This is a genomic window from Halomonas sp. SS10-MC5 (assembly GCF_015992245.1).
Classification (GTDB): Bacteria; Pseudomonadota; Gammaproteobacteria; order Pseudomonadales; family Halomonadaceae; genus Halomonas; species Halomonas sulfidoxydans.
In genome coordinates, this window is the sequence record NZ_CP065435.1 from 3,847,466 (window position 1) to 3,960,416 (window position 112,951).

Below are 112,951 nucleotides of genomic sequence, written 5' to 3' on the forward strand. Positions count from 1 at the left end.
GCGGCAGCGAGCAGCCCTCACGCCTGATCGTGATGAAGTACCAGGGCGCCGAGAGCGCCGACGAGGCGCCCCACGTGCTGGTGGGCAAGGGCATCACCTTCGACACCGGCGGCATCTCGCTCAAGCCCGGCGAGGCGATGGACGAGATGAAGTTCGACATGTGCGGGGCGGCCAGCGTGTTCGGCACCGCCAAGGCGGTGCTCGGCATCCGCCCCAAGCTCAACCTGGTGTTCATCGTCGCCGCCGCAGAGAACATGCCCGACGGCCGCGCCACCAAGCCCGGCGACATCATCAAGACGCTGAAAGGCCTCACCGTCGAAGTACTCAACACCGATGCCGAAGGGCGCCTGGTGCTGTGCGATGCCCTGACCTACGCCGAGCGCTTCGAGCCCGCCAGCGTGGTCGACATCGCCACCCTGACCGGGGCGGCCATCATCGCCCTGGGCCACCACGCCACCGGCCTGCTCTCCAACGACGACGACCTGGCGCTCGACCTGCTCGACGCCGGCGAAGCCGCCTGGGACCGCGCCTGGCACCTGCCGCTGTGGGACGAGTACAAGGAGCAGCTCGACTCCAACTTCGCCGACATGGCCAACATCGGCGGGCGCCCGGCCGGCACCATCACTGCCGCCTGCTTCCTCTCGCGCTTCGCCGACAAGTTCCCCTGGGCACACCTGGACATCGCCGGCACCGCCTGGACCTCGGGCAAGCAGAAAGGCGCCAGCGGCCGCCCGGTGGGGCTCTTGACCCAATACCTGCTCGACCGCGAGGAGGAGGCGCGCCAGGTCGAGAACGACGGCTGACGCCGCCAAGGTTGCCATCGCCGCCGGCAACCGTTACATCTGACGCATTGCACGCCCCGGGTCGGCCGACCCGGGGCGTCAAGAAGCCCAAGAAAACGCCGGAATCCCGGCATAGCGGAGACCCTTTTGCCGTGCCCAACGCCACCTTCGAGATACTGCCAAGCGCCATGCCCACGGCAGCCAACATTCGTGACGACATCCTTGCCAACCCCGGTTTCGGTCGTTACTTCAGCGACCACATGGCCCACGTGCGCTGGACGGCCGAGGCCGGCTGGCACGGCCACGAGGTGCGCCCCTACGGCCCGTTGACCCTCGACCCGGCGGCGGCCGTGCTGCACTACGGCCAGGAAATCTTCGAGGGCATCAAGGCCTACCGCCACGCCGACGGCTCGGTGTGGTCGTTCCGCCCGGAGAAGAACGCCGAGCGCTTCCGCCGCAGCGCCCGCCGCCTGGCGCTGCCCGAACTCAGCGACGAGGACTTCGTCGGTTCGCTCAAGGCGCTGCTCGCCCAGGACCACGCCTGGGTGCCGACGCCCCGCAACGAGGCCGACGAGTCGAGCCTCTACCTGCGCCCGTTCATGATCGCCAGCGAGAAGTTCCTCGGTGTGCGTCCGGCCCACGAGGTCGACTACTACGTGATCGCCTCCCCCGCCGGCGCCTACTTCAAGGGCGGCATCGCCCCGGTGTCGATCTGGCTCTCCTCGCACTACAAGCGCGCCGCCCCCGGCGGCACCGGCTTCGCCAAGTGCGGCGGCAACTATGCCGCCTCGCTGGCTGCCCAGAAGGAAGCCGAGAAGCACGGCTGCAGCCAGGTCGCCTTCCTCGACGCCGCCGAGAACAAGTGGGTCGAGGAGCTGGGCGGCATGAACCTGTTCTTCGTCTACAAGGACGGCCGCCTGGTCACGCCGCGCCTGACCGACACCATCCTCGAGGGCGTGACCCGCGACTCGGTGCTCACCCTCGGCCGCGACGAAGGCTTCACCCCGGAGGAGCGCGCCATCAGCATCGACGAGTGGCGCGACGGCGTGGCTTCCGGCGATATCGCCGAGGTCTTCGCCTGCGGTACCGCCGCGGTGATCACCCCGGTGGGCCAGTTGATCAGCGAAGACGACACCATCCAGATGCCCGACGCCGGCAACGAGATCGCCAAGCGCCTGCGCGGCAAGCTGCTCGATCTGCAGTACGGCCGCGCCGAAGATACGCATGGTTGGTTGACCCGCCTGGTGTAACAGCGAAGTCGCCGCAATGGGCTCGCTGGTGCGAGTCCGTTGCCACCACGACTATTACCACTGAGGCGAGGGGCGCCGAAGGGCAGGCCGGCGCGGAGGTCCTACGCCAGGGATGGCGTCGGTAGCGTACAGGGAAGTATTCACAGCGCCTCCGCGAAGGCCTGCCCGTCGGGAAAGCCCCGAGCAGACTCTGATGACCCAAGTAGATTTCTACATCCTCCCCGACACCACGCTGGAAGCACGGCTCGACTTCGCCTGTCGGCTGGCCGAGACCATCGCCGGCAAGGGCTTCCGGCTGCATCTGCACGCCGAGGACGAAGCCATGGCCAGCGATCTCGACGAACGGCTGTGGACCTTTCGCCCCGAGGCCTACCTGCCCCACGCCCTGCTCGGCAGCGAGATGGCCGAGAGCGTGGCGGTGACCATCGGCTGGGAGCAGCCGCCCGAGCCGAGCGCCGAAGCGCCCATGGCGCTGCTCAACCTCGACCCGGGCATCCCCGAGTGGTTCTCGCGCTTCGAGCGGGTCGCCGAGATCATCAACCAGCACCAGCAGGTGCTCGTCGCCAAGCGCGAGTGCTGGCAGACCTACAAGCAGCGCGGCTATCCCGTCAAGGCCCATCAGCTCAAGGGGTGAGTCCCGTCCCGGTGTTACGAGAGGCCGCCTATACCGGGGCTGATCCGGCGACAGGGACTGCGAGGAGGCGCTGTGAACCCATCCCTGGGCGCTACTTTTGCCATCCCTGGCAAAAGACCTCCTCTTCGCCCTGCCCCCGGCGCCCCTCAGAGGCTGTACCGATCCGTCCGTTCACGTCTGGCTGACGCCAAGCACCCCATCGCGCTATAATCGAGCCCATTTTTCGCACGCTTTCGACGACTTCCCGCCGCCCGGCCCCACGACCCGGCGGCGATCATTTCTGGACCCGGAACGCCCCATGGACAAGACCTACCAACCCGAGCAGATCGAATCCCGCTGGTACGAGCGCTGGGAGGCCGACGGCCGCTTCGCCCCCTCGGGCGAGGGCGAACCCTACTCGATCATGATCCCGCCGCCCAACGTCACCGGCAGCCTGCACATGGGCCATGCGTTCCAGGACACCATCATGGACACGCTGATCCGCTGGAAGCGCATGCAGGGCAACAACACCCTGTGGCAGGTCGGCACCGACCACGCCGGCATCGCCACCCAGATGCTGGTCGAGCGCAAGGTCGCCGCCGAAGAGGGCAAGAGCCGCCACGACCTGGGCCGCGACGCCTTCATCGACAAGGTCTGGGAGTGGAAGCACGAATCCGGCGGCCACATCACCCGCCAGCTGCGCCGCATGGGCGCCAGCGTCGACTGGTCGCGCGAGCGCTTCACCATGGACGACGGCTTCTACCAGGCGGTGCAGGAAGTCTTCGTGCGCCTCTATGAAGAGGATCTGATCTATCGCGGCAAGCGCCTGGTCAACTGGGACCCGACCCTGCACACTGCCATCTCCGATCTCGAGGTGGAGAACCGCGAGCAGCAGGGTCAGTTCTGGCACTTCCGCTACCCGCTGGCCGACGGCGTGACGACCGATGCCGGCCTCGATTATCTGGTCGTCGCCACCACCCGCCCCGAGACGATGCTCGGCGACACCGGCGTGGCGGTGAATCCCGAGGACCCGCGCTACGCCTCGCTGATCGGCAAGTTCGTCGAGCTGCCCTTGGTCGGCCGGCGCATCCCCATCGTCGCCGACGAGCACGCCGACATGGAGAAGGGCTCGGGCTGCGTGAAGATCACCCCGGCCCACGACTTCAACGACTACGAGGTGGGTCGTCGCCACGGCCTGCCCTTGATCAACGTCTTCACCCAGGACGCGGCGATCCTGCCCCAGGCCGAGGCCTTCGACATCCAGGGCCGCCCGCTGCCCGAGATCGACTTGAGCCTGCCCGCCGCCTACGCCGGCCTCGACCGCTTCGAGGCACGCAAACAGATCGTCGCCGACATGGAGGCCGCCGGGCTGCTCGAGCAGATCGAGACGGTCAACAACACCCTGCCCTACGGCGACCGCTCCGGCGACGTCATCGAACCGCTGCTCACGGACCAGTGGTTCGTCGCCGTGGAGAGCCTGGCGGGGCCCGCCATCGCCGCGGTGGAGAACGGCGACATCCAGTTCGTGCCCAGGAACTACGAGAACATGTACTTCTCGTGGATGCGCGACCTGCAGGACTGGTGCATCTCGCGCCAGCTGTGGTGGGGCCACCGCATTCCCGCCTGGTACGACAGCGAAGGCAACGTCTATGTCGCCCGCACCGAGGCCGAGGCAACGGCGAAATATCTTGAGCAAATGGCAGCGACGAGCGGTACGCATGCCATCGCGCTGACACACCTCAAAAACAAGAACCTGTTGGTTAACGGAGTGTTGAATGAAGAAGGCATTGCTCAATTAACTGACACATTCGGGCTCGAAAGACTGACCCAGGACGAGGACGTGCTCGACACCTGGTTCAGCTCGGGGCTGTGGACCTTCGGCACCCTGGGCTGGCCGGAGAAGACGCCGGAGCTGGCGACCTTCCACCCCTCCAGCGTGCTGGTCACCGGCTTCGACATCATCTTCTTCTGGGTCGCGCGGATGATCATGCTGACCCTGAAGTTCATGGACGAGGTGCCGTTCAAGACCGTCTACGTCCACGGCCTGGTGCGCGACGGCCAGGGTCAGAAGATGTCCAAGTCGAAGGGCAACGTGCTCGACCCCATCGACCTGATCGACGGCATCACCCTGGACGCGCTGCTCGAGAAGCGCACCGGCAACATGATGCAGCCGCAGAAGGCCAAGGCGATCGCCAAGGCCACCCGCGACGAGTTCCCCGAGGGCATCGAGCCCCACGGTACCGACGCGCTGCGCTTCACCTTCCTTTCCCAGGCCACCACCGGGCGCGACATCAAGTTCGACATGGGTCGCCTCGACGGTTACCGCAACTTCTGCAACAAGCTGTGGAACGCCTCGCGCTACGTGCTGATGAACGCCGAAGGCCAGGACTGCGGTGCGCAAGGTGGCGAGGTCGAGCTGTCGCTGGCCGATCGCTGGATCGTCTCGCGTCTGCAGCAGACCGAGGCCCAGGTGACCAAGGCGATGGAGGAATTCCGCTTCGATCATGCCTCCCAGGCGCTCTACGAGTTCGTCTGGAACGAGTACTGCGACTGGTACCTGGAGCTCTCCAAGCCGGTGCTGTGGGACGAGGGCGCCAGCGCGGCAGCCAAGCGCGGCACCCGCCGCACCCTGGTGCGGGTGCTGGAGGCGATCCTGCGCCTGGCCCACCCGATGATGCCGTTCATCTCCGAGGAGATCTGGCAGCGCGTGGCGCCGCTGGCGGGTAAACAAGGCGATTCGATCATGGCGCAGCCTTGGCCCGTGGCGGAGCAGGAGAAGATCGACGAGCAGGCGACCCGCGACATCGAGTGGCTCAAGGGCGTGATCGTGGCGGTGCGCAACGTGCGCGCGGAGATGAACATCGCCCCGGGCAAGCCGCTGGAAGTCCTGCTGACCAAGGGCTCGGCGGCCGATCGCGAGCGCCTCGAGGCCAACCGCCTGTTCCTGGCCAAGCTGGCCAAGCTCGCAAGCGCCACCTGGCTCGACGACCCGAGCGAGGCGCCGCTGTCGGCCACGCAGCTGGTCGGCGACATGGAGGTGCTGGTGCCGATGGCCGACCTGATCGACAAGGATGCCGAGCTCGCCCGCCTGGCCAAGGAGATCGACAAGCAGGACAAGCTGATCGGCGGCATCGAGAAGAAGCTTTCCAACGAGAGCTTCGTCGCCAAGGCGCCCGAGGCGGTGGTCGAGAAGGAGCGCGGCAAGCTCAAGGAGTACCAGGCGGCGCGCAACCTGCTGCTCGAGCAGCGCGACAAGATCGCCGCGCTCTGATCAGCGGCCCGATACCGCCGCGCTCTGATCAGCGGCCCGATACCGCCGCGCTCTGATCAACGGCCCGACACCGCCGCCAGGAGACGACACGAATGCCTCGAGACGACAGCACCATGGCCGGCCACCGCCAGGGCTTGACCCTCGAGGCGATCCGCCCGCTGTTTCCGCTGCTCGAGCGCAACAGCGCCGGGGCGATCCTGGTCGACGAATCGAGCCGTCTCATCTGGATCAACGCCTGTTACTGTCGGCTGCTGGGCATCGACGATCCGGCCAGTGTGATCGGCCGCCCCGTGGGCGAGGTGATCCCGCACACGCGCATGCCCGAGGTGGTACGCAGCGGGCAGCCCATTCTGCTCGACATCATGGAGTACCAGGCGCGGCAACTGGTCGTCACGCGGCTGCCGCTGCACGATCCGACCAGCGGCCGGGTCAACGGTGCCGTGGCCTTCATCGTGTTCGACGACCTGGGCCCCCTGGCGCCGCTGATCGGCAAGTACCGCCGCCTGCAGCACGACCTGGCGGTGGCCCGGCGCGCCCTGGCAAGCCGCGGCTCACGCTACGCGCTGGCCGATTTCGTCGGCGCCAGCCCCGCGGTGCTCGAGGTCAAGCGCCGCGCCCGCCTGGCCGCCGCTCGCGCCACCCCGGTGCTGCTGCTGGGCGAGACCGGCACCGGCAAGGAGGTGCTGGCCCAGGCCATCCACGGCGACTCGCCGCGGGGGGCCAGTCCCTTCGTTGCCGTCAATGTGGCCGCGGTGCCCGAGAACCTGCTCGAGGCGGAGTTCTTCGGCGTCGCCCCGGGCGCCTACACCGGCGCCGACAAGCGCACCCGCCAGGGCAAGTTCCAGCTCGCCGACGGCGGCACCCTGTTCCTCGACGAGGTCGGCGACATGCCGCTGGCGCTGCAGGCCAAGCTGCTGCGCGCGCTGCAGGAGGGCGAGGTGGAGCCGCTCGGCTCCAACGAGATCAAGCGCATCGACGTGCGCGTGATCGCCGCCACCAGCCGCGACCTGGAAGCCATGGTCGCCGAGGGCAGCTTCCGCTCAGATCTCTACTATCGCCTCAACGTGCTGCGCATTCAGGTTCCCCCGTTGCGCGACCGCCTGGCCGACCTCGGCATTCTGTGCGAGACCCTGCTCGGCCGGATCGCGGCGGAGAGCGGCGAGCCCCGCGCCGAGATCAGCGCCGAGGCCGTGGCGCTGCTTCAGCGTCACGACTGGCCTGGCAACATCCGCGAGCTGCGCAACGTGCTCGAGCAGACCCTGGCCCTGAACGAGGCCTGCAGCGTCATCGACGTGCCGGAGCTGGGCGCCGCCCTGCGTCTCCCCACCCAGGCCGGTGACGCAGCGGTGCCCACCACCAGCGTTCGTCCGCTGGGAGAGATCGTCGCCGAAGCCGAGCGTACCGCGCTGGCCAACGCCCTCGCTGCCTGTCATGGCAATAAGTCACGCGCGGCCCGCCTGCTGGGCATTCCCCGCTCGGTGCTCTACGACAAGCTCTCCAGACTGTCCGTTAATCCAGACAATTGACCGGTTTTCGGTCAAATTTCTTTTCGACCAAGGTCTAGAACTGTCCGAATCAGCGGACAGCCACTGCAACACGCCCTCCTAAATAAAACTCAACTTTTTGATTTAACGATTCTTTTTATTTCTGGCATGAAGTCTGCAATGCGTTGTGGCATGCGTCGCCCGAGCGGCGCTGAGGGTCGCTTCGCAGGGCGATCCATACAACATCCCATCGCCAGGCATCGACCAGGCGTCGTACCGACAACAATTCCCAAGGAGCCTTCATGTCGTTCACTCCCACTTTCGCCGCTCGCCTACGTCCGCTCACCCTCGGCGTGGCCGCTGCCGCCCTGATGGCGGGCGTCGCCACCACCGGTACCGCCGAAGCCCAGGAGCAGGTGCGCTGGCAGGTGCCCATCGCCTTTCCCTCGCACCTGGTCGGCCTGAGCACGCCGGTGCGCTTCCTCAGCGAATCGCTGGAGCAGGCTTCCGGCGGCAGCATTAATTTGCGCTACTACGAGCCGGGCGAGCTGATCCCGCCGTTCGAAATCCTCGATGCCGTCTCCGAAGGCCGCTACGACGCCGGCTTCACCTGGGTCGGCTACGACCAGGGCAGCATCCCCTCGCTGCCGCTGTTCGCCGGCGCGCCGTTCGGCATGGAGCCGCCCGCCTACCTGGCCTGGCACTACTTCGGCGGCGGCCAGGAACTGCTCGAGGAGATCTACGCCGACTACGACGTCCAGCCGCTGCTGTGCAGCATGATCGGCCCGGAAGCCGCCGGCTGGTTCGCCGAGCCGCTGGAGTCGCTCGATCAGATCGACGGCCTGCGCATTCGCTTCGCCGGCATCGGCGGCCGCGTGCTGGAGCGCCTGGGCGCCTCGGTCACCATGATCCCCGGCGGCGAGCTCTACCAGGCCATGGAGCGCGGCACCATCGACGCCACCGAGTTCTCCGCCCCGGCGGTGGACCGCATCCTCGGCATGCAGGAGATCGTGCAGAACTACGTGATGCCGGGCTGGCACCAGACCTTCACCACCGCCCACCTGCTGATCAACAAGGAGAGCTGGGAGGCGCTGGAGCCGCAGACCCAGGCGATGATCGACATGGGTTGCCGTGCGGCCACCCTCTACGGCTACTCCGAGAGCGAGATCGAAACACCCAAGGCGCTGCGCGACTTCGAGCAGGAGGGCGTCAACGCCCAGGTCTTGCCCGACGAGGTGCTGTCGGAGCTGCGCCGGGTGACCAACGAGGTGCAGGCCGAGATCGCCGCCGAGGACGAAATGTTCGGCCGCGTGCTCGAGAGCCAGCGCGAGTTCATGAAGCTGCACGGCAACTGGCACGTCAAGGGCCACCTGCCGCGCTCCTACTACGCCCCGGAAAATCTCGAGAACTGAGCCGGCCGCCCGGTAGCGGGCGGCCTCTGCCAGCCATAAGCGACAGCGGCCCCCGCCGTAAGGCGGGGCCGCCCCGTGTTCCCAACGCCCCGGAGTCACCCCATGAGCGTCAACGAATCAGCGGCCTCTGCCCAGGGGCCGGAGGGCCACTCCGTGCCGGAATTGCCCACCAACCGCCTCAGCTATCGCCTCGACCTGACCATCCTGCTGTTCGGCCGCGCCGTCTCCTGGCTGTGGCTCGCCACCATGGCGGTCGTGCTGACCAACGTGGTCAACCGCTTCATCCTCGGCCGTGGCTCGATCGCGGTGGAAGAGCTCTCCTGGCACCTGTTCGGCGCCACCATGATCCTCACCCTGGCCTACGCCGTGGTCAGCGACGATCACGTGCGCGTCGACGTGATCCGCGAGAAGTTCTCTCTGCATACCCAGGCCTGGATCGAGCTGGCAGGCATCGTGCTGCTGGCGCTGCCGATCCTCTACCTGATGACCGAGGCGCTGTTCGAGTACGGCTACCGCGCCTTCGCACGCGGCGAGCGCTCCCAGGCGCCGAGCGGCCTGCCCTATCGCTTCATCATCAAGACCCTGATTCCCATCGGCCTGACGCTGGTCGCCGTGGCGCTGTTCTCGCGAGCGCTGCGCTGCGCCACGCTGCTGTTCGGTTTCCCCCGGCCTCTTCGCCAGACCACACCGCGGCACTAGCGGCGCGCCGCCCTCCGCCATACGCCACGTTCATCTAGCGAGATCGACTATGGGACTGGAACAATTTCTCGTGCTGGCCATGTTCGCCAGCTTCATGGGCCTGCTGCTGCTGGGCTTCCCGGTGGCCTGGTCGCTGGCCGGCATCGGCTTCGTCTTCGCCGTCATCGGTCACCTGCTGGTGGAGTTCGCCGGCGCCGACCTGTGGTTCTCCTGGGGCGGCACCATCGGCGTGCTGGACCGTCGCATCTACGGCATCGTCGCCAACGAACTGATGGTGGCGCTGCCGCTGTTCATCTTCATGGGCATCATGCTCGACCGCTCCGGCATCGCCGAGCGCCTGGTCACCTCGCTGGTGCGCGTGCTCGGCGGCCTGCGCGGCGGCTACGCCATCACCGTGGTGATCGTCGGCGTGCTGCTGGCGGCTTCCACCGGCATCGTCGGCGCCTCGGTGGTGCTGCTCGGCATGCTGTCGCTGGGGCCGATGATGCGCGCCCAGTACAACAAGTCGCTGGCGGTGGGTACCGCCTGCTCGGTGGGGACCCTGGGTATTCTGGTGCCGCCGAGCATCATGCTGGTACTGATGGCGGACCGCATGGGCACCTCAGATGCCTCGGTGGGACGGCTGTTCATGGCCGCGCTGGTTCCCGGCGTGATGCTCGGCGTGCTCTATGTCGCCTACATCCTGATCGCCGCCTATCTGAACAAGGACCTGGCACCGGCGCCCAAGGACCGCGAGCCGCTCGACGCGCGCGCCTTCCTGCAGGTGTTCTGGGCGGTGTTGCCGCCGTTGGGCCTGATACTGGCCGTGCTCGGCTCGATCTTCACCGGCTTCGCCACCACCACCGAGGCCTCCGCGGTAGGTGCGCTGGGGGCCATGCTGCTGGCCCTGGTCAACCGCCGGCTCAGCCTCACGACCCTGCGCCAGGCGCTCTACCAGACCAGCCGCACCACGGCCTTCATCTTCGCCATCTTCATCGGCGCCACGGTGTTCGCCGCCGTGCTGCGCGGGCTGGGGGGCGACGACGTGGTGCGCTTCGCCCTCACCGGCCTGCCCTTCGGCGAGACCGGTATCGTGCTGACCATCCTCGCCGTGGTGTTCCTGCTCGGCTTCTTCCTCGACTGGGTGGAGATCACCCTGATCATTCTGCCGCTGGTGGCCCCGGTGGTCATGAACCTGGGGGTGGATCCGCTGTGGTTCGCGATGCTCTTCGCCATCTGCCTGCAGACCTCTTTCCTGACGCCACCGGTGGGCTTCGCGCTGTTCTACATCAAGGGCGTCTGCCCGCCGGAGATCACCACCCGTGACATCTATCTCGGGGTCGCACCCTTCGTCGCCATCCAGCTGCTCGGGCTTGCGCTGGTGTTCTTCTTCGCCCCACTGGCGACCTGGCTGCCCAACGCCATGTATGGCGGCAACTGACAACGGAGACCGGACATGCAACTCATCGACAAGACGGCCCTGATCACCGGCGCCGGCGGCGGCATCGGCCGCGCCATCGCCGAGCGCTATGCCCGCGAGGGCGCCAGGGTCGCGGTGGCTGACCTCGACCTGGCTGCCGCCGAGGCCACCGTCGCGCAGATCCGCGCGCAAGGCGGCGACGCCATGGCACTGGCCATGGACGTCACCGACGAAGGCGCGGTGGACACTGGCGTCGCCGCGGTAGTGGAGCGCTGGGGCAGCCTGGACATCGCCATTGCCAACGCCGGCATTCAGCACATCGCGCCGCTGCATGCCTTGTCCTTCGCCGACTGGCGCAGGGTGATGGCGGTACACCTCGACGGCGCCTTCCTGGTCACCAGCGCCGCCCTGCGTCAAATGTACCGTCAGCCGAGCGGCGGCTGTCTGCTCTACATGGGCTCGGTGCACAGCAAACTCGCTTCGCCGCTCAAGGCGCCCTACGTGGCCGCCAAGCACGGCTTGCTGGGGCTGTGCCGCAGCGTGGCCAGGGAAGGGGCGGCACACCGGGTTCGCGCCAACGTGATCTGCCCCGGCTTCGTACGCACGCCGCTGGTGGACAGGCAGATCCCCGAGCAGGCCGAGGCGCTGGGCATCTCGGAGGAAGCGGTGATCCGCGACGTGATGCTCAAGGATACCGTGGACGGCGAGTTCACCACGCTGGACGACATCGCCGAGGTTGCGCTGCACCTGGCGGCCTTCCCTACGGCGGCGCTGACGGGCCAGTCGGTGGTGGCCAGCCACGGGTGGTACATGCAGTAGTCACGATAAGTTAAAGAACGCTGTTCCGTTACGTTCCCTTACGCTAGAATGGGGCATCGCTATCTCCATCGTGCGTGCCCCTCATGTCACACTTCGAACCGATCTTCAGTCCAGGCCGTATCCTGCTGTTCAACCTGCTCGGCGCCCTGCTGGTCTGGTCCTGGCTCTCGCCCAGCCTGCTGTTCTGGACCGAACTGGACGACGCCGTCTTCTTCACCACCAACGCCTGGCTGAGCGGTGACAACGATGCCTGGGTGCTGTTCGTGGCGGCGCTCAACACCCGCGTGTTCGACGTGGCCAGCCTGCTGGTGCTGCTGGCCCTCTTCGTGTGGGCGATGAGCCGCGACCCATGGCACCCCAACCGCCTGCTGCGCTGGGGCGGCATCGGCGTCGCCATGCTGCTGGCGGCGGTGTTCATCGCGCAGGGGGTGCGCCTGGCAATACCCTATACCCACCCCAGCCCCACCCTGGTCTACGATAACGTCAACCTGGTGACGCAGCTGGTCGACCTGCCCACCAAGGACAGCTCTGCCAGCAGCTTCCCGGGCGACCATGGCATCAACCTGTTCCTGTTTGCCGCCTTCATGTGGCGCTTCGCCGGCCTGCGTGTCGCCCTGGTCAGCGCGGCCTTCGCGGTCCTGCTCAGCGCCCCGCGTATCCTCAGCGGTGCCCACTGGTTCAGCGACGTGTTCTTCGCCGCTTTGGCGATCAACCTGATCGCAACACCGTGGATCCTGCTCACCCCGGCCGGCCCGGCACTCGCTCGCGCGATCGGCGCCGGGCTGCTCACGCTGCGAGGCGCGTTACCCGACCGGCCGAGCTTGGGCTAGCCCGCTAGCCCGCAAGGGCGCGGGCTTCAGCCCGACCTCTTGCGTCGATGCGTCGAGGGCTCCTTGGGCTGTCAGTTGGCTCTCTTCCAGCCGCCCAATACCCGCTGGTCCGGCCCGAAGAGCACCAGTCGATCATGGTCGATAAGAAAGCGGTAGGCGTTCTCCATCATTCCGGTAACCCGCTTGGCATCCTCGAGCTGCGCGCACCCGCGGCGGGTAGTGGCAAGCTCGCTGAACTGGATGCGGTTGCCCTCGTCCAGGCGCACCCGGCCATTGAGCTGGTTGCAGCCGTCGCTGCCGCTGACACGACCGTCTGACGAAACGGTGAAATGCGGCGTCTCGGGCATGGAGAGCCGCTCGTCGGTGCCCACCAGCAGCAGGTTCCAGCGCGGCCCCACCACCGGATGATCGCTGGCGACACGCTCGCCCTCCTGGCGCGTCGGCTCGGAGGGCTGGCTGCCGCACGCCGCCAGCAGGGCGGCGGCTGCCGTCATCAGGCCCAGGCGGGCCACAAGCGTCTTCATCATGGAATTTCTTCTTCTCTCAAGGGCTGAATTCAACGCCGCACGGCCAGGCGCAAAGGCACTCCCGACCCTACCAGGCGCCGGTGTTCGGCATGGATGCCCAGGGCTCCCGCGGCGGCAGCGCCTCGCCCTTCTGCAGCAGCTCGACGGAGATGCCGTCGGGGCTGCGCACGAAGGCCATGTGGCCGTCGCGTGGCGGCCGATTGATGGTCACGCCCCCCGCCTGCAGGCGCTCGCAGAGGGCGTAGATGTCCTCGACGCGATACGCCAGATGACCGAAGTTGCGCCCACCGCCGTACTCCTCCGGGTCCCAGTTGTAGGTCAGTTCCAGCTCAGGCGACTTGAGCTCGGCGGAGCGGGACTCGTCCTCGGGTGCAGCGAGAAAGACCAGGGTGAAGCGCCCCTTCTCGTTCTCCTTGCGCCGGACTTCCACTAGCCCCAGCAGGTCGCAATAGAAGTGCAGCGACGCGTCCAGATCACTGACGCGAACCATGGTGTGCAGATACTGCATGACCCCCTCCTTGTGTCGTGTCCCACTCACTCATGAGTGTATTCGTTGAAGATGGCCGGCGTACGATCCTCATGGCGCCAGGTCAGCACGGCGTAATCGTCCTGGCGTCCGGTTTCCATGCCGGGCGAGCCATGCGGCATACCGGGCACGGCTAGCCCCGCCACGTCGGGCTGCTCCTCGAGCAGCCGCTTGATGTCGGCAGCGGGCACGTGACCCTCGATCACATAGCCCTCGACCAGCGCCGTGTGGCAGGAGGCCAGCTCCGGCGTGACACCATGCTCGATCTTGACCGTGCGCATGTCATCGCTCTTGTGCCGGCGCACCTCGAAACCCTCCTCCTCGAGATGTTCGGCCCAGGCCGAGCAGCAGCCGCAGTTGGGGTCCTGGTACATCTCGACCACGGGGGCGGCCGATGAGGAGAGGCTGAAGTGGGCCGCCAGCAAGCCGCCCGCCAGGGCGGTGAGCAGCGCTGCCTTCCGGGTCTTGCGGTTTGCGGGTAGGATCTTCATGTCGGTGGCTCCCGATGCGTTGCGTCGCCTAGTGAGGGGAATCGTGACAAGCCGCCGACGAATTGCCAATACCCCAAGCACAAGAGAGCCGAAATGGCGCACTATTGCGATCTGGCCCCCGGCCACCCCTGGCACGGCCCCTACCACCAGGAGGAATACGGCTTCCCGGTCGGGGACGACACGGCCCTGTTCGAGCGCCTCGTGCTGGAGATCAACCAGGCCGGGCTGTCGTGGCTGACGGTACTGAAGAAGCGCGACGCGTTTCGGCGTGCCTTCGACCGCTTCGACATCGACCGGGTTGCCGCCTTCGGCGACACCGACCGCGCACGACTGCTCGCCGATGCCGGCATCATTCGCAACCGGCTCAAGATCGAGGCGGTGATTCACAACGCTAGCGTGATCCAGGCCCTGCGCGAAGAGTATGGCAGCTTCGCCGGCTGGCTCGATCATCATCACCCACTGCCGCTGGCCGACTGGGTCAAGCTGTTCCGCCGCACCTTTCGCTTCACCGGCCCCGAAATCGTCGGCGAGTTCCTGATGAGCACCGGCTACCTGCCCGGCGCCCATCGCGACGACTGCCCCGTCCACCAACGCATACTCGCCTGTCGCCCCGCCTGGCACACGGCCTGAGCCCCGGCGCATCTTCGCAAGGAGTTCAAGCGCATGGATACCCTGACACAGGCCGCTCTGGGTGCGGCGGTAGGCGGCACGGTGCTGGGCCACCGACTGGGGCGCAAGGCGATCCTGCTCGGCGCAGCGCTGGGCACCCTGCCCGATCTCGATGTCTTCATCGACTACGGCGATGCCGTGGCCAACGTCACCGAGCATCGCGGCTTCAGCCACTCGCTGTTCGTGCTCACCGGCCTCGGCACGCTGCTGGCAGGGCTGGCCAGGCGCTTCGCCGCGGCCCGCGACATTTCCCTGGGCCGCTGGTGGGCCTACTTCATGCTGTGCCTGGTGACCCATCCGCTGCTCGACGCCCTGACCACCTACGGCACCCAGCTCTGGTGGCCGCTCGACGTGCGCCCCAGCGCCTGGCCGGTAGTGTTCATCATCGACCCGCTCTACACCCTGCCGCTGCTGGCAGGCATCGGCATCGCGCTGATCGGCGGCAACGGCTGGCGCGGCCCCGCCTGGGGGCTGTCGCTCTCCTGCGCCTACCTGCTCTTCGCCATGCTCGCCAAGGGCGTGGTCGAGCACCGCCTTGCACCGGTACTCGCCGAGCGTGGCCTCGAGGAGGCGCCACGGCTGGTGCAGCCCACCCCGTTCAACACGCTGCTGTGGCGAGCGACGGTCATCGACGGCGACCGCCATCACGAGGCCCTGGTGGGCCTGCTGGATGGCGATACGCCGCCGATCGTGGAAACCTTTCACCGCGGCGCCGAATTCGAGTCCGCCGCGCTGGCATTCGAAAAGGGCCGACGGCTGGACTGGTTCGCCGGTCCCTTCATTCGCTACGAGCTACGCGAATGGGAGGGGCGGGAAGCCCTCATCGCCACCGACCTGCGCCTGGGCTTCCCGGGGTTCTATGCCTTCGGCTACGCCTTGGCAGCTCGCGAGGGGGAAGCCTGGCGGCCGCTGGAGGTCACCGAACTGGTCGCCTCCGACTCACGCGCCGACCTGGCCACACTCGGCCGGCTGGGAGGTCGCATGCTCGATGCGCAGCCTCCCTTGTGCACGAGCCGTTTCGTTGCCGAGCGCTGGGTTGCAAACGTGCCCGGGGCGTGCTGAGTCCTACAGGCCGGCGACCAGTCCGTCGATGGCCTGCCGGGCCTCCTTGAGCGCGGCATCGCGCCGCCCCTCGCCCATGGCGAGCCCCTCGGCATAGACCACCGATACGTCGTCGATGCCGATCATGCCCAGCATCGCCTTGAGGTGCGGCGTCTGAGTATCGAGCTCGGTGCCGGCATACTGTCCACCGCGGGCAGCCAGGATGACGGCGCGCTTGCCGTTCACCAGCCCCTCGGGGCCCTGCTCGGTATAGCGGAAAGTGACGCCGGCGCGCATCACCCGGTCGAACCAGGCCTTGAGCTGGGACGGAATGCCGAAGTTGTACATCGGCACCGCCAGCACCAGCACGTCGTGGGCCTGCATCTCCTCGATCAGCCTGTCGGAGCGCTCGGCCAGCACCTGCTGTTCGGCGCTGCGCCCTTCGGCCGCGACCTGCCAGCTGGAGAGCTCCTCGAGCCCGAGGTGGGGCAGCGATTCGACGGCCAGGTCACGGTGGGTGAGACTCAGCTCGTCGCGCTCGGCGACACGCTGGCGCAGGTGGCTGGCCAGGGCGTTGGACTGCCCCTGTTCGCCGAGGATGGAAGAAGTGACGAGAAGTATACGGTTAACCATGACGATCTCCCTCGAAGGGTGGGTGTTGATCGCCATGTTACGTGCAATTTTTACCATTAAAAGCGTATAGTTTCGCGCTTTTCGTTCGAAAAATACGAAACTTTATGACGCCAATAGGCCCCGCCTAACGGCGAGGCCTATCGAGATGCTGCACGAGGGCGCAGGCTTCACCCGCGCCGTCACATGCCTCAGCTGAAATTCTGGGCGACGAAGTCCCAGTTCAGCACGCTCCAGACGTTCTCCAGGTACTTCGGACGCGCGTTGCGATAGTCGATGTAGTAGGCGTGCTCCCACACGTCGATGGTCAGCAGCGGCGTCTGGCCGTGGGCGATCGGGGTATCGGCGTTGCTGGTGTTGACGATGTCGACGCCGCCGTCTGCGGTCTTGATCAGCCAGGTCCAGCCGGAGCCGAAGTTGGCCACGGCGTTGGCGTTGAAGGTTTCCTTGAACTTGGCGAAGGAGCCGAACTTGGCGTTGATCGCCTCGGCCAGCGCGCCTTTCGGCTCGCCGCCACCGTTGGGCGCCAGGCAGTGCCAGTAGAAGGTGTGGTTCCACACCTGGGCCGCCTGGTTGAACAGGCCGCCGGAAGAGGACTTGATGATCTCCTCGAGCGACTTGTTGGCATCGTCGGTACCCTCGGTCAGCTCGTTGAGCTTGGTGACGTAGGCCTGGTGATGCTTGCCATAGTGGTAGTCGAGGGTCTCGGCGGAAATGTACGGCTCGAGGGCGTTCTTGTCATAGGGCAGTGCCGGCAGTTCGAATGCCATGATGGTGGCTCCTTGCTTTTCACGGTGGTATAGCGGAGCTTGCCCAAGGCGCCCGACTTGCCCTGAGGAGGCTCCGCCGCTATTTTTCCAAGGAATCACTAGATTAATTCCAACCGGCCCTATGTCAAGCAAACGCGATGGAAAAGCCTCCGGCAGCCCGATGGATAGCGCCGAGAGGCTGCTGCAGCTACTCAAGACCCGCGGCCCCCAACCTGCCGCTGCCCTGGGCGAGATGCTCGGTACCAGCGGGGAAAACGCTCGCCAGCAGCTCAACAAGCTGGCGCGGCTGGGGCTGGTGACCCAGCGTCCGCTTCCCGGCGGCGTCGGGCGACCGGTCATCGAGTGGCGGCTCAGCGAGGCCGGCCACGCCCGCTTTCCCGATGGCCATGCCGACCTGGCGTCACGATTGATTCTCAGCGTGCGCGACACCCTCGGCGACGAAGCCCTGGCAAAGCTGGTCGAAGCGCGCCAGGGCGAGACCCTGGCGCTCTATCGAGACGCGCTGGGCGACGCCACGGCGCTGGAATCCCGTGTCGAACGCCTGGCCGAGATCCGCACTCGGGAGGGCTACATGGCGGAATGGCAGCGCGAGGAGGACGGCAGCCTGCTGCTGATCGAGAACCACTGCCCGATCTGTCGCGCCGCGCACACCTGCCCCGACCTTTGCCGTTCCGAGCTGACGGTGTTCCGCGCCGTGCTGGGCAAAGACGTCAGCGTCGAGCGCACCGAGCACGTGCTGGGCGGCGCACGGCGCTGCGTCTATCGCATCGAGAGCGTTTAAGGGGCAATGCCCTGACCACAGCCCCGATAGGTCTGGCCTTCGATGGTAAGGGTGACCCGGGCGGGGAAGGGCTCGCCGCTCATGTCGTCGAAGCAGGCCCGCGCTTCCAGGCGCAGCTCGAAGGGCTGCTGTGCCGCGGCGCTGGCGAGCGCCACCCGGCCGTTGGCGTTGTCCATGCCGGTGACGCGATAGGGCAGCGTCATTTCCCGCGTGCCGTAGTCGAGCACCAGGGTCAGTTCGGGCGTGTCGTGGGCCAGGTTGACGTTCCAGCCCGGCTCGTTGCCACGCCCATGGAACATCACCCCGGGGCGGTGCTGGCGCGTCAGCGCCGTGCGCGCCATGTCGGCGCGGCAGTCGAGCTTGCCGTTGGCGCTCTCCACCACCGCCTCCCCACCCTGGTTCCAGAAGCTCAGCTCCCCCTGCTGGTAACGCGCACCGCTAGCCACCACCGCCGGCGTCAGGCGATAGGCGCCATGTGCCGACCACAGCCGCAGTTCGCGCTCGCCGAAGGCCGTCACCAGGTCCTGCTGCGGCGTGCAGCGCCAGGCCTCGAAGCGCTCGGCGCCGCCCGGGAACAGCGAGGAGGGTAATAACGGTGCCGTGCTGGCGACCTTGTCGGCAGGCCGCGCCCCATCGACGGTGGCAGTGGCGCAGCCGCCCAGCAGCAGCGAGGCGGCCAGGAAAAGAGCCGGGGGGAAAGAGGTAGGGACGCGAAGCGACATGACAGTTCCTTGAAGAGTTCGAACGGCCACAGCATAACAGGCACCGACGCCCTGCGGCCCGGTGCCTCTTTCACGCGCCGCGAACGCAGCGTGCCCGCCCAGGGTCAGCCATGGCGGCGGCGCAGTTCGCGTGCCGCCTCGACCATGTTGGCCAGGGCCGGTTCCACTTCCTCCCAGGCGCGAGTCTTGAGGCCACAATCCGGATTGACCCACAGCCGCTCGACGGGAATGCGCTCGGCCGCCTTCTCCATCAATTGCACCATCCAGGCCACCTCGGGCACGTTGGGCGAGTGGATGTCGTAGACGCCCGGGCCGATCTCGTTGGGATAGGCGAAGTCCTGGAAAGCGTCGAGCAGCTCCATGTGGGAGCGTGAGGTCTCGATGGTGATGACGTCGGCGTCCAGCGCGGCGATGGCGGCGATGATGTCGTTGAACTCCGAATAGCACATGTGGGTGTGGATCTGCGTCGCATCCCGCGCAACCGAGGCGGTCAGGCGGAAGCACTCCACCGCCCAGTCGAGATAGCCCTGCCACTCGCCCTGGCGCAGCGGCAGCCCCTCGCGCAGCGCCGGCTCGTCGATCTGGATCGCCGGAATGCCGGCGGCCTCGAGATCGGCCACCTCGTCGCGCAGCGCCAGGGCGATTTGCCGGCAGGTCGTCTCGCGCGGCTGGTCATCGCGCACGAAGGACCACTGCAGCATGGTGACTGGCCCCGTCAGCATGCCCTTCATCGGTCGCCGGGTGAGCGACTGGGCGTAGCGGCTCCAGGCCACCGTCATCGGCGCCGGGCGGCTCACGTCGCCGACGATGACCGGCGGTTTGACGCAGCGCGAGCCGTAGCTTTGCACCCAGCCGTGACGGGTGAAGACGTAGCCATCCAGCTGCTCGCCGAAGTACTCGACCATGTCGTTGCGCTCGGCCTCGCCGTGCACCAGCATGTCGATCCCGAGTGCCTCCTGGCGGCGTACGGCATCGGCGATCTCGTCGCGCATCTGCGCCTCGTAGGCATCGCGCCCCAGCTCACCGCTCTTGTGAGCGCGCCGGGCGGCGCGGATCTCCGCGGTCTGGGGAAAGGAGCCGATGGTCGTGGTGGGGAATGGCGGCAGGTCGAGCACGCCACGCTGGGCCCCGGCCCTGACCGGGTAGGGGTTGTCACGCGAAAGCTCGGCGTCGCCAGCCCGGGCCAGGCGCTGGGCCACCTCGGGTCGATGCAGCCGCGGCGAGGCACGTCGGGCGTCCAGCGCCGCCGTGGCGGCGGCCACCCGGGCGCGGTCCTCCGCACCGGCGCGATTGCCCAGCAGCCGCGCCAGGGTCACGGTCTCGTCGAGCTTCTGGCGGGCGAACGCCAGCCAGCTCTTGAGCTCCTCGTCGAGCCCATCCTCGCTTTCCAGGTCCACCGGCACGTGCAACAGTGAGCACGAGGGCGCCAGCCACAGCCGCTCACCCAGGCGCATGCGGGCGTTGGCCAGGCGCTCGTGCAGGGCGCCCAGGTCGGCGCGCCAGACGTTGCGTCCATCGATGGCCCCGACCGACAGCACCTTGTAACCGGGCAGGTTGTCGAGCACTGCGGTCAACTGTTCGGGGGCGCGTACCGCGTCGACGTGCAGGCCTTCCACCGGCAGATTCACGGCCAGCTGCAAGTTATCCCCCAGCCCGCCGAAATAGGTCGCCACCAGCAGCTTGACCGGCGCGGCGCGCAGGACATTGTAGGCTGCCTCGCAGGCCTGTCTCCACGCCAGGGGCAGGTCCTGCACCAGCGCCGGCTCGTCGAGCTGAACCCACGCCACGCCCTGCTCGGCCAGGCGCGCCAGGATCTCGGCATAGACCGGCAGCAATGCCTCGAGCAGGCTCAACCGGTCGAAGCCCTCCTCGCGCGCCTTGCCCAGCCACAGCCAGGTCAGCGGTCCGGTGAGCGCCACCTTGACCGGATGCCCCGCCGCGCGCGCCTCGGCCACCTCGTCGAACAGCCGCGAGCTGGCCAGCTTGAACGCCTGCCCCTCGTGCAGCTCGGGGACCAGGTAGTGGTAGTTGGTATCGAAGTACTTGGTCATCTCGCAGGCGGCCGCAGGCGCCCCGCTGGGTGCCCGCCCGCGCGCCATGCGGAACTGGGTGTCGAGATCGATCTCGCCGCGGGCCAGCTCCTCCTCGGCGGCGAAACGCGCCGGCACGGCCCCCACCAGCGTGGTGACGTTGAGCACCTGGTCGTAGAAGGCGAAGTCGCCCACGGTGACCAGGTCGAGTCCGGCGTCGCGCTGCGCCTGCCAGTGACGCGCCCGCAGTTCGCGGCCGGCGGCTTCCAGGGCGTCGCGTTCGAGCTCACCACGCCAATAGGCCTCGACGGCCCGCTTGAGTTCGCGGCCGGCGCCGATTCGCGGATAGCCAAGCACATGAGCTAATGTCATGATAAATCCCTCTACGCATGAATGATGCGGTAGAGTCTCGCCGTCAGCGACACGTGAATCAAACTAAATATATTAACGAAGAACCTGAACAATACTCATGATAGAACTTCGTCACTTGCGCACGCTGGTCGCCTTGCGTGATGCCGGATCGCTGGTGGAAGCCGCCGAGCGGGTCCACCTGACCCAATCGGCGCTGTCGCACCAGATCAAGGATCTGGAGGAGCGCCTGGGCACGGCGTTGTTCGTGCGCAAGACGCGACCGGTGGAGTTCACTCGTGCCGGCCAGCGTCTGCTGGCACTGGCCGAGCAGGTGCTGCCGCTGGTGCGCATGGCCGAGCGCGACGTCGCCCGACTGATCGGGCACGAGCCGGGGCGCCTGCACATGGCCATCGAGTGCCACAGCTGCTTCCAGTGGCTGATGCCGACCATCGATCACTTCCGCGACCACTGGCCGGAGGTGGAGATCGACATTCCCGGCGGACACCATTTCGACCCGCTGCCGGCCCTGGCCCGCGAGCAGCTCGACCTGGTGATCACCGCCGACCCGCAGCCGCTGCCGGGGGTCTACTACGAGCCGCTGTTCCGCTATCAGGGCCTGCTGGCGGTCGCTCGACAGCATCCTCTCGCCGACCGCACCTTCATCGTGCCCGCGGAGCTCGCCGACGAGACCCTGATCACCTATCCCGTCGAGCATGCCCGCCTGGACGTGTTCACCCAGTTTCTCGACCCCGCCGGCGTACGCCCGCGCGAGATCCGCACCGCCGAACTCACGGTAATGATGATGCAGCTGGTGGCCAGCGGTCGCGGCGTCTGTGCGCTGCCCAACTGGGCCCTGACGGAGTACCTGGAGCGCGACTACGTGAAGGCGGTGGGGCTCGGCGAGGCGGGCATGTGGAGCACCCTGTATGCGGCCATCCGCGAGGAGAGCCGCGAGCAGCCGTGGATGGAGGATTTCCTGCGCACGGCCCGCGAGACCTCCTTCGCCGTGCTGGAAGGCATCAAGCCGGCTTGACCGGCAGCTTGGCCCTGCCGTTCCCTCCTCTCGGCAGCAGCAGCGAGAAACGCGCACCGCCCAGCTCCTGGCTGTCGTCGACCACCACGCTGCCGCCGTGCCAGGCCATGACCTTCTGCACGATGGAGAGCCCCAGCCCGTAGCCCCCGCTGCGCCGGGTGCGACTGTCGTCGAGCCGGGCAAAAGGCTTGAAGATGGCCTGACGCTCGCCGGCCGGTACGCCGGGCCCGTCGTCCTCGATGTCCAGCCGCACCAGCCGCGACTCCAGCGTGATCCGCACCAGCACCCGGGATTGGGCGTGTCGGCAGGCATTGGCCACCAGGTTCTGCAGCGCCCGCTGCAGGTAGCGCGGATCGGCCAGCACCTCGACCTCATCTCCCGGCGCCAGCGCCAGGCGCAGGTGCGCATGCAGCGGCGCCAAGGTCTCGATGACCCGCTCGGCGACGGCGCGACAGTCGACCTGGGTGCGCTCCAGCTCGGCCCCGTTGACAATGCCGCTGTCGAGCCGCGCGTAGGTCAGGATCTCGTCGATCAGTTGATCGAGCTCCTCGATGTCGCTGTCGATGCCGTGCAACTGGCGGTGAATGGCGGGGTCGTCGGTCATGTCCTCGACCATCTGCATGGCGAAGCGGATGCGTGCCACCGGCGTGCGCAGCTCGTGGGACACCGCGCGGATCATCTCCTGCTGCGAGCGCAGCAGCGACTGCACCTGGGCGGCCATGGCGTTGAAGGCCATCCCCACCCGGCCGATGAAGCCGCCGGCGTCGACCTTGACCCGCGTATCGAGGCGACCGCTGGCGATGCGCCCCGCCGCCAGCTCGAGGCGCGCCAGGCGCGCCTCCACGCCGCGTACGATCAGGTAGATGATGGCGGCCAGCACGCCGAGCATGATCACCAGCACCAGCAGCAGCAGCGAGATGGGAGTGGGCTCGAGCGCCGAGACCGGACCGATCGACAGCCACTGGCGAGAGCCATCGGCGGCCGGCACAGCGAGATGAACCGTCAGCGCCCAATGACCCGGCATCAGGCGAATCACCAACTCGCCGTCGCGCAGCCGGGTGAGCTGGTGGCTGTCGAGCCCCTCGGGGGCCAGGTCGCTGAGACGCACCGGCAACGCCTCGCTGGTCACGCTCTCGAGGCGCCGGCGGCGGGCCTCGCCGTTCACCTCCGCCAGCCAATCGCCCAGCATCTGCGCCAGGCCGCGCAGCTGGCGCTCGTTGAGCCCCGAGAGACGGGCTTCCAGGATGCGCGCCTCGCGAGGCAGGCGCCGGTAGAGCCGCCAGTCGCCCTCCTCGCGCACCTTGACCAGCACCCGGCCGTGTTCGACCCGCCGGCGCTCGAACCAGCCAAGCTCGGCGTCCTCCGGCTCGCGCAGCGACAGGCGCACGTTGAGCAGATCCGATTGCTGGGTCAGCCAGTCACCGCGCTGTTGGGCAGGCAAGGCCGCCACCCGCCAGGTAAGCAGTTGCAGCGGCGCCTCGGCCAGCTGTTCGCGATATTGCTCGACGCGGACCCGATCGACCAGGGCCAGGCCCATCAGGGCCAGGCCGAAGGTCAGCAGCAGTGCCAAGGCCAGGGCCAGATAGACGCGCAGGAAGGAGCCATCGGCCAGGAACCGCTGCATGATTCAGGCATCCTTGACGAAGAGATAGCCCTTGCTGCGTACTGTCTTGATCCGGTGCGGATGGTTGGGGTCGTCACCGATCTTGGGACGAATCCGTGAAACCCGGACGTCGATGGAGCGGTCCTGGCCGTCGTACTTGATGCCACGCAAGTCGCTGAAGATCTCTTCCCGGGTGAGCACCCGGCCGGCATTGCTGGCGAGCAGCCACAGCAGATCGAACTCGGCGCTGGTGAGGTCGATACGCTCGCCCTGCAACCACGCCTCACGGGTGGCGCTGTCGATCTCCAGGTTGCCGAAGGTGAGCCGGGCCTCGCCGGATTGCTCGGCGTTCTCCGCACGGCGCAGCAGCGCCCGCATGCGTGCCAGCAGCACCCTGGGCTGAACCGGCTTGGGCACGTAGTCGTCGGCCCCCATTTCCAGCCCCAGCACCTGGTCCATGTCGTCGGTGCGGGCGGTCAACATCAGGATCGGTCCGGCATAGTCGGGCCTGGCCCGGCGACAGATCGACAATCCATCCTCTCCGGGCAGCATCAGATCGAGAATCACCAGATCCGGCTGCAGCGTCAATATCTGTTCGACACCTCGCGAGCCCTCGGCTTCCACCGTGACCTTGAATCCGTTGGATTCCAGATAGTCGCGGGTGAGCTCGGCCAGGCGCACGTCATCCTCGATAATCAGCACGTGTTCCATGTCGCTGCTTTCCAGGTTGTCATCCATCCTAGTCATCCCCGTGCTGGGCTTCGTTGTCACTCGGGACACCCTGTCCCGCCAAATCACACATCAAGGATACCCGAAATAGGCCCTTTCGCCTGCCTTTCATGACATTTCGCGTCCTTGCAGCTTGCCAGCGAAGCATAGCCCGGACTCGCGCAACAACCCAAAGGATGCCCCCTGTCGAGTCACAGCTCACCCACAGGTTATCCACTTGAAGGCGGCGAAAAAGCACACTATCTTGTGTTCTCAAAACAGAACGACACAAGATGATGTGCATTTACCAAGCCTTGCCTTGGCTGTCAATGCCCCTCATCGCCCTGACCTCATCCCCACGCAGAAGGGATTATCGGCCCATGGAACTTCAGACCCCCGACCCGACCGACCTGTCGCTCACGGCTCCACGAACCCTGCGCGTGATCAAGCGTAACGGCGACGTGGTGGCCTTCGATGCCAGCAAGATCGCCGTCGCCATGCGCAAGGCCTTCATCGCCGTGGAGGGCGACAACGTCAGCGCCTCCTCGCGGGTCCGCGACTTCGTCGAGCAGGCGAGCCAGAGCATTGCTGCGGCCTTCCAGCGCCGCATGCCCGATGGCGGCACCGTGCACATCGAGGACATCCAGGATCAGGTGGAGCTGGCGCTGATGCGCGCCGGTGAACAGAAGGTCGCCCGCGCCTACGTGCTCTACCGCGAGGAGCATGCCCGTGCGCGCGCCGCAGCCGGCGCCGAGATCGAGAAGCCGCACCCCACGCTCAACGTGACCCTGGCCGACGGCAGCCGCCGCCCGCTCGACCTCGGCCGCATCGAGACGCTGGTATTCGACGCCTGCGCGGAGCTCGAGAACGTCGACCCCAACCGCATCGTCGAGGAGTCGCTGAAGAACCTCTACGACGGCGTCTCGGTGGACGGCGTGTCCCAGGCGCTGATGATGACCGCGCGCACCCTGGTGGAGAAGGAGCCCAACTACACCTACGTCACCGCGCGCCTGCTGCAGGACAGCCTGCGTCGCGAGGCGCTGTCGTTCCTCGAGGTCGCCGAGGAGGCCACCTTCGGCGACATGGCCGAACTCTACAAGCCGGCGTTCCAGGCCTACGTCGCCCGCGGCATCGAGTTCGAGCAGCTCGACCCGGCGCTGGCCGAATTCGACCTCGAGCGCCTCGGCGACGCGCTCGACCACACCCGCGACAACGCCTTCACCTACCTGGGCCTGCAGACCCTCTACGACCGCTACTTCATCCACAAGGATGACGTGCGCTACGAGCTGCCCCAGGTGATGTTCATGCGCGTGGCCATGGGCCTGGCACTCAATGAGGACGACCGCGAGGCGCGCGCCATCGAATTCTACGAGCTGCTCTCCAGCTTCGACTACATGGCCTCGACGCCGACGCTGTTCAACTCGGGTACCGTGCGCAGCCAGCTCTCCAGCTGTTACCTGACCACCGTGCCCGACGACCTCGACGCCATCTACAGCGCGATTCGCGACAACGCCCTGCTCTCCAAGTGGGCCGGGGGGCTTGGCAACGACTGGACCCCGGTGCGCGCGCTGGGCTCCTACATCAAGGGCACCAACGGCAAGAGCCAGGGCGTGGTGCCGTTCCTCAAGGTGGTCAACGACACCGCGGTAGCGGTGAACCAGGGCGGCAAGCGCAAGGGCGCGGTATGCGCCTACCTCGAGACCTGGCACCTGGACGTCGAGGAGTTCCTCGAGCTGCGCAAGAACACCGGCGACGACCGCCGCCGCACCCACGACATGAACACCGCCAACTGGGTGCCCGACCTGTTCATGAAGCGGGTGTTCGACGACAAGGAGTGGACGCTGTTCTCGCCCGCCACCTGCCCCGACCTGCACGATCTCTATGGCGCCGCTTTCGAGAAGCGCTATGAAGAGTACGAGGCGATGACCCGCTCGGGCCAGCTCAAGCTCTACAAGCGCGTGCGCGCCAAGGACCTGTGGCGCAAGATGCTCTCGATGCTGTTCGAGACCGGCCACCCGTGGATCACCTTCAAGGACCCGTGCAACCTGAGAAGCCCGCAGCAGCACGCCGGCGTGGTGCACTCCTCGAACCTGTGCACCGAGATCACCCTGAACACCAGCGTCGACGAGATCGCGGTGTGCAACCTGGGCTCGGTGAACCTGGCGCAGCACGTGGTCGACGGCAAGCTCGACGACGCCAAGCTGAGGAAGTCCGTGCGTACTGCCGTGCGCATGCTCGACAACGTCATCGACATCAACTACTACGCGGTGCCCCAGGCGCGTAGCTCCAACTTCAAGCACCGCCCGGTGGGGCTCGGCATCATGGGCTTCCAGGACGCTCTCTACGCCCAGGACATCGCCTACGCCTCCGAGGAAGCGGTGGCCTTCGCCGATCGCTCCATGGAGCTGGTCAGCTACCACGCCATCGAGGCCTCCAGCGATCTCGCCGCCGAACGCGGCCGCTACGAGAGCTTCGAGGGCTCGCTGTGGAGCCAGGGCATCCTGCCCATCGACTCCATCGAGAAACTGAAGCAGGAGCGTGGCGACAAGTACATCGAGGTCGACACCTCTTCCACCCAGGACTGGGACCGCATTCGTCAGAAAATCGCCGAGCAGGGCATGCGCAACTCCAACGTGATGGCGATCGCTCCCACCGCGACGATCTCCAACATCTGCGGCGTGTCGCAGTCGATCGAGCCCACATACCAGAACCTCTACGTGAAGTCGAACCTCTCCGGCGAGTTCACCGTGGTCAATGCCTACCTGGTCCACGACCTCAAGGCGCGCGGCCTGTGGGACGAGGTGATGATCAACGACCTCAAGTACTACGACGGCTCGGCCCAGCCCATCGAGCGCATTCCGGACGACCTCAAGGCCAAGTACGCCACTGCCTTCGAGGTGGAACCGAAATGGCTGGTGGAGGCCGCCGCGCGGCGCCAGAAGTGGATCGACCAGGCCCAGTCGCTGAACCTTTACATCAAGGGTGTCTCGGGCAAGAAGCTCGACGTGACCTACCGCATGGCGTGGTTCCGCGGCCTCAAGACCACCTATTACTTGCGCGCCCTGGGCGCCACCTCGGTGGAGAAGTCCACCGTCGATCGCGGCACGCTCAACGCAGTGAGCAATCAGGCGCCTTCGGCCGCTCCGGCACCGGCTCCCTCCGCCGCACCCGCCCGCGAGCCGCGCGGCGTGGAGGACTTCCTGACCGGCAAGGCGGGCAGCGGATCGCGAGCGCCGAGTGCTGCGGAGATAGATGATCTGGGCTGCGAGGCCTGCCAGTAACGACCAAGAGCGAAGAAGGAAGACGGCGCTGCGCGTCGATGACGAGGAAAGAGCATGGCGGTACTCCCCTCTTCCGCCCGAAGGGCGCTTCCTTCTCATGTCTTCCATCTATTCCGAGGAACGAGGACAACATGCTGAACTGGGACGAATTCCACGAGGACGAGACACCTGTCGCCGAGCAGCCGGCCAAGGCCGCGCCGGCCCCTGTCGCCAAGCCGCAGCCCGCGGCCGTGGAGGAAAGCCGCGGCAGCTACCACGCCGCCGAGAGCGACCGCCTGGCGCGGGCGCGCAAGTCGCTCGAAGAGCTCGACGTGGCGGCCGGCCTCGAGGAGCTGGAGATGGGGGCGGCGCGCATCGAGGTCAGCGACAAGCAGATGATCAACGCCCGCGCCGACCTCAACCAGCTGGTGCCCTTCAAGTACGAGTGGGCGTGGCAGAAGTACCTGGACGGCAGCGCCAACCACTGGATGCCCCAGGAAGTGAACATGAACGCCGACATCGCCCTGTGGAAGAGCCAGGACGGCCTGACCGAGGACGAACGGCGCATCGTGATGCGCAGCCTGGGCTATTTCTCCACCGCCGACTCGCTGGTGGCCAACAACCTGGTGCTGGCGCTGTATCGCCTGATCACCAACCCCGAGTGCCGCCAGTACCTGCTGCGCCAGGCCTTCGAGGAGGCGATCCACACCCACGCCTACCAGTACTGCGTGGAGTCGCTGGGCATGGATGAAGGCGAAGTCTTCAACATGTACCGCGAGGTACCGTCGGTGGCCGCCAAGTCCGCCTGGAGCCTCAAGCACACCCAGTCGCTGGCGCGCCCCGACTTCAACACCGGCACGCCGGAGAGCGACCAGGAGTTGCTGCGCAACCTGATCGCCTTCTACTGCGTCACCGAGGGCATCTTCTTCTATTGCGGCTTCAGCCAGATCCTCTCCATGGGCCGCCGCAACAAGATGACCGGCGTCGCCGAACAGTTCCAGTACATCCTGCGCGACGAGTCGATGCACCTGAACTTCGGGGTCGACATGATCAACCAGATCAAGATCGAGAACCCGCACCTGTGGACGCCCGAGTTCCAGGACGAGGTGACCCAAATGATCCTCGAGGGCACCGAGCTCGAGATCGCCTACGCCCGCGACTCCATGCCCCGCGGCGTGCTGGGCATGAACGCCGCGATCATGGAGGAGTACCTGCACTTCATCTGCAACCGCCGCCTGGCCCAGATCGGGCTCAAGGAGCAGTTCCCCGGCGCGCAGAACCCCTTCCCGTGGATGAGCGAGATCATCGACCTGCGTAAGGAGAAGAACTTCTTCGAGACCCGCGTCACCGAGTACCAGGTGGGCGGCGCGCTGAGCTGGGATTGATCGCTGTTCACCAGCCCCACCCAAGGCCGGGTGGGGCATTTGCCAGGCAGGAATGAGGAGTCGAAGTCCACATGTAATACCGGTCGCCAACCAGGAGGTGCGTCATGTCCCTGAAATGCGTGTCCCCAGAGCCGCATCGTCGCTCTGCCCCTTCCCAAGCCGCCAGGCCCTCCCCCGGGCCCGGTTCCAGCACGGTATTCGTCACGCCTCGTCGCCGCGCGCTGCCATGCCCCTGCTCTCCGGCCAGCCTGGCTACGGCCTTCAACCATCCCGAGGTGAGGTAAACGTCATGGGAAGTTACTACGCAAACGACAACGTTCATCTTAGCGGAGCGCATGCTCCCCGGGACTCACGGGCTTGGCAGCATGCCCTGGACCTTGCCCTGGCGGCCCATGACAGCGAGGACGCCCTGGCCCGCTACCCCCATGTGGCCTTCGCCTTTCCTTCCTCCGCGCCCAATCCCTATACCCGCGAGTACCCGTTGCTCGACTATCGCGAACTCAAGGAGTGGGCGAGCTCGCGCGGATGGCGGGTACGGCCCGCTCCCGAACGAGCCCCGGCGGACGAGAAGTACAGCCCACCGGTGCGCTTCACACGCCTGCCGTCCCGCTACCACTGAAGGGATTGTCTTGCCTCGACGAACGCCAGGCAGGCGATCCGCACCGGCGGAATCGCGTTCATGAACCAAGCGCGACAGGCCACCTTGCGCATCGCGGCAGCCCTGATCCTCGACGACGAGGGCCGTATGCTGCTGGTGCGCAAGCGTGGCACCGAACGCTTCATGCAGGCCGGCGGCAAGCTCGAGCCGGGCGAGCCCGCCGAAACGGCGCTCCGCCGGGAACTGTCCGAGGAGCTTGGCCACCCTCCGGTGGCATTGCAGCCGCTCGGCGAGTACTCGGCCCCCGCCGCCAACGAGCCAGGCTGCCAGGTTCATGCCTGGCTGTTCCTGGTCACGATGCCGCCGCGGATCGCACCGGCCGCCGAGATCGCCGAACTGCACTGGGTGACGCCCCGGGAGGCGCAGCGGCTGCCTCTGGCAGCCCTCACGCGGGACCACGTGCTTCCGCTGGCCATGCGTTTCTTGCAGCATCGGACGCCACGCTCGTTGTCGTGAGGGCTGTCGCCTCCTACGCTCTGGTGAATCCATGCACGCGACGAGGCAAGGAGGCCCGTCATGGAAACCGACTGGAAGCAGGGTAATCGGATCGTCCTGCTGCCTGATAGCCGCTGCTTCGTGCCCGCCCTGCTCGACGCTATCGATAGCGCCCGGGAGTCGATCTGGTTGGAGCAGTATCTGGTCGAGTCCGGGCGCTTGACCCGTCGCTTCTTTGCAGCGCTGGCCCGGGCGGCACAGCGCGGCGTCGAAGTTCACGTGCTCCTGGACAGCTTCGGTGCCGCCGGGCTGGGCCAGCGGGAGCGCGTACGTCTGTCGACGTCCGGCGCGGCTCTGCGCCATTACAACCCCTTCATGATGCGACGACTGCGCCGCAACCTGGTACGTACCCATCGCAAGCTGGTCTTGATCGATCGCCGAGTGGCCTACACCGGCGGCTACTGCCTCACCGACGACTACCTGGGCGACTGGTTCGACCTGATGGTGAAAATGGAAGGACCGGTGGTGGCGGATTGGATCACGCTGTTTGCAGATCTCTGGGAATCGCCTCGCACCCACGGCGACAAGGCCCCGATAGCCCGCCAGCCGGCGGCGACAGGCCAGCCCGGGAACCTGGCGGCGCGGCTTGCGCACAACGAGGGCCAGCATAGCCCGAGCATCCGCCACTCCTTGCACCGGCAGGTCGTCGCCGCCACACGCCGCATCTGGCTCTATACCCCCTATTTCCTGCCCTCGCATCAATTGCGGCGGTCGCTTGCGGAGGCGTCGGCATGCGGCATCGACGTTCGGCTACTGGTGGCAGGCAAGGGGCACGATCACCCGAGCGTGCGCACTGCCGGTCGACGCCACTATGATCGGCTTCTCGACGCGGGCGTAGCGATCTATGAGTACCAGCCACGCTTCACCCATGCCAAGTTCTGCATCGTCGACGATTGGGTCACGGTGGGCTCCTGCAACTTCGACCACTGGAGCCTGCACTGGAACCTGGAAGCGAACGTCGAAGTGGAGAATGCCGCTTTCGCAGACGAACTCGCCGGACTGTTCGAGAACCATAGCCAGGAGAGCAGGCCGATTCTCGCCGAGACGTGGAAGCACCGCCCCGGATCCCAGCGCCTGCGGGAGCGTATCGCCGCGCTGATCGGAGCCTGGCTGGCCGGGTTGCGTTGAGCGCAGTGAGGCCGAGTGTCGCGGGGCGACCAGGCGACGGCTACCGGGCTTCGCTGCGATGCCGGCGCAGCCAGCGCCCGTAGCGCTGGGCGAGCGGGGTCGCGGTGGTGCCATGGGCAATCATCGAGGCCAATACGATCAGGGTGCCCACCGTCCAGGCCAGGTCGTAGCCTGTGCGGCTCGAGACCAGGGTGGCATAGTAGAGCGCCGACACGCCTATCGGGCCGAACCAGCCCATGATCAGGGTGACCGGCCAATCCCGCAGTTCCGGCAGCCAGGGCCGTAGCAGCAGGATGACGGGCAGGCGGCGTAACAGCAGCACGAGCAGGGCCAACAGCCCTCCTTGCAGGCCCAGCGCCTGCCATTCGGACCAGGGCGCAATCAGGCCGAACAGGACGAAGACCGGCATGGTCAGCAGGATGTTGACCGCCTCCTGGACGTTGTCCTCCTCGCCGCGCTCCTTGCCGCCGACTTCCTGATCGAAGGCCAGGCCGGCGGCGAACACGCCCAGGATGCTGTTGGTGCCCAATAGCTCGCCCAGCCCCAGCACCAGAAGCGTCAAGGCCAGGGTGATGGAGAGGAACGAGGGCTGGTCGAGGAAGCCTCGCGTCTCCGACCACTGCAGGGCCCGCCCCGCCATCCAGCCAAGCGCGATCCCGATCAGCGTTCCCCCGGCGATCTCCCACAGCCAGACCCTGCCGAACCAGTCCAGCCAGGCATCCCCGGCAGGCAGGGACAGCAGCAGGATCGGCAGCAACACCAAGGGAAAGGCCAGGCCATCGTTGGCGCCGGACTCTGCCGAAAGCAGGTGTCGATAGTCGTCGGGAAGATTTTCCTTGGCCACCCCGCCGGTCACGATCGAGGAGGCCACCACCGGATCGGTGGCACAGACGGTGCCGCCGACCAGCAGTGCCATCAGCAGGGGCAGGCCCATGACCCAGTAAGTCAGCAGCGAGCTGATCAGGTACATGGCCGGCATGGCGATGCCCAGCAGTACCAGCAACGCTCGCCAGTGGACGAAGGGGTAGCTGGGCGGCAACCGCAGCGCAATGCCCATCAGGCTGATGCCCAGGGTCAGCCGCGCCGTCTCTTCCAGCAAGCGCTTGCCATCACCCCACACCATCGGATCGAGGGCTGCCAGGCCATGGGGACCGAGCGCCACGCCGATCAGAAAGGCGAACAGCGGGGTCGAGAGCCATGAACGATCCAGCGGGCTCGACAGCAGGCCGACGATCAGCACCAAGCCACCCACGACGGTGAGTGCAATGTTCAATGGGTCCATCCCGGCTCCTTCCGCTGTGCGCCATCCCTTTCCCTACACTAGGCAACCCGTCGCCAGACGTAAAACCGGTCCGCCTCGGTGGATGGGATTGCACGGCGAAACGCCGCTGGCGTAAAGTAGTTGCGGACCTCAACGGACAAGGAGTCGAGCATGTCGAACGGCAAGTCCCGCAGCGTCATCAAGCGCATCTACGTACCTACTCACGTGCGCGAGCTTACCAACGGCGAACGAGTCACCGTGCCCGGGCACTATCGCAAGCCCTCCGAATCCTGATTGATCTCGATGACGGCCATCACGGCCTCGGGACCGTGGAATAACGGCAACTTTCTCAATACCAGCCAACGAGCCTTGGATTGGCGGGTACGAATGTATCCGGATTGGTCACGTTGTCGAGACTGGTGAAGTCGATGCCGCCATTGCTGCGGATATAGGTGCCCGCGACGATGGCTCCATAGAGACTGGAACTACCGTTCTGCCTGACATAGCCGCCTGCCCAGAACACACCATAGTTGTCCGTGCTGCCGTTGAAGACGATGTCCTGTCCGGCGATCACGAAAAGGCCGATCTCGCTCTCGACACCCCCGCTCGACGTCGCCCCGTTCATGGTCACGTTGCCTGTCGCCACCAGCGTCACCCGGTCGGTGTCTACGGAGCCGCCCTGGACCTCGAGATCGCCATCGCAAAAGACGGTATCGCCATCGTTCAGCGTATCGATACTCACGTTACAGGTAAGCATGGCGCCCTCACGCGCTTCATATTCGTCGAAGACGGTGGGATCATAGCTCTTGTAGCAATGCCGCTCCGGCTCCGTGTCGCAGGCGCTGATGTCTTCACCTTCGGGCCTGGCGCCGGGCAAAGGAACCTCGACCATCATGTCGGTGCCATCGGTCACCGTTGCCTCCGAACCGGATCGCAGACTGATATCGACATACCCGTTCGAATGCACGTTACCGATGACGGAAGACTGGCCAGTCACTTCGATGTAATCGGCGCTGAGCAGACCGTTGGTGAAGGCGGGATTGGGCCCCGGTGTGAACTCGACGCGGGCGAAGACAGGCTGGCTCACCGCGGCCAGATTACCTGCGCTGACCACGGCGCCTCTGCCGGCAATGAAATAGTCGCTACCGTCCCTGAGCAAATAGTAGTGGCAAACGATATTGCCGCTGCAGGAATTTGCCGAGATGTCGCCCAGCGTCGTGAACTCCGACCAGCTGAAGGCTTCCACCTCGGCGCGAGTGCGCGTGGCATCGAAATCGCTGACGCTCACGGCGCTGCCGTTCTCGCCCCAGCCCGCCGATATGGCCTTTTCCGCGCCCATCTGGGCTTCGGCTGCCGCCTTGTAGTTACCCGCCAGGCGCTCGTCGATCTGTGACGACTGCATTCCGGAAAGCCCCAGCATCAGGGAGCCGGCCAGCATCGATAGGACGACGACCAGGGCGGCACCGCGTTGTTGTTTCATATATGTTCCTCCCCTTTCGAGGGGCCAGGCTAGTCTATCGCCGCGTTTCGGTTGACCGCGCGAAAAGCGAAGTCATCGGTATCCGTAGCGTCGTCGCGGCTCTTCAACAGCGCGAAGGTGATGACCCAGATTCCGTTGCTCTCGTCGGTCTCGCTCGCGTCACGCCCGAACCCACCGTCGGCGAAGCCGGTGACAAGCGGCTCGAAATCGGAGCCAGTGGGGTCGGTACCGCACTTCTGCCCCATATCCAGCGACCTGCCTTCACTGGCACTGACTGCATCGCTGCTCAAACGGTAGACACGAACCACCATGTCGCCATCGCTGCACTCGCCGGTATCGCCGTTGTTGGAAAACTCGATCCTCAACTCGCCGTCAGCATCGCTGAAACTGATCTCCGGGCCAGAGACAGGATCGACGCTGGCGCGGCGAATGTCGCGGATCAGCGTCTCCGTGGCAAAGGTCAGCGCCGCCTGCTTGTTCCCCAGCAGTTCGGTTTGGCGAAACGTCTGGAACCCCATCAGGAACAACTGTCCGGCCCCCAGGATGATAATCAGGCCGATCACCAGCGCCACCATCAGCTCGATCAGGGTGAAGCCTGACTGCTGGTGGGGAGCGTGGCCTCGCAAGCCTGATGGGAGCATGATACGTGCCTCTTATGGGTTCAGGTCGGGCAACCGGAACTGGTAAACGAACCCGACCCCAGTTTCACCACTGCTATAGCGATCTTCTTGCCAGCGCATGGTCACCGTATAGTCGCAGCCCGTTGCGTCGATATCGCTTCCGGCATCGGAGAGCACGCTGCCGAACCAGTTCCCCAGCCAGCCACTCTCGACTGTACTCGTGGTCGGACATGCCTTGTTGGGATCCGCCGCGAGCTCGGCCCAGGCCCGCTCCTGTGCATCGATCGCCGCCAGGCTGACCACCGCGCGCTGGTAGCCCATGTGCGCACTCTGCAGCGCCCTGAGCTGCATGGCCGCGACACCGAGCAGGCCGATGGAGAGCACCAGCACGGCAATCAGCGCTTCGATGAGCGTAAACCCTGACTGAGCGTGACGTCTCATTGCGCTCCTCAACTCGTCGGCTTGCCGATACGGCCGGTGGTGCTCACCCGCAGGTCGAGGTCGCCGGCATCGCTGTGATCCACGCTGATGTCGCAACCGGACGTGCAATTGGCGCGCCGTCCCAGCGCATTGAAGGTGATGCTGGTACTGGTAACGCTGACCTGCCCCCCGCGCGCAGAGCGAATCGCGATATCGCTATTGTCGGCCGTGGTGATTCGATATTCCCAGGGGCTGGATTGGGTCACTCGGAACGTCACGTTCTCACGCCGCTTGATGGCTTCGCTGCGGGCCTGGTTCAGGCCGGAGAGCACCACGTTGTAATCCGCCGCCAGGCGATTGTTGGCCAACATCCCCTGGAAGCCCGGCACGGCAATGGTAGCGACGATCGTCATGACGGCGATCGTCACCAACAGCTCGATCAGTGTGAAACCGTCGCTTCGCATCAGTGTGCTACCAGCAGTTGGCGGGACTTCTCACCCCTTGGTGGTTCAGGGTCATGTTGCCCGAACATCCGTCGGGGCCACGGCCACTCTTGAGCGATGCCGTCAGGGTGTAGGTCGACGCAGCGCTCGTCAGGGAAATGGTGTAATTGTCATCCGGGGAATCAGTAATGGTGCTGCAGCTCGCGTAGGAGTTGTTGACCGTGTAGCATCGCTCGAGCTGGCCGGCCGCCTCCATGAGCCCCGTATGAGCATCGGTACGCGTCGCCCGTTCGACATACCCGCGATAGCTCGGAACGGCGATCGAGGCCAGAATCGCGATCACGGCCACGGCGATCATCAGCTCGATCAGAGTGAAGCCACGGGCGCGCCGGGACATGCCGGGCCGAGGCTTCCCATGTGCCGCGCGGGCGTGGGTCGTCACACGGCGTTCCTCCGCTGATTGGTTACACTTGGTTTCAGTATGTCTCATGACCACCAGCCCTGCTAGAGACGCCATGAAAAAAGCCGGGGCAGGCCCAGCTTATTATTCTCACATGGCATGAGAAAACTCATACCTTCAGATGGCGTCGTACTTCCTACTTTTTCTCAGGATAGCGAATCGCTGGCGATCACGCGCTCGCGCAGCTCGCGGGGCATGGAGAAGGTGATGGTCTCCTCGCGGCCGGCCAGTTCTTCCGGTGCCCTGGCGCCCAGACCCTGCAGCCGCTCGATGACACCCTTGACCAACACCTCTGGCGCACTGGCCCCGGCGGTGATCCCCACGCCGGTGATGCCTTCGAGCCATGCCGGGTCGATCTGGCTGGCATCGTCGATCAGGTAGGCCGGGGTGCCGACCCGCTCGGCCAGCTCGCGCAGTCGGTTGGAGTTGGAACTGTTGGGACTGCCCACCACCAGCAGCAGGTCACAGCCGGCGGCCAGCTCGCGCACGGCGTCCTGGCGGTTCTGGGTGGCGTAGCAGATGTCGTCCTTGCGCGGCCCCTGGATCCGCGGAAACTTGGCGCGCAGGGCGTCGATCACCCGGGCGGTGTCGTCCATGGAGAGCGTGGTCTGGGTAACGAAGGCGAGCCGGGTGGGGTCCTTCACTTCGAGGCGTGCGACGTCCTCCTCGTCCTCCACCAGGTAGATGGCACCGCCATGAGCGGTGTCGTAGCGCCCCATGGTGCCTTCGACTTCAGGATGCCCGGCGTGACCGATGAGAATGCACTCCTGGCCCCGCTTGGCGTAGCGCAGGACCTCCATGTGCACCTTGGTGACCAGCGGGCAGGTGGCGTCGAAGACCTTGAGGCCGCGTCGCTCGGCGTCGTCCTGCACCGCCCGGGAAACACCGTGGGCGGAGAAGATCACGATGACGTCGTCGGGCACCTCGTCGAGTTCCTCGACGAAGATGGCGCCGCGCTCGCGCAGGGTATCGACCACGAAGCGGTTATGCACCACCTCGTGGCGTACGTAGATAGGCGGGCCGAAGACGTCCAGCGCACGATTGACGATCTCGATGGCGCGATCGACGCCGGCACAGAAGCCGCGTGGGTTGGCCAGCCGGATTCGCACGGAGTTAGCTTGCATGGTTACGTCGCCTTGATGCGTCGGGGCATCGGTAGAAACAGATAAAGCGTAGAAAGCGCTGAGTTCCGTCGCGAGCGAAGATAGGCTGGACGTCGCCGGAACGGAGAACCCGGAGTTTACACGGCAGTAAATGAGAGTTCGACCGGGCTGGCGACCCAGTACCGCCGGCGACCAGGATATCGAGCGCAGCAGGAAATCAGCGTTTTCTCAGTGTGTCTGCGCGGGCCTGACATCCAACACTTCGACCTCGAAGGTCAGGGTACGCCCGGCGAGCGGATGGTTGAAGTCCACTTCCACGTTACGCTCGTCGACGGCCGTGATCACGCCGGGTAGCTCGCCGCCGGCGGGGTCGGCGAATGACATCACCGTGCCCACCTCCGGCTCGATCTCGTCGAAGTCGTCGCGGCTGAGCAGCTGCACGTTCTGCGGATTGCGCTGGCCGAAGGCGTGCTCGGGTGTCACCTCGAAGCTGCCGCTCTCGCCGCCGCTCATGCCCTTGAGCGGATATTCGAAGCCGGGCGGCAGGTTGCCGTCACCCAGTTGGAAGGTGGCGGGTGACTTCTCACGGGTGGAGTCGACCACGGTGCCGTCCTCCAGCTTGAGGGTGAAGTGCAGTGTCACTTCCATGCCTTCGTCGATGCGGTATTCGCTCATCATTGCTCTCGCTCGATCGGTCGTGTCTGGTTGCAGGATAGCAGGCGGCTCAATTGCCCCGGCGCGCCTGCTTGCGCCCTTCGAAAATGGATTCCCAGATCAGGCCGATCGCCCCCAGGGTGATGCCGATATCGGCCACGTTGAAGGCCGGGTAGTACCAGCCGGCCACGTGGAAGGAGAGAAAGTCGACCACGTAGCCGTGTACCAGGCGGTCGTAAAGATTGCCCAGGGCGCCGCCGATAACCAGCGCCAGCGAGGCGCCGAGCAGCTTCTCGTCGGCCTTGAGCCGGCTCATCCACACGGTCAGGCCGATACTGGCGCCTATGCCGACGATGGCGAAGAACCAGCGCTGCCAGCCGGGATGGCCGGCGAGAAAGCTGAACGCCGCCCCGGTGTTGTGCAGCAGCGTGAGGTTGAAGAACGGCAGCACTTCCACCGGCTGCCCATAGCTCAGCAGGCTCGACATCAGCGCCTTGGTGCCGAGATCCAGCAGTACCACGGCGGCAGCCAGCCACAGCCAGCGCAACGGCTGGCGCATCGGCGGCACGGAGACACCGCCGCTGCTCTGCTCCTTGTCACGCATAGTGGCGAGTCTCACCGCTACCCTCCGGCAGGTTGCTGATGCAGCGCCCGCAGAGGTCGGGGTGCTCGGCATGGCTGCCGACGTCCTCGCGATGGTGCCAGCAGCGCTCGCACTTCTGGTGCGGGCTGGCCGCGACGGCGACCATCAGCCCCCCAAGCTCGGTGGCCTCGGCACCTTCAGCGTGCTGGCCCTCGGCCAGCGGCGCCAGGCGCACCTCGCTGGTGAGCATCACGAAGCGCAGCTCCTCGCCCAGCTTGGCCAGGGTGGCATGAAGTTCAGCGTCGACGAACAGGGTCACCTCGGCGGCCAGGCTGCCCTTGATCACCTTGGCGTTACGGGCGTCTTCCAGGCACTTGTTGACCGCCTGCTTGACCTCGAGCACCTGTTCCCAGAACTCGCGCCCCAGCTCGGCGTTCGGCGCCAGGGTGGCGAGCCCTTCGTAGTAGGTCTCGAGCAGCACGCTGTCGCCCTTGCTGCCGGGGATGTTCTCGTGAATCTCCTCGGCGGTGAAGCTGAGGATCGGCGCCACCCAGCGCGAGAGCGCCTCGACCACATGGTAGAGGGCCGTCTGGCAGCTGCGCCGGGCCAGGGAATCGGCCTGGGTGGTGTACTGGCGGTCCTTGATGACATCGAGATAGAAGCCGCCGAGTTCCCGCGAGCAGAAGGTGTGCACCTGCTGGTAGACGTCGAGGAAGCGGTACTCCTCATAGGCCTTCTCGATGCGCGCCTGGAGCTGGGCGGCGCGATCCACCACCCACTGGTCCAGCGCCAGCATGTCGCCGAACGCCACGCTATCGCGGGCCGGATCGAAGCCGTTGAGGTTGGCCAGCAGGAAGCGCGCGGTGTTGCGGATGCGCCGGTAGACGTCGGCGGTGCGCTTGAGGATCTCGTCGGAGACCGCCATCTCGCCCGAATAGTCGGTGGAGGCGACCCACAGGCGCAGGATGTCGGCCCCCAGCTTGTCCATCACCTCCTGCGGCGCCACCACGTTGCCCATCGACTTGGACATCTTGCGCCCCTGGGCGTCGACGGTGAAGCCATGGGTGAGCAGGCCGCGGTACGGCGGGTGGCCGTCGATGGCGCAGCCGGTCAGCAGCGAGGAGTGGAACCAGCCGCGATGCTGGTCGGAGCCCTCCAGGTAGAGGTCGGCACGCGGGCCGCTCCCGTGGCCGTGGGGGTGCGAGCCGCGCAGCACGTGGCGGTGGGTGGTGCCGGAGTCGAACCACACGTCGAGGGTATCGGTGACCTTCTCGTACTCGGCCGCCTCGTCGCCCAGCAGCTCGGCCGGGTCGAGGCGGAACCAGGCATCGATGCCCTCGCGCTCGACGCGCTTGGCGGCCTCCTCCATCAGCTCCACGGTGCGCGGGTGCAGCTCGCCGGTGGCCTTGTGCAGGAAGAACGGGATCGGCACGCCCCAGTTGCGCTGGCGCGAGATGCACCAGTCGGGGCGGTTGGCGATCATGGCGTGCAGGCGTGCCTGCCCCCAGGCCGGGGTGAACTGGGTCGCCTCGATGCCTTCCAGCGCCCGCTCGCGCAGGGTACGTCCGTCATGCCCCTTGACGTCCATGCCCACGAACCACTGCGCCGTGGCGCGGTAGATCACCGGGGTCTTGTGGCGCCAGCAGTGCATGTAGCTGTGAGTGATGACCTTGTGCGCCAGCAGTGCGCCGACCTCGCGCAGCTTGTCGACGATCTGCGGGTTGGCCTTCCAGATCATCTGGCCGCCGAAGAACGGCAGGTCGTCGGCATAGACGCCGTTGCCCTGCACCGGGCTCTTGATCTCCTCGAACGCCATGCCGTGGGCACGACAGGTAACGAAGTCGTCGACGCCGTAGGCCGGTGCCGAGTGGACGATACCCGTGCTGCCCACCTCGGATTCGACGTAGTCGGCCAGATAGACCGGCGAGAGACGGTCGTAGAACGGATGGCGGAACTCGATCAGGTCGAGCGCCTGGCCTTTGGCGGTGGCGATCACTTCGCCTTCGAGCTCGTAGCGCTCGAGGCACGACTCCACCAGCTCCTCGGCCAGCACCAGCAGGCGGCTGCCGGTATCGACCAGGGCGTAGGTGAACTCAGGGTGCACGTTGAGCGCCTGGTTGGCCGGCACGGTCCAGGGCGTGGTGGTCCAGATCACGATGGCGGCGGGCTTGGAGAGCGACTCCAGGCCGAAGGCGGCGGCCAGCTTGGCCTCGTCGGCGGCCGGGAAGGCCACGTCGATGGCATCGGACTTCTTGTCCTGATACTCCACCTCGGCCTCGGCCAGGGCCGAGCCGCAGTCGAAGCACCAGTTGACCGGCTTGAGGCCCTTGAAGACGTAGCCCGCCGCGACCATGTCGGCCAGCGCACGGATCTCGCCCGCCTCGTTGGCGTAGTCCATCGAACGGTAGGGGTTGTCCCAGTCACCGACCACCCCCAGGCGCACGAAGTCGGCGAGCTGGGTCTCGATCTGCGAGGCGGCGTACTCGCGGCACAGCGCACGCGCCTGCTCGGGATCGAGATGCTTGCCGTGGGTGGTCTCCACCTTGTGCTCGATGGGCAGGCCGTGGCAGTCCCAGCCGGGCACGTAGGGCGCATCGAGGCCGGCCAGGTTCTTCGACTTGACGATGATGTCCTTGAGAATCTTGTTGACGGCGTGACCGATGTGGATGCTGCCGTTGGCGTAGGGAGGGCCGTCGTGCAGCACGAAGGTCTCGCGGCCGCGTCGCTCTTCGCGCAGGCGCTGGTAGAGCTTCATGTCCTGCCACTGCGACACCCGGCCGGGCTCGCGCCGAGGCAGGTTGCCGCGCATGGGGAAGTCGGTTTCGGGCAGGTTCAGTGTGTGCTTGTAGTCGCTCATATCCTGGGAGTCAGCCGTCGTCTTGGTCGGCGGAACGTCCCGCCGAGGATTCGAAATTCGCGGCCTCGCGCGCCAGCGGCGCCGATGCCAAGGGAAGAGAGTCGTCTGCCAGGCCAAGCTCCCTGGCCGCAGGACACGGGCTGGCGAAGAAGCGGCGAGCGCGGGCCAGGTCCACCATGATCTGCTGCTTGAGCGCGGGGAAGTCGTCGAACTTCACCTCGCCGCGCAGCCGCGCGCAGGGAAACACCGTGAGCCGTTTGCCGTAGAGGTCGCCGTCGAAGTCGAACAGATGCACCTCGAGCACCGGCCGGTCGCTACCCACCGTGGGGCGCCAGCCAATGTTGGCCACCCCGTTGCACTGCTGCCCGTCGGGCAGCTCAGCCACCACCGCGTATACGCCGCGCAGCGCGAGCGGCAGGCGCGGCAGCGGCAGGTTGGCGGTGGGGACGCCAATGGTACGCCCCAGTTGGCGGTCGGCGACCACCCGCCCCCCCAGGCGATAGGGACGACCCAGCATGCGTGCCGCCTGGGCGAAGTTGCCGCTGGCCAGCAGGGTACGTACCCGGGTGCTGGAGACCCGCTCGTCGTCGAGGGTGAAGGTCCGCGTGTGCTCGACGCCGAACCCGTCGCGGCCACGCCGCTCGCCCTCCTGCATCAACAGGTTGAAGTCGCCGCTGCGATCGCAGCCGAAGCGAAAATCGTCGCCAACCACCAGATGACGTACGCCCAGGCCTTCGACCAGCACGCGATCGATGAATTCCACCGCGGTGAGGCTGCGCAATCGCTCGTTGAACGGCAGGCAGAGCACATAGTCCACCCCGCTCTCGCCGAGCAGGCGGACCTTCTCGCGCAGGCGGGTCAGCCGCGGCGGGGCCTGGTCGCCGGCGAAGAACTCACGCGGCTGGGGCTCGAACACCACGACCGTCACCGGCAGACGAAGCTTCGAGGCCTGCTCGCGGCACTGGTCGAGAATCGCCTGGTGGCCGCGGTGCACGCCATCGAAGTTACCGATGGTGGCCACGCAGCCGCGATGCTCGTCGCGCAGATTGTGCAGTCCTCGAATGACTTCCATTCAGCCTTCACTAAACCGTTGGTTGAAAAACGTGTAAAGGGGGAGATTATAGCGAACCCCCGCCCCCTTGACAGCCGGTTGCCCGCTTCACCTGGCCGACCTCAACGCAGAGGGCCGCCCTCACCCCCGCATACGGAAATGCCGCGGCCTGACGCCCAGCGCCGCCAGCCAGGCGAAGTAGACCGCCGCGCCGGCCACCACCAACAGCGCCAGCCACTGTACGCGCGCCCCTACGTTCCACTCGAGCCACTGCTGCCAATCCGGCGCCAGCCAGGCGAGCCCCACGCTCATCACCACGCAGCCGCCGACCAGTTGCACGGCATAGCGGCCCCAGCCCGGCTGGAACACCAGCACGCCCTGCTTGTGCAGCAGCCAACCCAGCAGCCCGGCATTGAGAAAGGCCGACAGCGCCGTGGCCAGGGCCAGTCCGGCATGGGCCAGTGGCCAGATCAGGAGCAGGTTGAAGACCATGTTGGCCACCATGGCGATGATGCCGACCTTCACCGGGGTCTTGGTGTTCTGGCGGGCGAAGAAGCCGGGTGCCAGCACCTTGATCAGCATGAAGGCCACCAGGCCGAAGGCGTAGGCACGCAGGCTCATCGCCGCCATGGCGATGTCGTGTTCGGTCATGGCGCCGTAGTGAAACAGCGAGATCAACAGCGGCTCGGCGAGGACCGCCAGCGCCAGCGCCGCCGGCAGGCCCAACAGCAGCACGGCGCGCACCGCCCAGTCGAGCATGGCGGCGAAGTGCTCACCCGACTGCTCGGCGTGGCGCTTGGAGAGCGCCGGCAGGATCACCGTGCCGATGGCGATGCCGAACACGCCCAGCGGCAGCTCCACCAGGCGGTCGGAATAGTAGAGCCACGAGACACTGCCGGGTGTGAGCAACGAGGCCAGCACGGTATCCAGCAACAGGTTGATTTGCGACACCGAGACACCGAACAGGGCCGGGGCCATCAGCACCAGGATGCGCTTCACCCCGCTGTGGGCGAAATTGGGCCACGGGCGCGGCATCAGCCCCAGGCGCGCGAGGAACGGCACCTGGAACGCGAGCTGGGCGACGCCGGCGATCAGCACGCCCCACGCCAGCGCCATGGCCGGCTCGCTCATCAAGGGCGTGAGCAGCACGGCGGCGCCGATCAGCGAGAGGTTGAGCAGTACCGGCGTGAAGGCCGGCACGGCGAAACGGTTCCAGGTGTTGAGCACGCTGCCGGCAAAGGCGGTTAGCGAGACCAGCAGCAGGTAGGGGAAGGTCAGCCGCAGCATGTCGGCGGTCAGCGCCAGCTTGGCCGGATCGCGGCCGAAACCCGGGGCGAAGAGCCACACCAGCCAGGGCGCGGCGAGCATGGCCAGGGCGGTGATCAGCGCCAGCACCGCGGTGAGGCTGCCGGCCACGGCGTCGAGCAGCTCGCGCACCTCGCGCTTGCTGCCGCGGGTGGCGTATTCGGAAAGCACCGGCACGAAGGCCTGGTTGAAGGCGCCCTCGGCAAACAGCCGGCGCATGAAGTTGGGGATCTTGAAGGCGACGAAGAAAGCATCGGCACCGCTGCCGGCACCGAACAGGGTCGCCACCACCACGTCACGCACCAGGCCCATGACCCGCGACAGCATGGTCATGGCCCCCACCACCAGACCGGAGCGCATCAGCCCCCCGGCCTTGGGGGCAACGGCCCGGTCGTCATCGGCCACCGCGGGTGGCGCCGACTCACCGGGCCTGGGCAACTGCTCGCGTTTCGTCACCGTCTGCTTTCCTCTCCGGGCTCGCTCGATGTGGTTCATCCCGCTTGGCAGGCACAAAAAAAACCGGCCGAAGCCGGTTTTTTCAAGAGATCGCGGTACGCGGGCATCGAGGTGCTGGCGCTCGCGAGGTCTCCAAGACGTCCGGCTTTACGCAGCCAGGGCCTTAATTCGCGCGTTCAGGCGGCTCTTCAGGCGTGCAGCCTTCTTCTTGGAGAGCACGTCCTTGTCGGCGATGCGGTCGATGACCGGCTGCGCCTTGTGGAACTCGGCCATGGCAGTCGCGTGATCGCCACCGTTGATGGCCTTGATGACGCGCTTCACGTAGGTACGCACCATGGCGCGCTGGCTCGCCTTCAGAACACGACGGCCTTCCGCCTGACGGGCACGCTTGCGGGCTTGCTTGCTGTTTGCCACTGACTATCTCCTGGAAAACTTTAACGCCGCCCGGTCGGGGGCGGCATCGATAACGATTTGTCCGGCCTGAAAATTTCACTTCCCAGCCGGTCTGGCCATGGCGTCAACCCGAAGGTTGTCGACGGGCCGTGTCTGAGAGGATGCCGCATACTACCACAGGTACCCGGCGCCATGCTACAGGCCCCATGAACACTGCCTCACAGCACGACGAGGTTGTCGCGATGGATCAACTCGGGCGCCTCCATGTAGCCCAGGATCGCCTCGATCTGGTGACTCGGCTGGCCGAGAATGCGGCGCGCTTCGTCGGCGCCATAGTTCACCAGCCCCTTGGCGATCCGCTCGCCCTGCTCGTCGAGGCACAGCACCATGTCGCCGCGCACGAAGTCGCCCGACAGCGCCTTGACGCCCACTGCCAACAGGCTCGATCCGCTGCCGCGCAGCACCTTGACCGCGCCGGCATCCAGCGTCAGGCTGCCGCGCACCTGGAGCTGACCGGCCAGCCAGCGCTTGCGCGCCGCCATGGGCGCCTCCTCCGGGCGCAGCAGCGTGCCCAGCGACTCACCGGCGGCCAGCCTGGTCAGCACCTCGGGCTGGCGTCCGCTGGCGATCACCGTGACGGCGCCGGAGCGGGCCGCCAGGCGTGCCGCCTGCACCTTGGTGGTCATGCCACCGCGACCCAGCGCACCGCCGCCGCCGGCCACCGCCGCCAACGCCGGATCATCGGCGCGGCCTTCCTGGATCAGCGTGGCCGCCGGGTTGCGGCGCGGATCGGCGTCGAACAACCCCTCCTGGTCGGTAAGGATCACCAGCGCTTCGGCCTCGAGCAGGTTGGCCACCAGCGCGCCCAGGGTATCGTTGTCGCCGAAGCGGATCTCGTCGGTGACCACGGTGTCGTTCTCGTTGATCACCGGCACCACGCGCAGGTCGACCAGGGTACGCAGCGCCGAGCGGGCATTGAGGTAACGCTTGCGGTTGGAGAGGTCGTCGTGGGTCAGCAGCACCTGGGCGGTGAGCAGGCCATGGCGCGCGAAGTGGTGTTCGTAGCACTGGGTCAGGCCGTTCTGCCCCACCGCCGCCGCGGCCTGCAGCTCATGCACGGCCGAGGGGCGGGCCTGCCAGCCCAGCCTCACCATGCCCGCCGCCACGGCGCCCGACGATACCAGCACCACCTCGAGCCCCTGACGATGCAGCGCGGCGATCTGGTCCACCCAGCCGCCAATGGCCGCCTCGTCGAGCCCTCGCCCATCGTTGGTCAGCAGCGCACTGCCGATCTTCACCACCACCCGGCGAGCGCCACGCAGCGCATCGCGACCCGGAACCCGCTCGTTCACACTCTGCTCTCCCATCCAGCAAAAACCAGCCAGCCATGTCAGCGCGACTGAGCGAGCGAAGGCCTCCCCTCACTCCACATATTCGACTTCGACATCGTAATCATCGTCGTCGAAATCGTCATCGTCTTCGTCGCTGCGCTTGCGCCGACGGCCCAGTCGCGCCTCGGTGCGCGCCACCGCCTCGGCCTCCATGCGCTCGCGCATCTCGCGCTCGCGCTCGGCGGCCTCCTCGTCCTCGTTCTCCAGCCGGCGCTGCTCGGTGAGCCAGCGGTGCGCCGACTGCACCAGGGCGTCGGTGCCTTCGCCGCTGATCGCCGAGATGCGGAACACCGGCCCTTCCCAGCCAAGTCCTTCGACGATGGCGGCGACTCGCGCCTCGCGCTCCTCTTCCGGCACCAGGTCGAGCTTGTTGAGCACCAGCCAGCGCGGGCGCTCGGCCAGGGTCGGCGAAAACTGCTCGAGTTCATGGGCAATGGCACGCGCGACCTCGACCGGATCGGACTCGTCGAACGGCGCCACATCGACCACGTGAAAGAGCAGACGAGTACGGGTGAGGTGCTTGAGGAAGCGCAGCCCCAGGCCGGCACCGTCCGAGGCGCCCTCGATTAGCCCCGGCACATCGGCCATCACGAAATGTTCGTGCATGCCCAGCTTCACCACGCCGAGATTGGGCACCAGCGTGGTGAAGGGGTAGTCGGCCACCTTGGGCTTGGCCGCAGACACCGAGCGGATCAGAGTCGACTTGCCGGCGTTGGGCATGCCCAGCAGGCCGACGTCGGCCATCACCTTCATCTCCAGGCGCAGATTGCGCCGTTCACCATCGGTGCCCGGCGTGGTCTTGCGTGGCGCGCGGTTGGTCGACGACTTGAAGTGGATGTTGCCGAGCCCGCGGCGGCCGCCCTGGGCCACCAGCACCTGCTGGCCGATCTCGGTGATGTCGGCGATCACTTCGAGGGTGTCCTCGTCGATCACCGTGGTACCCACCGGCACCTTGACCACCAGATCGCTGCCGGCCCGGCCGCTCATCTGGCGCCCCTGGCCGGGGCGGCCGCTCTCGGCCTGGTAGAAGCGCTGATACTTGAAATCGATCAGCGTGTTGAGGGCATCGTCCCCGACCAGGTAGACGCTGCCGCCATGCCCGCCGTCGCCGCCATCGGGACCACCCTTGGGCACGTACTTCTCGCGGCGGAAGCTCAGGCAGCCATTGCCGCCCCTGCCGGCCTCCACGATGATCGAGGCTTCGTCGACGAACTGCATTGTGACTCTCCCGACGGTCTCTGCCGTCATGATACAAGAAGGCCCCGCCTGAGCGGGGCCTTCCCTCTACCGGTTCGAGCGCGCTCAGGCAGAGACGACGCTGACGAACTTGCGGTTCTTCGGACCCTTGGTCTCGAACTTGATCACACCGTCGCTCAGGGCGAAGAGGGTGTGGTCGCGGCCGACGCCGACGCCGGTACCGGCGTGGAAGCGGGTGCCGCGCTGACGCACGATGATGTTGCCGGCGGTGACGGCCTGGCCGCCATACAGCTTGACACCAAGGCGTTTGGATTCTGAATCGCGGCCGTTACGGGTAGAGCCGGCTGCCTTCTTATGAGCCATTGCAAAGTCCTCGCTCGTTAAGGGGAAGCCGCTTAGGCGGAAATCCCGGTGATCTTGACTTCAGTGAACCACTGACGGTGGCCCTGACGCTTCATGTGGTGCTTGCGGCGACGGAACTTGATGATGCGGATCTTCTCGCCACGGCCGTGGGAAACGATCTCGGCCGCCACTTTGGCACCATCGACCAGCGGAGCGCCGACGGTCACGTCGTCGCCATCGGCAACCAGCAGCACCTGGTCGAACTCGACGGTTTCGCCAGTCGGAATTTCCAGCTTCTCGAGCTTGAGCGTCTGGCCTTCCTGAACGCGGTACTGCTTGCCACCGCTCTTGATTACTGCATACATGTGCGTATCTCTCCGGAACTCATCGGGGTTGGCTCTTCATCGACCTGCTTCGAGTGGCGCCCCTTTCGGCAGCCATCTGACAGGGAGCGAGATGAGTGGGCCGCGCATTATAACCGCGCCCGGCACGCCATTCAAGCTGCCGCGACACTCGACGGCACCCCGAGGACGTGTCACGTCAAGGCGCACCGCGGCACAGCTTGACGCCCCCATGGGGGGGCCATAGCATGACCCGCAACCCAAGGCCCACCGCCACTCTCCGGCATTTGGGCCCAACAGCTCGATGATACCGCCCCATGCCAGCCAACGCCTCTACCCGCTCGTCCGACAGCAACACCTCCGCCACGTCGCTCCATGCAGCGGTCGCCGACGATTTCGCCGCGGTCAATCGCACCATCATGGATCAGTTGGCCTCGCGGGTGCCGCTGGTGGAGACCATTGGCCAGTACATCATCGCCAGCGGCGGCAAGCGGCTGCGCCCGCTGCTGGTGCTGCTCGCTGCCCGCGCGCTGGGGTATCGGGGCGACAAGCACATCTCGCTGGCCACGCTGATCGAGTTCATGCACACCTCGACCCTGCTGCACGACGACGTGGTCGATGAGTCCCACATGCGCCGCGGCCGCGCCACCGCCAACGACGCCTGGGGCAACGCCCCCTCGGTGCTGGTGGGCGACTACCTCTACTCCCGCTCCTTCCAGATGATGGTGGAGATCGGCTCGCTCAAGATCATGGGGATACTCTCGGGCGCCACCTGCGTGATCGCCGAAGGCGAGGTCCAGCAGCTGACCAACGTGGGCAACCCCGACATCGACGAGGCGGTCTACTTCGAGACCATCCAGGGCAAGACCGCCATGCTGTTCGAGGCCGCCACCCACAGCGGTGCGGTGCTGGCCGAGGCCGACCCGCAGCAGGAGGCGGCGCTGCAGTACTACGGCCGTTACCTGGGTCTGGCGTTCCAGCTCGTCGACGACCTGCTCGACTACCAGGGCGACGCCACCGCCATGGGCAAGAACGTGGGCGACGACCTCGCCGAGGGCAAGCCGACGCTGCCGCTGATCCAGGCCATGGCCGCCGGCACCCCCGACCAGGCCAAGACGATCCGCCAGGCCATCCGCCAGGGCGGACTCGACCAGTTGGAAGAAGTGCTGGCCATCGTGCGCGATACCGGCGCGCTGGACTATACCCGCGCACGGGCCGAGGAGATGTCGGCCAAGGCGCTGGAGCAGCTCGACCTGCTACCCCCCAGCCGCTATCGCGACAGCATGGCCGAACTGGCCAGGCTCGCGGTGGAACGCCAGAACTGAGCGGCACGCCAGCGCCACCGCGGGGCTTGCAAGGCCGAGGGTTTTGCGTATAATGCCCATCCGTCGGCACCCAGCGGTGCCGGTGCCGAGCGGCTTCCGAGCGGCTCAAAAAATGCAACGGAGTATAGCTCAGCTTGGTAGAGCGCTGCCTTCGGGAGGCAGAGGTCGTAGGTTCGAATCCTGCTACTCCGACCAAAGAATTCAGTCAAAACCGCCACTGACGGATCACGCCGGGTGGCGGTTTTGCGTCGTGAAGACAGCCGCACCTTTGTCCCCCGTTCACGCCCCTCCGACCTCAAGTTTTTCGATCCCCTGCCGATAGCTCGCTTAAGAAAGCAGAGACGCACCTCTCCTGCCTGCGAAGTCAATCATTCGGCCAGCCTTCCGCCCTCTCTCGGAAGCGGCCATGTATCACCGCCCACGCGCGTGGTCTCCCATATGTCGAGAAAGTTACCTCTTGCCCTCCTCACCTCGCTGGTGCTGGCATACGGGCTTCCCCTTGCCGCACAAGCGAATCCCCCCTCGCTGTCCCTGAATGGCTTCGGCACGCTTGGCGTGGTGCATTCCAGCGAGGACCAGGCAGATTTCGTTTCGAGCATGCTGATGCCCAGAGGAGCCGGCCATACCAGTGACTGGAGTGCCGAGGTCGACAGCCGGCTGGGCCTGCAGCTTACCGCCAACCTTACGCCTCGCCTCTCGAGCGTGGTGCAAGTCGTCACCGAGCAGCAGTACGATGGCCAATTCCGGCCGGCAATCGAGTGGGCCAACATCAATTACGATGTGACTCCCGACCTGAGCCTGAGGGTCGGCCGCGTCATACTTCCGGTCTTCATGAATTCAGAGTATCGCAAGGTAGGCTACGCGACGCCCTGGATCCGCCCGCCACTGGAAGTCTATCGCACCATACCGGTTTCCAGCGCTGACGGCGTGGACGTCAGCTACCGCTCCCATATCGCCAGCGTCACCAACACGCTTCGGGCCACCTATGGGCAAAGCGATGCCACCTTTCCCTACATCGATGCAGCGATGGACCGAGCCACCGCCGAGGCACGCGCTCGAGAAGGGCTGACAATCAGCAATACCGTTGAGCAGGGCAGCATCAGCCTCTTTGCCGCCTACAGCCATTACCGCCTGAGCATCGAAGATTTCAACCCGCTGTTCGATGCCTTCAGAATGTTTGGCCCTGAAGGCGATGCCATTGCCGAACGCTACAATGTCGATGGCAAAACCTTTGAAGCCATCAGCCTGGGGGCTCGCTACGATCCCGGCAACTGGTTCGTGATGGGCGAATGGACCCAGACCAGCAGCCGCACCTTCCTGGCGGATAACCGCGGCTGGTACATTTCCGGTGGCTACCGCCTGGGCGCCTTCACGCCCTATCTGACATATGCCAGTCAGCGCATACTCAGCAAGACATCCACCCCGGGCCTCTCACAGCCCGGCAGCGAACCACTGGATGCGATGCTCAACTCCATGCTCCAGGGGCAGCCACAGCAGGAAAGCGTGTCTGTCGGCGTACGCTGGGATTTCAGCAGCAACATGGCGGTCAAGGCCCAGTTCGACCACATGAACCACGAGGGGGAATCGCGCGGCTACCTGGTCAACTCGCAGCCAGGCTTCGAGCCCGGCGGTTCGGTCAATCTGTTCAGCCTAGCGCTCGACTTCGTGTTCTGAGGAGACAAGAATGCCTTCGCGACTCACGAAGATCGGCTGCAACCTGCTCCTCGGCCTGGCATCGAGCCTTGCCCTGGCCGATGCCGTGGTGGTGGTTTCCGCTCAAAGCCCGGTGAGCACGCTCACCCGCAGCGAGCTGACCGACATCTACCTGGGCCGGACCAACCGCTTTCCTGGCGGGCAACCCGCCATGCCCGTGGACCAGCGCGAGAACTCCCCGGCTTACGTCGCGTTCTATCGCAACTATCTGGGCCAGACCCCCGCCCAGATCAAGATGCACTGGTCGCGCCTGATCTTCACCGGCCGCGGCCAGCCACCACGCAGCTTGGCCGATCACCAGGCCATGGCCGACTTCGTGGCGGAGCAGGCCACGGCCATCGGCTATGTGGACGGCGCCTACATCGACGAGCGCCTGCGGGTGGTGGCCATTGATTGAATCCGCCTCACACGCTGGCACCGCTACGGACCCACCCCTCACCAGGCGGCATTGGCTGCACCGTCTCGTCGAACCCGGCATCCTCTTCATGGGCCTCGCCCTGCTGGCGCTGGCAGCCATCTGGCTGGTCACGTGGAACCTGACTGCACGGGAGCAGTCGGCTGCCGACCGCCGGGCGGCGGTACTGGCCGCGGACATGGCGGAGACCTACGAGGCCCAGGTCGTCCGGGCGCTGCGCGAGATCGATACCACCCTCAAGCTGGTGCGCTACAGTCTCGACGAACGCCCGCCGCAGGCCGTCCTGGATGAACTGAGCCAGCAGGACATGCTCCCCCCGACCCTGCTGTTCGAGGTCCGCCTGAGCGATGCCGAGGGCAACGTCGTCGCCAGCACGCACGGACCCTCGCGCACGGATGACACGACACCCGTTGCTGGGCAGGAGGGCCTGAGGGTCGAGCTTCACCATCAGGCCGCGTCCGCGCAGGACAGCAGGCTGGCCTTCCACCGAAGCCTGTCTGAAAACGGGCAGCAAGCGCCAGGCTGGGTATCCGTGCTCGTCAGCGCAGAGTACTTCGTCAGCGGCTACGAGCCGAAAACGCTGGAAAAACAAGGGGTACTGGCCCTGGCAGGGGAAGAGGGCATTTTTCTGGTTCGCCGTACCGGCGAAACGGTGCATACGGGTGAACAGATCGACTATGCGCGCCTTCTGGAAGGCAATAGCGGCCTCGACGAGCCCGCCCGGGTAAGCATCAGCGGATGGGACGGCGTGCCGCGTTACCTGGTGGCCAGGCCCCTGTTCGAGTTTCCGATCGCCATCGTCGTCGGTCTCTCCCAGGACGAGCAGATGGCCGCCGCCGCTGCGCTTCGGCACACCTACTATTGGCGCGCGGTGCTGGTCAGCATCGTTGCGCTCGCCGTGCTGACACTGCTCGGCCGGCTGAGCTGGAAGCTGCGCAGGGCACAGGCCAGGGTACTCGAAGAGCGCCTGGACCACGCCAGGCGTGCCGAATATCTTGCCTTCCACGACAACCTGACGGGGCTGCCGAACCGAGCCTACTTCAGCCGTCTGTTGACCAAAGGGATGCAGCACGCTCGCCGCTACGACAAGCGGTTGACCCTGCTCTTTCTCGATCTGGACCGATTCAAGGCGATCAACGACTCGCTTGGCCACGACGCGGGCGATGAGCTGCTTCGGGAGGTCAGCCGGCGACTTGGCCGCGCGGTACGGGAAAGCGACACCGTCGCTCGGCTGGGTGGTGACGAGTTCGTCATTCTGCTCCCGGAGATCACGGAGCCGAACCAGATCACCCAGGTTGCCGACAAGATCCTCGCCTCAGTCAGCACCCCTTTCACACTGGTGGGCCAGGAGTTTCGTATCACGGTCAGCATCGGCATTGCCCGCTATCCCGCCGATGGCGAGGATGAGCAAACCCTGATGAAGCACGCCGACGTGGCGATGTATCACGCCAAGGAGGAGGGCAAGAACAATGCCCAGTACTACTCCGAGCAGTTGAAGACAGACTCCTTGGAGCGACTGGCTCTGGAGTCGAGCCTGCGCAAGGCGCTGGAGCGTCAGGAGTTCCTGCTTTACTACCAGTCGAAGCTCGACATGGCCACCGGCCGCGTCATCGGCATGGAAGCACTGCTTCGCTGGCAACATCCCGAACTCGGGCTGATACTGCCCAAGCAGTTCATACCACTGGCGGAAGAAAATGGCCTCATTGTCCCCATCGGCCGCTGGGTCATCTACACGGCATGCCGACAGAATGTCGCCTGGCAGAAGGCCGGCTTCCCGGCATTGAGCATGGCGGTCAATCTCTCGGCCCGTCAGTTCCTCGACGATGGTCTGCTCAGAGACATCAAGGGCGCGCTTCAGGCCAGCGGCATGGCCCCCGAGTTGCTCGAAGTGGAGATCACCGAGAGCATGATAATGCAGGACATGCCAAAAGCCGTCAGAGTCCTGCAGGAGCTGAGAGACATCGGTGTGCGCATCGCGATCGACGACTTCGGCACCGGCTACTCCTCGCTCTCCAAGCTGCAGGCGTTTCCTCTCGACACGATCAAGATAGACGGCTCGTTCATCCATGACCTTCTCGACAACGCCGGCGACAGGAGCCTCACGGAGGCCATCATTGACCTCGGCAAGAACCTGGGTCTGACAGTCGTCGCCGAAGGCGTCGAGTCGGCAGCGCATGTGGAGTACCTGCGTCGCCATGCTTGCGACCAGATTCAGGGGTTTTACATGCACGAACCGCAGCCTGCAGACGAAGCTGTACTGTCATTGGCTAAGTGGTTCGACAATGAATCAACTATTTAGCCTGGCGCTATCAACTTCGACGTGAACGTGTCGCAAAAAGACGCTATGCTCCGCGACCGGGGGTCGCCACCGCCTCTTTTGACGCAAGCTTCAGCCAAGCGATTCATACCAAAGTCATAAGAAACTTGTCCTGGAACAAGTCCCACTCGTACGGAGGGCGCTCGTGAAGATCAGCGAGCCCGAGACTGCGCATGGTAGCGCCGGCGTCGCCGCGGCCATGGCAGGCCCCCACGAAAGCAGCAGCGATCTCGACACGCTGCGAGCCAAGTTCTACCAGCTCTACATCGCCGTGGAGCAGAGTCCGGCCGCGACCGCGATCACCGATGCCGAGGGGCGCATCGAGTATGTCAACCGCCGCTTCCTGGAGGTGACCGGTTATTCACGCGAGGAGCTGATCGGCAGGACGCCGGCGATGATCCAATCGGGGCTGACGCCCGACAGCGTCTATCGCGACCTGTGGCAGACCCTGCGCAGCGGCCAGGTGTGGCGCGGCGAACTGCAGAACCGCAAGAAGAGCGGCGAACTCTACTGGGAAGCCGAGACCATCACGCCGGTGCGCGACGACACGGGCGCGATTGTGCGCTTCGTGGCGGTGAAAGAGGACATCACCGAGCGCAAGCGCCAGGAGGAGGAGCTGCGGCTGCTCGCCAGCGTATTCCAGACCGGCCAGGCCACCCTGATCACCGACCCGGAGATGCGCATCGAACGGGTCAACCAGGCCTTTACCGACATCACCGGCTACCTGCCCGAAGAGGTGATCGGCCACACGCCCCGCCTGTTCAAGTCCGGGCGTCATGACAAGCACTTCTATGCCCAGCTGTGGCAGGAGGTCCTCGACACCGGCCACTGGCAGGGCGAGATCTGGAACCGCAACAAGTACGGCGAGATCTACCCGCTGTGGCAATCGATCACGGCCGTCAGTGACGAGGCCGGCAAGCTGCGCCACTTCATTGCCGTATTCCACAACATCGCCGAGCGCAAGCGCCTGGAGCAGGAGCTGGAACAGCAGGCCACCCGCGACCACCTGACCGGTGCGCACAACCGCCGCGCCTTCGACACCGCCATGCGCAAGGCGATCCGTCAGGCCGAGCGCAGCGACAACACCTTCTCACTGCTGCTGTTCGATATCGACCGGTTCAAGTCGATCAACGACCAGCATGGCCACGACACGGGGGATCTCATCCTCAAGCGCCTGGCCAGCCTGGTGGGCAAGACCCTGCGCAGCACCGACCTGCTGGCGCGCTGGGGCGGCGAGGAGTTCGCCATTCTGCTACAGGACACGACCATTCAGGGGGCGTCGATCTTCGCCGAGCGGCTGCGCCAGCAGGTGGCGGAGACACGCCTGCATGGGCTGGCCGTCACCATCAGCCTGGGCATTGCCGAGTACCACCGGGGCGAAAGCCCGGAAGAGGTGCTGGCCCGCGCCGATGGCGCCCTGTATCGGGCCAAGCGGGCGGGGCGCGACCGCGTCGGCATCGCCGATACCCACGCTTGAGCGTGGCGGATTGGCCTCGAGCCGGCGCGGGAAGCTACAGCAGCGGCTCCAGCCAGGCGATCCGGCCCAGCATGGCCCCCAAACGACGCCAGAAACCGCCGGGCTCACGCCCGAACGACACCGTCTCCCCCTGCTGTTCCGTCAGCCAGCTGAGGCGCCCCTGCTCGTCCCGTTCGACCCGATAGCTCAGCGCCGGCGACTTGCCGAGTTCTGCCAGCGCCTCCAGCTCGGCGGCCAGACCCGGACTGGCGGCGAGCACGCCCACTTCGGTGTTCCACCACACCGAGCGAGGGTCGGCATTGGGCGAGCCGACGAACACGCGATCGCTGTCGATGCTGAGTGCCTTGATATGCAGGGCGGAGGCCGACGAGCCCACGCTGAAACCATCGTCGTCGAATTCGCTCTCGGCACGCATTTCATAGAGCGCGACGCCGCTGTCGAGCAGCGCTCTACGGCGAACCTGGTAGGCGCCATGGACCAGCGGCACGTCGGTCGCTTCGAGGGAGTTGGTGAAGACCTCGACCTCGACACCCGATTCGGCCAGTTCCCTCAAGCGCTGCGTGCCAAGCTCGCCAGGCACGAAGTAGGCGGAGACGATCACCAGCCGCTCGCTCGGCTCACCGGCGCGCTCGAGCAGCTCCCCGGCCATGGTGCTGGCAAGCGCCGCGCGTCCACGCCAGGCCGGCTTGCCCGGCGGGTCCCACAGGGCGAAGCCCTCCCCCCAGTGCAGCCTGCCCACCAGCGGCCCCCGCTCGACATCGGCATAGCGCTGGCGAAGATCGGCGAAGTAGGGCGAATCGGCATTGGCCTCGACCCATTCGTCGAGCGACGAGCGCAGCTCGCGCCAGGCCTCGTCTTCGGCACGATGGTAGCGGCCGATGGGCTGCGCCAGGCCATGGTTCCAGTAGAGGTGAAAGCTGCGCGACAGCGGCTCCACCACGGGACCGAGCGTGATCAGGTCGAGGTCGGTGAAGTTGCGCGGCTCGCTGGCGCTGTAGTACTCGTCGCCCAGGTTGCGCCCGCCGACGATGGCCAGGGCGCCGTCGGCGATCCACAGCTTGTTGTGCATGCGCCGATGCTGCCGCGCCGCCTGCGGCGCCGAGGCCAGCACGCGGCCGATCAGCGTGTCGCGGCCGACACTCAGCGCATTGTAGACACGCACCTGGACGTTGGGATGGCTATCGAGCGCCGCCAGCTCCTGCCCTTGGCCCACGGCGCCCATGTCGTCGATCAGCAGGCGCACCTCGACTCCTCGGTCGGCGGCCGCCAAGAGACGCTGCAGCAGCAGCCGCGTCGTCAGGCCGTCTCCGATCAGGTAGGTCTGGATGTCGAGACGCCGATCGGCCTGCTCGCTGAGCAATACACGCAGGCTGAAGGCGTCCTGGCCGCTTGAGAGCAGGGCGAAGCCGCTCTTGCCAGAGCGGTCGGCGGCGCTCATCCGCACCCACTGCCCCAGCCAGGTGGCCTCGCTCTCCCCGGCGGACAGCAGCGACCCGTGCTCACGCGGCACCGGCGTGCCGGCGCACCCCGCCAGCAGCGAGGCCAGCAACCCGGACAGCGCCAGCAGCCACCAACCGCGGGCTCGATGCGAGCCGCCGAGTTCAGGGTTCGTCATCGTCGTCCGCCAGGCGTCGCGCCATGGTCTTGCGCGCCTTGTTGCGCCGATAGAGTCGGGCCAGCGCCAGGGCCAGCGCGAACGCCACCATCACGGCCAGCGTCACTCCCTGCCAGGGACGGGCAGCCTCGCCTCCCAACATCGTCTCGAGCGTGATGATCAGGATGAAGCCCAGCGCCTGGCTGCCGATGGCCAGGGCGCGCAGGGGATCGAACGACTTGTGTGCCATGGAGGGCTCCCGCCGGGTGACAGTGCTATCCGTGCGCAGTAGGCTTGCTCTGCTGACGTAGTAAGCGTATGCAAGTGAATGATTCTACCCGGTCTTGCCGTTTGCGCCGACCCCATTCTCGGAGCTGAGCCAATGGACGCCTTCGCCCTGGGCCCCGTACTGATATCCGTCCCGCGCCTGTATGCCATCGGCTGCGCCCTGTTGCTGCTGCTTGCGGCCTGGCTGCTGCTGGGGCTGTCGTCGACGGCGCGGTCGCGCTGGTATAACGGCTTGCTGCTGGCCTGGCTGGCCGGCGCCCGCCTGGGTCATGTGGCGATGAATCTCGATGCCTATGCCGCTGCCCCGCTGGATGTGCTCAAGCTGTGGCAGCCGGGTTACCACGGCCTCTGGGGGCTGCTCGCGGCGTTGATCTGGAGCGGCTGGGCGCTGCGTGACCGGCTGCTCTCCATGATCGGCGCCATGGGCCTGACCATCGGCGCCTCGGCGCTGTGGCTGGTGCTGGTCACCCTGGCACCGCTGGGCGGCGACATGCCGCTGCGCGAGCTGCCCGACGTCACCCTGGAGAATCTCGACGGCGAGCCGGTCGAGCTGCAGGCACTGCGCGGCGATCGCGTAGTGGTCAACCTGTGGGCCACCTGGTGTCCGCCCTGCCTGCGCGAGATGCCACTGCTGGCCGAGGCCGACGAACGCGAGGGCGTCACCGTGGTGGTGATCAACCAGGGCGAGGAGCTGCTGCAGGTGGTGCGCTATCTCGATGAGCAAGGGCTGACCTTTCGCTACCCGCTACTCGATCCCCGCCAGGAGATGACGATGGCCTTCGAGTCACCGGGGCTGCCCACCACGGTGCTGTTCGACCGCGAGGGGCGCGCGGTGGAGCGCCACGTGGGTGAGCTGTCGCGGGCGCAACTGGATGGCTGGCTGCAACGCTACTAGGAGAGGCCGCGCGCCCTACCATTTCCCGCCTCTCTCCACCAGCCTTAAGCCATGACGGGCTTTGCGTTAGAATCGCCCGCCCTGCTGATGGCGGAGCTGTCTCCGCCGATAGCATGCGCACCCTGTTCCGCATCGACCGAGGCATCATGAGCGACTTTTCACCCGGCCAGCGCTGGATCAGCGACGGCGAGGCCGACCTGGGCCTGGGCACCATCCTGAGTTGCGATCACCGTAGCGTCACCGTGCTGTTCGGCGCCAGCCAGGAAACCCGCACCTACAGCAGCCGCCAGGCGCCCCTTACCCGGGTCGCCTTCGGCAGCGGTGACCGCATCCAGTCGAGCGATGGCTGGCACCTGACCGTTGACGACAGCAAGGAGGTCGACGGGCTGATCGTATACATCGGCGAGGATGATCAAGGCGAGCTGCGCGAGCTGCCCGAGGCCCGCCTGGCCGACACCATGCAGTTCGACCAGGCTCGCGATCGCCTGTTGACCGGCCAGGTCGACCGCAACGACTGGTTCGACCTGCGCTTCCGTACCCTGCACCACCACCACCGCATCGAGCAGAACCCGGCGCTGGGCCTGGCCGGGCCGCGCATCGACCTGATTCCCCATCAGCTCTACATCGCCGACGAAGTGGCCCGGCGCCACGCGCCCCGCGTCTTGTTGGCCGACGAGGTGGGGCTGGGCAAGACCATCGAAGCCGGCCTGATCCTGCACCGCATGCTGCTCACCGGCCGCGCCCAGCGCGCATTGATCCTGGTGCCGCCGAGCCTCACCCACCAGTGGCTGGTGGAGCTGCTGCGCCGCTTCGCCCTCGAGGTGACCCTGCTCGACGAACAGCAGAGCCTGGCCCAGGCCGAGAGCAACCCCTTCGAATCCGGCCAGTTGATCCTGGCCAGCCAGGAGTGGCTGTTCGCCAACCCGCATCGCCAGGAGCAGGCTGCCAGCAGCGACTGGGACCTGCTGATCGTCGACGAAGCGCATCACCTCGACTGGAGCGCCGACCAGGTCGGCCCAGGCTACGCCTGCGTCGAGCGCCTGGCCAAGGCGGTGCCGGGTGTGCTGCTGCTCACCGCGACTCCCGAACAGATGGGGCTCGAGAGCCACTTCGCCCGCCTGCGCCTGCTCGATCCGGATCGCTATCACAGCCTCGATGCCTTCCGCGACGAGGAGCAGCACTACGTGGAAGTGGCGCAGTCCATCGACGCCCTGGAAGCCCTCCCCGCCGGTGGCCGCGAGGCGCGCAGCAGCGTGGCGGCGGTAATCGACGAGCCCGACAGCCTGGCCCTGCTGGACCTCCTGTCCAACCCCGAGTGCGGAGCCGCGCAGCAGGCCAGCGCCCGCGACCAGCTGCGCGAGCAACTGCTCGACCGCCATGGCACGGGCCGGGTGATGTTCCGCAACAGCCGCCGTCATGTGGGCGGTTTTCCCGAACGTCGCCTGCACCTGGCGGCACTGACGCTGCCCTCGGCCTACCGCCGCGTGCTGCGTAAGCTCGAGCGTGACGAGGACTATCTCGACGAGCTGCTGATCGAGACCGGGCTCGACCACCCCGACGTGCTGATCTACCCCGATGCGACCTATCGCGCGCTCTCGGACGACCCGCTCAATGCCGAGCCCTGGTGGCAGTTCGATCCGCGCGTGACCTGGCTGCTGGAGCGGCTTGCCGACGACAGCGAGCAGGGCTTCGCCAACGACAAGGTGCTAGTGATCGCCCATGGACGCGAGACCGCCCAGGGCCTGGCCGAGGCCCTGCGGGTGCTGGGCGGGCTGCATGCGCCGGTGTTCCACGAGGGGCTCACGCTGGTCGAGCGCGACCGGGCGGCTGCCGCTTTCGCCGACGAGGAGGAAGGCAGCCAGGTGCTGGTGTGCTCGGAGATCGGCTCCGAGGGACGCAACTTCCAGTTCTGCCGCCATCTGGTGATGTTCGACCTGCCGCAGCACCCCGACCAGCTCGAGCAGCGCATCGGCCGACTCGATCGCATCGGCCAACGCCACGCCATCGAGATTCACGTGCCGCTGTTCGAGGCCAGCCCTGGCGAGCGCCTGCTGCGCTGGTTCAGCGAGGGAATGGAGGCCTTCGCTTCGCCCCACGGCGTCGGCAACGAACTGTTCGATGCCTTCGGCGATGCCCTGGCCGAGGCGCTGCTCGACGACGAAGCGCTGGAAGACGTCATCAGCGAGACCCGGGCGCTGTTCGAAAACCGCCTGGCCCAGCGCGACGCCGGCCGCAACCGGCTGCTGGAACTCAACGCCTGTCGCCCGGCTCGCGCCGAGGCGGTGGCCGCAGCAATTCGCGAGCTCGACGACGACCCGGCGCTGACGCGCTATCTCGACCAGGCGCTGGATATCTTTGGCGTCGATGGCCAGGAGCTCGGCGGCGGCCTGCTGCACCTGCAGCCCGGCCCGCAGATGCTCGACGGCCTGCCAGGGCTGGCCAAGGGCGAGGAAGGCTTCACCGCCACCCTGTCGCGCGAGCGCGCCCTGGCCCGCGACGACGTGCAGCGCCTCTCCTGGGAGCATCCGTTGCTGCGCGAGATGATGGCGCGCATCCTCGACGGCACCATGGGCAACACCGCCCTCGCCCTGCTCCAGCATCCGGCCATTCCGGCCGGACGGCTGATGACGGAGCTGGTGTTCCGTACCTACTGCCCGGCCCCCAGGCGCCTGCACGTCAACCGCTTCCTGCCACCGACCGCGGTGCGCGTGCTGCTCGACGAGTCGGGTGCGGTGCTCAGCGACAAGGTCTCCTTCACCGGCCTGTCGAAGAATCTGCGCAAGGTCAAGAAGGCCATGGCCCGCGACCTGATCCGCAGCCGTCACGATCAGCTGCGCGAGCTGCTGGTCCTGGGCGAGCAGGAGGCCGAGCGCGAGCTGCCGAGCATCGTCGAGGGGGCCCAGGTCCGCATGCGTCGGGAACTCGACGGCGAGCTGGCCCGCCTGGAGGCGCTGGCCCGTCTCAACCCGGCGGTACGCGAGGCGGAGCTCGAGGCGCTGCGTCGCGAACGCGGCGAACTCGATGCCGCCATCGACGGCACGCGGCTGCGGCTCGATGCGGTCAGGGTCATCGTCACGGTGGGGGAAGAGAGCCGCTGACCGTGAGCCGAAGTGAGCAAGTGCCGGTAGGTCAACGCTTCCCGAGAATGTCGGCGAGTGCTTCCTCGAGCGTCGGAAAGCGGAACGCGAAGCCGGCCTCGAGCAGCCGCGCCGGGCGCATGTCGGCGCCGGTCAGCAGCAGCCGCGCCATCTCGCCGAAGGCGGTTTCCAGCACGACCGCCGGCACCGGCATGACGGCGGGACGACCGAGCTGCCTGGCCAGGGCTCGGGTGAACTCGGCGTTGGTGACGGGATGCGGCGCGCTGCCGTTGAACGGCCCCTCGAGGTCGTCGCGTTCGAGCAGGAACAGGATACTGCGTACCAGATCCTCGCGGTGAATCCACGGCATGAACTGCTGGCCGTCGCCGAACCGTCCGCCCAGGCCCAGCCTGAACGGCGGCAGCATCTTGGCGAGACTGCCGCCCCCGGTGTCCAGCACCAGGCCGGTGCGCAGCAGCGCCACCCGAGTGCCGAAGTCGGTCGCCTCGAGGGCAGTGTCCTCCCAGCGCTTGCACAGGCGATGAGCGAACTCGTCGTGGGGCGGGGTCGCCTCGGTGACCTCGCGTGCCCCCTGGTCGCCGTAATAGCCCATCGCCGAGCCCGAGACCATGACGCTCGGCGCCTTGCCGCTGGCCTGTTCGAGCTGCTCGCAGAGAATCACCAGGTCGCGGGTGACGTTGACCCGGGAGTCGATCAGCCGGTTCTTCTGCTCGTCGCTCCAGCGCCGGGCGGCGATGGGCTCACCGGCCAGGTTGACGATGGCATGCGGCGGCGAGTCGACGAAGTCGAGCACCGAACGCCGCACGTCGGCCCCTTCCGGCAGCTTGCGCCGGGCGGCCGCCGGGTCACGAGACACCACCTGCAGGCGGTGCCCGGCCTCCTTCAGGCGCAGGCACAGGCGCTGGCCAACGAAACCGCTACCGCCGGTAATCAAGACTCGCATCAGACTCCCTCCCGCGTCTGGCGTCAGGCGCCGCTCCGCCGCCCCGCCTTTCGTTATACAATCGTTGTACATCTCTGCTATGCTGGCGACAGCCGGTCGGATCAACGGTTCGGCTCGCCCTGGTCGCCCGGCCCGCTACACTGGTGTTTCGGAGATCGCCATGACCTACAGTCTGATCCTGCTCGCCCATGGCTCCAGCGATCCCGCCTGGCGCGCCCCCTTCGAGCGGTTCCACGCGTCCTTGGCCGCGCGCATGCAGGCACCGCTGAAGCTGGCCTACATGGAGCTTAGCGAACCCTCGCTGGAAAGCAGCGTGGCCGAACTCGCTGCGGCCGGCATCCGGCGCGCCGAGATCCTGCCTCTGTTCTTCGCCGCCGGACGCCATCTGCGCAAGGACGTCCCGGCTCAGGTCGAGGCACTCAGGTCGTCGCACCCCGGTATCGAGCTCGAGCTGCTGCCGCCCGTCGGCGAGCACCCCGCCTTCATCGATGCCCTGGCCGCCGTCATCGCCGAACAGGCGGGAGAAGCCCTGCCCACTTGACCCTGGCTGCCATCAGTTGTACACCGCCCGTTTAGCGTACAATATTCCCTGGCAGCGGGCCGCGGCAACCGCCAGACATCCGTTGCCACGAGCCAGGACAACAAAAGAGGCAGGCGAGCATGACCGAGAAGGGGGCCCACCCGGCCGACACACCGCTCTACCCCATCCGCGAGGTGTCACGCATTACCGGCGTCAACTCGGTTACCCTGCGCGCCTGGGAGCGCCGCTACGGACTGATCCGCCCCAAGCGCACGCCCAAGGGCCATCGCCTCTATGCCCGCGAGGACATCGAGCGGGTCGAGCGCATCCTGCAATGGCTGAGTCGCGGCGTGCCGGTCAGCCAGGTCAAGGAACTCATCGACCAGCCGCAACCCGCACCGATCGTCGAGCCGGCCTCCGGCGACTGGCCCAGCCAGCGGCGCCAGCTGATGGCGGCCATCGAAGCCCTCGATCAGGGCCAGATGGAAACCCTCTTCACCCAGGGCTTGGCCCTCTACCCCGTGGCCACCTGCCTGGCGGAGCTATGGCAGCCGGTGTGCCGTGAACTCGAGGAGCACTGGGCCGACCAGCTCGGCGCCGCCCTGCAGCGCCGCTGCCTGGAGTCGTTCCTGCGTACCCGCATCGGCATCCGGCTCTATCATGCCAACCGCCTGGCCAGGGGCCCCGCCCTGCTGATCGCCCCGCTGCCCGACGACCCCGGCAGCCTCTGGCTGCTACTGGCGGCCCTCGCCGCGAGCGATGCCGGCTATCAGGTCCAACTGATGGACAGCGCACTGCCCTTCGGCGAACTGCCGCTGGCGGTCGAGCGGCTGCATGCCGCCGCCCTGGTGCTCGTCAGTGGCCGCGCCGAGCGGGCCGACCTGATCCGTCGCCAGTTGCCGCGCCTGGCCGAACAGCTCGACGCCCCCCTCGGCCTGTGCGGGCCGGTCGCTCGCATTCGCAGCGGCGACCTGGCCGACAGCCTGGTGGAACTGCTCGGCGACGACCTGCCCCTGGCCATGTCCCGCATGCGCCCGCTGATTCTCGATCACTGAGCCGCCGCGAGGCTGCCATGACCTGCACCCTGATGTGGTTTCGCCGCGACCTGCGTATCCACGACAACACGGCACTCGCGGCCGCCGCGCGCCAGGGGCCGGTCGTTGCGGTGTTCCTGCGCAGCGTGGCCCACTGGCAGCGACACGGCCACGGCGCCAACAAGCTCGACTTCTGGCATCGCGGCGTGGTGGCGCTGGGCGAGTCCCTGGCCGGGCTGGGCATTCCCCTGCTGCACCGCGACATCGAGGATTTCGACGAGGCGCCGGCCACTCTGCTCGGGATCGCCCGCCACCTCGGCGCCTACGCGCTGCACTTCAATTGCGAATATCCACTAGACGAGCAGCGCCGCGACGAGGCCGTTGTCGACGCCTTCAAGGAGGCGGGCCTGACCGCGACCGGCCATCACGACAGCGTGGCCTTCGCCCCGGGCGAGCTGTTGACGCGCAAGGGCGATTACTATGGCGTCTTCACCCCCTTCGCCCGCGCCTGGCATCGCCAACTGACGGCGCCACGCCTGACGCTGCGCGAGACACCCCCGGTGCAGACGCTCACCGAGGTGACCCGCGACCCCGCTCCCCCCCTGCCGCCGCTCGCCGACACGCCGGTCGATGCCGGCCGCTGGCCCGCCGGTGAAGCGGCCGCCGCCGATCGCCTGGAGCGCTTCCTGCGCTTTCGTGCGCGCCGCTACGCCAGCCAGCGCGACTTTCCGGGCATCGCCGGCACCAGCGAACTCTCGCCCTACCTGGCGCTGGGCATGATCTCGCATCGCCAGTGCCTGCAGGCCGCCCTGGCCGAGAACGATGGCAGCCTGGCCGAAGGCGATGCCGGTCTCACTGCCTGGGTCAACGAGCTGGTCTGGCGCGAATTCTACCAGCATGTGGCGGCAGGCTTCCCGCGGGTATGCCGCCATCGCGCCTTCCAGCGGCACACCGAGGCGCTGGCCTGGCGCGACGACGAGGCCGGCTTTCGCGCCTGGTGCGACGGGCGCACCGGCTACCCCATCGTCGATGCCGCCATGCGCCAGCTGGTCCGCACCGGCTGGATGCACAATCGCCTGCGCATGATCGCCGCGATGTTCCTCAGCAAGCACCTGCTGATCGACTGGCGCCGTGGTGAGGCCTTCTTCCTGCGCCACCTGGTCGACGGCGAGTTCTGTGCCAACAACGGCGGCTGGCAGTGGGCCGCCTCCACCGGCACCGACGCCGCCCCCTATTTCCGCATCTTCAACCCGACCACCCAGTCCCGTCGCTTCGATGCGGAGGGTCGCCTCATCGCCGAATACGTGCCCGAACTCGCCGGCCTGTCGCCGCGTGACCGCCATGCGCCCAGCGACATCCAGCGGTCGGCGACCGGCTACCCGCCGCCCATCGTCGAGCACAAGGCGGCACGCAGCCGGGCGCTGGAGGCCTTCAAGGCACTGCCGGCGTCGCGTTAGGTCAAGCGAAGGGGGGCGCTAGACCGATGGCTCGGCGCGCAGTACCAGCCCCGCGGCGTCCGACGTCAGCGCCCGCCACTGGGCTTCGATCACGTCGGCCGGCCCCGGCCGGGCATAGAGGTAGCCCTGAACCAGCCGGCAGCCCGCCTGGCGCAGGAATTCGAGCTGTCCGTGGGTTTCCACGCCTTCCGCCACCACATCGAGCCCCAACCCTCTCGCCATCGCCAGCACGGCGCTGACGATGGCGGCATCGGCAGGGTCGTCAGGCAGCGAGCGGATGAAGGCGCGGTCGAGCTTGAGCTTGTCCAGCGGCAGGTTCTTGAGATAGCTGAGCGACGAATAGCCCATGCCGAAGTCGTCGATGGCGATGCGGTGGCCCTTGGCGCGCAGCGCCTCCAGCCGTGGCACGATGTCGCCGGCGCGTTCGTCGAGCAGCACCGACTCGGTCAGTTCCAGGCCCAGCTGAGCCGGCTCGATGCCGTGCCTCGCCAGCCCCGCCGAGAGCGCCGTCTCGAGCTCTCCCTGGAACATCTGGATCGCCGAGATGTTGATCCACACGGGCAGTTGGGGCAGGCCCAGGTCGCGCCAGCGCGACATCTGGGCCAGCGCTTCGTCGATCACCCAGTTGCCGAGCGGCCCCATCAGCCCGTGGCGTTCGGCCAGCGGGATGAAGTCGGCCGGTGACACTATGCCATGCTCGGGGTGGCGCCAGCGCAGCAGTGCTTCCATGCCGACCACGGCGCCGTCCATGATGCGGTGCTGGGTCTGGTAGTGCAGCTCGAGCTGGTCGCCGTTGGCCAGGGCGTCGCGCAGGCCGTAGACCAGCGCCATGTGCGGCGAGTTCTGCACGTCCAGTGCCGGGCGGAAGCGCTGGCTGACGTTGCGCCCGTGGCGCTTGGCCGAGTAGAGCGCCGACTCCAGGCGCTGGAACAGCAGGCTGGATTCCTTGCCGTCCTCGGGGGCGCGACAGCTGCCGATCGAGAGACCCAGGCGCAGCGTCTTGCTGCCCAGCTCGAAGGGCTCGCCCAGGTGCTGACGCAGCCCGGCGACCCAGTTGTCGTGGTCGTCGAAGGTGGTGGTGCGAATGACCAGGAACTCGTCGCCGCCCAGGCGCCCCACCACGCCGCCCGCCACGTGGCGGGCCAGACGCTGACCGAAGCGTGCCAGCAGCCGGTCGCCCTGCTCCACGCCGAGGCTGTCGTTGACCGACTTGAAGCCGTCGATGTCGACGATCGCCATGTCGAGGCTCTCGCCGGCTCGCAGGTGGCGCAGCCGCGAGGTCATCAGGTCGTGCAGGCGGCGGCGGTTGGGCAACCCGGTGAGCGGATCCTCGAAGCCGATGCGCCGCAGGTCCTGTTCTCGCGCCTTGTGCACCGAGATGTCGGTGAAGGTACCGACATAGTGGGTGATGTGCCCGCGCGCATCGGTGATCGCCTTGACCCGCAGCCATTCGGGGAACTCGTCGCCCTGCTTGCGCCGGTTCCAGATCTCTCCCTCCCAGCGCCCCTTGCTGTGCAGGGTCTGCCAGAAACGCTTGAAGAAGGCCGGGTCGTGACGCGCCGCGGCCAGATTGGCGGCATTGAGCCCACGCACCTCCTCTTCGGTGAAGCCGGTGATGCGGGTAAAGGCAGGGTTGACGGCCAGGATGCGGTTCTCGGCATCGGTGATCTGCACGCCCTCCTCGGAGAGCATCAGCGCTTGCTGCATCAGGTCGGCATGCTGGCGATCGCGCCTGATCTGGCGCCAGGCGGAGGCCAGTCCCATCACGACGATAAACACCGCGGCCATCCGCAAACCGGGGCTGGGCAGCCAGATACAGGCCGGCAGCGCTGCCATGGCAGCCCAGATCAAGGGGCGGTTCAATGCGAAGGATGGCCGCATGAGAGGTCCCGACGTAACGGAGGAAGAAGGAAAGTTGCGCCCATGCTATGCATCGACCCTACCTTGAGTATCGACACTTGGCGCTGACACTTTAATCGCTGGTGGCCGTCGCGTCATGCCCGGCGTGCAATCAGGGGCCTCGGCCAGTAGACTAGGCAGGGCCGCCCGGGCGGGTTGGCTCCTGTGCCATGCTGCCTCCGCACCGCACGCGGAAGAGCCCACTACAACTGCGACTCGGAACGACTCAGTGACCAAGCAACACTCTTTCGAACGCGAAGAACTGCTGGCGTGTAGCCGCGGCGAACTCTTCGGCCCCGGCAATGCCCAGCTGCCGGCACCCAACATGCTGATGCTCGACCGTATCACGCGCATCCATGAAGAGGGCGGCCAGTTCAACAAGGGCGAGCTGATCGCCGAACTGGATATCCAACCCGACCTGTGGTTCTTCGATTGCCACTTCCCCGGCGATCCGGTCATGCCCGGCTGCCTGGGGCTCGACGCCATGTGGCAGCTGGTGGGCTTCTACCTGGGCTGGCTCGGCCACCCGGGCCGTGGCCGTGCGCTGGGCTGTGGCGAGGTGAAGTTCACCGGCCAGATCCTGCCCGAGGCCAACAAGGTCACCTATCACATCAACGTCAAGCGCATCATCACCCGACGCCTGATCCTCGGCATCGCCGATGGCACCGTCTCGGTCGATGGCCGCGACATCTACCAGGCCAACGACCTGCGGGTCGGCCTGTTCACCTCTACCGCGAATTTCTGAAACAGGAGGCTCCCATGCGACGAGTGGTAGTCACCGGCCTGGGCATCGTGTCCTGCTTGGGCAACGACGCACACACGGTCGTCGAAGCGCTCCGGAGCGGGCGCTCGGGTATTCGCTTCAAGGAGGAGTATGCCGAACGCGGCTTTCGCAGCCAGGTCGCCGGGGTCGTGGACATCGATCTCGACGCCCTGATCGACCGCAAGCTGCGCCGCTTCATGGGCGACGCGGCGGCCTACGCCTATGTAAGCATGGCCCAGGCCATCGAGGATGCGGGCCTCAGCCCCGAGCAGGTGTCGAACGAACGCACCGGGCTGATCGCCGGCTCCGGCGGCGCCTCCAGCGCCAACCAGGTCGAGGCCGCCGACGTGATGCGCGAGAAGGGGCTGCGCCGGGTCGGCCCCTATCGGGTCACCCGTACCATGGGCAGCACCGTCTCGGCGTGCCTGGCCACGCCGTTCAAGATCAAGGGCGTCAACTACTCGATCTCTTCCGCCTGCGCCACCTCTGCCCACTGCATCGGTAACGCCATGGAGCAGATCCAGATGGGCAAGCAGGACGTCGTCTTCGCCGGCGGCGGCGAGGAGGAGCATTGGACGCTGTCGTGCCTGTTCGACGCCATGGGCGCCCTGACGACGGAGTACAACGACACGCCAGAGAAGGCCTCGCGCCCCTATGACAAGGCCCGCGACGGCTTCGTCATCGCCGGCGGCGGCGGCATGCTGGTGCTCGAGGAGCTCGAGCACGCCAAGGCCCGCGGGGCCAGGATCTATGCCGAGCTGGTCGGCTACGGCGCCACCTCCGACGGCCATGACATGGTTGCCCCTTCCGGCGAAGGTGCGGTGCGCTGCATGCGCCAGGCCATGGCCACGGTCGACGGCGGGATCGACTACATCAACACCCACGGCACCTCGACGCCGGTAGGCGATGTCGCCGAGCTCAAGGCGATCCGCGAGGTCTTCGGCGACACCACGCCACCGATGAGTTCGACCAAGTCACTGACCGGCCACTCGCTGGGGGCTACCGGCGTGCAGGAGACGATCTACTCCCTGCTGATGATGGAGCACGGCTTCATCGCCGCCTCGGCCAACGTCGAGGAGCTCGACGACCAGGCCGCCGGCTTCGATATCGTCACGCGCATGCGCGATGGCGTCAGCGTCGATCGCGTGCTCTCCAACAGCTTCGGCTTCGGCGGCACCAATGCCTGCCTGGTGCTGCAGCGCTATCGCGACTAGCGACAACGCCGCCACTTCGAAACGCAGAAGGCGCCCCGCGGGGCGCCTTCTGCGTCTGGGTCGGTGCCACTCTAGCCAGTACTGGCGCCTACCGCGGGCTTGGCCGCCTGTGGGCGCGGCACTTCGGAGATCTCGGCCAGGCGCGCCTCGATCCACGCCTCGACCTCCGCCAGCACCTCCTCCGGCGTGCGCCCCGCGGTCTCGATCGGCTCGCCGACCACCACGTTGAGCAGGCCAGGATTCTTCACCCAGTGGCGCCCCGGCCAGCGCTCGCCGGCGTTGTGTGCCACCGGCAGCACCGGCACCCCGGCACGACAGGCGATCACGGCACCACTCTTGTTGTAGCGGCGTCGCTGCCCCGGGTCGACCCGGGTGCCCTCGGGAAAGATCAGCACCGACAGCCCCTCCTGCAGCCGCACCACGCCCTGGGTCAGCACCTGCTTCATCGCTCGCGCCGGCTTGGAGCGATCCAGGGCAATGGGGTGCAGCAACCGGAGTCCCCAGCCGAACACCGGAATGCGCAACAGCTCCTGCTTGAGCACCGTGCACACCGGCGGCTTGAGAATCTGCAGGAAGATGGTCTCCCACTCGCACTGATGGTTGGCCAGGATCACGCAGGGGCCCTCGGGCAGGTGCTCCCTGCCGCGAACGCGGTAGGTCACGCCGCAGGTCCAGCGGAACCAGGCGGTGAGGAAGTGGTTGTAGAGATTGAGCAGGCGATAGCGTGCCGGCAGCGCCAGCAGCGGCGCAACCGGCAGCAGCAGCGCACCGAAGACGAACACGGCGAGGAAGTAGCCGACGTAGAACAGCAGGCTGCGCAACACGTTCATGAAGCCGAGCCGCCCTTTTCATCGCCCGGCGAGGCACGGCGCGCCTGGCACCACTCGTCGAGCAGGCGCCCCACCTCCAGCCGCCAGGGTTTCTGATGCACGCCGAAGGCCTCCAGCACACGCCGGCAGTTGAGCACCCGGCGCAGCGGCTGGTCGTGATGATGCTTGAGCGCCTTGACCTCACCCAGCCCCACCTGCTCGCCCAGCCCCTCCAGGCGCGTCGAGAGCTGGGTGCGCACCATGGAGGTGAAGGTGTAGGCACTGACGGGCTCCGTTCCCGCCAGGTGATAGGCGCCCCAGGCGTCGGAGCCGCAGTCGAGCTGGTGCAGCATGCCGACCAGGGCCATGGCCACGGCATCCGCCGAGGTCGGACAGAAGATCACGTCCTGGGCGGCGCGCACCTCTTCCCCGGTCACCAGGCTGTCGATCACGCCGCTGAGCCAGGCGTGCCCGCCCTCCAGCGCGAACAGCGGCCCCAGGCGCACAATCAGGTGCCGGGGATGGCTCTGGCGGATGCGATCGCCGATGGCGATCAGCCGCCTGAGGCTCTCGTCCCGCGGCGACGGTATCACGTGTTCGTCGATGGGGGTTTCGAAGCCATCCTGGTAGAGCTGGTCGGAGACGCACCACACCAGCGGCGTGTCGGTCTCACGGCACGCCGCCAGGCAGGCGTCGACGCCCTCGCCGTGGGCAATCACGGCCGCAGGCTCGATCTCCATCGGCGCCGACAGCGGCGGGATGACCACGGCCGCCGGCGTTAGCTCGCGCAGCCGGGCGGCATCGATCTTCAGCCCCGGCTCGATGACCAGCTCGGTATCACTGCGGCGATGCACCAGCCTGGCCAGTGCCAGATTGAGGCAATGGCCGGCATCTAGTACCAACAGCTTCACACAATAGTCTCCGGCAGCCTCGGTCGGGTGGCGTCAGAACGGAATTTCGTCGTCGAAATCGTCGAAGCTACCCGGGTCGGGTGCACCGTAGTTGTTCTGCTTCTGCCCGCCCTGCTGGGGCTGTCCGCCCGGCGCCGGGCGCTGCTGAGGCTGGCCGCCATAGCCGCCGCCACCCTGCTGGGAGGCGTTGCCGTAGCCACCACCACCTTGCGGCGGAGCGCCGTAGCCGCCCTGCTGCGGCACGGGGGCGCCTTGCGGTGCGCCGTAGCCTCCACCCTGCTGCTGCGGCATGCCCGCCCCGGCCTGGCCACCGAAGTCGCCGCTACGCGAATCGAGCATCTGCATGTCATTGCAGACGATCTCGGTGGTGTAGCGATCCTGACCGTCCTGTCCCTGCCACTTGCGCGTCTGCAGGCGCCCTTCGAGGTAGACCCGAGACCCTTTCTTCAAATACTGCTGAGCGATCTCGGCCAGGCGGTTGAACAGTACCACCGAGTGCCACTCGGTGCGCTCCTGACGCTGGCCGCTCTGCTTGTCGGTCCAGGTGTCGGTGGTTGCCACGCGCAGGTTGGCGACGGGGCTGCCGGATGGCATGAAGCGGACCTCGGGGTCCTGCCCCAGGTTACCGATGAGAATGACCTTGTTGACGCCACGGGCCATGCTGGACTCCCTCTATAGTGAACAGGTGCATTGTAATGGTTCGGCCTTGCGGCCCGATGCCTGCGGACAGGCTAACCGCCGTGGCGGTTCGAGCGGATCAGGCGCGCCAGGGCATCCTCGTCGAGGCGGCGCCGGTCCACCTTAAGATACGCGACTCGCTCCTCCGGCACGACCAGAACGTCCTCGACCCCGGCCACGTCGGCAAAGCTCGCCATCAGCGTATCGAGCGTATCCTCCTGGTGCCCACCGTCCAGCGCCACCACCTCGCTCGACAGATGCGGCGGGGCCGGCATGCCCAGCATCAGCAACCACCAGAGACCGGCCAGCACGGCGCTGCCGACGAACACCGCCGGCAGCCCCCACTGCTGGGCCAGAAAGCCCCCCAGCACGCCGCCGAGGAAGGCGCCGAGGAACTGGCTGGTGGAGTAGACCCCCATGGCCGTGCCCTTGGCCCCGGCCGGTGCCAGCTTGCTGAGCATCGACGGCAGCATCGCTTCGAGCAGATTGAACGCGGTGAAGAACAGCAGCAACCAGGCGAACAGCGCCCAGCCACCAGCAAAGCCGGCCAGGCCGGCCAGGCTGACGGCAATCGCGGCGATCGCCGCCAGGCTCACGCCCTTCATGCGCTGGCGCTTTTCGGCCACCACCACCAGCGGCACCATGGCGACGAAGGCCAGCGTCATGATGCCAAGATAGGTCAGCCCGTGTCGCTCCACTGCGATGCCCGCCTCGACCAGGCGGAACGGTACGGCAACGAAGATCGCCATCAACAGCAAGTGCAGGGCGAAGATCGACAGGTCGAGCCGCCACAGATCCGCCCGCGCCAGGGTCGCCGCCAACTGCCGTCGGTCGATGCCCACGTCGCGATGCCGCAGACGCCGCGGTGCCGGCGGTACCAGCTTCCACAGCACGACCAGGCCCAGCGCGGCCAGGCCGGCGGTGAACCAGAACACACCCGCCAGGCCGGACGCCGCGGCCAGCCACGGCCCCAGCACCATGGCCACGGCAAACGCCACGCCGATGGAGAGCCCGATGGTCGCCATGGCGGCGGTGCGCACCTGCTCGCGGGTCTGGTCGGCGAGCAGCGCCATGATCGCCGCGGCCACCGCCCCGCTGCCCTGCAGGCAGCGTCCGGCGATCACCCCGCCGATGCTGTCGGCGGACGCCGCCACCACGCTACCCAGGAGGAACAGCAGCAAGCCGCCGGCGATTACCGGCTTGCGCCCCAGGCGATCGGAGAGCAGGCCGAAGGGGATCTGCAGGATCGCCTGGGTCAGGCCATAGACGCCCAGCGCCAGCCCTACCAGCAGCGGCGTGGCGCCGTCCAGCGCGTCGGCATAAAGCGCCAGCACCGGCAGCACCATGAACAGCCCCAGCATGCGTGTGGCATACAGACCGGCCAGGCCGGTGATGGCACGCCGTTCGGAGGCTAGCAGCAGTCCAGAGAGCTTGCGCATAGGGGCGATGACGATTCCATGGTGGGTGGGCCGGGCCCTCGAGGTGGACCGACTATTCTAACGATTCCGGCCCCCACAGGAAACGCCCCTACCTACTGGCGCTTTGGCGCGCGCTCGACCGCACGCGTATAATCGAGGTTTTGCCGAGCGCCATGAGGTGGGAATGGACAGGATCGTGGTCAGGGGTGCCCGCACCCACAACCTCAAGCAGATCGACGTCGAACTGCCCCGCGACAGCCTGATCGTGGTCACCGGGCTTTCGGGCTCGGGCAAGTCCTCGCTGGCCTTCGACACCCTCTACGCCGAGGGCCAGCGGCGCTACGTGGAGTCGCTCTCCACCTATGCCCGGCAGTTCCTGTCGATGATGGAGAAGCCCGATGTCGATCATATCGAAGGGCTGTCGCCGGCGATCTCCATCGAACAGAAGTCCACCTCGCACAATCCGCGCTCCACGGTGGGCACCATCACCGAGATCTACGACTACCTGCGCCTGTTGTTCGCCCGCGCCGGCACGCCACGCTGCCCCGAGCACGGCGAAGATCTGGAAGCGAGCACGGTATCGCAGATGGTCGACCAGGTACTGGCGCTGCCCGAAGGCAGCAAGCTGATGCTGCTGGCGCCGGTGGTGTCGGGGCGCAAGGGCGAGCACCTGCAGCTGCTCGCCGAGCTTCGCGCCCAGGGCTTCGTGCGCGTGATGGTCGACGGCCAGGCGTTGGAGCTCGACGACATCGCCCCGCTGGACAAGAACAAGAAGCACGACATCAGCGTGGTGATCGACCGCATCAAGGTGCGCGACGGGCTCCAGCAGCGCCTGGCGGAGTCGTTCGAGACCGCCCTCAATCTGGCCGACGGCATCGCCGTGGTCCACTTCATGGACGGCGAGGCCGAAGACATCACCTTCTCGGCACGCTTCGCCTGCCCGGTGTGCGGCTACGCCATCGCCGAACTCGAACCGCGCATGTTCTCGTTCAACAACCCCGCCGGCGCCTGCCCCACCTGCGACGGCCTGGGCGTGCAGCAGGTCTTCGACCCCGACAAGCTGATCAGCCATCCGGAACTGTCCCTGGCCGAGGGGGTGATCAAGGGCTGGGACCGGCGCAGCATCTACTACTTCAGCCAGCTGCAGGCCATTGCCGACCACTACCGCTTCACCCTGGAGACGCCGTGGCAGGAGCTTGCCCGCCACGAGAAGGAGATCGTCCTCTATGGCAGCGGCGACGACGAGATCGCCTTCAGCTACGTCAATGACCGCGGTCGCCGCGTGACCCGCGAGCACCCCTTCGAAGGCGTGCTGCCCAACATGCAGCGCCGCTACCGCGAGACCGAGTCGAGCATGGTGCGCGAAGAGCTGGCGCGCTACATCGCCGACCGCCCGTGCCCCACCTGTCACGGCTCGCGCCTGCGCAAGGAGGCACGCCACGTCTTCGTCGACGACCACACGCTGCCGCAGATCGTGCAGCTGCCGATCGGCGAGGCCTGGGATTACTTTCAGCGCCTGACCCTGCCCGGGCGCAAGGGCGAAATCGCCCAGAAGGTGATCAACGAGATCCATGCGCGCCTGGAGTTTCTGGTCAACGTCGGCCTCGACTACCTCAACCTCGAGCGCAGCGCCGAGACCCTCTCCGGCGGCGAGGCCCAGCGCATCCGCCTGGCCAGCCAGATCGGCGCCGGCCTGGTGGGCGTCATGTACATCCTCGACGAGCCCTCCATCGGCCTGCACCAGCGCGACAACGACCGCCTGCTCAAGACCCTGATCCACCTGCGCGACCTGGGCAACACCGTGATCGTGGTCGAGCACGACGAGGACGCCATACGCGCCGCCGACCATGTGCTCGACATCGGCCCCGGCGCCGGCGTGCACGGCGGCAGGATCGTCGCCCAGGGCACCCCCGAGCAGGTCATGGCCAGCCACGACTCGCTGACCGGGCAGTACCTCTCCGGCAAGCGGCGTATCGAGGTGCCCAAGTGGCGCATCCCCGGCAACCCCGAGAAGCGGCTGGTACTCACCGGCGCACGCGGCAACAACCTGCACGACGTCAGCCTGACCCTGCCGCTGGGGCTGTTCATCTGCGTCACCGGCGTCTCCGGCTCGGGCAAGTCGACGCTGATCAACTCGACGCTGATGCCTATCGCCGCCCGCGAACTGAATCACGCCACCACCCTGACCCCGGCCTCCTACGACACCATCGAGGGACTCGACCAGCTCGACAAGGTGATCGACATCGACCAGAGCCCCATCGGGCGCACGCCGCGCTCCAACCCGGCCACCTATACCGGCATCTTCACGCCGATCCGCGAGCTCTTCGCCGGCACCCAGGAGGCACGCTCGCGCGGCTATAAGCCCGGCCGCTTCTCGTTCAACGTCAAGGGCGGGCGCTGCGAAGCGTGCCAGGGCGAAGGCATGATCAAGGTCGAGATGCACTTCCTGCCCGACATCTACGTGCCCTGCGACGTGTGCAAGGGCAAGCGCTACAATCGCGAGACGCTGGAAATCGAGTACAAGGGCAAGAGCATCGATGAAGTGCTCGAGATGACCGTGGAGGAGGCGCTGGAATTCTTCAGCCCGGTGCCGGCCATCGCCCGTCGCCTGCAGACCCTGCTCGACGTCGGGCTCTCCTACATCCGCCTGGGGCAGAGCGCCACTACCCTCTCCGGCGGCGAGGCCCAGCGGGTCAAGCTGGCCCGCGAGCTGGCCAAGCGCGACACCGGCAAGACACTCTACATCCTCGACGAACCCACCACGGGGCTGCATTTCGAGGACATCCGCCAGCTGCTCGCCGTGCTCCACCGCCTGCGCGACCACGGCAACACCATCGTGGTGATCGAGCACAACCTCGACGTGATCAAGACCGCCGACTGGATCGTCGACCTCGGCCCCGAGGGCGGCTCCGGCGGCGGGCGCATCATCGCCGAGGGCACCCCCGAACAGGTCGCCGAGATGGAGGTCTCCCACACCGGGCGCTTCCTCAAGCCGTTGCTGGAGCGAGCCAGAAGCCAGCAGGCCGAACTGGCAGCATCCAAATAGCTCCTAGTATGACGGCCAGCGGCATCGGACAAGCCGCGACTACCGAGCCAGCCACAAAAAACCCGGCTTCGCGAGAAGCCGGGTTTTTCGTGTTGCTACAGCGATGCCGGGCCGGGCCCGCTGCCGGGGATCACTCCTCGGCGGCGGCTTCCTCGACCTCCTCGACGACCGGACGGTCGACGAGCTCGACGAAGGCCATGGGGGCGTTGTCGCCGGTGCGGAAGCCGCACTTGAGGATACGGACGTAACCGCCCGGACGCTCGGCGTAACGCGGACCCAGCTCGTTGAAGAGCTTGCCGACCGCTTCCTTGGAGCGGGTGCGGCTGAAGGCCAGACGACGGTTGGCAACGCTGTCCTGCTTGGCCAGGGTGATCAGCGGCTCGATGACGCGACGCAGCTCCTTGGCCTTGGGCAGGGTTGTCTTGATCACTTCGTGCTCGATCAGCGACACGCTCATGTTCTTGAACATGGCCTGGCGATGCGAGCTGGTACGATTCAGGTGACGACCACTCTTACGATGACGCATGGTTGTGATTCCTTACCAAACTGGGACTCGAGTCGACGCTCACGCGGAGGCCTTGTCGTCCTTCAGGCTCGCCGGCGGCCAGTTCTCCAGCCGCATGCCGAGGGAAAGACCGCGTGCAGCCAACACGTCCTTGATTTCGTTCAACGACTTCTTGCCGAGGTTCGGCGTCTTCAACAGCTCCACCTCGGTGCGCTGGATCAGATCGCCGATGTAGTAGATGTTCTCGGCCTTGAGGCAGTTGGCACTGCGGACGGTCAACTCGAGATCGTCTACGGGACGCAGCAGGATCGGATCGACGTGATCCTCCTCCTCCACGACCTCCTGCTCCTTGTCGGCTTCCAGGTCGACGAACGCAGCCAGCTGCTCCTGCAGGATGGTCGCGCTGCGACGGATCGCCTCTTCCGGATCCAGGGTGCCGTCGGTCTCCAGGTCGATGATCAGCTTGTCGAGGTCGGTACGCTGCTCGACACGCGCGGCATCGACGGCATACGAGACGCGGCGCACGGGGCTGAAGGTGGCATCCAGCTGCAGCCGACCGATGGCACGCGACTCGTCGTCGGCGCCCACACGGGCATCCGCCGGCTCGTAGCCACGGCCGCGAGCGACCTTGAGCTGCATCTTGAGCTCGGCGCCCTCGTTGACGTGGGCAATGACGTGATCCGGATTGACGATCTCGACGTCGTGATCGAGGACGATGTCGCCCGCGGTCACCACGGCCGGGCCCTGCTTGTTCAGCGAGAGCACCGCCTCGTCGCGACTGTGCATGCGGATGGCCACGTCCTTGAGGTTCAGGAGAATCTCGATGACGTCTTCCTGAACACCCTCGATCGCGCTGTACTCATGCTCGACACCCGTGATCTCGACTTCCACCACGGCACAGCCGGGCATGGACGAGAGCAGAATGCGACGCAGCGCATTGCCCAGGGTATGGCCAAAGCCACGCTCGAACGGCTCGAGCACGATCTTCGCGTGATGCGCGCTGATCTCTTCGACCTTGATATCGCGCGGACGGAGAAACTCTGTCACTGAACGCTGCATAACTACACCTTTGAGGCTGCCTAACGGTTACTCGGTACTCGTTGCCGGCCCCCAGGGGCCGGCACGACGCGATCAGCGACGCTTACTTCGAGTACAGCTCGACGATCAGGTTTTCGTTGATGTCGGCCGACAGGTCGCCGCGTTCCGGGATAGCCTTGAAGGTGCCTTCCATCTTCTTCGCGTCCACCTCGATCCAGGCGACGTCGCCACGGTTGGCAGCGATGGAAAGCGCACTCTGGATGCGCGCCTGGTTCTTCGCCTTCTCGCGAACGGAAACCACGTCGCCGGGCTTGACCTGATAGGAAGCCACGTTGACGGTACGGCCATTGACCGCAATCGCCTTGTGGCTCACCAGCTGGCGCGCCTCGGAACGAGTGGAACCGAAGCCCATGCGGTAGACGACGTTGTCCAGTCGGGATTCGAGCAGCTGCAGCAGGACTTCGCCGGTGGCGCCGGAGCGACGGGCGGCCTCCTTGTAGTAGCTGCGGAACTGCTTCTCGAGCACGCCGTAGATACGACGCACTTTCTGCTTCTCGCGAAGCTGCAAGCCGTAGTCGGAAAGACGCTGACGGCGCTGGCCGTGCACACCCGGAATCTGCTCGGATTTGCACTTCTTCTCGAAGGGAGTCACACCGCTCTTGAGGAAGAGGTCGGTGCCTTCACGACGAGACAGTTTGCACTTCGGTCCAATATAACGAGCCATGAATCTGTCTCCTTAAACGCGGCGTTTCTTCGGCGGACGGCAGCCATTGTGGGGAATGGGCGTCGCGTCAGTGATGCTCTGCACGCGGAAGCCGGCGGCGCTCAGCGCGCGCACGGCGGATTCACGGCCAGGACCGGGGCCCTTGACCAGCACGTCGACGTTTTTCACACCATACTCGGCTGCAGCGGTCGCTGCACGCTCGCTTGCCACTTGAGCAGCGAACGGGGTGCTCTTGCGAGAACCACGAAAACCCGAACCACCGGCAGTTGCCCAGGAAAGGGCGTTGCCCTGGCGGTCTGTGATCGTCACGATCGTGTTGTTAAAAGAGGCGTGGATGTGCGCAACGGCGTCCACTACCTGCTTTTTAACCTTTTTACGGTTGCTACGCGGGTTAGCCATGTTGATGTCAATTCCTGTCTTTACGCCAGAACGTGCGTGTTACTTGCGGATCGGCTTACGCGGGCCCTTGCGGGTACGCGCGTTAGTCTTGGTCCGCTGACCACGCAGCGGAAGACTACGACGATGACGCAGACCACGATAGCAACCCAGGTCCATGAGACGCTTGATGTTCAGCGTCACATCACGACGAAGGTCACCCTCCACGGTATACTTGCCGACCTCGGCACGCAGGGCATCGACCTCTTCAGAGGAGAGCTCCTGGATCTTGGTGGTCGGCGCGATGCCGGTTGCGACGCAGATCTCCTGCGCACGCGTGCGGCCAATCCCGAAGATATAGGTCAGCGAGATCGCCGCATGCTTGTTGTCCGGGATATTGACGCCTGCAATACGGGCCATCAGCTTTCTCCGAAATTTGAGCGGCTTGCTCGATTAGTCACTACAAAAGGCGCAACAGCATACCCCTTTACCCAGCTTTGGGCAAGGGGTATGCCGGCACCGCTTTTCCACAAACGCCAGAATCAACCCTGGCGCTGCTTGTGCCGCGGCTCGGTGCAGATGACGCGGACCGCGCCATTGCGCCGAATGATCTTGCAGTTGCGGCACATCTTCTTGACGGAAGCTCGAACTTTCATCGTTCCTTCTCCAAAATCGGCACGCGGCGCGCCAGATCACCGGCGGCGCGGCTCAGCGCATGATGCCGCCGCTGCCATAGCCTTTCAGGTTGGACTTCTTCATCACCGACTCGTACTGGTGCGACATGAGGTGCGATTGCACCTGGGCCATGAAGTCCATGATGACCACCACCACGATCAGCAGCGAGGTACCGCCGAAGAAGAACGGCACGTTCCACGCCACGATCAGGAACTGGGGCATCAGGGAAACCGCAGTGATGTACAGGGCGCCGAACAGGGTCAGACGCGTCATGACCTTGTCGACGTAGCGAGCGGTCTGCTCACCAGGGCGAATACCCGGCAGGAAGGCCCCTGACTTCTTGAGGTTGTCAGCGACATCCTTGGGGTTGAAGACCAGCGCTGTGTAAAAGAAGCAGAAGAATACCACCGCCGCCGCGAAAAGCAAGATGTACAGCGGCTGCCCCGGGCCCAAGGCCTGGGACGCCCGCTGCAGCCACTCCATGCCGTCGCCGGCGCCGACCCACTGGCCGATGGAGGCGGGGAACAGCAGGATGCTGGAGGCGAAGATCGGCGGAATCACGCCCGCCATGTTCACCTTCAGCGGCAGGTAGCTGCTCTGCCCCGCATACATCTTGTTACCGACCTGACGCCGCGGGTAGTTCACCGTGATGCGGCGCTGGCCGCGCTCGATGAACACCACGAAGGCCACGGTCGCCACGCCCAGCACGGAGAGGGCCAGCAGCGGCAGCACGTTCCACGCGCCTTCATTGCGGGCCAGCTCGAATGCCTGGCCCACCGCACCCGGCAGGCCGGCGACGATACCAGCGAAGATCAGCAGCGAGATACCGTTGCCGATCCCCTTCTCGGTGATCTGCTCGCCCAGCCACATCAAAAACACCGCGCCCGACACGAAGGTGACGACGGCAGTGAAGTAGAAGCTGAAGTCGGCGGTATAGGCGATACCCTGGCTGGCCAGCCCCACCGACATGCCGGTGGCCTGGACCAGGGCCAGCACCACCGTGCCGTAGCGGGTGTACTGGCTGATCTTGCGGCGGCCGGCCTCCCCCTCCTTCTTCAACTGCTCGAGGTGGGGCGAGACCGCGGTCAGCAGCTGCATAATGATCGACGCCGAGATGTAGGGCATGATGCCCAAGGCGAAGATGCTCATGCGTTCCAGCGCACCACCCGAGAACATGTTGAACAGTCCCAGGATGGTGCCCTGCTGCTCCCTGAACAAGGCAGCAAGCTGGTCAGGATTGATACCGGGAACGGGAATATGGGCACCGATGCGGTACACCACGATGGCGAGGAGCACGAAGCGCAGACGCGCCCACAGTTCACTCAGACCGCTGCCCATCGCCGGCATGTTTCCTGACTTGGCCATTTAGTCCTCTACCTTGCCGCCGGCGGCTTCGATCGCGGCACGGGCACCCTTGGTGACCTTGAGACCGCGAACGGTGACCGCCTTGTTGACGTCGCCGGAAAGAATGATCTTCGCGTGCTGGGTGGCATCCTTGAGCACGTTGGCCTGCTTCAGGGTCTCCAGGGTGACTTCGTCACCGGCGACCTTGGCCAGTTCGCTCAGGCGCACCTCTTCGGAGACCAGCGACTTCATGGAGGTGAAGCCGAACTTGGGCAGACGCCGCTGCAGCGGCATCTGACCGCCCTCGAAGCCGGGCTTCACGCTGCCGCCGCTGCGCGACTTCTGGCCCTTGTGGCCGCGGCCGCCGGTCTTGCCCAGGCCGGAGCCGATGCCACGACCGACGCGCTTCTCGGCGTGCTTGGAGCCCGGTGCCGGGCTCAGGCTGTTGAGTTTCATGGATTACTCTCCCTCTACCCGCACAAGGTAGTTGACCTTGTGGATCATGCCGCGCACGGCAGGGGTGTCTTCCAGCTCGACCGTATGACCGATGCGGCGCAGCCCCAGGCCCTTCATGGTGGCCTTGTGCTTGGGCAGTGTGCCGATGGTGCTACGGATCTGGGTAACCTTGAGTGTGGCTGCCATGGTATTTACCCCGTGATCGCTTCGACAGACAGACCGCGCTTGGCGGCGATGTCTTCCGGCGACTGCATGGAGGCGAGACCCTTGACGGTCGCGCGCACCACGTTGACCGGATTGGTGGAGCCGTAGCACTTGGCCAGGACGTCGTGGACGCCGGCCAGCTCGAGCACGGAGCGCATGGCGCCGCCGGCGATGATCCCGGTACCTTCGGAGGCCGGCTGCATGTACACCTTGGAGGCACCGTGACGGGCCTTGACCGGGTACTGCAGGGTGTGGCCCTTGAGGCTCACCTTGACCATGTTGCGGCGCGCCTGGTCCATGGCCTTCTGGATCGCGACCGGCACTTCACGCGCCTTGCCGCGACCGAAGCCGACACGACCATTGCCGTCGCCGACGACGGTCAGAGCGGTGAAACCGAAAATACGGCCACCCTTGACCACCTTGGCGACACGGTTGACCTGCACGAGCTTTTCCTGCAGGTCGCCGGTGTTCTGTTCGTTCTTCGCCATCGTAAAACCCTTTAGAATTCCAGGCCGCCTTCACGTGCGGCGTCGGCCAGGGCCTTCACGCGACCGTGGTACTTGTAACCGGCACGATCGAAGGCCACCTGGGTGATGCCAGCCTGCTTGGCGCGTTCGGCAATCAGCGCACCGACCTTGGCGGCGGCGTCGGCGTTGCCGGTCGCTCCCTCGCGCAGGTCCTTGTCCAGCGTGGAAGCGCTGGCCAGCACCTTGCCACCATCCGGCGAGATGATCTGCGCGTAGATGTGACGCGGGGTACGGTTGACGCACAGGCGATACACGCCCAGCTCGCGCATCTTGGCGCGAGCGCGGCGGGCACGACGGAGACGAGATTCTTTCTTCGCGTTCATAACCCTGCCTTACTTCTTCTTGGCTTCTTTACGACGCACCTGCTCGTCGGCGTACCGCACACCCTTACCCTTGTAGGGCTCGGGCGGACGGAAGGCACGAACCTCGGCGGCGACCTGGCCCAGCTTCTGCTTGTCCGCGCTCTTCAGCACGATGACGGTGTTCTTCGGCGTTTCCGCGGAGACACCCTCAGGCAGGGAATACTCGACCGGGTGGGAGAAGCCCAGTGACAGATTCAGCGTCTGGCCACTTGCCTGGGCACGATAGCCGACGCCAACGATTTCGAGGGTCTTGGTGAAGCCCTCGGAGACGCCGGTGACCAGGTTCTGGACCAGAGCACGAGTGGTGCCGACCATGGCCCAGGACTTGGCGCTCTCGCTCGGGTTGAAGGTCAGTTGACCCTCTTCCTGGGCGATGGCCACGTCCGGGTGAACGGTCATGGACAGCGTGCCCTGGCTGCCCTTGACGGTCAGCTGGTCGCCGTCGAGCTTGACGTCGACGCCGGCAGGCACTTTAACCGGATATTTGGCTACGCGGGACATTCCAGACTCCTAGAATACGGTGCAGATGACTTCGCCACCGACGCCCGCCTGGCGAGCGGCACGGTCGGTCATCACGCCCTGGGAGGTGGTGACGATCGCCACACCCATGCCGTCCGCCACCTTGGGCAGTGCATCCTTGCCCTTGTACTGGCGCAGGGACGGCTTGGATACCCGCTGCAGGTGCTCGATGACCGGCTTGCCCTCGAAGTACTTGAGGGTCACGCTCAGCTCGGGCTTGGTGCCTTCAGCGACCGCGAAGTCGGTGATATAGCCCTCTTCCTTCAATACGCGGGCCACCTCGACCTTGAGCTTGGAGGACGGCATGGTGACCGTCTCCTTGGTGGCCAGCTGCGCATTGCGGATACGGGTGAACATATCCGCCAGAGTGTCTTGCATGCTCATTTACATTGCGCTCCTGATGTTTCCGTGGCGGCTTACCAGCTGGACTTCTTCAGCCCAGGGACCTCGCCACGCATAGCGGCTTCACGCAGCTTGTTACGGCCGAGGCCGAACTTGTTGTAGTAGCCGTGCGGACGGCCGGTGATCCGGCAGCGGTTACGCTGACGCACCGGGCTGGAGTCGCGCGGCAACTGCTGCAGCTTCAGCGTCGCCTCGAAGCGCTCTTCGTCGGAAGTGTTCACGTTCTGGATGATCGCCTTGAGCTCGGCGCGGCGGGCCGCATACTTCTCGACCAGCTTGGTGCGCTTGAGCTCGCGTTCAATCATGCTCTTCTTTGCCATGATCCCACCCTTATTTCTTGAACGGGAAGTTCAGCGCGCTCAGCAGCGCACGACCTTCCTCGTCGGTGTTGGCAGTAGTGGTGATGGTGACATCCAGCCCACGAATCCGATCGATCTTATCATATTCGATCTCGGGGAAGATGATCTGCTCACGCACACCCATGGAGTAGTTGCCGCGACCGTCGAAGGACTTCGGGTTGAGACCACGGAAGTCACGTACGCGGGGAATCGCGATGTTGACCAGGCGATCGAGGAATTCCCACATGCGCTCGGCGCGCAGGGTCACCTTGATACCGATCGGCCAACCTTCGCGCACCTTGAAGCCCGCGATGGACTTGCGCGCCTTGGTCACCAACGGCTTCTGACCGGAGAGCTTCTCCAGGTCGCCGATGGCATTCTCGATCAGCTTCTTGTCGCTGGTCGCGTCACCGATGCCCATGTTGAGGGTCACCTTGGTGATCCGCGGCACCTGCATCACGTTGGCGTAGCTGAACTGCTCTTTGAGCTGAGCCACCACCTCGTTCTGATAACGTTCTTTCAAGTTCGCCATTTTGCTACCCGACTCGCGTTAGGCGTCGATCTGCGTCTGCGTCGACTTGTAGATACGTACCTTGGTACCGTCTTCCTTAACCTGGAAGCCGACGCGATCCGCCTTACCGGTCTCCGAGTTGAAGATCGCCACGTTGGACGCGTGAATCGGAGCCTCGCGCTCGACGATACCGCCCTGATTGCCCGCCATGGGGTTGGGCTTGGTGTGACGCTTGATCATGTTCACACCGGACACGACGAAGCGTTCGTCCTTGAGGACGCGCTTGACGGTGCCACGCTTGCCCTTGTCCTTGCCGGCGATGACGATTACTTCATCGTCACGTTTGATCTTTTGCATATCCGCCTCGCTCCTTACAGCACTTCGGGCGCCAGGGAAATGATCTTCATGAACTTCTCGGTACGAAGCTCACGGGTCACCGGCCCGAAGATACGGGTACCGATCGGCTGTTCGTTGGTGTTGTTCAACAGAACCGCCGCATTTCCGTCGAAGCGGATCAGCGAACCGTCGGAACGACGGACTCCGCTGCGGGTGCGAACCACTACCGCCTTGAGGACCTGGCCTTTCTTGACCTTGCCACGCGGAATGGCTTCCTTCACCGTGACCTTGATGATGTCACCGACACGCGCGTAGCGACGGTGCGAGCCGCCAAGCACCTTGATGCACTGCACCCGGCGCGCTCCGCTGTTGTCGGCGACATCCAGCATTGTCTGAGTCTGAATCATCGGTTTTCTCCAAACCTAATCTGACTGCTCTCGCCGAGCTCAGCCCCTGGCCTGCTCGATCACCTCGACCAGCGTCCAGGCCTTCTTCTTGGACAGCGGACGGCATTCCTGGATGGACACCGTGTCACCGGCCTTGGCCTGGTTCGCCTCGTCATGGGCGTGCAGCTTGGTGGAGCGCTTGACGTACTTGCCATAGATCGGGTGCCGCTCGCGACGCTCGATCATGACGACGATGGACTTGTCCATCTTGTCGCTCACCACCTTGCCGGTGAGCGTACGGGCTTTCTTTTCTTCGGCCATCTCAGTCACCTGCCTTCTCGTTGAGCACAGTCTTCACCCGGGCGATGTCCCGACGAACCTGCTTGAGCAGATGAGTCTGGCTGAGCTGGCCGGTGGCCTTCTGCATGCGCAGGTTGAACTGCTCGCGGAGGAGTTCGAAGAGCTGCTCCTGGAGCTGCTCGACTGACTTTTCACGAATTTCCTGGGCTTTCATCACATCACCGTCCGTTTCACAAAGGTGGTGGACACGGGCATCTTCTGCGCAGCCAGGGAGAAGGCCTCACGAGCCAGCTCTTCGGACACGCCTTCGATTTCGTACAGGACCCGGCCCGGCTGGATCTGTGCGACCCAGTACTCGACGGAGCCCTTGCCCTTACCCATACGGACTTCGAGCGGCTTCTTGGAAATCGGCTTGTCGGGGAACACGCGGATCCAGATCTTGCCGCCACGCTTGACGTGACGGGTGATCGCACGGCGGCCGGCTTCGATCTGGCGCGCCGTGATGCGGCCGCGACCGGTTGCCTTCAGGCCGTACTCCCCGAAGCTGATCTTGCTTCCGCGATGCGCCAGGCCACGGTTGCGACCTTTCTGCATCTTGCGGAATTTCATGCGCTTGGGCTGTAACATCGACTCGCTCTCCCCTTACCTGGAACCTTTCTTCTTGGAGGGCGCGGCCTGCGGCTGTTGCTTGGCCTTGGCGCGGACCTCTTCGATGCCCCCGAGGATTTCACCCTTGAAGACCCACACCTTGACACCGATGATGCCGTAGGTGGTCTTGGCCTCGTAGGTGGCGTAGTCGATGTCCGCACGCAGGGTGTGCAGCGGCACGCGACCTTCCCGGTACCATTCGGTGCGGGCGATTTCCGCGCCGCCGAGGCGACCGGAGAGCTGCACCTTGATGCCGCCGGCGCCGAGGCGCATGGCGTTCTGCACCGCGCGCTTCATGGCGCGACGGAACATGACACGACGCTCGAGCTGGCCGGCGATGTTCTGCGCGACGAGCTTGGCGTCCAGCTCCGGCTTGCGCACTTCCTCGATGTTGACGTGCACCGGCACGCCCATCATCGCGGTAACGTCGCGACGCAGCTTGTCGACGTCCTCGCCCTTCTTGCCGATCACGATGCCCGGACGGGCAGTGTGAATGGTGATGCGGGCGTTGTTCGCCGGACGCTCGATAGTGATCTTGCTCACGGAGGCGTTCTTCAGACGCTCCTCGAGGAAGCGACGCACTTCGAGATCGTTGTTCAGCTTGTCGGCATAGGCACCGCGCTCGGCATACCACACCGAGGAGTGGTCCTTGACGATACCCAGCCGAATACCTGTCGGATTGACTTTCTGACCCATCTGGTCGACTCCTACTTCTCGGCTACCTTGACGGTGATGTGGCAGGTGCGCTTCAGGATGCGATCCGCACGGCCCTTGGCGCGCGGACGGATGCGCTTGAGCGTCATGCCCTCATCGACGCAGATGGTCGAGACACGCAGCTCGTCGATATCCATGCCGTTGTTTTCTTCCGCATTCGCGATGGCGGACTGCAGCACTTTCTTGACCAGCTTGGCAGCCTTCTTCGGTGAGAAGGTCAGCAGGTCGAGCGCCTCGGCGACAGGCTTACCGCGCACCTGGTCAGCCACCAAACGGGCCTTCTGGGCGGATAAACGAGCGCCACGCAGCTTAGCTGTGACTTCCATCTCTCAATCCTCTCTGGCTTACCGTTTGGCTTTCTTGTCCGCCGCATGGCCGCGATAGGTGCGGGTGGCAGCGAATTCGCCCAGCTTGTGGCCAACCATTTCCTCGGAGACGTGCACCGGGACGTGTTGGCGACCGTTATGGACAGCAATGGTGAGCCCAACCATGTTCGGCAGGATCATGGAACGACGCGACCAGGTCTTGATCGGTTTGCGGTCGTTCTTCTCCACTGCAGCCTCAACCTTCTTCAGCAGATGAAGGTCGATAAAAGGACCTTTCTTCAGTGAACGTGGCACAGCCGTTACCCCTTAATGTCTGTTACTTGGCCTTGCGGCGGCGAACGATCAGCGCGTCGGTGCGCTTGTTCTTGCGGGTCTTGTGGCCCTTGGTGGGCACACCCCACGGCGTGACCGGATGACGACCACCGCTGGTGCGGCCTTCACCGCCACCATGCGGGTGATCCACCGGGTTCATGGCCACACCGCGAACGGTCGGACGCACGCCTCTCCAGCGCTTCGCACCGGCCTTGCCAAGTTGACGCAGGCTGTGCTCAGAGTTGCTCACTTCTCCCAAGGTCGCACGGCAGTCGGCCAGCACCTTGCGCATCTCGCCGGAGCGCAGACGCAGGGTGGCATAGCTGCCTTCACGGGCGACCAGCTGGGCACTGGTACCGGCGCTGCGAGCCAGCTGCGCGCCCTTGCCGGGCTTGAGCTCGATGCAGTGAACGGTGGAACCCAGCGGGATGTTGCGCAGCGGAAGGGTGTTGCCCTTCTTGATCGCCGCATTCACGCCGGACTCGAGACGGTCGCCGGCACTCACGCCCTTGGGCGCGATGATGTAGCGACGCTCGCCGTCCAGGTACTTCAGCAGCGCGATGTGGGCGCTGCGGTTGGGATCGTACTCAAGGCGCTCGACGACGGCAGGAACGCCATCCTTGGTGCGCTTGAAATCGATCAGCCGGTAGTGCTGACGGTGACCACCGCCCACGTGACGGGTGGTGATGCGGCCGTTGTTGTTACGCCCGCCGCTGCGCGACTGCTTCTCGAGCAGCGGCGCATAGGGCTTGCCCTTGTGCAGCTCGTCGTTGACGACCTTGACCAGGTGGCGACGACCGGCGGATGTGGGTTTTGTCTTGACGATTGCCATGATCCGTACTCCTGCCCTTATTCGGCGCCAGTGAAGTCTTCGAGCGTCTCACCAGCCGCCAGGGTCACGTAGGCCTTGCGGTAGCCCTGACGACGGCCCAGACCGTGCGCACTGCGCTTGGTCTTGCCCTTCATGTTCAGCACCTGGACACGATCGACCTTCTTGCCAAACAGCACCTGCACGGCCTGCTTGATTTCCGGCTTGGTCGCGTCGCTGGCCACCTTGAACACATACTGGTTGCGCTCGGCGGCGAAAGCGGCCTTCTCGGTCACGTGCGGACCGAGCAGAACCTTGAATACGCGCTCCTGGTTCATGCCAGCTTCTCCTCGAATTTACGCAGAGCAGAGACGGTGACCAGCACCTTGTCGAAGGCGATCAGGCTCACCGGATCGGCGGCAGCCACATCCACCACATCCACGTTGGGGATGTTGCGGGCGGCCAGATAGAGCTTCTCGTCGACCTCTTCGGTGACGATCAGCGCCTTCTCCAGGCCCAGCTCACCCAGCTTGGCGACCAGCTGCTTGGTCTTGGGGGCATCGACGGTGAACTCGTCGATGGCGACCAGGCGCTCCTGGCGCACCAGTTCGGACAGGATGGAGCGCATCGCGGCGCGATACATCTTGCGGTTGACCTTCTGCGAGTGGTCCTGCGGACGCGCCGCGAAGGTCACGCCACCGCTGCGCCACAGCGGCGAGCGGATGGTACCGGCGCGAGCGCGGCCGGTGCCCTTCTGACGCCACGGCTTCTTGCCACCGCCGCGCACGTCGGAACGGGTCTTCTGGGCGCGAGTTCCCTGCCGACCACCGGCCAGATAGGCGGTGACGACCTGGTGAACCAGCGCCTCGTTGAATTCTTTGCCAAAGGTGGCGTCGGCGACTTCGACAGTACCCGCGCCTGCAGCAAGATTCAGATTCATCGGTTCTATCCCCTTCAGCCAGCTTTGACGGCGCTGCGAACGATGACGTCGCTGCCGGTAGCACCGGGCACGGCGCCCTTGATCAGCAGCAGGTTGCGCTCGGCATCGACCCGCACGACTTCAAGGCTCTGAACGGTGCAGCGGACATTGCCCATCTGACCGGCCATCTTCTTGCCCTTGAACACGCGACCCGGGGTCTGACACATACCGATGGAACCCGGCGCACGATGCGACAGGGAGTTGCCGTGGGTGGCATCCTGGGTACGGAAGTTCCAGCGCTTGACCGCGCCCTGGAAGCCCTTGCCCTTGGAGGTGCCGGTCACGTCGACCTTCTGACCAGCTTCGAAGAGGGATACGGTGAGTTCGCCGCCCACTTCCGGAGTCTCATCGCCTTCTGCGACACGGAACTCCATCAGTGAACGACCGGCCTCGATACCTGCCTTGGCGTACTGACCTGCCTGCGCCTTGGTGAGGTGCTTGGCCTTGCGGGAGCCGGTTGTGACCTGAATCGCCGCGTAGCCGTCGGATTCGACGGTCTTGACGCTGGTGACGCGATTCGGCTCAACCTCGATCACGGTTACGGGCACGGAGGCGCCATCTTCGGTAAAGACACGGGTCATACCGGCCTTTCTACCGACCAAACCGATAGTCATTCTCAGTCTCCTTTAGTGTACGGGGCTATCACCCGCTATGGCTGCCCTTTCCAGAGCATTCCACTAGCACGTTGTGTGACGCCATCACGGCGTGGCGGCTGCTGCTCCCACTCGTTCGGAGGAGCGCTGGGCCGCGGTGTCTAGTGTGGTTAGTCGAGCTTGATCTGCACGTCCACGCCGGCGGCGAGGTCGAGCTTCATCAGCGCATCGACGGTCTTTTCGGTCGGCTCGACGATATCGAGCACGCGCTTGTGGGTGCGGATCTCGTACTGGTCACGCGCATCCTTGTTGACGTGCGGCGAGATCAGCACGGTGTAACGCTCACGATTGGTCGGCAACGGGATCGGACCGCGCACCTGGGCGCCAGTACGCTTGGCGGTATCAACGATCTCCGCGGCGGACTGGTCGATCAGGCGATGGTCGAAAGCCTTCAACCGAATGCGAATCTTCTGGTTCTGCATTTGCCCTAAACTCCAATGGATGTCGACGACGGCTGCCGCCTACCCACGCATTCAAAGGATGCGCATTATATGCACGCCGAGGGCGAGAGTCAAACACTCTGCCCAAGGTGCGCAGAAAGGGGGCTCCTTGCGGAGCCCCCTTCGATCGATCAGAAGCCCAGGGCTTACTTGACGATCTTGGCCACGACGCCGGCGCCGACGGTGCGGCCGCCTTCGCGGATGGCGAAACGCAGACCTTCGTCCATGGCGATCGGGGCGATCAGGGTCACGACCATCTGGACGTTGTCGCCCGGCATGACCATCTCGACGCCTTCCGGCAGCTCACAGGTACCGGTCACGTCGGTGGTACGGAAGTAGAACTGCGGACGGTAGCCCTTGAAGAACGGGGTGTGACGACCACCCTCTTCCTTGGACAGCACGTAGACTTCGGCTTCGAAGACGGTGTGCGGCGTGATGGTGCCCGGCTTGGCCAGCACCTGGCCACGCTCGACCTCGTCACGCTTGGTGCCACGCAGCAGGGCGCCGACGTTCTCACCGGCACGACCTTCGTCGAGCAGCTTGCGGAACATCTCGACACCGGTGACGGTGGTCTTGGTGGTGTCCTTGATACCGACGATCTCGACTTCCTCGCCGGCCTTGATGATGCCGCGCTCGATACGACCGGTGACCACGGTACCGCGACCGGAGATGGAGAACACGTCCTCGATCGGCATCAGGAACGGCTGATCGATGGCACGCTCCGGCTCCGGGATGTAGTCGTCCAGCGCCTTGATCAGGTTGGCAACGGCGGTGGTGCCCATGCCGTTCTCGTCTTCGCCGTTCAGCGCCATCAGCGCGGAACCGGTGATGATCGGCGTGTCGTCGCCCGGGAAGTCGTACTCGTTGAGCAGTTCGCGAACTTCCATCTCGACCAGCTCGAGCAACTCCTCATCGTCGACCATGTCGGCCTTGTTCAGGAACACGACGATGTACGGCACGCCGACCTGACGCGACAGCAGGATGTGCTCGCGGGTCTGCGGCATGGGGCCGTCGGCAGCGGAACAGACCAGGATGGCGCCGTCCATCTGCGCAGCACCGGTGATCATGTTCTTGACGTAGTCGGCGTGCCCCGGGCAATCGACGTGCGCGTAATGACGCTTCTCGGACTGGTACTCGACGTGAGAGGTGGCGATGGTGATACCACGCTCACGCTCTTCCGGCGCGTTGTCGATGGAGTCGAACTGACGCCATTCACCGCCGAAGACCTCAGCAGAAACGCGAGTCAGGGCCGCAGTCAGAGTGGTCTTGCCGTGGTCGACGTGACCGATGGTGCCGACGTTGACGTGCGGTTTGGAACGTTCGAATTTTTCCTTAGCCACTTCGATAACCTCTTTACGTTTGCTAGCGGTTAGCCTTTCTGGTTGATGACGGCTTCAACGATGCTGGAGGGCGCCTCTTCGTAGCTCGCGAACTCCATAGTGTAGCTCGCACGACCCTGGGTCTGAGAACGCAGATCGGTCGCATAACCGAACATCTCGCCCAGAGGCACCATCGCGCGGATGACCTTGCCGGAGGAAGAGTCATCCATGCCCTGCACCAGACCACGGCGACGGTTCAGGTCGCCCATGACGTCACCCATGAAGTCCTCGGGCGTCACGACTTCGACCCTCATCACCGGCTCCAGCAGCACGGCCTTGGCCTTGCGGGCCCCTTCCTTGACTGCCATGGAAGAGGCGACCTTGAACGCGTTCTCGTTCGAGTCCACGTCATGGTAGGAACCATCGTACAGCGTGACCTTGACGTCGATCATCGGGTAGCCCGCGATGACGCCGTTCTGCAGCTGCTCGTAGGCCCCTTTCTCGACGGCACCCACGTACTCCTTGGGTACCACACCGCCGACGATCTCGGAAGCGAACTTGAAGTGCATGTCTTCGTCGCCTTCCTTGTCCGCCTCGGTGAGCGGCTCGATACGCAGCCAGACATGACCGTACTGGCCACGACCGCCGGACTGACGTACGAACTTGCCTTCCTGCTCGACCTTGCCGCGAATGGTTTCGCGGTAGGCGACCTGCGGCTTGCCGATATTGGCTTCGACCTTGAACTCGCGACGCATGCGGTCGACGATGATGTCCAGGTGCAGCTCGCCCATGCCGGAGATGATGGTCTGGCCGGTCTCCTCGTCGGTCTTGACGCGGAACGACGGGTCCTCCTGGGCCAGCTTGCCCAGCGCCACGCCCATCTTCTCCTGGTCGGCCTTGGACTTCGGCTCCACGGCCACGGAGATCACCGGATCCGGGAACTCCATGCGCTCGAGGATGATCTTGTGCTCGAGGTCGCACAGGGTGTCACCGGTGGTGACGTCCTTCAGGCCGATACAGGCGGCGATGTCACCGGCGCGCACTTCCTTGATCTCTTCGCGCGAGTTGGCGTGCATCTGCACGATACGGCCGACGCGCTCCTTCTTCTGCTTGACCGAGTTGAACACGCTGTCGCCGGAGTTGAGCACGCCGGAGTAGACGCGAATAAAGGTCAGGGTGCCGACGAAGGGGTCGGTGGCGATCTTGAACGCCAGCGCGGCGAAGGGCGCATCGTCGTCCGCCTCGCGGGTCTCGATGGTGCCGTCCTTGTCGTCCAGCTCACCCTCGATGGCCTTGACCTCGGTGGGCGACGGCATGTACTCGATGACACCGTCGAGTACGGCCTGCACGCCCTTGTTCTTGAACGCCGAGCCGCAGGTGACCAGCACGATCTCGTTGTCCAGGGTACGGCGACGCAGGCCGGCCTTGATCTCCTCGATGGAGAGCTCACCCTCTTCGAGGTACTTGTCCATCAGCTCTTCGGAGGCTTCGGCAGCGGCCTCGACCATCTGCTCGCGGTACTCCTCGGCGGTCTCCTGGAGCTCGGCCGGAATGTCGACCAGCTCGTAGTTCATGCCGAGGCTTTCCTCATCCCACAGGATGGCCTTCATCTGGATCAGGTCGATGACGCCCTTGAACTCCTCCTCGGTGCCCCAGTTGATCTGGATCGGCACGGCATTGGCATTCAGGCGCTTCTTGAGCTGATCGACGACCATGAAGAAGTCGGCGCCGGTACGGTCCATCTTGTTGACGAACACCATGCGCGGCACTTCGTACTTGTTGGCCTGGCGCCACACGGTCTCGGTCTGCGGCTGCACGCCGGACGAGCCGCACAGCACCACGACGGCACCGTCGAGCACGCGCAGGGAGCGCTCCACCTCGATGGTGAAGTCGACGTGCCCCGGGGTGTCGATGATGTTGATGCGGTGCTCGTCGAACTGCTTGTTCATGCCCTGCCAGAAGCAGGTGGTCGCCGCGGAGGTGATGGTGATGCCACGCTCCTGCTCCTGCTCCATCCAGTCCATGGTGGCCGCGCCGTCATGGACTTCACCCACCTTGTGGGAGAGACCGGTGTAGAACAGGACACGCTCGGTCGTGGTGGTCTTGCCGGCATCGACGTGGGCGACGATGCCGATGTTGCGATAGCGGTTGAGTGGAGTCTTGCGAGCCACGGTGGAACTCCCCGTTGATTGGCGATGCGTTCAGAAGCGCTGCACTTAGAAACGCTGCACTTAGAAACGGTAGTGCGAGAACGCCTTGTTGGCCTCGGCCATGCGATGCACGTCTTCACGCTTCTTGACCGCTGAGCCCTTGCCTTCGGCGGCATCGAGCATCTCGCCAGCGAGACGCTGCACCATGGTCTTCTCACCGCGCTTGCGCGCCGCGTCCACCAGCCAGCGCATGGCCAGCGCCTGGCGGCGCGAGGGGCGAACCTCTACCGGCACCTGATAGGTCGCACCGCCGACGCGGCGGGACTTGACCTCGACCATCGGCTGGATGGCTTCCAGCGCGCGGTCGAAGATGTCCAGCGGCTCTTCCTTGCTACGCTCGGCAACCGTGTCCAGCGCACCGTAGACGATACGCTCAGCTGTGGACTTCTTGCCGCTGACCATCAGGTGGTTCATGAACTTGGCCAGGCGCTCGCTTCCGAACTTGGGATCCGGCAGGATCTCGCGCTTGGCAACAACTCTTCTTCTAGGCATGACAAGCCCTCTATCGAAGGGTCTTTCAGGCAAACCCGGGACTCTCGCTTAGGCGACGCCCGGCCTTACTCTTATCAGACCGAAATTAATCCTATTGACGCACCGATGCCGATCAGGACTTCGGACGCTTGGTACCGTACTTGGAACGACCCTGCTTACGATTCTGCACGCCGGAGGTATCGAGGGCGCCGCGCACGGTGTGGTAACGCACACCCGGCAAGTCCTTGACACGACCGCCGCGGATCAGCACAACGGAGTGTTCCTGAAGGTTGTGACCCTCACCGCCGATATAGGACGACACTTCGAACCCGTTGGTCAGGCGCACGCGGCAGACCTTACGCAGGGCCGAGTTCGGCTTCTTCGGAGTGGTGGTGTAGACGCGGGTGCAGACACCGCGCTTTTGTGGGCAGGCCTGCAGCGCCGGCACGTCGCTCTTGGCGGCGGGGCGCTTGCGCGGCTTGCGCACGAGCTGGTTGATCGTTGCCATGTTGTGTAGCTGACTCCAATGGTTGCCTTGCCTTTTCGTGGACGCGGGCGCACCCACCCCACTATTAAAGGCTGCGAATTCTAAGGTCTAACGGGGTAAGGCGTCAAGCGATTGGGCCAGCCCTTCGCCGCCCGACGCCCCTTCCCGCTTACAGCTCGTCGTCGTCCGAATCGAGCGCAGTGAGCTGGGCACCCAGCTCCTGCTCGACGTCGAAGGCCGACGGGTGGAGCAGACGCTCGGTATCTTCCCGCTTGCGGCGACGCTCCTGGTGGTGAGCCAGCCCCGTTCCCGCCGGGATCAGGCGACCGACCACCACGTTCTCCTTCAGGCCGCGCAGGTAGTCGCGCTTGCCGGTCACCGCCGCCTCGGTCAGCACCCGCGTGGTCTCCTGGAAGGAGGCCGCGGAGATGAACGACTCGGTGGCCAGGCTGGCCTTGGTGATACCCAGCAGCACGCGCTGGTACTTGGCCGGGAACTTCTCGGCCTGCTCCAGGCGGCCGTTCTCCTCGAGCACCTTGACCAGCTCGACCTGGTCGCCGGGGATGAACTCGGAGTCGCCGGAGTCGGTGATCTCCACCTTGCGCAGCATCTGACGCACGATCACCTCGATGTGCTTGTCGTTGATGCCCACGCCCTGGAGACGATAGACCTCCTGGATCTCGGCGGTGATGTACTTGGCCAGCTCCGCCACGCCCAGCAGCCGCAGGATGTCGTGCGGGTTGCTCGGGCCGTCGGAGATCACTTCGCCCTTCTCCACCGTCTCGCCTTCGAAGACGGCAATCTGACGCCACTTCGGAATCAGCATTTCGAACGGATCGCTGCCGTCGTCGGGCGTGATCGTCAGGCGACGCTTGCCCTTGGTCTCCTTGCCGAAGCTGATCGTACCGCTGACCTCGGCCAGGATGGCCGGTTCCTTGGGCTTGCGCGCCTCGAACAGGTCGGCCACGCGGGGCAGACCGCCGGTGATGTCCTTGTTGCCGGACGCTTCCACCGGAATACGCGCGACGATTTCGCCGATACCGATCTGGGCGCCATTATCGACCGAGACGATCGCCTTGCCCGGCAGCAGGTACTGCACCGGGGTGTTGGAACCCGCCACGCTGACCGGCTCGCCGCTCTCGTCGGTGAGCAGGATCATCGGGCGGCTGTCGCGGCCGGCCTGCGGCCGCGCCGCGGACTCGATCACCTCGATGGAGGAGAGGCCGGTCATTTCGTCCACGCTGCGGTGGATGGTGACGCCGTCGACCATGTCGACGTACTGCACCTTGCCCTCCATCTCGGCGATGATCGGGTGGGTGTGCGGATCCCACTTGGCGACCATCTGGCCGGCCTCGACCGCCTCGCCGTCCTTGATCGACAGCTCGGCACCGTAGGGCAGCTTGTAGTACTCGCGCTCGCGACCGTGCTCGTCGGCCACCGCCAGCGCGCTGGAGCGGGAGACCACCACCAGCTTGCCGTCGTTGCGCTCGACGAACTTCATGTTGTGCAGACGCACGCGACCGCCGTGCTTGACCTGGACGCTATCCACCGCCGAGGCGCGCGATGCCGCACCACCGATGTGGAAGGTCCGCATGGTCAGCTGGGTGCCCGGCTCGCCGATCGACTGGGCGGCAATCACCCCCACCGCCTCGCCGATGTTGACCTGATGGCCCCGCGCCAGGTCGCGACCGTAGCAGGAGGAGCAGACGCCGTGGGTCGACTCGCAGGTGATCGCGCTGCGCACCACGATCTCGTCGACGCCCATGGTGTCGAGACGCTCGCACCAGACCTCGTCGAGCAGGGTGCCCTTCTCGATCAGCACCTCGTCGGTGCTGGGATCGATGACGTCCTGGGCCACCACGCGACCCAGCACGCGCTGGGCCAGCGAGACGATGATGTCGCCGCCCTCGATGACCGGGTGCAGAGTCAGGCCCTGCTCGGTGCCGCAGTCGGTCTCGGTGATTACCATGTCCTGGGCCACGTCGACCAGACGACGGGTCAGGTAACCGGAGTTGGCGGTCTTGAGCGCCGTGTCCGCCAGCCCCTTCCGCGCGCCGTGGGTCGAGATGAAGTACTGCAGGACGTTCAGACCTTCGCGGAAGTTGGCCACGATCGGCGTCTCGATGATCGAGCCGTCCGGCTTGGCCATCAGGCCGCGCATGCCCGCCAGCTGGCGGATCTGGGCGGCGCTACCACGCGCCCCGGAATCGGCCATGATGAACACGCTGTTGAACGAGTCCTGCTCTACCTCGTTGCCCTGGCGGTCGACCACGGTCTCCTTGGAGATACCCGCCATCATCGCCTTGGCCACCTTGTCGTTGGCCTTGGACCAGATGTCGATGACCTTGTTGTACTTCTCGCCGGCGGTGACGAGGCCGGAGGAGAACTGGTCCTCGATCTCCTTGACCTCGGCCTCGGCCGCCTCGACGATCTCGGTCTTGGCCTCGGGGATGACGAAGTCGTTGACGCCGATGGAGGCGCCCGACCAGGTCGCCATGCGGAAACCGGTGTACATCAGCTGGTCAGCGAAGATCACCGTCGGCTTGAGGCCGGCACGGCGGTACACCTCGTTGAGCAGCTTGGAGATCGCCTTCTTCTTCATCGGCTGATCGACCAGCTCGAACGGCACCCCGTCGGGCAGGATGCGGAACAGCATGGCGCGGCCCACGGTGGTGTCGTAGAGGGTCCGCGCGGTGCTGCGCTCGCCGGTCTCCTCGTCGACCAGCACCTCGGTCAGGCGCACCTTGACCCGCGCGTGCAGCGACACGCTCTGGGTGCCGAAGGCGCGCTCGACCTCGTTGAGGCCGGAGAACACCATGCCCTCGCCCTTGGCGTTGATCTTCTCGCGGGTCATGTAGTACAGGCCCAGCACCACGTCCTGGGACGGCACGATGATCGGATCCCCGTTGGCCGGCGACAGCACGTTGTTGGTGGCCATCATCAGCGCCCGCGCCTCGAGCTGGGCTTCCAGCGTCAGCGGCACGTGTACCGCCATCTGGTCGCCGTCGAAGTCGGCGTTGTAGGCGGCACACACCAGCGGGTGCAGCTGGATCGCCTTGCCCTCGATCAGCAGCGGCTCGAAGGCCTGGATGCCCAGGCGGTGCAGAGTCGGCGCACGGTTGAGCAGCACCGGGTGCTCGCGGATGACATCGGCAAGGATGTCCCACACCTCGGGCAGCTCGCGCTCGACCATCTTCTTGGCGGCCTTGATGGTGGAGGCCTGGCCGTTGGCCTGCAGCTTGGAGTAGATGAACGGCTTGAACAGCTCCAGCGCCATCTTCTTGGGCAGGCCGCACTGGTGCAGGCGCAGGGTCGGGCCGACGGTGATCACCGAACGACCGGAGTAGTCGACGCGCTTGCCCAGCAGGTTCTGGCGGAAGCGCCCCTGCTTGCCCTTGATCATGTCGGCCAGCGACTTCAGCGGGCGCTTGTTGGAGCCGGTGATGGCGCGACCGCGACGACCGTTGTCGAGCAGCGCATCGACCGCCTCCTGCAGCATGCGCTTCTCGTTGCGCACGATGATGTCCGGCGCGTTGAGGTCGAGCAGCCGCTTGAGGCGGTTGTTACGGTTGATCACCCGACGGTACAGATCGTTGAGATCCGAGGTCGCGAAGCGGCCGCCGTCGAGCGGCACCAGCGGACGCAGGTCCGGTGGCAGCACCGGCAGCACCTCCATGACCATCCACGCCGGGTCGTTGCCGGAGTTGAGGAAGGCCTCCAGCAGCTTGAGCCGCTTGGAGAGCTTCTTGATCTTGGTCTCGGAGTTGGTTTGCGGGATCTCCTCGCGCAGGCGATCGACCTCCTCGGAGAGGTCGATGTCCTTGAGCAGCGCCTGGATCGCCTCGGCGCCCATGCGCGCGTCGAAGTCGTCGCCGAACTCCTCGAGGGCCTCGAAGTACTGCTCGTCGTTGAGCAACTGACCGCGCTCCAGCGTGGTCATGCCCGGATCGATCACCACGAAGCTCTCGAAGTAGAGCACCCGCTCGATGTCGCGCAGGGTCATGTCGAGGAACATGCCGATGCGCGACGGCAGCGACTTGAGGAACCAGATGTGAGCGACCGGCGAGGCCAGCTCGATGTGGCCCATGCGCTCGCGGCGCACGGCGGCCTTGGTCACCTCGACGCCGCACTTCTCACAGATGATGCCGCGGTGCTTCATGCGCTTGTACTTGCCGCACAGGCACTCGTAGTCCTTCACCGGACCGAAGATCTTGGCGCAGAACAGGCCGTCCCGCTCCGGCTTGAAGGTACGGTAGTTGATGGTCTCGGGCTTCTTGACCTCGCCATAGGACCAGGAGCGAATCATGTCCGGCGAGGCGAGCGAGATCTTGATCGCGTCGAACTCTTCGGACTGTGACTGCGATTTGAGGACTTTCACCAAATCTTTCATGGAGTCGGCTCCTAGCTCTCTAACTCGATATCGATGCCCAGCGAACGGATTTCCTTCACCAGTACGTTGAAGGATTCCGGCATGCCGGCATGCATGGTGTGGTCGCCGTCGACAATGCTCTTGTACATCTTGGTGCGACCTTCCACGTCGTCGGACTTCACCGTGAGCATCTCCTGGAGGGTGTAGGCGGCACCGTAGGCCTCCAGCGCCCACACCTCCATCTCGCCGAAACGCTGGCCGCCGAACTGCGCCTTGCCGCCCAGCGGCTGCTGGGTGACGAGCGAGTAGGAGCCAGTGGAACGGGCGTGCATCTTGTCGTCCACCAGGTGGTTGAGCTTGAGCATGTACATGTAGCCCACCGTCACCGGGCGGTCGAAGGCGTCACCGGTACGCCCGTCGTACAGGGTCATCTGGCCGGAGTCCGGCAGGTCGGCCAGGCGCAGCAGGTGCTTGATCTCACCCTCGGCGGCACCGTCGAACACCGGCGAGGCCATCGGCACGCCGCCACGCAGGTTCTTGGCCAGAGCGATGATCTCGTCGTCGGAGAGCGAATCGAGATCCTCCACCCGCGTTCCGGTGGTGGTGTTGTAGACCTGCCCCAGGAATTCGCGGATCTCGGCCACCTGCTGGGCACGGGCATCGCGCAGCATGGCGTCGATCTTGACCCCGAGGCCCTGGGCGGCGAGGCCCAGGTGGGTCTCGAGGATCTGACCCACGTTCATCCGCGATGGCACGCCCAGCGGGTTGAGGACGATGTCCACCGACACGCCGTTGTCGTCGAAGGGCATGTCCTCGACCGGCATGATCGCCGAGATGACGCCCTTGTTGCCGTGACGGCCGGCCATCTTGTCGCCCGGCTGGATGCGACGCTTGACCGCCATGTAGACCTTGACGATCTTGAGCACGCCCGGCGCCAGGTCGTCGCCCTGGGTCAGCTTGCGCTTCTTGTCCTCGAAGCGCTCCTCCATCTCCTTGCGGCGGTTCTCGAGCTGCTCGTCGGCCTGGGCCAGCAGCTCATTGAGCGACTCGTCCTGCAGGCGCAGCTTGAACCACTGCTGGCGCGGCAGTTCCTCAAGATAGCTGTCGGAGAGCACGTCGCCCTTCTTCAGCTTGGGACCGCCGTTGACCGGCTGACCGGAGAGCGTGCGCTTGAGGCGCTCGAAGGTGGCGTCCTCGGCAATGCGGTAGGTCTCCTGCAGGTCCTTGCGCACCTCGTCGAGCTGCATCTGCTCGATGGCAAGCGCCCGCGAGTCCTTCTCCACGCCGTCGCGTGTGAACACCTGAACATCGATGACCGTACCCTTCATGCCGGTCGGCGCGCGCAGCGAGGTGTCCTTCACGTCGGACGCCTTCTCGCCGAAGATCGCCCGCAGCAGCTTCTCTTCCGGCGTCAGCTGGGTCTCGCCCTTGGGCGTGACCTTGCCCACCAGGATGTCACCCGGGCCGACCTCGGCGCCGATGTAGACCACACCGGCCTCATCCAGCTTGGAGAGCGCCGACTCGCCGACGTTGGGGATGTCGGAGGTGATCTCCTCCGGCCCCAGCTTGGTGTCGCGCGAGACGCAGGTCAGCTCCTGGATGTGGATGGTGGTGAAGCGGTCTTCCTGCACCACCCGCTCCGAGAGCAGGATCGAGTCCTCGAAGTTGTAGCCGTTCCAGGGCATGAAGGCGATGCGCATGTTCTGGCCCAGGGCCAGATCGCCCATGTCGACGGAGGGGCCGTCGGCCAGGATGTCGCCGCGTGCCACGACGTCGCCGGGGCGCACGATGGGACGCTGGTTCATGCAGGTGTTCTGGTTGGAGCGCACGTACTTGGTGAGGTTGTAGATATCGACGCCGGCTTCGCCGCCGATGATCTCGTCCTCATTGATGCGCACCACGATACGCTTGGCGTCGACCGAGTCGATCACCCCGCCACGGCGCGCCACGGCGCACACGCCGGAATCACGGGCGACGAAGCGCTCCATGCCGGTACCCACCAGCGGCTTCTCGGCACGCAGCGTCGGCACCGCCTGACGCTGCATGTTCGAGCCCATCAGGGCGCGGTTGGCGTCGTCGTGCTCGAGGAACGGGATCAGCGCGGCCGCCACGGAGACGACCTGGCGCGGCGACACGTCCATCAGCGTCACCTGCTCGGGACGCATGAAGGTGGTCTCGCCCTTGTGACGCACCTGTACCAGGTCGTCGACCAGCTTGCCCGACTCGTCGACGCTGGCCGAGGCCTGGGCGATGACGAAGTCACCCTCCTCGATGGCCGAGAGGTGTACCACCTCGTCGGTCACCTGGCGATCCACCACCTTTCGGTAGGGCGTCTCGAGGAAGCCGTAGCTGTTGGTGTGGCTGTAAGTGGCCAGCGAGTTGATCAGGCCGATGTTCGGGCCTTCCGGGGTCTCGATCGGACACAGTCGGCCGTAGTGCGTAGCGTGAACGTCGCGCACCTCGAAGCCTGCCCGCTCGCGGGTCAGGCCGCCCGGGCCGAGCGCGGAGACGCGGCGCTTGTGGGTGACCTCGGAGAGCGGGTTGTTCTGGTCCATGAACTGCGATAGCTGGCTCGAGCCGAAGAACTCCTTGACCGCCGCCGCCACCGGCTTGGCGTTGATCAGGTCCTGCGGCATCAGGCCTTCGCTCTCGGCCATGGAGAGGCGTTCCTTGACGGCACGCTCGACGCGCACCAAGCCCACGCGGAACTGGTTCTCGGCCATCTCGCCGACGCAGCGGATACGGCGGTTGCCCAGGTGATCGATATCGTCGACTTCGCCGAAGCCGTTGCGGATGTAGATCAGTTCCTTGAGCACGTCGAGGATGTCGCGGTTGTCGAGCACACCGGAGCCGGTGTCGCCTTCACGGCGCAGGCGGCGATTGAACTTCATGCGACCGACGCCGGAGAGGTCGTAGCGGTCCTCGGTGAAGAACAGGTTGTGGAACAGCGTCTCGGCGGCCTCCTTGGTCGGCGGCTCGCCGGGGCGCATCATGCGGTAGATCTCGACCAGCGCCTCGAGCTGCGAGCCGGTGGTATCCAGGCGCAGGGTCTCGGAGATGAACGGGCCGCAGTCGAGATCGTTGGTGTAGAGCGTCTCGAGCTTGGTGATGCCCGCCTGCCCGAGCTTCTCGAGCAACTCGGGCGTGATCACGCTGTTGCAGGGGCAGATCAGCTCGCCGGTGCCGACATCGACCTGATCCTTGGCCAGGGTCTTGCCGAACAGGTAGTCCATCGGCACCTCGAGGCGCTCGAGGCCGGCCTTCTCCAGCTGACGGATATGCTTCTGGGTGATGCGCCGCCCTTCCTCGACGATCAGGTTGCCGTCGGCATCCTTGATGTCGAAGGTGGCGGTCTCGCCACGCAGGCGCGACGGTACCAGCTCCACGGAGAAGCCGCTCTTCTCGATGTGGAAGGTGCTGGTATCGAAGAACTCGTCGAGGATCTCCTCGGCGCTCATGCCCAGCGCACGCAGCAGCACCGTGGCCGGCAGCTTGCGGCGACGGTCGATGCGCACGAAGACGTTGTCCTTGGGGTCGAACTCGAAGTCGAGCCAGGAGCCGCGGTAAGGGATCACGCGGGCGGAATAGAGCAGCTTGCCGGAGGAGTGGCTCTTGCCCTTGTCATGATCGAAGAACACGCCCGGCGAGCGGTGCAACTGGGAGACGATGACGCGCTCGGTGCCGTTGACCACGAAGGTGCCGTTCTCGGTCATCAGGGGGATCTCCCCCATGTAGACTTCCTGCTCCTTGATGTCCTTGATGGCCTTGTTCGAGGAGTCGCGATCATAGATGATCAAGCGAACCTTGACCCGCAGGGGCGCGGAGTAGGTCACACCACGCAGCTGGCACTCCTTGACGTCGAAGGCCGGGGTGCCGAAGCGGTAGCTGACGTACTCGAGCGCGGCGTTGCCGGAGAAGCTCTCGATCGGGAACACGGACTTGAACGCTGCGTGCAGCCCCACCTCGAGGCGCTCGTCGGCGGAGCGGTCCTGCTGGAGGAAGTCGTAGTAGGAATCAAGCTGGATCGCCAGCAGGTAGGGCACATCCATCACTTGGGGCAGTTTGCCAAAATCCTTGCGGATGCGTTTTTTCTCAGTGTATGAGTAAGCCATCTGTATTCCCCAGCTTGTTCACCATGGGTGACCGATGCGTGGTCGGCGCCGCCCGACGGGCCTCCCCGCCAGGCGCTGACGGCAAGCTCCACAGGGGTAGCTCGCCGTCGGGATTCTGCTAGCGACGCTGCGTCAGCAAGGCGCTAGTGCAACAGAAAAAGGCCGGCAGCGGGAAGGCCCGCCACCAGCCATGGAAGCTTACGCAGCGCGTGAAGCCATGGAAACCAAGGGGTTACTTGAGTTCCACGGTGGCGCCGGCTTCTTCCAGCTTCTTCTTGGCCTCTTCGGCCTCGTCCTTGGACATGGCTTCCTTGATGGTCGCCGGTGCGCCGTCGACGGCACCCTTGGCTTCCTTCAGGCCCAGGCCGGTGATCTCGCGGACGGCCTTGATCACGTTGACCTTCTTGTCGCCGGCGCTGGTCAGCACCAGGTCGAACTCGGTCTGCTCTTCGGCAGCGCCGGCGTCACCGCCAGCAGCCGGGCCGGCCACGACGGCGGCCGCGGCGGAAACGCCGAACTTCTCTTCCATCGCTTCGATCAGCTCGACGACTTCCATCACGGACATGTCGGCGACGGCGTTGATGATGTCTTCTTTGGTCAGTGCCATTTCGATGATTCCTAACTTTGCGGGAGCCTCGGCGCACCGAGTACTCGTCTGTTCAGTGTTCGATTCAGGCAGCAGTAATGAGTTCGCCGATCAGGCGGCCTGTTCCTGCTTCTGGTCGCGCAGGGCGGCCAGCGTACGAACCAGCTTGCCGGCGGATGCCTCCTTCATGACGGACATCAGCTTGGCGATGGCCTCGTCATAGGTCGGCAGGGTCGCCAGACGGTCGATGTCGCTTGCCGGGATCAGCTCGCCTTCGTAGGCCAGCGCCTTGACTTCGAAGTTCTTCTCATCCTTGGCGAAGTCCTTGAACAGGCGGGCGGCTGCGCCCGGATGTTCAGTGGAAAACGCCAGCAGAGTCGGACCGACGAAGCTCTCGTTCAGACACTCCCATTGAGTGCCCGAGAGGGCGCGGCGTGCCAGGGTGTTGCGAACAACACGCAGCTGGACGCCATTCTCGCGCGCCTGCTTACGCAGACCGGTCATCTTCTCGACCGTGACGCCACGAGAATCGGCAACTACGACGGAGAGAGCGCCCTTGGCCGCTTCACTGACCTCGGCAACGATCGCCTTCTTGCCTTCGAGTGCTAGTGGCACAGTGATCACTCCTTCGTGCCGGAACCACCTGGGCTCCGGAGGTTACCATCTCTTCCGTGACGCCGAGCGCCGACGGAAGTCCTGGGTGATGGTGCACACCAGCGTTCTGGCGGCCACACCATCTGCGCAGGCAACCCCAAGGGGAGATTAAGCCGCCCACTCGAGAGAGGGCGGCACCTGCGGTCTTTGACGGCGCCCCTCACGCCCTGCCGGGCAAGACGTTCGGGGACCGCAAAGTTCTTGCAACTGCTTCCGCTCCGCGCCCTTAGACCAGCGCGGAATGGTCGAGGGTCAGGCCCGGGCCCATGGTAGTGGACAGGGTGACCTTCTTGAAGTAGATGCCCTTGGACGTGCTCGGCTTGAGACGCTTGAGATCGGCGACCAGCGCCTCCAGGTTGCCCCGGATGGCGTCGGCATCGAAATCGACCTTGCCCAGCGTGGTGTGGATGATACCGTTCTTGTCGGTACGGAAACGCACCTGGCCGGCCTTGGCGTTCTTCACTGCGGTCGCCACGTCGGGCGTCACGGTGCCGACCTTGGGGTTCGGCATCAGGCCGCGCGGACCGAGGATCTGACCCAACTGGCCGACCACACGCATGGCGTCCGGCGAGGCGATGACCACGTCGAAGTCGAGCTGACCCTTCTTGACCTGCTCGGCCAGGTCATCCATGCCGACGATGTCGGCACCGGCTTCCTTGGCGGCATCGGCGTTGGCACCCTGGGTGAACACGGCGACGCGCACGTCCTTGCCGGTCCCGTTGGGCATCACGGTGGCACCGCGCACCACCTGGTCGGATTTACGCGGATCGACGCCCAGGTTGATGGCGACGTCCAGTGACTCCTTGAACTTGACGGTGGAGAGCTCGGCGAGCAGCGCCACGGCCTCCTCCAGGCTGTACGCCTTGGTGGCATCGACCTTCTCGCGAATCATCTGTGCGCGCTTGGAAAGCTTGGCCATGATCAGAGACCCTCCACGTTCAGGCCCATGCTGCGGGCACTACCGGCAATGGTACGTACCGCGGCGTCGAGGTCGGCAGCCGTCAGGTCCGGCTCCTTGGTCTTGGCGATCTCCTCGAGCTGCTCGCGGGTCACGGTACCGACCTTCTTCTTGTTCGGCTCACCGGAGCCGGACTTGATGCCAGCCGCCTTCTTCAGCAGGACCGCCGCCGGCGGGGTCTTGGTGATGAAGGTGAAGCTGCGGTCGGAATAGACGGTGATGACCACGGGAGTCGGCAGACCCGGCTCGATGTCCTGGGTCGCGGCGTTGAACGCCTTGCAGAACTCCATGATGTTGACACCGTGCTGACCCAGCGCAGGGCCCACGGGGGGACTCGGGTTGGCCTTACCTGCTGCCACCTGCAGCTTGATGTAAGCCTGTACTTTCTTGGCCATGATGGACTCCAGTTGGGTAGTAGCGCCTAGCGGCTCCCCGGGTTAGACGGCCGCCGAAGTGGCCGCACAGCAAATCAGCGGTCGAGAAGCGTCACTCTTTCTCGACCTGGGAAAACTCGAGCTCGACCGGCGTCGCCCTGCCGAAGATCAGCACGCTGACCTGCAGGCGACTCTTGTCGTAATTGACCTCTTCGACCACGCCATTGAAGTCGGCGAAGGGGCCGTCGATGACGCGCACGGACTGCCCCGGCTCGAACATCGTCTTGGGCCGCGGCTTGTCGCTGCCGTCCTTCACCCGGCGCAGGATGGCATCGGCCTCCCGCTGGGTGATCGGCGCCGGCTTCTCCTTGGTGCCGCCAATAAACCCCATGACCCGAGGCGTCTCGTTGACCAGGTGCCAGGTGGCGTCGTCCATCTCCATCTCGACCAGCACGTAGCCGGGATAGAACTTGCGTTCACTCTTACGGCGCTTGCCGTCACGCACCTCGACGACCTCTTCGGTCGGCACCAGGATCTCGCCGAAGCGATCCTCCATGGCATACATCTTCACGCGCTCCTTGAGGGAGCGCATGACATGCTTCTCGAAGCCCGAGTAGGCGTGCACGACGTACCAACGCTTGGACATGAAAACTCCTAACCGATGACGCCGGACATCGCCCAGCTAAGTAGGGTGTCGATCAGCCACAGCATCAGCCCGACGACCAGCACGGCGACCAGCACGATCACGGTCGTCTGCACGGTCTCGGGTCGGGTCGGCCATACCACGCGCTGAATCTCTTTCTTGGCATTCTTGGCCAGCTCGGCGAGATCCCGCCCCCGGGCGGTCGTCAGCGCAACCGCCGCGGCACCCGCACAGAGCACGACGACACCGAGCACACGATAGAGAAGCGCCTGGTCGGCGAAATAGGTATTCCCCACTACCGCCAGCACCACCAGCGTGACGACAACCGCCCACTTGAGCCCGTCGCGGCGCGACTCCTGCACCTCGGCGTTGTGTTTCATGAAAACGAGACTCCTCAGGGTGCGGCAATCGAGTATGTTCGTATGAAGAATGCCAACCTGGGGAAGGTTGGCAGGCCAGGAGGGAATCGAACCCCCAACCTGCGGTTTTGGAGACCGCTGCTCTGCCAATTGAGCTACTGGCCTGTATCTGGTATGCATTACCTCTTGCAGGCAGCATGCACAACAGCGGGCGCCATGATAGCGGATGACTCGCCGACTGGCAACCCTCTCCGACGGACCTTCGCCGCGAAGAAAAGAAAGGCGAGCCTGCGCTCGCCTTTCGAATTGGAGCTCATGGACGGATTTGAACCGTCGACCTCACCCTTACCAAGGGTGTGCTCTACCCCTGAGCTACATGAGCAAAACCTTTGGCTTCACCTGCCCCTAGCAGGAGCAGCACCTGGAGCGGGCAGCGGGAATCGAACCCGCATCATCAGCTTGGAAGGCTGAGGTTCTACCATTGAACTATGCCCGCCTACCCACTCTTTCCCACCCAGAACCACTGCCTGGATCGGCTTATCTGGTGGAGGGGGAAGGATTCGAACCTTCGAAGCTTTCGCGGCAGATTTACAGTCTGCTCCCTTTGGCCACTCGGGAACCCCTCCAGATGGCGGCTCATTCTACCGCCTACCGAAACCATGTCAAGGGCTTATTTTTCAGCCACTTGCCAGGCAGCCGCAGCTTGGCCGCGAGCCCTTGGCCTCGGAACGCGCTGCATTGTGTCAAAGCAACATGGAGAATGCAAGGCCTGCCCGGATTTTTTCCAGCCCCGCCGGGGCAGGCACTCGCGGCGCGCCCGACATGCGACCGGCCCGCTCGGCCGCCGTCAACGGAAAGCAGGCTTCCAGGCCGCCATAGACCATGTCGGGCCAGACCGCATGAGGGGAGTGCACCCCCCGCGCCACCACCCGGGCATCGCCGCCCGTCAGCAACATCGGAAGAGCGACCCCTTCCCGATCGCACACCTCAGCATAGATGCGGTTCACGGCGCTGACGGCTGCCAGGTAGATGCCATGATTCACGGCCTCGACGGTACGTCGGCCGGGCAGCAGAAGCTCCTCCGCCTCGCTATCGGGGTCGATGGCGACGTTACGGGTGCCGAGCTTGAGGCTCTCCTTCATCAAGCGCAGACCCGGCAGGATGTAGCCTCCCAGGTGTCGCCCTCCCGGCAGCACGAAATCGATGGTGATGGCGCTACCACAGTCCACGGCGCAGCAGCCGCCGGCCAATTGGTAGCCGGCCAACACGCCCATCCAGCGATCGACACCCAGCCGATGCGGCTCCTCGTAGCCGTTGACGACACCCAGCGCCTCCGGCACCGAACGCGCCACATGTACGCCGCGCACGCGATTCTGCAGCAGCGCCACGGTCTGCTCCAGCACCGCCTGACGGGCGACGCTGGAGATGCGCACCGCCTCGACCACGTCCAGGTCGGGTATATCGGAGCCAGGCTTCCACTCCTCGCGGGTCCAGACGGCGCCGCGCGAACGGATCTCGCTGCTGTCGGCATCCTTCAATCGCCACTTGGAAAGGGTATTGCCGATGTCCAGATCAAGGATCATGTACGCCCACGCACGCTGATCTCCCCTCCTCCCAGGCGTTCTCGTCGATCACCATGGCGGACCCAGAGATTGCCTGATTCGTCCACGGATTCGGCGGTGGCCAGAAGGCGCTGCTGCCCACGCAGCACCTCGACCTCGCACCCCTGGAAGGCATGGCGCCGGTTCCATTCCGCCTGCCAGGCAGCAAAGCCGGACGACTCGTAGCCTGCCAGCAGCGGCATCAGCTCGTCCAGCAATTCCGCGGCCAGCCGGTTACGAGATAGCGAAGGCACCTGGTCGGCCACCGCGGCGACACGTTGCTCGATGCGCTCACGGAAGCTCGCGGGAAGATCGAAGTTGATCCCCATGCCGACCACAACCTCGCAGGGGCCCGTCGTGTCACCGCTGATCTCGACCAGAATGCCGGCCAGCTTGCCCAGTCGACCCTGGCCGTCCTCGAGCAGCACATCGTTTGGCCACTTCAGCCTGGGGCTCACGCCGTGGCGCTCCAGCACCCTGGCCAGGGCCACGCCCACTGCCAGACTCAACCCTTCCAGCACGGCGATACCGGACTCGAAACGCCAGCCTACCGATAGCATCAGGGCACGCCCCCAAGGAGTCGACCAGACGCGACCGCGGCGACCGCGCCCTGCACTTTGCTGCTCGACCAGGCACACTTCGCCGTGACCCGCGCCTTGGGCAAAGCGCTGACGAATGAATTCGTTGCTTGAAGGCAGCGTCTCCTCGACGAACAGCCTGGCGAGATGTTGACGCCCCCGGCGCGACAGGCCGGCCACGATCATCCCGCCATTCAGCAGCTCCAGCGGCGTGGAGAGCCGGTAGCCCTGTCCCTTGACCGCCTCGAGGGGGATGTCCATCGCCTCGAGCTTCTTCAGTTGCTTCCAGACCGCAGTGCGGGATACACCCAGCCGTACGCCCAACTGCTCGCCGGAGTGGAACTCCCCGTCACTCAGCAGCCGAATGAGGTCGCCAATGGTCATGCCCTGTGCCCTAACCGGGAAAAGATCCATTCTAGCGAACTGCTGCGGTTGCGGAAACGCATTGATCGGTTAAAGAAAAAACCCCGAGCACTGTCGTGCTCGGGGTTTTCGAGAGTGATGCCTGACGAGCCGGGCGGCGCTCCGCAACTCGACTTGTCTCATCCTGAGACGCGCCCTTCGGGCCTGCTAGCGCAGTTTCCGCCTGTTCCCGACAGGCGGGATCCCTGGGCGGCCCCTGAAACGACGAAACCCAGCCTCATTCGAAGCTGGGTTTCTGAAGAGATGCCTGACGATGACCCGGGCGGCGCTCCGCTACTCTCGCATGGGGGTGAGAGCGCCCGGCCCCTAGCGGCACCGCCGCGGGGGCGCTCGAACGCCCCGAGCCGGCGAGGGACCGGTCCGCGAAGCGGCCCCACGAAACGAAGAGCGGGTCTCCCCATGCCCATGAAAAAACCCCAGCCTCTTTCGAAGCTGGGGTTTTGGAATGGATGCCTGACGATGACTCGGGCGGCGCTCCGCTACTCTACGTGGGAGGCCCTTAAACGGCGAAACCCCGACCAGTTGGCCGGGGTTTCTGAAAAGATGCCTGACGATGACCTACTCTCGCATGGGGAGACCCCACACTACCATCGGCGCTGAGCGGTTTCACTGCTGAGTTCGGCATGGGATCAGGTGGTTCCCACTCGCTATGGTCGTCAGGCGAAAACGGTTGGAATCATGCTGCGTGATCGTCTCGCCCGCGCCTACCGGCGCGGTGCGTATCCGTCAATCGTGCGCGATGCGCAGACCCCTTGGGGTTATATGGTCAAGCCTCACGGGCCATTAGTATCGGTTAGCTCAACGCCTTGCAGCGCTTCCACACCCGACCTATCAACCAGCTGGTCTCGCTGGGCCCTTCAGGAGGCTCGAGGCCTCGGGGATGTCTCATCTTGAAGGGGGCTTCCCGCTTAGATGCCTTCAGCGGTTATCCCGTCCGCACGTAGCTACCCGGCAATGCCACTGGCGTGACAACCGGAACACCAGAGGTGCGTCCACTCCGGTCCTCTCGTACTAGGAGCAGCTCTTCTCAAACATCCAACGCCCACGGCAGATAGGGACCGAACTGTCTCACGACGTTCTAAACCCAGCTCGCGTACCACTTTAAATGGCGAACAGCCATACCCTTGGGACCGACTTCAGCCCCAGGATGTGATGAGCCGACATCGAGGTGCCAAACACCGCCGTCGATGTGAACTCTTGGGCGGTATCAGCCTGTTATCCCCGGAGTACCTTTTATCCGTTGAGCGATGGCCCTTCCATACAGAACCACCGGATCACTAGAACCTACTTTCGTACCTGCTCGACGTGTCTGTCTCGCAGTCAAGCACCCTTATGCTCTTGCACTCAATGCACGATTTCCGACCGTGCTGAGGGTACCTTCGTGCTCCTCCGTTACGCTTTGGGAGGAGACCGCCCCAGTCAAACTACCCACCACACACTGTCCTCGATCCGGATCACGGACCTGAGTTAGAACGCCAATGATGCCAGGCTGGTATTTCAAGGTTGGCTCCACCCGAACTGGCGTCCGGGGTTCCTAGCCTCCCAGCTATCCTACACAAGCAACATCAGCGTCCAGTGTGAAGCTATAGTAAAGGTTCACGGGGTCTTTCCGTCTAGCCGCGGGTACACAGCATCTTCACTGCGATTTCAATTTCACTGAGTCTCGGGTGGAGACAGCGTGGCCATCATTACGCCATTCGTGCAGGTCGGAACTTACCCGACAAGGAATTTCGCTACCTTAGGACCGTTATAGTTACGGCCGCCGTTTACCGGGGCTTCGATCAGGAGCTTCGCCCGAGGGCTAACACCATCACTTAACCTTCCGGCACCGGGCAGGCGTCACACCCTATACGTCCGCTTGCGCGTTTGCAGAGTGCTGTGTTTTTAATAAACAGTTGCAGCCACCTGGTATCTTCGACCGCCTCGTGCTCCAGCCGCGAGGGCCTTCACACTAACGCGGCGTGCCTTCTCCCGAAGTTACGGCACCATTTTGCCTAGTTCCTTCACCCGAGTTCTCTCAAGCGCCTGGGTATTCTCTACCTGACCACCTGTGTCGGTTTGGGGTACGGTCCCACTGTATCTGAAGCTTAGAGGCTTTTCCTGGAAGCGTGGCATCGATGACTTCCACCCCGTGGGGTGTTCGTCTCGCCTCTCGGCCTTGGGATCCCGGATTTGCCTAAGATCCCAGCCTACTGGCTTTCACCAGGACAACCAACGCCTGGCCCACCTAGCCTTCTTCGTCCCCCCATCGCAATACAGTGAGGTACGGGAATATTGACCCGTTTCCCATCGACTACGCCTTTCGGCCTCGCCTTAGGGGCCGACTCACTCTGCTCCGATTAGCGTCGAACAGAAACCCTTGGTCTTCCGGCGGGGGAGTTTTTCACTCCCCTTGTCGTTACTCATGTCAGCATTCGCACTCGTGATACCTCCAGCAGACTTCTCAATCCACCTTCATCGGCTTACACGACGCTCCTCTACCGCTCGTCATTCGACGAACCCGTAGCTTCGGTACCTGGTTTAGCCCCGTTACATCTTCCGCGCAGGCCGACTCGACTAGTGAGCTATTACGCTTTCTTTAAAGGATGGCTGCTTCTAAGCCAACCTCCTAGCTGTCTGAGCCTTCCCACATCGTTTCCCACTTAACCAGGATTTCGGGACCTTAGCTGACGGTCTGGGTTGTTTCCCTTTTCACGACGGACGTTAGCACCCGCCGTGTGTCTCCCACGCTTGCACTCACCGGTATTCGGAGTTTGCCTCGGGTTGGTAAGCCGGGATGGCCCCCTAGCCGAAACAGTGCTCTACCCCCGGTGGTGATACGTGAGGCGCTACCTAAATAGCTTTCGAGGAGAACCAGCTATCTCCGAGCTTGATTAGCCTTTCACTCCGATCCACAAGTCATCCAAATCTTTTTCAACAGATCCTGGTTCGGTCCTCCAGTTGATGTTACTCAACCTTCAACCTGCTCATGGATAGATCGCCCGGTTTCGGGTCTATTCCCAGCGACTGGTCGCCCAGTTAAGACTCGGTTTCCCTACGCCTCCCCTATTCGGTTAAGCTCGCCACTGAAAATAAGTCGCTGACCCATTATACAAAAGGTACGCGGTCACCCCACGAAGGGGCTCCCACTGCTTGTACGCATACGGTTTCAGGATCTATTTCACTCCCCTCTCCGGGGTTCTTTTCGCCTTTCCCTCACGGTACTGGTTCACTATCGGTCAGCCAGGAGTATTTAGCCTTGGAGGATGGTCCCCCCGTCTTCAGTCAAGGTTTCACGTGCCCCGACCTACTCGATTTCACGACACTCAGGTTTCGGCTACGGGACTATCACCCCCTATGGTCGAGCTTCCCAGCTCGTTCGCCTACCAGTCGTGCCGCTTAAGGGCTACTCCCCGTTCGCTCGCCGCTACTGGGGGAATCTCGGTTGATTTCTTTTCCTCGGGGTACTTAGATGTTTCAGTTCCCCCGGTTCGCCTCCCAACACCTATGGATTCAGTGTGGGATACCCAGCTGGTGCTGGGTGGGTTTCCCCATTCGGAAATGCCCGGGTCACAGGTTGTTTGCCACCTCACCGAGCCTTATCGCAGGCTACCACGTCCTTCATCGCCTCTGGCTGCCAAGGCATCCACCGTATGCGCTTAATCGCTTGACCATATAACCCGAAGGGGTCTGGTCTGCGATCACGTACGACAATTGCCGGATACGCTTGAGACGTATCACTTTTGCTTTCCCCTTGCGGGGAAAACTTGTCAGCATGATTCACATTGTTAAAGAGCAGACTGTTCAGAGAACAGTGGAAAGTCTGATGACTTGCCGCTGGTCTCTGCAGATCAAGACTGGCTTGGAGAAATGGTGGAGCCAAGCGGGATCGAAGTCGTGCGCGACCCCGGCGCGACCACCTGACGTGCAAGGCAGGCGCTCTCCCAGCTGAGCTCTTCCGGCCTTTCCGAAGAAAGTGGTGGAGCCAAGCGGGATCGAACCGCTGACCTCCTGCGTGCAAGGCAGGCGCTCTCCCAGCTGAGCTATGGCCCCACTGATCACCGCATTGCAACTGGCGATGAATTTCGTCGGAGACAAGGCGCTTTGGGCCGACGCATAGCTCGCTATGCGAGGTTCAAAGCAACGCCGTATCCGGCGAAATTGGTGGGTCTGGGCAGATTTGAACTGCCGACCTCACCCTTATCAGGGGTGCGCTCTAACCAACTGAGCTACAGACCCGGCTTACAACCACTGGGTCGTCGACCCAAACAGTCTTTGCTCTGGCCGATCAGGTAATTCATTGTGAGCACTTGCCGCGAGGCGTGATACGTCGTTTAAGGAGGTGATCCAGCCGCAGGTTCCCCTACGGCTACCTTGTTACGACTTCACCCCAGTCATGAACCACACC

General features: G+C 65.3%; 109 protein-coding genes, 8 tRNA genes and 3 rRNA genes (2 of these 120 cut by a window edge). 34 read left to right on the plus strand and 86 right to left on the minus strand.

The genetic code is table 11. The features are described 5' to 3' along the window. The 10 genes from I4484_RS17900 to I4484_RS17945 form a co-directional block, all read left to right on the plus strand. A protein-coding gene (locus tag I4484_RS17900) for a leucyl aminopeptidase (RefSeq protein WP_197448571.1) crosses the window boundary here: on the plus strand, positions 1–803 show its 3' portion. It extends 718 nt beyond the left edge of the window; the window shows 803 of its 1,521 coding nt (coding positions 719–1,521); its start codon lies beyond the left edge, outside the window; its stop codon occupies positions 801–803. Between the two features lie 167 nt (positions 804–970). Continuing rightward, positions 971–2,032, plus strand: coding sequence for a branched-chain amino acid aminotransferase (locus tag I4484_RS17905; protein WP_197451108.1), 1,062 nt, complete (start codon positions 971–973; stop codon positions 2,030–2,032). A gap of 193 nt (positions 2,033–2,225) precedes the next feature. Further along, positions 2,226–2,666: a DNA polymerase III subunit chi gene (locus I4484_RS17910; RefSeq protein ID WP_197448572.1), complete on the plus strand. Its 441-nt coding sequence runs from the start codon at positions 2,226–2,228 to the stop codon at positions 2,664–2,666. Between the two features lie 298 nt (positions 2,667–2,964). Continuing rightward, on the plus strand, positions 2,965–5,916 hold the full coding sequence (locus tag I4484_RS17915; protein ID WP_197448573.1) for a valine--tRNA ligase: 2,952 nt from the start codon (positions 2,965–2,967) through the stop codon (positions 5,914–5,916). 92 nt (positions 5,917–6,008) lie between these two features. After that, positions 6,009–7,442 (plus strand): sigma-54-dependent Fis family transcriptional regulator, encoded by a 1,434-nt coding sequence (locus I4484_RS17920; RefSeq protein ID WP_234283718.1) that lies wholly within the window; start codon positions 6,009–6,011, stop codon positions 7,440–7,442. Positions 7,443–7,702: 260 nt separating this feature from the next. Beyond that, positions 7,703–8,812 carry a TRAP transporter substrate-binding protein gene (locus I4484_RS17925; RefSeq protein ID WP_197448574.1) on the plus strand — a complete coding sequence of 370 codons (1,110 nt, stop codon included), beginning with the start codon at positions 7,703–7,705 and terminating at the stop codon, positions 8,810–8,812. Between the two features lie 102 nt (positions 8,813–8,914). Next, a complete protein-coding gene (locus tag I4484_RS17930; RefSeq protein ID WP_197448575.1) occupies positions 8,915–9,511 on the plus strand; it encodes a TRAP transporter small permease subunit in 597 nt (198 codons plus the stop codon). A gap of 49 nt (positions 9,512–9,560) precedes the next feature. Next, positions 9,561–10,931: a TRAP transporter large permease subunit gene (locus I4484_RS17935; protein WP_197448576.1), complete on the plus strand. Its 1,371-nt coding sequence runs from the start codon at positions 9,561–9,563 to the stop codon at positions 10,929–10,931. A gap of 15 nt (positions 10,932–10,946) precedes the next feature. Then, entirely contained in the window at positions 10,947–11,729 is a 783-nt protein-coding gene (locus I4484_RS17940; RefSeq protein WP_197448577.1) for a 3-hydroxybutyrate dehydrogenase, read from the plus strand. A gap of 83 nt (positions 11,730–11,812) precedes the next feature. Further along, positions 11,813–12,559: a phosphatase PAP2 family protein gene (locus I4484_RS17945; RefSeq protein ID WP_197448578.1), complete on the plus strand. Its 747-nt coding sequence runs from the start codon at positions 11,813–11,815 to the stop codon at positions 12,557–12,559. 71 nt (positions 12,560–12,630) lie between these two features. Here the strand turns inward: I4484_RS17945 and I4484_RS17950 are convergent, their stop codons facing one another. The 3 genes from I4484_RS17950 to I4484_RS17960 form a co-directional block, all read right to left on the minus strand. Next, a complete protein-coding gene (locus I4484_RS17950) occupies positions 12,631–13,086 on the minus strand; it encodes an META domain-containing protein (RefSeq protein ID WP_197448579.1) in 456 nt (151 codons plus the stop codon). Between the two features lie 67 nt (positions 13,087–13,153). Continuing rightward, entirely contained in the window at positions 13,154–13,594 is a 441-nt protein-coding gene (locus I4484_RS17955) for a VOC family protein (protein ID WP_197448580.1), read from the minus strand. A gap of 26 nt (positions 13,595–13,620) precedes the next feature. After that, positions 13,621–14,103 carry a DUF411 domain-containing protein gene (locus I4484_RS17960; protein ID WP_197448581.1) on the minus strand — a complete coding sequence of 161 codons (483 nt, stop codon included), beginning with the start codon at positions 14,101–14,103 and terminating at the stop codon, positions 13,621–13,623. Between the two features lie 93 nt (positions 14,104–14,196). On the opposite strand from I4484_RS17960, the gene I4484_RS17965 reads away from it, so the two are divergent. Both I4484_RS17965 and I4484_RS17970 read left to right on the plus strand, forming a co-directional pair. After that, a complete protein-coding gene (locus tag I4484_RS17965) occupies positions 14,197–14,733 on the plus strand; it encodes a DNA-3-methyladenine glycosylase I (protein WP_197448582.1) in 537 nt (178 codons plus the stop codon). A 33-nt stretch (positions 14,734–14,766) separates the two neighbouring features. Further along, positions 14,767–15,834 (plus strand): metal-dependent hydrolase, encoded by a 1,068-nt coding sequence (locus I4484_RS17970; RefSeq protein ID WP_197448583.1) that lies wholly within the window; start codon positions 14,767–14,769, stop codon positions 15,832–15,834. Positions 15,835–15,837: 3 nt separating this feature from the next. Here I4484_RS17970 and I4484_RS17975 read toward each other — a convergent pair whose 3' ends face one another. Both I4484_RS17975 and I4484_RS17980 read right to left on the minus strand, forming a co-directional pair. Further along, complete coding sequence (locus I4484_RS17975) at positions 15,838–16,446, minus strand: FMN-dependent NADH-azoreductase (RefSeq protein WP_197448584.1); 609 nt, start codon at positions 16,444–16,446, stop codon at positions 15,838–15,840. Between the two features lie 188 nt (positions 16,447–16,634). Further along, positions 16,635–17,213 carry a superoxide dismutase gene (locus I4484_RS17980; RefSeq protein WP_197448585.1) on the minus strand — a complete coding sequence of 193 codons (579 nt, stop codon included), beginning with the start codon at positions 17,211–17,213 and terminating at the stop codon, positions 16,635–16,637. Between the two features lie 160 nt (positions 17,214–17,373). Here I4484_RS17980 and I4484_RS17985 point away from each other — a divergent pair, with 160 nt between their 5' ends. Further along, entirely contained in the window at positions 17,374–17,994 is a 621-nt protein-coding gene (locus I4484_RS17985; protein ID WP_197448586.1) for a metalloregulator ArsR/SmtB family transcription factor, read from the plus strand. On the opposite strand, the gene I4484_RS17990 is transcribed toward I4484_RS17985, so the two are convergent. Together I4484_RS17990 and metE are read right to left on the minus strand one after the other, a co-directional pair. Beyond that, positions 17,991–18,716, minus strand: a complete 726-nt coding sequence (locus tag I4484_RS17990; RefSeq protein WP_197448587.1) for an MliC family protein — start codon at positions 18,714–18,716, stop codon at positions 17,991–17,993. The genes I4484_RS17985 and I4484_RS17990 overlap by 4 nt on opposite strands. Before the next feature lie 104 nt (positions 18,717–18,820). Further along, the gene (metE, locus tag I4484_RS17995) at positions 18,821–21,118 is read right to left on the minus strand and encodes a 5-methyltetrahydropteroyltriglutamate--homocysteine S-methyltransferase (protein ID WP_197448588.1); all 2,298 of its coding nucleotides are present in this window, start codon (positions 21,116–21,118) and stop codon (positions 18,821–18,823) included. Positions 21,119–21,215: 97 nt separating this feature from the next. On the opposite strand from metE, the gene I4484_RS18000 reads away from it, so the two are divergent. Continuing rightward, positions 21,216–22,130, plus strand: a complete 915-nt coding sequence (locus tag I4484_RS18000) for a LysR family transcriptional regulator (RefSeq protein ID WP_197448589.1) — start codon at positions 21,216–21,218, stop codon at positions 22,128–22,130. On the opposite strand, the gene I4484_RS18005 is transcribed toward I4484_RS18000, so the two are convergent. Next, complete coding sequence (locus tag I4484_RS18005) at positions 22,117–23,754, minus strand: ATP-binding protein (RefSeq protein ID WP_197448590.1); 1,638 nt, start codon at positions 23,752–23,754, stop codon at positions 22,117–22,119. The genes I4484_RS18000 and I4484_RS18005 overlap by 14 nt on opposite strands. Before the next feature lie 3 nt (positions 23,755–23,757). Further along, the gene (locus I4484_RS18010; RefSeq protein ID WP_197448591.1) at positions 23,758–24,471 is read right to left on the minus strand and encodes a winged helix-turn-helix domain-containing protein; all 714 of its coding nucleotides are present in this window, start codon (positions 24,469–24,471) and stop codon (positions 23,758–23,760) included. 350 nt (positions 24,472–24,821) lie between these two features. Between I4484_RS18010 and I4484_RS18015 the strand changes: the two genes are divergently transcribed. The 5 genes from I4484_RS18015 to I4484_RS18035 all read left to right on the plus strand — a co-directional run bounded on the left by I4484_RS18015 (position 24,822) and on the right by I4484_RS18035 (position 31,367). Continuing rightward, on the plus strand, positions 24,822–27,722 hold the full coding sequence (locus tag I4484_RS18015) for a ribonucleoside-diphosphate reductase subunit alpha (protein ID WP_197448592.1): 2,901 nt from the start codon (positions 24,822–24,824) through the stop codon (positions 27,720–27,722). A 131-nt stretch (positions 27,723–27,853) separates the two neighbouring features. Continuing rightward, positions 27,854–29,086, plus strand: a complete 1,233-nt coding sequence (locus I4484_RS18020; RefSeq protein WP_197448593.1) for a ribonucleotide-diphosphate reductase subunit beta — start codon at positions 27,854–27,856, stop codon at positions 29,084–29,086. Positions 29,087–29,375: 289 nt separating this feature from the next. Continuing rightward, entirely contained in the window at positions 29,376–29,705 is a 330-nt protein-coding gene (locus tag I4484_RS18025) for a hypothetical protein (protein ID WP_197448594.1), read from the plus strand. 60 nt (positions 29,706–29,765) lie between these two features. Beyond that, positions 29,766–30,200 carry an NUDIX domain-containing protein gene (locus I4484_RS18030; RefSeq protein ID WP_197448595.1) on the plus strand — a complete coding sequence of 145 codons (435 nt, stop codon included), beginning with the start codon at positions 29,766–29,768 and terminating at the stop codon, positions 30,198–30,200. A 60-nt stretch (positions 30,201–30,260) separates the two neighbouring features. Continuing rightward, entirely contained in the window at positions 30,261–31,367 is a 1,107-nt protein-coding gene (locus I4484_RS18035; RefSeq protein WP_197448596.1) for a phosphatidylserine/phosphatidylglycerophosphate/cardiolipin synthase family protein, read from the plus strand. 40 nt (positions 31,368–31,407) lie between these two features. Here I4484_RS18035 and I4484_RS18040 read toward each other — a convergent pair whose 3' ends face one another. Next, the gene (locus I4484_RS18040; RefSeq protein ID WP_197448597.1) at positions 31,408–32,649 is read right to left on the minus strand and encodes a cation:proton antiporter; all 1,242 of its coding nucleotides are present in this window, start codon (positions 32,647–32,649) and stop codon (positions 31,408–31,410) included. A 150-nt stretch (positions 32,650–32,799) separates the two neighbouring features. Here I4484_RS18040 and I4484_RS21000 point away from each other — a divergent pair, with 150 nt between their 5' ends. Then, entirely contained in the window at positions 32,800–32,922 is a 123-nt protein-coding gene (locus tag I4484_RS21000) for a hypothetical protein (RefSeq protein WP_267956665.1), read from the plus strand. A gap of 55 nt (positions 32,923–32,977) precedes the next feature. Here the strand turns inward: I4484_RS21000 and I4484_RS18045 are convergent, their stop codons facing one another. From I4484_RS18045 to rplU, 16 genes are all read right to left on the minus strand, one after another. Next, positions 32,978–34,108 carry a hypothetical protein gene (locus tag I4484_RS18045; RefSeq protein ID WP_197448598.1) on the minus strand — a complete coding sequence of 377 codons (1,131 nt, stop codon included), beginning with the start codon at positions 34,106–34,108 and terminating at the stop codon, positions 32,978–32,980. A gap of 29 nt (positions 34,109–34,137) precedes the next feature. After that, a complete protein-coding gene (locus I4484_RS18050) occupies positions 34,138–34,749 on the minus strand; it encodes a PilW family protein (protein ID WP_197448599.1) in 612 nt (203 codons plus the stop codon). Between the two features lie 12 nt (positions 34,750–34,761). Next, positions 34,762–35,169, minus strand: coding sequence for a type IV pilus modification protein PilV (gene pilV, locus I4484_RS21005; protein ID WP_197448600.1), 408 nt, complete (start codon positions 35,167–35,169; stop codon positions 34,762–34,764). Between the two features lie 8 nt (positions 35,170–35,177). Then, on the minus strand, positions 35,178–35,612 hold the full coding sequence (locus tag I4484_RS18060) for a GspH/FimT family pseudopilin (protein WP_197448601.1): 435 nt from the start codon (positions 35,610–35,612) through the stop codon (positions 35,178–35,180). 7 nt (positions 35,613–35,619) lie between these two features. Then, positions 35,620–36,033, minus strand: a complete 414-nt coding sequence (locus I4484_RS18065; RefSeq protein ID WP_234283719.1) for a type IV pilin protein — start codon at positions 36,031–36,033, stop codon at positions 35,620–35,622. A 164-nt stretch (positions 36,034–36,197) separates the two neighbouring features. Beyond that, positions 36,198–37,175: a 4-hydroxy-3-methylbut-2-enyl diphosphate reductase gene (gene ispH, locus I4484_RS18070; protein ID WP_197448602.1), complete on the minus strand. Its 978-nt coding sequence runs from the start codon at positions 37,173–37,175 to the stop codon at positions 36,198–36,200. A 207-nt stretch (positions 37,176–37,382) separates the two neighbouring features. Next, the gene (gene fkpB, locus I4484_RS18075) at positions 37,383–37,829 is read right to left on the minus strand and encodes an FKBP-type peptidyl-prolyl cis-trans isomerase (RefSeq protein ID WP_197448603.1); all 447 of its coding nucleotides are present in this window, start codon (positions 37,827–37,829) and stop codon (positions 37,383–37,385) included. Positions 37,830–37,878: 49 nt separating this feature from the next. After that, positions 37,879–38,412 carry a signal peptidase II gene (gene lspA / locus I4484_RS18080; protein WP_197451111.1) on the minus strand — a complete coding sequence of 178 codons (534 nt, stop codon included), beginning with the start codon at positions 38,410–38,412 and terminating at the stop codon, positions 37,879–37,881. Next, positions 38,405–41,248: an isoleucine--tRNA ligase gene (gene ileS, locus I4484_RS18085; RefSeq protein ID WP_197448604.1), complete on the minus strand. Its 2,844-nt coding sequence runs from the start codon at positions 41,246–41,248 to the stop codon at positions 38,405–38,407. Before ileS ends, lspA begins: the two co-directional genes overlap by 8 nt. Positions 41,249–41,258: 10 nt before the next feature. Further along, entirely contained in the window at positions 41,259–42,320 is a 1,062-nt protein-coding gene (ribF, locus tag I4484_RS18090) for a bifunctional riboflavin kinase/FAD synthetase (protein WP_197448605.1), read from the minus strand. A 120-nt stretch (positions 42,321–42,440) separates the two neighbouring features. Further along, a complete protein-coding gene (gene murJ / locus I4484_RS18095) occupies positions 42,441–43,964 on the minus strand; it encodes a murein biosynthesis integral membrane protein MurJ (protein ID WP_197451112.1) in 1,524 nt (507 codons plus the stop codon). Positions 43,965–44,207: 243 nt separating this feature from the next. Further along, a complete protein-coding gene (gene rpsT / locus I4484_RS18100) occupies positions 44,208–44,474 on the minus strand; it encodes a 30S ribosomal protein S20 (RefSeq protein WP_197448606.1) in 267 nt (88 codons plus the stop codon). A gap of 197 nt (positions 44,475–44,671) precedes the next feature. Beyond that, a complete protein-coding gene (gene proB, locus I4484_RS18105; RefSeq protein WP_234283720.1) occupies positions 44,672–45,805 on the minus strand; it encodes a glutamate 5-kinase in 1,134 nt (377 codons plus the stop codon). 69 nt (positions 45,806–45,874) lie between these two features. Next, the gene (cgtA, locus tag I4484_RS18110; RefSeq protein WP_197448608.1) at positions 45,875–47,062 is read right to left on the minus strand and encodes an Obg family GTPase CgtA; all 1,188 of its coding nucleotides are present in this window, start codon (positions 47,060–47,062) and stop codon (positions 45,875–45,877) included. Positions 47,063–47,146: 84 nt separating this feature from the next. Next, positions 47,147–47,404 carry a 50S ribosomal protein L27 gene (gene rpmA, locus I4484_RS18115; RefSeq protein WP_111413374.1) on the minus strand — a complete coding sequence of 86 codons (258 nt, stop codon included), beginning with the start codon at positions 47,402–47,404 and terminating at the stop codon, positions 47,147–47,149. A gap of 32 nt (positions 47,405–47,436) precedes the next feature. Further along, the gene (gene rplU, locus I4484_RS18120; protein WP_111413373.1) at positions 47,437–47,748 is read right to left on the minus strand and encodes a 50S ribosomal protein L21; all 312 of its coding nucleotides are present in this window, start codon (positions 47,746–47,748) and stop codon (positions 47,437–47,439) included. A gap of 293 nt (positions 47,749–48,041) precedes the next feature. On the opposite strand from rplU, the gene ispB reads away from it, so the two are divergent. From ispB to I4484_RS18150, 6 genes are all read left to right on the plus strand, one after another. Continuing rightward, on the plus strand, positions 48,042–49,049 hold the full coding sequence (gene ispB / locus I4484_RS18125) for an octaprenyl diphosphate synthase (RefSeq protein WP_197448609.1): 1,008 nt from the start codon (positions 48,042–48,044) through the stop codon (positions 49,047–49,049). 118 nt (positions 49,050–49,167) lie between these two features. Beyond that, a tRNA-Pro gene (locus I4484_RS18130) sits at positions 49,168–49,244 on the plus strand. A gap of 243 nt (positions 49,245–49,487) precedes the next feature. After that, the gene (locus I4484_RS18135) at positions 49,488–50,723 is read left to right on the plus strand and encodes a porin (RefSeq protein WP_197448610.1); all 1,236 of its coding nucleotides are present in this window, start codon (positions 49,488–49,490) and stop codon (positions 50,721–50,723) included. Between the two features lie 10 nt (positions 50,724–50,733). Next, the gene (locus I4484_RS18140) at positions 50,734–51,159 is read left to right on the plus strand and encodes a phosphate ABC transporter substrate-binding protein (protein WP_197448611.1); all 426 of its coding nucleotides are present in this window, start codon (positions 50,734–50,736) and stop codon (positions 51,157–51,159) included. 88 nt (positions 51,160–51,247) lie between these two features. Next, positions 51,248–53,476, plus strand: coding sequence for a bifunctional diguanylate cyclase/phosphodiesterase (locus tag I4484_RS18145; protein WP_197448612.1), 2,229 nt, complete (start codon positions 51,248–51,250; stop codon positions 53,474–53,476). A 163-nt stretch (positions 53,477–53,639) separates the two neighbouring features. Then, positions 53,640–54,971 (plus strand): diguanylate cyclase, encoded by a 1,332-nt coding sequence (locus tag I4484_RS18150; RefSeq protein WP_234283722.1) that lies wholly within the window; start codon positions 53,640–53,642, stop codon positions 54,969–54,971. Between the two features lie 34 nt (positions 54,972–55,005). Here I4484_RS18150 and I4484_RS18155 read toward each other — a convergent pair whose 3' ends face one another. Beyond that, complete coding sequence (locus tag I4484_RS18155; protein WP_234283723.1) at positions 55,006–56,586, minus strand: phospholipase D family protein; 1,581 nt, start codon at positions 56,584–56,586, stop codon at positions 55,006–55,008. Next, positions 56,573–56,815: a hypothetical protein gene (locus I4484_RS18160; protein WP_197448613.1), complete on the minus strand. Its 243-nt coding sequence runs from the start codon at positions 56,813–56,815 to the stop codon at positions 56,573–56,575. Before I4484_RS18160 ends, I4484_RS18155 begins: the two co-directional genes overlap by 14 nt. A gap of 132 nt (positions 56,816–56,947) precedes the next feature. Here I4484_RS18160 and I4484_RS18165 point away from each other — a divergent pair, with 132 nt between their 5' ends. Continuing rightward, complete coding sequence (locus I4484_RS18165) at positions 56,948–57,748, plus strand: TlpA disulfide reductase family protein (RefSeq protein WP_197448614.1); 801 nt, start codon at positions 56,948–56,950, stop codon at positions 57,746–57,748. 146 nt (positions 57,749–57,894) lie between these two features. After that, positions 57,895–60,846 carry an RNA polymerase-associated protein RapA gene (gene rapA / locus I4484_RS18170; protein ID WP_197448615.1) on the plus strand — a complete coding sequence of 984 codons (2,952 nt, stop codon included), beginning with the start codon at positions 57,895–57,897 and terminating at the stop codon, positions 60,844–60,846. 31 nt (positions 60,847–60,877) lie between these two features. Here rapA and I4484_RS18175 read toward each other — a convergent pair whose 3' ends face one another. Next, positions 60,878–61,789 carry a TIGR01777 family oxidoreductase gene (locus I4484_RS18175; RefSeq protein WP_197448616.1) on the minus strand — a complete coding sequence of 304 codons (912 nt, stop codon included), beginning with the start codon at positions 61,787–61,789 and terminating at the stop codon, positions 60,878–60,880. Between the two features lie 160 nt (positions 61,790–61,949). Here I4484_RS18175 and I4484_RS18180 point away from each other — a divergent pair, with 160 nt between their 5' ends. The 3 genes from I4484_RS18180 (at position 61,950) to phrB (ending at position 64,800) form a co-directional block, all read left to right on the plus strand. Then, positions 61,950–62,330 carry a sirohydrochlorin chelatase gene (locus I4484_RS18180; RefSeq protein WP_197448617.1) on the plus strand — a complete coding sequence of 127 codons (381 nt, stop codon included), beginning with the start codon at positions 61,950–61,952 and terminating at the stop codon, positions 62,328–62,330. A gap of 119 nt (positions 62,331–62,449) precedes the next feature. After that, entirely contained in the window at positions 62,450–63,364 is a 915-nt protein-coding gene (locus tag I4484_RS18185; protein ID WP_197448618.1) for a MerR family transcriptional regulator, read from the plus strand. Positions 63,365–63,381: 17 nt separating this feature from the next. Then, positions 63,382–64,800 (plus strand): deoxyribodipyrimidine photo-lyase, encoded by a 1,419-nt coding sequence (gene phrB / locus I4484_RS18190; protein ID WP_197448619.1) that lies wholly within the window; start codon positions 63,382–63,384, stop codon positions 64,798–64,800. An 18-nt stretch (positions 64,801–64,818) separates the two neighbouring features. Here the strand turns inward: phrB and I4484_RS18195 are convergent, their stop codons facing one another. Further along, positions 64,819–66,681 (minus strand): bifunctional diguanylate cyclase/phosphodiesterase, encoded by a 1,863-nt coding sequence (locus I4484_RS18195; protein ID WP_197448620.1) that lies wholly within the window; start codon positions 66,679–66,681, stop codon positions 64,819–64,821. Positions 66,682–66,928: 247 nt separating this feature from the next. Here I4484_RS18195 and fabA point away from each other — a divergent pair, with 247 nt between their 5' ends. After that, positions 66,929–67,444, plus strand: coding sequence for a 3-hydroxyacyl-[acyl-carrier-protein] dehydratase FabA (gene fabA / locus I4484_RS18200; protein WP_197448621.1), 516 nt, complete (start codon positions 66,929–66,931; stop codon positions 67,442–67,444). Between the two features lie 14 nt (positions 67,445–67,458). Beyond that, positions 67,459–68,676: a beta-ketoacyl-ACP synthase I gene (fabB, locus tag I4484_RS18205; RefSeq protein ID WP_197448622.1), complete on the plus strand. Its 1,218-nt coding sequence runs from the start codon at positions 67,459–67,461 to the stop codon at positions 68,674–68,676. A 71-nt stretch (positions 68,677–68,747) separates the two neighbouring features. On the opposite strand, the gene I4484_RS18210 is transcribed toward fabB, so the two are convergent. The 4 genes from I4484_RS18210 to I4484_RS18225 all read right to left on the minus strand — a co-directional run bounded on the left by I4484_RS18210 (position 68,748) and on the right by I4484_RS18225 (position 72,513). Further along, positions 68,748–69,506, minus strand: coding sequence for a 1-acyl-sn-glycerol-3-phosphate acyltransferase (locus I4484_RS18210; RefSeq protein WP_197448623.1), 759 nt, complete (start codon positions 69,504–69,506; stop codon positions 68,748–68,750). Then, positions 69,503–70,396: a sugar nucleotide-binding protein gene (locus I4484_RS18215; protein WP_197448624.1), complete on the minus strand. Its 894-nt coding sequence runs from the start codon at positions 70,394–70,396 to the stop codon at positions 69,503–69,505. Before I4484_RS18215 ends, I4484_RS18210 begins: the two co-directional genes overlap by 4 nt. Before the next feature lie 33 nt (positions 70,397–70,429). Further along, positions 70,430–71,056 carry a single-stranded DNA-binding protein gene (locus I4484_RS18220; protein WP_197448625.1) on the minus strand — a complete coding sequence of 209 codons (627 nt, stop codon included), beginning with the start codon at positions 71,054–71,056 and terminating at the stop codon, positions 70,430–70,432. Positions 71,057–71,127: 71 nt separating this feature from the next. Continuing rightward, positions 71,128–72,513 (minus strand): MFS transporter, encoded by a 1,386-nt coding sequence (locus I4484_RS18225; RefSeq protein WP_197448626.1) that lies wholly within the window; start codon positions 72,511–72,513, stop codon positions 71,128–71,130. A 163-nt stretch (positions 72,514–72,676) separates the two neighbouring features. Between I4484_RS18225 and uvrA the strand changes: the two genes are divergently transcribed. Continuing rightward, positions 72,677–75,538 (plus strand): excinuclease ABC subunit UvrA, encoded by a 2,862-nt coding sequence (gene uvrA, locus I4484_RS18230; RefSeq protein WP_197448627.1) that lies wholly within the window; start codon positions 72,677–72,679, stop codon positions 75,536–75,538. A gap of 130 nt (positions 75,539–75,668) precedes the next feature. Here the strand turns inward: uvrA and rplQ are convergent, their stop codons facing one another. From rplQ to I4484_RS18490, 52 genes are all read right to left on the minus strand, one after another. Further along, positions 75,669–76,064 carry a 50S ribosomal protein L17 gene (gene rplQ / locus I4484_RS18235; RefSeq protein WP_010626491.1) on the minus strand — a complete coding sequence of 132 codons (396 nt, stop codon included), beginning with the start codon at positions 76,062–76,064 and terminating at the stop codon, positions 75,669–75,671. A 39-nt stretch (positions 76,065–76,103) separates the two neighbouring features. Next, positions 76,104–77,102 carry a DNA-directed RNA polymerase subunit alpha gene (gene rpoA / locus I4484_RS18240; RefSeq protein WP_197448628.1) on the minus strand — a complete coding sequence of 333 codons (999 nt, stop codon included), beginning with the start codon at positions 77,100–77,102 and terminating at the stop codon, positions 76,104–76,106. A gap of 82 nt (positions 77,103–77,184) precedes the next feature. After that, complete coding sequence (gene rpsD, locus I4484_RS18245; protein ID WP_010626489.1) at positions 77,185–77,805, minus strand: 30S ribosomal protein S4; 621 nt, start codon at positions 77,803–77,805, stop codon at positions 77,185–77,187. Positions 77,806–77,817: 12 nt separating this feature from the next. After that, positions 77,818–78,204, minus strand: coding sequence for a 30S ribosomal protein S11 (rpsK, locus tag I4484_RS18250; RefSeq protein ID WP_010626488.1), 387 nt, complete (start codon positions 78,202–78,204; stop codon positions 77,818–77,820). A 39-nt stretch (positions 78,205–78,243) separates the two neighbouring features. Next, positions 78,244–78,600, minus strand: coding sequence for a 30S ribosomal protein S13 (gene rpsM, locus I4484_RS18255; RefSeq protein WP_197448629.1), 357 nt, complete (start codon positions 78,598–78,600; stop codon positions 78,244–78,246). A 122-nt stretch (positions 78,601–78,722) separates the two neighbouring features. After that, on the minus strand, positions 78,723–78,836 hold the full coding sequence (rpmJ, locus tag I4484_RS18260; RefSeq protein ID WP_031384759.1) for a 50S ribosomal protein L36: 114 nt from the start codon (positions 78,834–78,836) through the stop codon (positions 78,723–78,725). Between the two features lie 52 nt (positions 78,837–78,888). Next, positions 78,889–80,220 carry a preprotein translocase subunit SecY gene (gene secY, locus I4484_RS18265; protein WP_167119201.1) on the minus strand — a complete coding sequence of 444 codons (1,332 nt, stop codon included), beginning with the start codon at positions 80,218–80,220 and terminating at the stop codon, positions 78,889–78,891. Next, positions 80,221–80,655 (minus strand): 50S ribosomal protein L15, encoded by a 435-nt coding sequence (gene rplO / locus I4484_RS18270; RefSeq protein WP_197448630.1) that lies wholly within the window; start codon positions 80,653–80,655, stop codon positions 80,221–80,223. It lies immediately after the preceding gene. 3 nt (positions 80,656–80,658) lie between these two features. Continuing rightward, positions 80,659–80,841, minus strand: a complete 183-nt coding sequence (rpmD, locus tag I4484_RS18275; protein WP_010626484.1) for a 50S ribosomal protein L30 — start codon at positions 80,839–80,841, stop codon at positions 80,659–80,661. A 5-nt stretch (positions 80,842–80,846) separates the two neighbouring features. After that, on the minus strand, positions 80,847–81,347 hold the full coding sequence (rpsE, locus tag I4484_RS18280) for a 30S ribosomal protein S5 (protein ID WP_010626483.1): 501 nt from the start codon (positions 81,345–81,347) through the stop codon (positions 80,847–80,849). Between the two features lie 11 nt (positions 81,348–81,358). Further along, positions 81,359–81,709 carry a 50S ribosomal protein L18 gene (rplR, locus tag I4484_RS18285; protein WP_104205215.1) on the minus strand — a complete coding sequence of 117 codons (351 nt, stop codon included), beginning with the start codon at positions 81,707–81,709 and terminating at the stop codon, positions 81,359–81,361. A gap of 9 nt (positions 81,710–81,718) precedes the next feature. Next, positions 81,719–82,249 (minus strand): 50S ribosomal protein L6, encoded by a 531-nt coding sequence (gene rplF, locus I4484_RS18290; RefSeq protein WP_197448631.1) that lies wholly within the window; start codon positions 82,247–82,249, stop codon positions 81,719–81,721. A 9-nt stretch (positions 82,250–82,258) separates the two neighbouring features. Further along, on the minus strand, positions 82,259–82,651 hold the full coding sequence (rpsH, locus tag I4484_RS18295) for a 30S ribosomal protein S8 (protein ID WP_197448632.1): 393 nt from the start codon (positions 82,649–82,651) through the stop codon (positions 82,259–82,261). Positions 82,652–82,683: 32 nt separating this feature from the next. Further along, entirely contained in the window at positions 82,684–82,989 is a 306-nt protein-coding gene (gene rpsN, locus I4484_RS18300; RefSeq protein WP_167119216.1) for a 30S ribosomal protein S14, read from the minus strand. 10 nt (positions 82,990–82,999) lie between these two features. Next, a complete protein-coding gene (gene rplE / locus I4484_RS18305; RefSeq protein WP_111413343.1) occupies positions 83,000–83,539 on the minus strand; it encodes a 50S ribosomal protein L5 in 540 nt (179 codons plus the stop codon). Positions 83,540–83,557: 18 nt separating this feature from the next. After that, positions 83,558–83,875, minus strand: coding sequence for a 50S ribosomal protein L24 (rplX, locus tag I4484_RS18310; protein WP_086507996.1), 318 nt, complete (start codon positions 83,873–83,875; stop codon positions 83,558–83,560). 14 nt (positions 83,876–83,889) lie between these two features. After that, positions 83,890–84,261 (minus strand): 50S ribosomal protein L14, encoded by a 372-nt coding sequence (gene rplN / locus I4484_RS18315; protein WP_010626476.1) that lies wholly within the window; start codon positions 84,259–84,261, stop codon positions 83,890–83,892. A 39-nt stretch (positions 84,262–84,300) separates the two neighbouring features. Continuing rightward, the gene (gene rpsQ, locus I4484_RS18320; RefSeq protein ID WP_010626475.1) at positions 84,301–84,561 is read right to left on the minus strand and encodes a 30S ribosomal protein S17; all 261 of its coding nucleotides are present in this window, start codon (positions 84,559–84,561) and stop codon (positions 84,301–84,303) included. A gap of 1 nt (position 84,562) precedes the next feature. Beyond that, positions 84,563–84,754, minus strand: a complete 192-nt coding sequence (gene rpmC, locus I4484_RS18325) for a 50S ribosomal protein L29 (RefSeq protein ID WP_010626474.1) — start codon at positions 84,752–84,754, stop codon at positions 84,563–84,565. Beyond that, the gene (rplP, locus tag I4484_RS18330; protein ID WP_111413341.1) at positions 84,754–85,167 is read right to left on the minus strand and encodes a 50S ribosomal protein L16; all 414 of its coding nucleotides are present in this window, start codon (positions 85,165–85,167) and stop codon (positions 84,754–84,756) included. Before rplP ends, rpmC begins: the two co-directional genes overlap by 1 nt. A gap of 15 nt (positions 85,168–85,182) precedes the next feature. Further along, the gene (gene rpsC / locus I4484_RS18335) at positions 85,183–85,884 is read right to left on the minus strand and encodes a 30S ribosomal protein S3 (protein WP_111413340.1); all 702 of its coding nucleotides are present in this window, start codon (positions 85,882–85,884) and stop codon (positions 85,183–85,185) included. 11 nt (positions 85,885–85,895) lie between these two features. Continuing rightward, positions 85,896–86,228: a 50S ribosomal protein L22 gene (rplV, locus tag I4484_RS18340; protein WP_097790618.1), complete on the minus strand. Its 333-nt coding sequence runs from the start codon at positions 86,226–86,228 to the stop codon at positions 85,896–85,898. Positions 86,229–86,246: 18 nt separating this feature from the next. Continuing rightward, on the minus strand, positions 86,247–86,522 hold the full coding sequence (rpsS, locus tag I4484_RS18345) for a 30S ribosomal protein S19 (RefSeq protein WP_009098993.1): 276 nt from the start codon (positions 86,520–86,522) through the stop codon (positions 86,247–86,249). A gap of 22 nt (positions 86,523–86,544) precedes the next feature. Beyond that, a complete protein-coding gene (gene rplB, locus I4484_RS18350) occupies positions 86,545–87,372 on the minus strand; it encodes a 50S ribosomal protein L2 (RefSeq protein WP_197448633.1) in 828 nt (275 codons plus the stop codon). 17 nt (positions 87,373–87,389) lie between these two features. Continuing rightward, positions 87,390–87,686, minus strand: coding sequence for a 50S ribosomal protein L23 (gene rplW, locus I4484_RS18355; RefSeq protein ID WP_010626469.1), 297 nt, complete (start codon positions 87,684–87,686; stop codon positions 87,390–87,392). Continuing rightward, positions 87,683–88,288: a 50S ribosomal protein L4 gene (gene rplD / locus I4484_RS18360; RefSeq protein WP_159554811.1), complete on the minus strand. Its 606-nt coding sequence runs from the start codon at positions 88,286–88,288 to the stop codon at positions 87,683–87,685. The genes rplW and rplD overlap by 4 nt, the downstream gene beginning before the upstream one ends. 14 nt (positions 88,289–88,302) lie before the next feature. Continuing rightward, positions 88,303–88,941, minus strand: a complete 639-nt coding sequence (rplC, locus tag I4484_RS18365; RefSeq protein ID WP_197448634.1) for a 50S ribosomal protein L3 — start codon at positions 88,939–88,941, stop codon at positions 88,303–88,305. A gap of 149 nt (positions 88,942–89,090) precedes the next feature. Then, a complete protein-coding gene (rpsJ, locus tag I4484_RS18370; protein ID WP_010626466.1) occupies positions 89,091–89,402 on the minus strand; it encodes a 30S ribosomal protein S10 in 312 nt (103 codons plus the stop codon). Positions 89,403–89,566: 164 nt separating this feature from the next. Continuing rightward, positions 89,567–90,760 (minus strand): elongation factor Tu, encoded by a 1,194-nt coding sequence (gene tuf, locus I4484_RS18375; RefSeq protein WP_197448635.1) that lies wholly within the window; start codon positions 90,758–90,760, stop codon positions 89,567–89,569. A 29-nt stretch (positions 90,761–90,789) separates the two neighbouring features. Further along, positions 90,790–92,910 (minus strand): elongation factor G, encoded by a 2,121-nt coding sequence (gene fusA / locus I4484_RS18380; protein ID WP_197448636.1) that lies wholly within the window; start codon positions 92,908–92,910, stop codon positions 90,790–90,792. 60 nt (positions 92,911–92,970) lie between these two features. Then, complete coding sequence (gene rpsG / locus I4484_RS18385) at positions 92,971–93,441, minus strand: 30S ribosomal protein S7 (protein ID WP_159554817.1); 471 nt, start codon at positions 93,439–93,441, stop codon at positions 92,971–92,973. A 112-nt stretch (positions 93,442–93,553) separates the two neighbouring features. Next, entirely contained in the window at positions 93,554–93,928 is a 375-nt protein-coding gene (gene rpsL / locus I4484_RS18390; protein WP_010626462.1) for a 30S ribosomal protein S12, read from the minus strand. Between the two features lie 148 nt (positions 93,929–94,076). Further along, entirely contained in the window at positions 94,077–98,297 is a 4,221-nt protein-coding gene (gene rpoC, locus I4484_RS18395; protein ID WP_197448637.1) for a DNA-directed RNA polymerase subunit beta', read from the minus strand. An 11-nt stretch (positions 98,298–98,308) separates the two neighbouring features. Beyond that, on the minus strand, positions 98,309–102,388 hold the full coding sequence (rpoB, locus tag I4484_RS18400) for a DNA-directed RNA polymerase subunit beta (protein ID WP_197448638.1): 4,080 nt from the start codon (positions 102,386–102,388) through the stop codon (positions 98,309–98,311). A 232-nt stretch (positions 102,389–102,620) separates the two neighbouring features. Continuing rightward, positions 102,621–102,995 carry a 50S ribosomal protein L7/L12 gene (gene rplL / locus I4484_RS18405; RefSeq protein WP_111413331.1) on the minus strand — a complete coding sequence of 125 codons (375 nt, stop codon included), beginning with the start codon at positions 102,993–102,995 and terminating at the stop codon, positions 102,621–102,623. A gap of 90 nt (positions 102,996–103,085) precedes the next feature. After that, positions 103,086–103,589: a 50S ribosomal protein L10 gene (rplJ, locus tag I4484_RS18410; protein ID WP_111413330.1), complete on the minus strand. Its 504-nt coding sequence runs from the start codon at positions 103,587–103,589 to the stop codon at positions 103,086–103,088. Positions 103,590–103,854: 265 nt separating this feature from the next. Continuing rightward, complete coding sequence (gene rplA / locus I4484_RS18415; RefSeq protein WP_197448639.1) at positions 103,855–104,547, minus strand: 50S ribosomal protein L1; 693 nt, start codon at positions 104,545–104,547, stop codon at positions 103,855–103,857. Between the two features lie 2 nt (positions 104,548–104,549). Next, entirely contained in the window at positions 104,550–104,981 is a 432-nt protein-coding gene (rplK, locus tag I4484_RS18420; RefSeq protein ID WP_071943762.1) for a 50S ribosomal protein L11, read from the minus strand. Positions 104,982–105,072: 91 nt separating this feature from the next. After that, the gene (nusG, locus tag I4484_RS18425) at positions 105,073–105,606 is read right to left on the minus strand and encodes a transcription termination/antitermination protein NusG (protein ID WP_197448640.1); all 534 of its coding nucleotides are present in this window, start codon (positions 105,604–105,606) and stop codon (positions 105,073–105,075) included. Between the two features lie 8 nt (positions 105,607–105,614). Then, the gene (gene secE, locus I4484_RS18430) at positions 105,615–105,983 is read right to left on the minus strand and encodes a preprotein translocase subunit SecE (protein WP_197448641.1); all 369 of its coding nucleotides are present in this window, start codon (positions 105,981–105,983) and stop codon (positions 105,615–105,617) included. A gap of 68 nt (positions 105,984–106,051) precedes the next feature. Beyond that, positions 106,052–106,127 (minus strand) — tRNA-Trp (locus I4484_RS18435). A 142-nt stretch (positions 106,128–106,269) separates the two neighbouring features. Next, positions 106,270–106,344: transfer RNA gene (locus I4484_RS18440), tRNA-Thr, on the minus strand. Between the two features lie 40 nt (positions 106,345–106,384). Continuing rightward, a tRNA-Gly gene (locus tag I4484_RS18445) sits at positions 106,385–106,458 on the minus strand. 46 nt (positions 106,459–106,504) lie between these two features. Beyond that, positions 106,505–106,588, minus strand: a tRNA-Tyr gene (locus I4484_RS18450). A 117-nt stretch (positions 106,589–106,705) separates the two neighbouring features. Continuing rightward, a complete protein-coding gene (locus tag I4484_RS18455; protein WP_197448642.1) occupies positions 106,706–107,545 on the minus strand; it encodes a type III pantothenate kinase in 840 nt (279 codons plus the stop codon). Continuing rightward, positions 107,542–108,525, minus strand: coding sequence for a biotin--[acetyl-CoA-carboxylase] ligase (locus I4484_RS18460; RefSeq protein ID WP_197448643.1), 984 nt, complete (start codon positions 108,523–108,525; stop codon positions 107,542–107,544). Before I4484_RS18460 ends, I4484_RS18455 begins: the two co-directional genes overlap by 4 nt. A gap of 584 nt (positions 108,526–109,109) precedes the next feature. After that, positions 109,110–109,225: ribosomal RNA gene (gene rrf / locus I4484_RS18465) — 5S ribosomal RNA — on the minus strand. 101 nt (positions 109,226–109,326) lie between these two features. Continuing rightward, a 23S ribosomal RNA gene (locus tag I4484_RS18470) occupies positions 109,327–112,216 on the minus strand. A 198-nt stretch (positions 112,217–112,414) separates the two neighbouring features. After that, a tRNA-Ala gene (locus I4484_RS18475) sits at positions 112,415–112,503 on the minus strand. Between the two features lie 17 nt (positions 112,504–112,520). After that, positions 112,521–112,596: transfer RNA gene (locus I4484_RS18480), tRNA-Ala, on the minus strand. 109 nt (positions 112,597–112,705) lie between these two features. After that, positions 112,706–112,782, minus strand: a tRNA-Ile gene (locus I4484_RS18485). Between the two features lie 96 nt (positions 112,783–112,878). Beyond that, positions 112,879–112,951, minus strand: a 16S ribosomal RNA gene (locus I4484_RS18490) (it continues 1,467 nt past the right edge of the window). Together the 16S, 23S and 5S rRNA genes with 3 tRNA genes alongside form the textbook arrangement of a ribosomal RNA operon.

Bases quoted from the DNA above. Each gene is read 5' to 3' on its own strand.
- I4484_RS17905 (WP_197451108.1), top strand. From the start codon at position 971: ATGCCCACGGCAGCCAACATTCGTGACGACATCCTTGCCAACCCCGGT.
- I4484_RS17910 (WP_197448572.1), top strand. From the start codon at position 2,226: ATGACCCAAGTAGATTTCTACATCCTCCCCGACACCACGCTGGAAGCA.
- I4484_RS17915 (WP_197448573.1), top strand. From the start codon at position 2,965: ATGGACAAGACCTACCAACCCGAGCAGATCGAATCCCGCTGGTACGAG.
- I4484_RS17920 (WP_234283718.1), top strand. From the start codon at position 6,009: ATGCCTCGAGACGACAGCACCATGGCCGGCCACCGCCAGGGCTTGACC.
- I4484_RS17925 (WP_197448574.1), top strand. From the start codon at position 7,703: ATGTCGTTCACTCCCACTTTCGCCGCTCGCCTACGTCCGCTCACCCTC.
- I4484_RS17930 (WP_197448575.1), top strand. From the start codon at position 8,915: ATGAGCGTCAACGAATCAGCGGCCTCTGCCCAGGGGCCGGAGGGCCAC.
- I4484_RS17935 (WP_197448576.1), top strand. From the start codon at position 9,561: ATGGGACTGGAACAATTTCTCGTGCTGGCCATGTTCGCCAGCTTCATG.
- I4484_RS17940 (WP_197448577.1), top strand. From the start codon at position 10,947: ATGCAACTCATCGACAAGACGGCCCTGATCACCGGCGCCGGCGGCGGC.
- I4484_RS17945 (WP_197448578.1), top strand. From the start codon at position 11,813: ATGTCACACTTCGAACCGATCTTCAGTCCAGGCCGTATCCTGCTGTTC.
- I4484_RS17950 (WP_197448579.1), bottom strand. From the start codon at position 13,086: ATGATGAAGACGCTTGTGGCCCGCCTGGGCCTGATGACGGCAGCCGCC.
- I4484_RS17955 (WP_197448580.1), bottom strand. From the start codon at position 13,594: ATGCAGTATCTGCACACCATGGTTCGCGTCAGTGATCTGGACGCGTCG.
- I4484_RS17960 (WP_197448581.1), bottom strand. From the start codon at position 14,103: ATGAAGATCCTACCCGCAAACCGCAAGACCCGGAAGGCAGCGCTGCTC.
- I4484_RS17965 (WP_197448582.1), top strand. From the start codon at position 14,197: ATGGCGCACTATTGCGATCTGGCCCCCGGCCACCCCTGGCACGGCCCC.
- I4484_RS17970 (WP_197448583.1), top strand. From the start codon at position 14,767: ATGGATACCCTGACACAGGCCGCTCTGGGTGCGGCGGTAGGCGGCACG.
- I4484_RS17975 (WP_197448584.1), bottom strand. From the start codon at position 16,446: ATGGTTAACCGTATACTTCTCGTCACTTCTTCCATCCTCGGCGAACAG.
- I4484_RS17980 (WP_197448585.1), bottom strand. From the start codon at position 17,213: ATGGCATTCGAACTGCCGGCACTGCCCTATGACAAGAACGCCCTCGAG.
- I4484_RS17985 (WP_197448586.1), top strand. From the start codon at position 17,374: ATGGATAGCGCCGAGAGGCTGCTGCAGCTACTCAAGACCCGCGGCCCC.
- I4484_RS17990 (WP_197448587.1), bottom strand. From the start codon at position 18,716: ATGTCGCTTCGCGTCCCTACCTCTTTCCCCCCGGCTCTTTTCCTGGCC.
- metE (WP_197448588.1), bottom strand. From the start codon at position 21,118: ATGACATTAGCTCATGTGCTTGGCTATCCGCGAATCGGCGCCGGCCGC.
- I4484_RS18000 (WP_197448589.1), top strand. From the start codon at position 21,216: ATGATAGAACTTCGTCACTTGCGCACGCTGGTCGCCTTGCGTGATGCC.
- I4484_RS18005 (WP_197448590.1), bottom strand. From the start codon at position 23,754: ATGCAGCGGTTCCTGGCCGATGGCTCCTTCCTGCGCGTCTATCTGGCC.
- I4484_RS18010 (WP_197448591.1), bottom strand. From the start codon at position 24,471: ATGGATGACAACCTGGAAAGCAGCGACATGGAACACGTGCTGATTATC.
- I4484_RS18015 (WP_197448592.1), top strand. From the start codon at position 24,822: ATGGAACTTCAGACCCCCGACCCGACCGACCTGTCGCTCACGGCTCCA.
- I4484_RS18020 (WP_197448593.1), top strand. From the start codon at position 27,854: ATGCTGAACTGGGACGAATTCCACGAGGACGAGACACCTGTCGCCGAG.
- I4484_RS18025 (WP_197448594.1), top strand. From the start codon at position 29,376: ATGGGAAGTTACTACGCAAACGACAACGTTCATCTTAGCGGAGCGCAT.
- I4484_RS18030 (WP_197448595.1), top strand. From the start codon at position 29,766: ATGAACCAAGCGCGACAGGCCACCTTGCGCATCGCGGCAGCCCTGATC.
- I4484_RS18035 (WP_197448596.1), top strand. From the start codon at position 30,261: ATGGAAACCGACTGGAAGCAGGGTAATCGGATCGTCCTGCTGCCTGAT.
- I4484_RS18040 (WP_197448597.1), bottom strand. From the start codon at position 32,649: ATGGACCCATTGAACATTGCACTCACCGTCGTGGGTGGCTTGGTGCTG.
- I4484_RS21000 (WP_267956665.1), top strand. From the start codon at position 32,800: ATGTCGAACGGCAAGTCCCGCAGCGTCATCAAGCGCATCTACGTACCT.
- I4484_RS18045 (WP_197448598.1), bottom strand. From the start codon at position 34,108: ATGAAACAACAACGCGGTGCCGCCCTGGTCGTCGTCCTATCGATGCTG.
- I4484_RS18050 (WP_197448599.1), bottom strand. From the start codon at position 34,749: ATGCTCCCATCAGGCTTGCGAGGCCACGCTCCCCACCAGCAGTCAGGC.
- pilV (WP_197448600.1), bottom strand. From the start codon at position 35,169: ATGAGACGTCACGCTCAGTCAGGGTTTACGCTCATCGAAGCGCTGATT.
- I4484_RS18060 (WP_197448601.1), bottom strand. From the start codon at position 35,612: ATGCGAAGCGACGGTTTCACACTGATCGAGCTGTTGGTGACGATCGCC.
- ispH (WP_197448602.1), bottom strand. From the start codon at position 37,175: ATGCAAGCTAACTCCGTGCGAATCCGGCTGGCCAACCCACGCGGCTTC.
- fkpB (WP_197448603.1), bottom strand. From the start codon at position 37,829: ATGAGCGAATACCGCATCGACGAAGGCATGGAAGTGACACTGCACTTC.
- lspA (WP_197451111.1), bottom strand. From the start codon at position 38,412: ATGCGTGACAAGGAGCAGAGCAGCGGCGGTGTCTCCGTGCCGCCGATG.
- ileS (WP_197448604.1), bottom strand. From the start codon at position 41,248: ATGAGCGACTACAAGCACACACTGAACCTGCCCGAAACCGACTTCCCC.
- ribF (WP_197448605.1), bottom strand. From the start codon at position 42,320: ATGGAAGTCATTCGAGGACTGCACAATCTGCGCGACGAGCATCGCGGC.
- murJ (WP_197451112.1), bottom strand. From the start codon at position 43,964: ATGCGCTCCGGTCTGGTGGTGGGGGCCATGACCATGCTGTCGCGGGTC.
- cgtA (WP_197448608.1), bottom strand. From the start codon at position 47,062: ATGCAGTTCGTCGACGAAGCCTCGATCATCGTGGAGGCCGGCAGGGGC.
- rpmA (WP_111413374.1), bottom strand. From the start codon at position 47,404: ATGGCTCATAAGAAGGCAGCCGGCTCTACCCGTAACGGCCGCGATTCA.
- rplU (WP_111413373.1), bottom strand. From the start codon at position 47,748: ATGTATGCAGTAATCAAGAGCGGTGGCAAGCAGTACCGCGTTCAGGAA.
- ispB (WP_197448609.1), top strand. From the start codon at position 48,042: ATGCCAGCCAACGCCTCTACCCGCTCGTCCGACAGCAACACCTCCGCC.
- I4484_RS18135 (WP_197448610.1), top strand. From the start codon at position 49,488: ATGTCGAGAAAGTTACCTCTTGCCCTCCTCACCTCGCTGGTGCTGGCA.
- I4484_RS18140 (WP_197448611.1), top strand. From the start codon at position 50,734: ATGCCTTCGCGACTCACGAAGATCGGCTGCAACCTGCTCCTCGGCCTG.
- I4484_RS18145 (WP_197448612.1), top strand. From the start codon at position 51,248: ATGGGCCTCGCCCTGCTGGCGCTGGCAGCCATCTGGCTGGTCACGTGG.
- I4484_RS18155 (WP_234283723.1), bottom strand. From the start codon at position 56,586: ATGACGAACCCTGAACTCGGCGGCTCGCATCGAGCCCGCGGTTGGTGG.
- I4484_RS18160 (WP_197448613.1), bottom strand. From the start codon at position 56,815: ATGGCACACAAGTCGTTCGATCCCCTGCGCGCCCTGGCCATCGGCAGC.
- I4484_RS18165 (WP_197448614.1), top strand. From the start codon at position 56,948: ATGGACGCCTTCGCCCTGGGCCCCGTACTGATATCCGTCCCGCGCCTG.
- rapA (WP_197448615.1), top strand. From the start codon at position 57,895: ATGAGCGACTTTTCACCCGGCCAGCGCTGGATCAGCGACGGCGAGGCC.
- I4484_RS18175 (WP_197448616.1), bottom strand. From the start codon at position 61,789: ATGCGAGTCTTGATTACCGGCGGTAGCGGTTTCGTTGGCCAGCGCCTG.
- I4484_RS18180 (WP_197448617.1), top strand. From the start codon at position 61,950: ATGACCTACAGTCTGATCCTGCTCGCCCATGGCTCCAGCGATCCCGCC.
- I4484_RS18185 (WP_197448618.1), top strand. From the start codon at position 62,450: ATGACCGAGAAGGGGGCCCACCCGGCCGACACACCGCTCTACCCCATC.
- phrB (WP_197448619.1), top strand. From the start codon at position 63,382: ATGACCTGCACCCTGATGTGGTTTCGCCGCGACCTGCGTATCCACGAC.
- I4484_RS18195 (WP_197448620.1), bottom strand. From the start codon at position 66,681: ATGCGGCCATCCTTCGCATTGAACCGCCCCTTGATCTGGGCTGCCATG.
- fabB (WP_197448622.1), top strand. From the start codon at position 67,459: ATGCGACGAGTGGTAGTCACCGGCCTGGGCATCGTGTCCTGCTTGGGC.
- I4484_RS18210 (WP_197448623.1), bottom strand. From the start codon at position 69,506: ATGAACGTGTTGCGCAGCCTGCTGTTCTACGTCGGCTACTTCCTCGCC.
- I4484_RS18220 (WP_197448625.1), bottom strand. From the start codon at position 71,056: ATGGCCCGTGGCGTCAACAAGGTCATTCTCATCGGTAACCTGGGGCAG.
- I4484_RS18225 (WP_197448626.1), bottom strand. From the start codon at position 72,513: ATGCGCAAGCTCTCTGGACTGCTGCTAGCCTCCGAACGGCGTGCCATC.
- uvrA (WP_197448627.1), top strand. From the start codon at position 72,677: ATGGACAGGATCGTGGTCAGGGGTGCCCGCACCCACAACCTCAAGCAG.
- rplQ (WP_010626491.1), bottom strand. From the start codon at position 76,064: ATGCGTCATCGTAAGAGTGGTCGTCACCTGAATCGTACCAGCTCGCAT.
- rpoA (WP_197448628.1), bottom strand. From the start codon at position 77,102: ATGCAGCGTTCAGTGACAGAGTTTCTCCGTCCGCGCGATATCAAGGTC.
- rpsD (WP_010626489.1), bottom strand. From the start codon at position 77,805: ATGGCTCGTTATATTGGACCGAAGTGCAAACTGTCTCGTCGTGAAGGC.
- rpsK (WP_010626488.1), bottom strand. From the start codon at position 78,204: ATGGCTAACCCGCGTAGCAACCGTAAAAAGGTTAAAAAGCAGGTAGTG.
- rpsM (WP_197448629.1), bottom strand. From the start codon at position 78,600: ATGGCCCGTATTGCAGGCGTCAATATCCCGGACAACAAGCATGCGGCG.
- rpmJ (WP_031384759.1), bottom strand. From the start codon at position 78,836: ATGAAAGTTCGAGCTTCCGTCAAGAAGATGTGCCGCAACTGCAAGATC.
- secY (WP_167119201.1), bottom strand. From the start codon at position 80,220: ATGGCCAAGTCAGGAAACATGCCGGCGATGGGCAGCGGTCTGAGTGAA.
- rplO (WP_197448630.1), bottom strand. From the start codon at position 80,655: ATGAAACTCAACAGCCTGAGCCCGGCACCGGGCTCCAAGCACGCCGAG.
- rpmD (WP_010626484.1), bottom strand. From the start codon at position 80,841: ATGGCAGCCACACTCAAGGTTACCCAGATCCGTAGCACCATCGGCACA.
- rpsE (WP_010626483.1), bottom strand. From the start codon at position 81,347: ATGGCGAAGAACGAACAGAACACCGGCGACCTGCAGGAAAAGCTCGTG.
- rplR (WP_104205215.1), bottom strand. From the start codon at position 81,709: ATGAACGCGAAGAAAGAATCTCGTCTCCGTCGTGCCCGCCGCGCTCGC.
- rplF (WP_197448631.1), bottom strand. From the start codon at position 82,249: ATGTCCCGCGTAGCCAAATATCCGGTTAAAGTGCCTGCCGGCGTCGAC.
- rpsH (WP_197448632.1), bottom strand. From the start codon at position 82,651: ATGAGCATGCAAGACACTCTGGCGGATATGTTCACCCGTATCCGCAAT.
- rpsN (WP_167119216.1), bottom strand. From the start codon at position 82,989: ATGGCAAAGAAGAGCATGATTGAACGCGAGCTCAAGCGCACCAAGCTG.
- rplE (WP_111413343.1), bottom strand. From the start codon at position 83,539: ATGGCGAACTTGAAAGAACGTTATCAGAACGAGGTGGTGGCTCAGCTC.
- rplX (WP_086507996.1), bottom strand. From the start codon at position 83,875: ATGCAAAAGATCAAACGTGACGATGAAGTAATCGTCATCGCCGGCAAG.
- rplN (WP_010626476.1), bottom strand. From the start codon at position 84,261: ATGATTCAGACTCAGACAATGCTGGATGTCGCCGACAACAGCGGAGCG.
- rpsQ (WP_010626475.1), bottom strand. From the start codon at position 84,561: ATGGCCGAAGAAAAGAAAGCCCGTACGCTCACCGGCAAGGTGGTGAGC.
- rpmC (WP_010626474.1), bottom strand. From the start codon at position 84,754: ATGAAAGCCCAGGAAATTCGTGAAAAGTCAGTCGAGCAGCTCCAGGAG.
- rplP (WP_111413341.1), bottom strand. From the start codon at position 85,167: ATGTTACAGCCCAAGCGCATGAAATTCCGCAAGATGCAGAAAGGTCGC.
- rpsC (WP_111413340.1), bottom strand. From the start codon at position 85,884: ATGGGTCAGAAAGTCAATCCGACAGGTATTCGGCTGGGTATCGTCAAG.
- rplV (WP_097790618.1), bottom strand. From the start codon at position 86,228: ATGGAAGTCACAGCTAAGCTGCGTGGCGCTCGTTTATCCGCCCAGAAG.
- rplB (WP_197448633.1), bottom strand. From the start codon at position 87,372: ATGGCAATCGTCAAGACAAAACCCACATCCGCCGGTCGTCGCCACCTG.
- rplW (WP_010626469.1), bottom strand. From the start codon at position 87,686: ATGAACCAGGAGCGCGTATTCAAGGTTCTGCTCGGTCCGCACGTGACC.
- rplD (WP_159554811.1), bottom strand. From the start codon at position 88,288: ATGAATCTGAATCTTGCTGCAGGCGCGGGTACTGTCGAAGTCGCCGAC.
- rplC (WP_197448634.1), bottom strand. From the start codon at position 88,941: ATGACTATCGGTTTGGTCGGTAGAAAGGCCGGTATGACCCGTGTCTTT.
- rpsJ (WP_010626466.1), bottom strand. From the start codon at position 89,402: ATGCAGAACCAGAAGATTCGCATTCGGTTGAAGGCTTTCGACCATCGC.
- rpsG (WP_159554817.1), bottom strand. From the start codon at position 93,441: ATGCCTAGAAGAAGAGTTGTTGCCAAGCGCGAGATCCTGCCGGATCCC.
- rpsL (WP_010626462.1), bottom strand. From the start codon at position 93,928: ATGGCAACGATCAACCAGCTCGTGCGCAAGCCGCGCAAGCGCCCCGCC.
- rpoC (WP_197448637.1), bottom strand. From the start codon at position 98,297: ATGAAAGATTTGGTGAAAGTCCTCAAATCGCAGTCACAGTCCGAAGAG.
- rpoB (WP_197448638.1), bottom strand. From the start codon at position 102,388: ATGGCTTACTCATACACTGAGAAAAAACGCATCCGCAAGGATTTTGGC.
- rplL (WP_111413331.1), bottom strand. From the start codon at position 102,995: ATGGCACTGACCAAAGAAGACATCATCAACGCCGTCGCCGACATGTCC.
- rplA (WP_197448639.1), bottom strand. From the start codon at position 104,547: ATGGCCAAGCTTTCCAAGCGCGCACAGATGATTCGCGAGAAGGTCGAT.
- rplK (WP_071943762.1), bottom strand. From the start codon at position 104,981: ATGGCCAAGAAAGTACAGGCTTACATCAAGCTGCAGGTGGCAGCAGGT.
- nusG (WP_197448640.1), bottom strand. From the start codon at position 105,606: ATGTCCAAGCGTTGGTACGTCGTGCACGCCTACTCGGGCTTCGAGAAG.
- secE (WP_197448641.1), bottom strand. From the start codon at position 105,983: ATGAAACACAACGCCGAGGTGCAGGAGTCGCGCCGCGACGGGCTCAAG.
- I4484_RS18455 (WP_197448642.1), bottom strand. From the start codon at position 107,545: ATGATCCTTGATCTGGACATCGGCAATACCCTTTCCAAGTGGCGATTG.
- I4484_RS18460 (WP_197448643.1), bottom strand. From the start codon at position 108,525: ATGACCATTGGCGACCTCATTCGGCTGCTGAGTGACGGGGAGTTCCAC.